At 69.6% G+C, this 106,554-nt stretch carries 95 protein-coding genes and 1 pseudogene (1 of these 96 only partly in view); 47 read left to right on the forward strand and 49 right to left on the reverse strand.

Annotated elements, in window-relative coordinates:
* Positions 1–371 carry the 5' end (the start) of a TauD/TfdA dioxygenase family protein gene (locus GXW71_RS12485; RefSeq protein WP_211852845.1) on the reverse strand. The gene continues 541 nt to the left of window position 1, outside the view, so the window shows 371 of its 912 coding nt (coding positions 1–371); its start codon is at positions 369–371; its stop codon lies beyond the left edge, outside the window.
* Positions 372–529: 158 nt separating this feature from the next.
* Between GXW71_RS12485 and GXW71_RS12490 the strand changes: the two genes are divergently transcribed.
* Positions 530–1,372 carry an IclR family transcriptional regulator gene (locus GXW71_RS12490; RefSeq protein ID WP_211852846.1) on the forward strand — a complete coding sequence of 281 codons (843 nt, stop codon included), beginning with the start codon at positions 530–532 and terminating at the stop codon, positions 1,370–1,372.
* Between the two features lie 35 nt (positions 1,373–1,407).
* Here the strand turns inward: GXW71_RS12490 and GXW71_RS12495 are convergent, their stop codons facing one another.
* Together GXW71_RS12495 and GXW71_RS12500 are read right to left on the reverse strand one after the other, a co-directional pair.
* Positions 1,408–2,448: an amino acid ABC transporter substrate-binding protein gene (locus tag GXW71_RS12495; protein ID WP_211852847.1), complete on the reverse strand. Its 1,041-nt coding sequence runs from the start codon at positions 2,446–2,448 to the stop codon at positions 1,408–1,410.
* An 80-nt stretch (positions 2,449–2,528) separates the two neighbouring features.
* Positions 2,529–3,875, reverse strand: coding sequence for an aspartate aminotransferase family protein (locus GXW71_RS12500; protein ID WP_211852848.1), 1,347 nt, complete (start codon positions 3,873–3,875; stop codon positions 2,529–2,531).
* 111 nt (positions 3,876–3,986) lie between these two features.
* Between GXW71_RS12500 and GXW71_RS12505 the strand changes: the two genes are divergently transcribed.
* Positions 3,987–4,898: a MurR/RpiR family transcriptional regulator gene (locus GXW71_RS12505; protein WP_211852849.1), complete on the forward strand. Its 912-nt coding sequence runs from the start codon at positions 3,987–3,989 to the stop codon at positions 4,896–4,898.
* Between the two features lie 19 nt (positions 4,899–4,917).
* Here GXW71_RS12505 and GXW71_RS12510 read toward each other — a convergent pair whose 3' ends face one another.
* From GXW71_RS12510 to GXW71_RS12530, 5 genes are all read right to left on the reverse strand, one after another.
* The gene (locus tag GXW71_RS12510) at positions 4,918–6,627 is read right to left on the reverse strand and encodes a GMC family oxidoreductase (RefSeq protein ID WP_211852850.1); all 1,710 of its coding nucleotides are present in this window, start codon (positions 6,625–6,627) and stop codon (positions 4,918–4,920) included.
* A 144-nt stretch (positions 6,628–6,771) separates the two neighbouring features.
* A complete protein-coding gene (locus tag GXW71_RS12515; RefSeq protein ID WP_211852851.1) occupies positions 6,772–7,917 on the reverse strand; it encodes a CaiB/BaiF CoA transferase family protein in 1,146 nt (381 codons plus the stop codon).
* Positions 7,914–8,891, reverse strand: coding sequence for a Bug family tripartite tricarboxylate transporter substrate binding protein (locus GXW71_RS12520; RefSeq protein ID WP_211852852.1), 978 nt, complete (start codon positions 8,889–8,891; stop codon positions 7,914–7,916). The genes GXW71_RS12515 and GXW71_RS12520 overlap by 4 nt, the downstream gene beginning before the upstream one ends.
* A gap of 30 nt (positions 8,892–8,921) precedes the next feature.
* The gene (locus GXW71_RS12525; protein WP_211852853.1) at positions 8,922–9,560 is read right to left on the reverse strand and encodes a glutathione S-transferase family protein; all 639 of its coding nucleotides are present in this window, start codon (positions 9,558–9,560) and stop codon (positions 8,922–8,924) included.
* Between the two features lie 89 nt (positions 9,561–9,649).
* Complete coding sequence (locus GXW71_RS12530; protein WP_211852854.1) at positions 9,650–10,558, reverse strand: VOC family protein; 909 nt, start codon at positions 10,556–10,558, stop codon at positions 9,650–9,652.
* A 158-nt stretch (positions 10,559–10,716) separates the two neighbouring features.
* On the opposite strand from GXW71_RS12530, the gene GXW71_RS12535 reads away from it, so the two are divergent.
* The 8 genes from GXW71_RS12535 to GXW71_RS12570 all read left to right on the forward strand — a co-directional run bounded on the left by GXW71_RS12535 (position 10,717) and on the right by GXW71_RS12570 (position 18,885).
* A complete protein-coding gene (locus GXW71_RS12535) occupies positions 10,717–11,451 on the forward strand; it encodes a GntR family transcriptional regulator (protein ID WP_367617294.1) in 735 nt (244 codons plus the stop codon).
* A 23-nt stretch (positions 11,452–11,474) separates the two neighbouring features.
* Positions 11,475–12,392, forward strand: coding sequence for an NAD(P)-dependent oxidoreductase (locus GXW71_RS12540; protein ID WP_211852855.1), 918 nt, complete (start codon positions 11,475–11,477; stop codon positions 12,390–12,392).
* Positions 12,393–12,403: 11 nt separating this feature from the next.
* Complete coding sequence (locus GXW71_RS12545) at positions 12,404–12,754, forward strand: RidA family protein (protein ID WP_211852856.1); 351 nt, start codon at positions 12,404–12,406, stop codon at positions 12,752–12,754.
* 72 nt (positions 12,755–12,826) lie between these two features.
* Positions 12,827–14,050, forward strand: coding sequence for a pyridoxal phosphate-dependent aminotransferase (locus GXW71_RS12550; RefSeq protein WP_211852857.1), 1,224 nt, complete (start codon positions 12,827–12,829; stop codon positions 14,048–14,050).
* Between the two features lie 11 nt (positions 14,051–14,061).
* Positions 14,062–15,714, forward strand: a complete 1,653-nt coding sequence (locus tag GXW71_RS12555) for a thiamine pyrophosphate-binding protein (protein ID WP_211852858.1) — start codon at positions 14,062–14,064, stop codon at positions 15,712–15,714.
* Positions 15,711–16,976: an NAD(P)/FAD-dependent oxidoreductase gene (locus GXW71_RS12560; RefSeq protein ID WP_211852859.1), complete on the forward strand. Its 1,266-nt coding sequence runs from the start codon at positions 15,711–15,713 to the stop codon at positions 16,974–16,976. Before GXW71_RS12555 ends, GXW71_RS12560 begins: the two co-directional genes overlap by 4 nt.
* Positions 16,977–17,021: 45 nt before the next feature.
* Entirely contained in the window at positions 17,022–18,068 is a 1,047-nt protein-coding gene (locus GXW71_RS12565; protein WP_211852860.1) for an amino acid ABC transporter substrate-binding protein, read from the forward strand.
* A 64-nt stretch (positions 18,069–18,132) separates the two neighbouring features.
* Positions 18,133–18,885, forward strand: coding sequence for an aspartate/glutamate racemase family protein (locus GXW71_RS12570; protein WP_211852861.1), 753 nt, complete (start codon positions 18,133–18,135; stop codon positions 18,883–18,885).
* A 22-nt stretch (positions 18,886–18,907) separates the two neighbouring features.
* On the opposite strand, the gene GXW71_RS12575 is transcribed toward GXW71_RS12570, so the two are convergent.
* Genes GXW71_RS12575 through GXW71_RS12590 form a run of 4 tightly spaced genes read right to left on the reverse strand, consistent with a single transcriptional unit; the run spans position 18,908 to position 23,091 of the window.
* Complete coding sequence (locus tag GXW71_RS12575) at positions 18,908–19,978, reverse strand: ABC transporter ATP-binding protein (RefSeq protein WP_211852862.1); 1,071 nt, start codon at positions 19,976–19,978, stop codon at positions 18,908–18,910.
* A complete protein-coding gene (locus GXW71_RS12580) occupies positions 19,975–20,841 on the reverse strand; it encodes a carbohydrate ABC transporter permease (RefSeq protein WP_211852863.1) in 867 nt (288 codons plus the stop codon). Before GXW71_RS12580 ends, GXW71_RS12575 begins: the two co-directional genes overlap by 4 nt.
* Positions 20,838–21,731: a carbohydrate ABC transporter permease gene (locus GXW71_RS12585; RefSeq protein WP_211852864.1), complete on the reverse strand. Its 894-nt coding sequence runs from the start codon at positions 21,729–21,731 to the stop codon at positions 20,838–20,840. The genes GXW71_RS12580 and GXW71_RS12585 overlap by 4 nt, the downstream gene beginning before the upstream one ends.
* 10 nt (positions 21,732–21,741) lie before the next feature.
* The gene (locus GXW71_RS12590; protein ID WP_211852865.1) at positions 21,742–23,091 is read right to left on the reverse strand and encodes an ABC transporter substrate-binding protein; all 1,350 of its coding nucleotides are present in this window, start codon (positions 23,089–23,091) and stop codon (positions 21,742–21,744) included.
* A 189-nt stretch (positions 23,092–23,280) separates the two neighbouring features.
* On the opposite strand from GXW71_RS12590, the gene GXW71_RS12595 reads away from it, so the two are divergent.
* From GXW71_RS12595 to GXW71_RS12635, 9 genes are all read left to right on the forward strand, one after another.
* Complete coding sequence (locus tag GXW71_RS12595) at positions 23,281–24,297, forward strand: quinone oxidoreductase family protein (RefSeq protein WP_211852866.1); 1,017 nt, start codon at positions 23,281–23,283, stop codon at positions 24,295–24,297.
* On the forward strand, positions 24,294–24,743 hold the full coding sequence (locus GXW71_RS12600; protein WP_211852867.1) for a PaaI family thioesterase: 450 nt from the start codon (positions 24,294–24,296) through the stop codon (positions 24,741–24,743). The genes GXW71_RS12595 and GXW71_RS12600 overlap by 4 nt, the downstream gene beginning before the upstream one ends.
* Entirely contained in the window at positions 24,743–26,260 is a 1,518-nt protein-coding gene (locus tag GXW71_RS12605; RefSeq protein ID WP_211852868.1) for a class I adenylate-forming enzyme family protein, read from the forward strand. Before GXW71_RS12600 ends, GXW71_RS12605 begins: the two co-directional genes overlap by 1 nt.
* An 86-nt stretch (positions 26,261–26,346) precedes the next feature.
* Positions 26,347–27,318, forward strand: coding sequence for a tripartite tricarboxylate transporter substrate-binding protein (locus GXW71_RS12610; RefSeq protein WP_211852869.1), 972 nt, complete (start codon positions 26,347–26,349; stop codon positions 27,316–27,318).
* A gap of 404 nt (positions 27,319–27,722) precedes the next feature.
* A complete protein-coding gene (locus GXW71_RS12615) occupies positions 27,723–28,484 on the forward strand; it encodes a hypothetical protein (protein ID WP_211852870.1) in 762 nt (253 codons plus the stop codon).
* The gene (locus tag GXW71_RS12620; RefSeq protein WP_211852871.1) at positions 28,484–29,605 is read left to right on the forward strand and encodes a zinc metalloprotease; all 1,122 of its coding nucleotides are present in this window, start codon (positions 28,484–28,486) and stop codon (positions 29,603–29,605) included. The genes GXW71_RS12615 and GXW71_RS12620 overlap by 1 nt, the downstream gene beginning before the upstream one ends.
* 84 nt (positions 29,606–29,689) lie before the next feature.
* On the forward strand, positions 29,690–31,906 hold the full coding sequence (locus tag GXW71_RS12625; protein WP_211852872.1) for a caspase family protein: 2,217 nt from the start codon (positions 29,690–29,692) through the stop codon (positions 31,904–31,906).
* Positions 31,903–33,417 (forward strand): caspase family protein, encoded by a 1,515-nt coding sequence (locus GXW71_RS12630; protein ID WP_211852873.1) that lies wholly within the window; start codon positions 31,903–31,905, stop codon positions 33,415–33,417. Before GXW71_RS12625 ends, GXW71_RS12630 begins: the two co-directional genes overlap by 4 nt.
* A gap of 25 nt (positions 33,418–33,442) precedes the next feature.
* Positions 33,443–34,126 (forward strand): DUF4956 domain-containing protein, encoded by a 684-nt coding sequence (locus GXW71_RS12635; RefSeq protein WP_211852874.1) that lies wholly within the window; start codon positions 33,443–33,445, stop codon positions 34,124–34,126.
* Positions 34,127–34,322: 196 nt separating this feature from the next.
* Here the strand turns inward: GXW71_RS12635 and GXW71_RS12640 are convergent, their stop codons facing one another.
* From GXW71_RS12640 to GXW71_RS12665, 6 genes are all read right to left on the reverse strand, one after another.
* Entirely contained in the window at positions 34,323–35,666 is a 1,344-nt protein-coding gene (locus GXW71_RS12640) for an NtaA/DmoA family FMN-dependent monooxygenase (RefSeq protein ID WP_211852875.1), read from the reverse strand.
* Between the two features lie 263 nt (positions 35,667–35,929).
* On the reverse strand, positions 35,930–37,060 hold the full coding sequence (locus tag GXW71_RS12645; protein WP_211852876.1) for an enolase C-terminal domain-like protein: 1,131 nt from the start codon (positions 37,058–37,060) through the stop codon (positions 35,930–35,932).
* A gap of 77 nt (positions 37,061–37,137) precedes the next feature.
* Complete coding sequence (locus GXW71_RS12650) at positions 37,138–37,464, reverse strand: amidase family protein (RefSeq protein ID WP_211852877.1); 327 nt, start codon at positions 37,462–37,464, stop codon at positions 37,138–37,140.
* A gap of 88 nt (positions 37,465–37,552) precedes the next feature.
* Complete coding sequence (locus GXW71_RS12655) at positions 37,553–38,515, reverse strand: Bug family tripartite tricarboxylate transporter substrate binding protein (RefSeq protein ID WP_211852878.1); 963 nt, start codon at positions 38,513–38,515, stop codon at positions 37,553–37,555.
* Between the two features lie 30 nt (positions 38,516–38,545).
* Positions 38,546–39,718: a CaiB/BaiF CoA transferase family protein gene (locus GXW71_RS12660; RefSeq protein WP_211852879.1), complete on the reverse strand. Its 1,173-nt coding sequence runs from the start codon at positions 39,716–39,718 to the stop codon at positions 38,546–38,548.
* The gene (locus tag GXW71_RS12665; protein ID WP_211852880.1) at positions 39,705–40,403 is read right to left on the reverse strand and encodes a haloacid dehalogenase type II; all 699 of its coding nucleotides are present in this window, start codon (positions 40,401–40,403) and stop codon (positions 39,705–39,707) included. Before GXW71_RS12665 ends, GXW71_RS12660 begins: the two co-directional genes overlap by 14 nt.
* Before the next feature lie 104 nt (positions 40,404–40,507).
* Between GXW71_RS12665 and GXW71_RS12670 the strand changes: the two genes are divergently transcribed.
* Both GXW71_RS12670 and GXW71_RS12675 read left to right on the forward strand, forming a co-directional pair.
* Complete coding sequence (locus GXW71_RS12670) at positions 40,508–41,509, forward strand: LysR family transcriptional regulator (RefSeq protein ID WP_211852881.1); 1,002 nt, start codon at positions 40,508–40,510, stop codon at positions 41,507–41,509.
* Between the two features lie 60 nt (positions 41,510–41,569).
* Complete coding sequence (locus GXW71_RS12675) at positions 41,570–43,006, forward strand: amidase (protein ID WP_367617295.1); 1,437 nt, start codon at positions 41,570–41,572, stop codon at positions 43,004–43,006.
* 174 nt (positions 43,007–43,180) lie between these two features.
* Here GXW71_RS12675 and GXW71_RS12680 read toward each other — a convergent pair whose 3' ends face one another.
* From GXW71_RS12680 to GXW71_RS12695, 4 genes are all read right to left on the reverse strand, one after another.
* Positions 43,181–44,188, reverse strand: a complete 1,008-nt coding sequence (locus tag GXW71_RS12680; protein WP_211852883.1) for a Bug family tripartite tricarboxylate transporter substrate binding protein — start codon at positions 44,186–44,188, stop codon at positions 43,181–43,183.
* 80 nt (positions 44,189–44,268) lie between these two features.
* Positions 44,269–45,597: an NAD(P)/FAD-dependent oxidoreductase gene (locus GXW71_RS12685; protein WP_211852884.1), complete on the reverse strand. Its 1,329-nt coding sequence runs from the start codon at positions 45,595–45,597 to the stop codon at positions 44,269–44,271.
* A gap of 5 nt (positions 45,598–45,602) precedes the next feature.
* A complete protein-coding gene (locus GXW71_RS12690; RefSeq protein WP_211852885.1) occupies positions 45,603–47,600 on the reverse strand; it encodes a hydantoinase B/oxoprolinase family protein in 1,998 nt (665 codons plus the stop codon).
* 5 nt (positions 47,601–47,605) lie between these two features.
* Positions 47,606–49,648, reverse strand: a complete 2,043-nt coding sequence (locus GXW71_RS12695) for a hydantoinase/oxoprolinase family protein (protein WP_211852886.1) — start codon at positions 49,646–49,648, stop codon at positions 47,606–47,608.
* 124 nt (positions 49,649–49,772) lie between these two features.
* Here GXW71_RS12695 and GXW71_RS12700 point away from each other — a divergent pair, with 124 nt between their 5' ends.
* Positions 49,773–50,660, forward strand: a complete 888-nt coding sequence (locus tag GXW71_RS12700; protein WP_211852887.1) for a LysR family transcriptional regulator — start codon at positions 49,773–49,775, stop codon at positions 50,658–50,660.
* Positions 50,661–50,671: 11 nt separating this feature from the next.
* On the opposite strand, the gene ggt is transcribed toward GXW71_RS12700, so the two are convergent.
* From ggt to GXW71_RS12725, 5 genes are read right to left on the reverse strand one after another with little or no spacing between them, the layout of a single operon-like run.
* A complete protein-coding gene (gene ggt / locus GXW71_RS12705; protein WP_246526518.1) occupies positions 50,672–52,270 on the reverse strand; it encodes a gamma-glutamyltransferase in 1,599 nt (532 codons plus the stop codon).
* Positions 52,271–52,305: 35 nt separating this feature from the next.
* Entirely contained in the window at positions 52,306–53,283 is a 978-nt protein-coding gene (locus GXW71_RS12710) for a Bug family tripartite tricarboxylate transporter substrate binding protein (protein ID WP_367617296.1), read from the reverse strand.
* A gap of 23 nt (positions 53,284–53,306) precedes the next feature.
* Positions 53,307–53,804 (reverse strand): GAF domain-containing protein, encoded by a 498-nt coding sequence (locus GXW71_RS12715; RefSeq protein ID WP_211852890.1) that lies wholly within the window; start codon positions 53,802–53,804, stop codon positions 53,307–53,309.
* Positions 53,804–55,381 carry an ABC transporter substrate-binding protein gene (locus GXW71_RS12720; protein WP_211852891.1) on the reverse strand — a complete coding sequence of 526 codons (1,578 nt, stop codon included), beginning with the start codon at positions 55,379–55,381 and terminating at the stop codon, positions 53,804–53,806. Before GXW71_RS12720 ends, GXW71_RS12715 begins: the two co-directional genes overlap by 1 nt.
* Positions 55,382–55,404: 23 nt before the next feature.
* Complete coding sequence (locus GXW71_RS12725) at positions 55,405–57,231, reverse strand: CocE/NonD family hydrolase (RefSeq protein WP_211852892.1); 1,827 nt, start codon at positions 57,229–57,231, stop codon at positions 55,405–55,407.
* A gap of 104 nt (positions 57,232–57,335) precedes the next feature.
* On the opposite strand from GXW71_RS12725, the gene GXW71_RS12730 reads away from it, so the two are divergent.
* Positions 57,336–58,289 (forward strand): LysR family transcriptional regulator, encoded by a 954-nt coding sequence (locus tag GXW71_RS12730; protein WP_246526519.1) that lies wholly within the window; start codon positions 57,336–57,338, stop codon positions 58,287–58,289.
* 22 nt (positions 58,290–58,311) lie between these two features.
* On the opposite strand, the gene GXW71_RS12735 is transcribed toward GXW71_RS12730, so the two are convergent.
* The 4 genes from GXW71_RS12735 to GXW71_RS12750 all read right to left on the reverse strand — a co-directional run bounded on the left by GXW71_RS12735 (position 58,312) and on the right by GXW71_RS12750 (position 62,767).
* On the reverse strand, positions 58,312–59,571 hold the full coding sequence (locus tag GXW71_RS12735; protein WP_211852893.1) for an aminopeptidase: 1,260 nt from the start codon (positions 59,569–59,571) through the stop codon (positions 58,312–58,314).
* Between the two features lie 122 nt (positions 59,572–59,693).
* Positions 59,694–60,104, reverse strand: coding sequence for a hypothetical protein (locus GXW71_RS12740; protein ID WP_211852894.1), 411 nt, complete (start codon positions 60,102–60,104; stop codon positions 59,694–59,696).
* A 138-nt stretch (positions 60,105–60,242) separates the two neighbouring features.
* The gene (locus GXW71_RS12745) at positions 60,243–61,955 is read right to left on the reverse strand and encodes a di-heme-cytochrome C peroxidase (protein WP_211852895.1); all 1,713 of its coding nucleotides are present in this window, start codon (positions 61,953–61,955) and stop codon (positions 60,243–60,245) included.
* Between the two features lie 131 nt (positions 61,956–62,086).
* On the reverse strand, positions 62,087–62,767 hold the full coding sequence (locus tag GXW71_RS12750; protein ID WP_211852896.1) for an IclR family transcriptional regulator: 681 nt from the start codon (positions 62,765–62,767) through the stop codon (positions 62,087–62,089).
* 417 nt (positions 62,768–63,184) lie between these two features.
* Between GXW71_RS12750 and GXW71_RS12755 the strand changes: the two genes are divergently transcribed.
* Together GXW71_RS12755 and GXW71_RS12760 are read left to right on the forward strand one after the other, a co-directional pair.
* Positions 63,185–64,645, forward strand: coding sequence for an FAD-dependent oxidoreductase (locus GXW71_RS12755; RefSeq protein WP_211852897.1), 1,461 nt, complete (start codon positions 63,185–63,187; stop codon positions 64,643–64,645).
* Between the two features lie 45 nt (positions 64,646–64,690).
* Entirely contained in the window at positions 64,691–65,917 is a 1,227-nt protein-coding gene (locus GXW71_RS12760; protein WP_367617298.1) for an ABC transporter substrate-binding protein, read from the forward strand.
* A 12-nt stretch (positions 65,918–65,929) separates the two neighbouring features.
* Here the strand turns inward: GXW71_RS12760 and GXW71_RS12765 are convergent, their stop codons facing one another.
* On the reverse strand, positions 65,930–66,901 hold the full coding sequence (locus GXW71_RS12765) for a GlxA family transcriptional regulator (protein WP_246526521.1): 972 nt from the start codon (positions 66,899–66,901) through the stop codon (positions 65,930–65,932).
* Between the two features lie 176 nt (positions 66,902–67,077).
* On the opposite strand from GXW71_RS12765, the gene GXW71_RS12770 reads away from it, so the two are divergent.
* The 3 genes from GXW71_RS12770 to GXW71_RS12780 all read left to right on the forward strand — a co-directional run bounded on the left by GXW71_RS12770 (position 67,078) and on the right by GXW71_RS12780 (position 70,586).
* Complete coding sequence (locus GXW71_RS12770) at positions 67,078–67,719, forward strand: HD domain-containing protein (RefSeq protein WP_211852899.1); 642 nt, start codon at positions 67,078–67,080, stop codon at positions 67,717–67,719.
* A gap of 296 nt (positions 67,720–68,015) precedes the next feature.
* Positions 68,016–69,359, forward strand: a complete 1,344-nt coding sequence (locus GXW71_RS12775) for a PQQ-dependent sugar dehydrogenase (RefSeq protein ID WP_211852900.1) — start codon at positions 68,016–68,018, stop codon at positions 69,357–69,359.
* 90 nt (positions 69,360–69,449) lie between these two features.
* Positions 69,450–70,586: a mechanosensitive ion channel family protein gene (locus GXW71_RS12780; RefSeq protein WP_211852901.1), complete on the forward strand. Its 1,137-nt coding sequence runs from the start codon at positions 69,450–69,452 to the stop codon at positions 70,584–70,586.
* On the opposite strand, the gene GXW71_RS12785 is transcribed toward GXW71_RS12780, so the two are convergent.
* The 5 genes from GXW71_RS12785 to GXW71_RS12805 all read right to left on the reverse strand — a co-directional run bounded on the left by GXW71_RS12785 (position 70,568) and on the right by GXW71_RS12805 (position 76,082).
* Complete coding sequence (locus tag GXW71_RS12785; protein ID WP_211852902.1) at positions 70,568–70,756, reverse strand: hypothetical protein; 189 nt, start codon at positions 70,754–70,756, stop codon at positions 70,568–70,570. The genes GXW71_RS12780 and GXW71_RS12785 overlap by 19 nt on opposite strands.
* Positions 70,753–71,907: a PepSY-associated TM helix domain-containing protein gene (locus GXW71_RS12790; protein WP_211852903.1), complete on the reverse strand. Its 1,155-nt coding sequence runs from the start codon at positions 71,905–71,907 to the stop codon at positions 70,753–70,755. Before GXW71_RS12790 ends, GXW71_RS12785 begins: the two co-directional genes overlap by 4 nt.
* Positions 71,907–74,363, reverse strand: a complete 2,457-nt coding sequence (locus tag GXW71_RS12795) for a TonB-dependent siderophore receptor (RefSeq protein WP_246526522.1) — start codon at positions 74,361–74,363, stop codon at positions 71,907–71,909. The genes GXW71_RS12790 and GXW71_RS12795 overlap by 1 nt, the downstream gene beginning before the upstream one ends.
* Before the next feature lie 100 nt (positions 74,364–74,463).
* Positions 74,464–75,435 (reverse strand): FecR family protein, encoded by a 972-nt coding sequence (locus GXW71_RS12800; RefSeq protein WP_211852904.1) that lies wholly within the window; start codon positions 75,433–75,435, stop codon positions 74,464–74,466.
* Between the two features lie 131 nt (positions 75,436–75,566).
* Positions 75,567–76,082, reverse strand: coding sequence for an RNA polymerase sigma factor (locus GXW71_RS12805; RefSeq protein WP_211852905.1), 516 nt, complete (start codon positions 76,080–76,082; stop codon positions 75,567–75,569).
* A gap of 148 nt (positions 76,083–76,230) precedes the next feature.
* Here GXW71_RS12805 and GXW71_RS12810 point away from each other — a divergent pair, with 148 nt between their 5' ends.
* Entirely contained in the window at positions 76,231–76,476 is a 246-nt protein-coding gene (locus tag GXW71_RS12810) for a hypothetical protein (protein ID WP_211852906.1), read from the forward strand.
* 128 nt (positions 76,477–76,604) lie between these two features.
* Complete coding sequence (locus tag GXW71_RS12815) at positions 76,605–76,940, forward strand: DUF1330 domain-containing protein (protein WP_211852907.1); 336 nt, start codon at positions 76,605–76,607, stop codon at positions 76,938–76,940.
* Positions 76,941–76,984: 44 nt separating this feature from the next.
* Here GXW71_RS12815 and GXW71_RS12820 read toward each other — a convergent pair whose 3' ends face one another.
* Positions 76,985–78,559, reverse strand: coding sequence for an ABC transporter substrate-binding protein (locus GXW71_RS12820; RefSeq protein WP_211852908.1), 1,575 nt, complete (start codon positions 78,557–78,559; stop codon positions 76,985–76,987).
* A 103-nt stretch (positions 78,560–78,662) separates the two neighbouring features.
* On the opposite strand from GXW71_RS12820, the gene GXW71_RS12825 reads away from it, so the two are divergent.
* Positions 78,663–80,096 carry an amidase gene (locus GXW71_RS12825; protein WP_211852909.1) on the forward strand — a complete coding sequence of 478 codons (1,434 nt, stop codon included), beginning with the start codon at positions 78,663–78,665 and terminating at the stop codon, positions 80,094–80,096.
* A gap of 1 nt (position 80,097) precedes the next feature.
* Here GXW71_RS12825 and GXW71_RS12830 read toward each other — a convergent pair whose 3' ends face one another.
* Positions 80,098–81,342 (reverse strand): aminotransferase class III-fold pyridoxal phosphate-dependent enzyme, encoded by a 1,245-nt coding sequence (locus GXW71_RS12830; RefSeq protein ID WP_246526524.1) that lies wholly within the window; start codon positions 81,340–81,342, stop codon positions 80,098–80,100.
* A gap of 92 nt (positions 81,343–81,434) precedes the next feature.
* Between GXW71_RS12830 and GXW71_RS12835 the strand changes: the two genes are divergently transcribed.
* The gene (locus GXW71_RS12835) at positions 81,435–82,937 is read left to right on the forward strand and encodes an ABC transporter substrate-binding protein (RefSeq protein WP_211852910.1); all 1,503 of its coding nucleotides are present in this window, start codon (positions 81,435–81,437) and stop codon (positions 82,935–82,937) included.
* A gap of 180 nt (positions 82,938–83,117) precedes the next feature.
* Here GXW71_RS12835 and GXW71_RS12840 read toward each other — a convergent pair whose 3' ends face one another.
* Positions 83,118–84,089: a Bug family tripartite tricarboxylate transporter substrate binding protein gene (locus tag GXW71_RS12840; RefSeq protein ID WP_211852911.1), complete on the reverse strand. Its 972-nt coding sequence runs from the start codon at positions 84,087–84,089 to the stop codon at positions 83,118–83,120.
* Positions 84,090–84,180: 91 nt separating this feature from the next.
* On the opposite strand from GXW71_RS12840, the gene GXW71_RS12845 reads away from it, so the two are divergent.
* Complete coding sequence (locus GXW71_RS12845) at positions 84,181–85,104, forward strand: 3-hydroxyacyl-CoA dehydrogenase family protein (RefSeq protein WP_211852912.1); 924 nt, start codon at positions 84,181–84,183, stop codon at positions 85,102–85,104.
* 6 nt (positions 85,105–85,110) lie between these two features.
* Here the strand turns inward: GXW71_RS12845 and GXW71_RS12850 are convergent, their stop codons facing one another.
* Entirely contained in the window at positions 85,111–85,908 is a 798-nt protein-coding gene (locus GXW71_RS12850; protein WP_211852913.1) for a GntR family transcriptional regulator, read from the reverse strand.
* A 78-nt stretch (positions 85,909–85,986) separates the two neighbouring features.
* Between GXW71_RS12850 and GXW71_RS12855 the strand changes: the two genes are divergently transcribed.
* Positions 85,987–88,296, forward strand: coding sequence for a penicillin acylase family protein (locus GXW71_RS12855; RefSeq protein ID WP_211852914.1), 2,310 nt, complete (start codon positions 85,987–85,989; stop codon positions 88,294–88,296).
* A 22-nt stretch (positions 88,297–88,318) separates the two neighbouring features.
* On the opposite strand, the gene GXW71_RS12860 is transcribed toward GXW71_RS12855, so the two are convergent.
* Both GXW71_RS12860 and GXW71_RS12865 read right to left on the reverse strand, forming a co-directional pair.
* A complete protein-coding gene (locus GXW71_RS12860) occupies positions 88,319–88,897 on the reverse strand; it encodes a type 1 glutamine amidotransferase domain-containing protein (RefSeq protein ID WP_211852915.1) in 579 nt (192 codons plus the stop codon).
* A gap of 94 nt (positions 88,898–88,991) precedes the next feature.
* Positions 88,992–90,008, reverse strand: coding sequence for an ABC transporter substrate-binding protein (locus tag GXW71_RS12865; RefSeq protein WP_211852916.1), 1,017 nt, complete (start codon positions 90,006–90,008; stop codon positions 88,992–88,994).
* A gap of 125 nt (positions 90,009–90,133) precedes the next feature.
* Here GXW71_RS12865 and GXW71_RS12870 point away from each other — a divergent pair, with 125 nt between their 5' ends.
* The 7 genes from GXW71_RS12870 to GXW71_RS12900 all read left to right on the forward strand — a co-directional run bounded on the left by GXW71_RS12870 (position 90,134) and on the right by GXW71_RS12900 (position 96,836).
* Positions 90,134–90,796, forward strand: a complete 663-nt coding sequence (locus GXW71_RS12870; protein ID WP_211852917.1) for a TetR/AcrR family transcriptional regulator — start codon at positions 90,134–90,136, stop codon at positions 90,794–90,796.
* A gap of 77 nt (positions 90,797–90,873) precedes the next feature.
* Entirely contained in the window at positions 90,874–91,695 is an 822-nt protein-coding gene (locus GXW71_RS12875) for an ABC transporter permease (protein ID WP_211852918.1), read from the forward strand.
* A gap of 3 nt (positions 91,696–91,698) precedes the next feature.
* Positions 91,699–92,751, forward strand: a complete 1,053-nt coding sequence (locus GXW71_RS12880) for an NAD-dependent epimerase/dehydratase family protein (RefSeq protein WP_211852919.1) — start codon at positions 91,699–91,701, stop codon at positions 92,749–92,751.
* A complete protein-coding gene (locus GXW71_RS12885) occupies positions 92,738–93,577 on the forward strand; it encodes a GNAT family N-acetyltransferase (RefSeq protein ID WP_211852920.1) in 840 nt (279 codons plus the stop codon). Before GXW71_RS12880 ends, GXW71_RS12885 begins: the two co-directional genes overlap by 14 nt.
* A gap of 20 nt (positions 93,578–93,597) precedes the next feature.
* Complete coding sequence (locus GXW71_RS12890; protein ID WP_211852921.1) at positions 93,598–94,659, forward strand: dihydrodipicolinate synthase family protein; 1,062 nt, start codon at positions 93,598–93,600, stop codon at positions 94,657–94,659.
* The gene (locus GXW71_RS12895) at positions 94,656–95,438 is read left to right on the forward strand and encodes an ABC transporter ATP-binding protein (RefSeq protein ID WP_211852922.1); all 783 of its coding nucleotides are present in this window, start codon (positions 94,656–94,658) and stop codon (positions 95,436–95,438) included. Before GXW71_RS12890 ends, GXW71_RS12895 begins: the two co-directional genes overlap by 4 nt.
* 24 nt (positions 95,439–95,462) lie before the next feature.
* The gene (locus GXW71_RS12900; protein WP_211852923.1) at positions 95,463–96,836 is read left to right on the forward strand and encodes an L-serine ammonia-lyase; all 1,374 of its coding nucleotides are present in this window, start codon (positions 95,463–95,465) and stop codon (positions 96,834–96,836) included.
* A 15-nt stretch (positions 96,837–96,851) separates the two neighbouring features.
* On the opposite strand, the gene GXW71_RS12905 is transcribed toward GXW71_RS12900, so the two are convergent.
* Positions 96,852–97,514, reverse strand: a complete 663-nt coding sequence (locus GXW71_RS12905) for a helix-turn-helix transcriptional regulator (RefSeq protein WP_211852924.1) — start codon at positions 97,512–97,514, stop codon at positions 96,852–96,854.
* A 296-nt stretch (positions 97,515–97,810) separates the two neighbouring features.
* Positions 97,811–98,521, reverse strand: a pseudogene (locus GXW71_RS34765) (substrate-binding domain-containing protein).
* Positions 98,522–98,613: 92 nt separating this feature from the next.
* Between GXW71_RS34765 and GXW71_RS12920 the strand changes: the two are divergent.
* From GXW71_RS12920 to GXW71_RS12930, 3 genes are all read left to right on the forward strand, one after another.
* Positions 98,614–98,967: a DUF1428 domain-containing protein gene (locus GXW71_RS12920; protein WP_211852927.1), complete on the forward strand. Its 354-nt coding sequence runs from the start codon at positions 98,614–98,616 to the stop codon at positions 98,965–98,967.
* Between the two features lie 116 nt (positions 98,968–99,083).
* Positions 99,084–99,506 (forward strand): VOC family protein, encoded by a 423-nt coding sequence (locus GXW71_RS12925; protein ID WP_211852928.1) that lies wholly within the window; start codon positions 99,084–99,086, stop codon positions 99,504–99,506.
* A gap of 133 nt (positions 99,507–99,639) precedes the next feature.
* The gene (locus GXW71_RS12930; protein ID WP_211852929.1) at positions 99,640–99,933 is read left to right on the forward strand and encodes a hypothetical protein; all 294 of its coding nucleotides are present in this window, start codon (positions 99,640–99,642) and stop codon (positions 99,931–99,933) included.
* A 92-nt stretch (positions 99,934–100,025) separates the two neighbouring features.
* Here the strand turns inward: GXW71_RS12930 and GXW71_RS12935 are convergent, their stop codons facing one another.
* From GXW71_RS12935 to GXW71_RS12950, 4 genes are all read right to left on the reverse strand, one after another.
* Complete coding sequence (locus GXW71_RS12935) at positions 100,026–100,811, reverse strand: 3-hydroxybutyrate dehydrogenase (RefSeq protein WP_211852930.1); 786 nt, start codon at positions 100,809–100,811, stop codon at positions 100,026–100,028.
* A 127-nt stretch (positions 100,812–100,938) separates the two neighbouring features.
* Positions 100,939–101,679, reverse strand: a complete 741-nt coding sequence (locus GXW71_RS12940) for an acetoacetate decarboxylase (RefSeq protein WP_211852931.1) — start codon at positions 101,677–101,679, stop codon at positions 100,939–100,941.
* 157 nt (positions 101,680–101,836) lie between these two features.
* The gene (locus tag GXW71_RS12945; RefSeq protein ID WP_246526525.1) at positions 101,837–103,465 is read right to left on the reverse strand and encodes an inorganic phosphate transporter; all 1,629 of its coding nucleotides are present in this window, start codon (positions 103,463–103,465) and stop codon (positions 101,837–101,839) included.
* A 134-nt stretch (positions 103,466–103,599) separates the two neighbouring features.
* Positions 103,600–104,589 carry a Bug family tripartite tricarboxylate transporter substrate binding protein gene (locus tag GXW71_RS12950; RefSeq protein ID WP_211852932.1) on the reverse strand — a complete coding sequence of 330 codons (990 nt, stop codon included), beginning with the start codon at positions 104,587–104,589 and terminating at the stop codon, positions 103,600–103,602.
* 420 nt (positions 104,590–105,009) lie between these two features.
* Here GXW71_RS12950 and GXW71_RS12955 point away from each other — a divergent pair, with 420 nt between their 5' ends.
* The 3 genes from GXW71_RS12955 to GXW71_RS12965 all read left to right on the forward strand — a co-directional run.
* Positions 105,010–105,681, forward strand: coding sequence for a MotA/TolQ/ExbB proton channel family protein (locus GXW71_RS12955; protein ID WP_211852933.1), 672 nt, complete (start codon positions 105,010–105,012; stop codon positions 105,679–105,681).
* A 5-nt stretch (positions 105,682–105,686) separates the two neighbouring features.
* Positions 105,687–106,208, forward strand: a complete 522-nt coding sequence (locus GXW71_RS12960; protein ID WP_211852934.1) for a biopolymer transporter ExbD — start codon at positions 105,687–105,689, stop codon at positions 106,206–106,208.
* 2 nt (positions 106,209–106,210) lie between these two features.
* Positions 106,211–106,554 (forward strand): hypothetical protein (locus GXW71_RS12965; RefSeq protein WP_211852935.1); only part of this gene is annotated, 344 nt, incomplete at its 3' end.

Here is a 106,554-nt window from a genome sequence, read left to right on the forward strand (position 1 = left end):
GGCACCTTGTGGGCGTTCAGCACGTTCACGAAGCCCATGGTGTCGCGATAGGACATGTCGGTGTGCCAGTCCTGCCCGGCATCGGCGATGCCGATCGGCTGCCCGTCCTCGACGATGTTGGAGAGGATGCCGACCTCGGGCACCTCCGGGTCGTGGAACTTCTTGCTGATCGAGGCCTGGATGCTGCCGAAGCGGCGGGAGAAGTCGCGCAGCGCCGCGGGCTCCAGCAACTGGTCCGGGAAGCGCAGCACGCCGTAACGGCCGAGCGCCTGCAGGATGGCGGCGAAGTCGCCGGGTGGGATGGGTTTCGCAAGGTCGAGGCCGGTGATGGTGGCGCCCAGCACCTGGCCGGTCGGTTCGATGGTCAGCATTGGCAGCCTCCTCGCGGGTCGGAGGCACGCCGGGCCGATCCGCGACGGGCGGATGCCAAGGGACCTTTCCTCCGACATGGGATTATTCAAAATTCCCATATTGTGGGGAAATGCTAGAACGTGCCGCCTGTCCCCACAACCCCCGCCGAGGAGGCTCGATGCCCGACGCCAGCCGGCCCGCCCTTTGGCCCAGCCCGTTCCGTGTCGCGGTCGAGGCCCCGCCGGCGTCGCCGCGCGGCGACGGCAGCATCACCCGGCTGCTCGACATCCTCGACCTCTTCTCGGTCGAGTGTCCGGTGGTGCGGGTGGACGATGTGCAGGCGCGGCTCGGCTACACCAAATCCACGGCCTACCGGTATGTGAAGGCGCTCTGCGATGCGGGGCTGCTCGCGCCGGCGGCGACCGGGGCCTATTCCCTCGGCCCGCGCATCGTGGAGCTGGACCGGCTGATGCGATTGGCCGATCCGCTGCTGCAGGCGGGGGAGGCGGTGCTGCCCGCGCTCGCCGCAGCCGTGCCCAACAGCATGGTGCTGATCTGCAGCCTCTATCGCGACAAGGTGCTCTGCGTGCACAAGGAAGGGCCGGAGGCCATCGCGACGGAGGGCGGCGCCATCCGCATCCTGCGTGCCCGCGGTCTGCCGCTGCCGCTGTTCCAGGGCGCGGCCTCGCTCGTGATCCTCGCGCATCTGCCGCAGCACCGCACGCGCTCGCTGTTCCTGGCGCGGCAGGCGGAGATCGCCGCGGCCGGGCTGGGCGATGACTGGCCGGGGGTGCGCAGCCGCCTCGCCGCCATACGGCGGGACGGGCATGTCACGACTGTCGGCCGCTTCAACCGCCACCTCGCCGCCCTGTCGGTGCCGATCATCGCGCGCGACGGTGAGCGTGTGGTCGGCAGCCTTACCCGCATCATGGCCGCGCCGGAGTTCCTCGCCCTCTCCCATGACGCCTTGCTGGCGCAGCTCCGCGACGGTGCCGTCTCGACCGCCGCGAAGCTGTCCTAGGGGGAATGGCTATCGGCACTGGCCGCGCACCTGCCTCAGCGGAACGGCGGGCCGTAATGCAGCCCGCCATTGGAGACGACGTTGTTCTGGCCGCGCGGCAGGTTGATCGCGGTCGTCGGGCCGAAGTTCCGGTCATAGACCTCGCCATAGTTTCCGACCGCGGAGACGACGCGCACCACCCAGTCCCGCGGCAGCCCCAGCATGCTCCCGAGATCGTCTTCGGCGCCGAGCAGCCGGCGCACCGCGGGGTCGGTCGCGGTCCGCGCCACCTCCCGTGCATTGGCGGCGGTGACGCCGCGCTCCTCCGCCTCGAACAGCGCCCAGAGCGTCCAGCGCGCGATGGAGAACAGCTCCATGTCGCCGCGCGCGATCGCGGGGCCGTAGGGATCGCGGGAGATCACCTCCGGTAGCACCTGAAAGTCGCGGGGATTGGGCACCTGCACCGAGACCACGGCGGCAAGGTCGGAAGCACCGGCGGTGACGGCGTCGCAGCGGCCGGCCAGGAAGGCGTCGAGTGATTCCGCGAGGCGGTTGAAGAACAGCGGCCGGAAAGCCTTGCCGCGCGCCCGCAGATAATCGGCGACTTCCGGCATGTTGCTGCCGCCCTGGCTGCCGCAGATGGTGGCGCCGTCGAGCTGCTCCATCCGCTCGACGCCGGAGGCGCGGCGGACCATGACGCCGGTGCCGGTGTAGAAATTGACGCCGACGAAGACGATGCCGAGCGAGACGTCGCGGGAGAAGGTCATGACGCTGTCGCGGGCCAGCACATCGACCTCGCCCGCTTGCAGCGCGGTGAAGCGGGTCGAGAGGCTGAGCACGGTGTAGCGGACCTTGTCGGGGTCGCCGAGGATCGCGGTCGCCAGCGCCCGGCAGTAATCGACATCGATCCCGTGCCAGACGCCGCGGCTGTCGGGCAGGGAGAAGCCGGCGAGCGAGCCGCCGACGCCGCAGCGCAGGATGCCGTCGCGGCGGATGCGGTCCAGCACCGGGCCGGCTTCGGCCGGCGCCAGGCTGCAAGCGAGCAGGCCCAGCGCCGCCAGAAGCGGCCGCCAGGATCTCCGGAATGCAAGGCGCATGGATCTTCGTCTCCTGAACGGTGCCGCGTTGTCCCTGTTGTGTGTCTTGGTCTTGGCGCCGGCCCGGCGGCCGGCGCAGGTCAGGCTGTGACCTCTCGCACCACTTCCACCAGCCAGCCGGTGAGGAGATCGGTCTCCGCCGCGGTCATCGGCGTCGACAGCGCGCCGGAGGCGTTCGGCGTCAGCAGCGCGCCGCGCGCGAGCAGCGCCGCATGCACGGCGGCGATCGCGCCCTTCCCCGCCGGAATGGTGGCGACCGAGCGGTAGTCGCGGATCGGTGCGTCGGTCAGATGCAGGCGGAACAGCGCGCCCATGCCGGCGAGCTGCGCCTTGAGGCCGGCGGCCCGGAAAGCCGCGTTGGTCGCCTGCCGGAAATCGTCGCCGAGGGAAGAGAGCCGCGCCACGGCCGCCGTGTCATAGGCGGCGAGCGTCGCCATGCCGGCCGCCATGGTCAGCGGATTGGCCGAGAAGGTGCCGCCGAGTGCCACGCCCGGCCGCCCGCCGGTGTGGTCGTAGATCGCCATGCGCGCCGCCGGCCCGGCGACCGCGCCGGCCGGCAGCCCGCCGCCGATGATCTTGCCAAGCGCCACCAAGTCGGGTGTCACGCCGAACAGCGTATGCGCGCCGGCGTGGTGCATGCGGAAGGCGATCACCTCGTCGAAGATCAGCAGGATGCCGTCGCGCGCGCAGGCCTCCTGCACCACCGCAAGTAGCTCCGGCGAGGCCGGCATCATGCCGATGCGCGACGCGAGCGGGTCGAGCACGATGCCGGCGAGCCGGGTGCCCTTGCGGCGCAGGATGTCGGCGCAGCGCGCAGGATCGCCATAGGGCAGGATGACGGTGTCCGCCGCGACCGCAGCCGGCGTGCCTCGTGCGTAGGGTGTGGAGGCCGGGTCGCCATCCGGCCCGTCCCAGGCGCCGGGCGCGGATTCGTACCCGATCTCCATATGGTCATAGGCGCCGTGATAGGCGCCCTCGAACTTGGCGATGGCGCTGCGGCCGGTGATGGCGCGCGCGCCCTTGATCGCGAACATCACCGCCTCGGTCCCGGAATTGCAGAAGCGGATCTGCTCCAGATGCGGCGCCCGCGCGATGATCGCTTCCGCCAGGCCGTTCTCCTGCGGCGTCGGCAGGCCGAAGGCGGTGCCGAGCGCGGCTGCTTCCTGAATCGCTTTCACCACCGGCGGGAAGGCGTGGCCGTGGATCAACGAGAAGAAGTTGTTGGAGCAGTCCAGTAGTCGCCGGCCTTCCAAGTCGGTGACCCAGCAGCCCTCGCCCCGCGCCGCATAGGGCGGGTGCGGGGGAAACCAGCTCGAAGGTCGCATGCTGCCGCCGGGGATCACGGCCCGGGCCCGCTGGAATGCCGCGCCGGAGCGCGAGATCGGGGCGTCGAGCAGGCTGTCGTTGCGTCGGTCGGCGTCGGTCATGGGGATCTCTCGCTGCGCGGGCAGACTGGATCATATGATTCATATATCCGCAATACTGAATCAAATGATCCTGGCTGGCGCATGCCGCCCAAGCCTGCGATGGCTAAGACGATGTCCCATCCCGCCGATGCCCTGACCGAGCTGCTGCCCGAGCTTAGCGGTCCGACCGCCGCCGCCGCCCGCCACATCCTGGCCTTCCCGGAAGACGTCGCGGTCTTCTCGATGCGAGAGCTGGCGCGGCGCATGAAGGTGCCGCCGGTCACTCTGGTGCGGCTGGCGCAGCGCCTGGATTTCGCGGGTTACGACGCCTTCAAGCGCCGCTATGTGGAGATGGTGCGCCAGGCTGGCGCCGGCGGCGTGCGCGGCGTGGCGCATTCCCGCAACCTCGATGCGGCGCGCGCCGTGACCGCGGCGGCGGCGCAGCCGGCCGGTACCCAGGGTTTCGCCGCCGACGTGCTGGCCGCCGAGCAGGAGCTGCTGCGCCAGGTCTTCGCGGGGTTGTCGGCCACGGCGCTGGAGGAAGCGGCGGCGCTGCTCGCCGAAGCGCGCCGAGTCTTCGTGATCGGGCGGCGCACCGCCTTCGCACCGGCCTTCGCGCTCGCCTACGCGCTGCTCAAGGCACGGCCGGATGTGCTGCTGCTGCAGGACGTGGCCGGCGCGCCGGAGGCCGCGCTGGAAGATGCGGGCGAAGGCGATCTGCTGGTCGTCGTGACCTTCGCGCCGTTCAGCCGGCTGGCGCTCGGGCTTGCCAAGCAGGCGGCGGTGGGCGGCGCCCGCATCCTGGCGATCGCGGAGGCGCCGATCGCGCCGCTCCGCAAGCTGGCGGGACGGCTGGTCTTCGTGGCACCTAGCCGCAGCATCGCCTTCCCGGAATCGGCGACCGGCGCGCTCGCCATCGCCAATCTGCTGGTCGCGCTGACGGTGGCGCGGCTCGGCGAAGCCGCCACCCGACGCATCGCCGCCAATGAGCGGCGGATCGTCGCCAGTGGCGAATACCTGCTCGCCGGACCAGCGCCGGGCTGAACGGCGGCACCGGATCCGGTCAGCGCGTCTCCGCCAGGATGGCGTCGGAGATCTTCTCGGCCGTCATCAGGGTCGGGAAGTTGGTGTTGGCGCAAGGCACCACCGGGAAGATGGAGGCATCGACCACCCTGAGTCCCTCCACCCCGCGCACGCGGCCAACCGGGTCGACCACGGCCATTGGATCATCCTCCGCGCCCATGCGGCAGGAGCAGGAGGCATGCCAGACACCGATCGTCGCCTTGCGCACGAAGGCCTCCAGCGCGTCGTCATCGGTCATCACCTGCTCGAATCGGAAGCCTTCGACCACGTAGCGGTCGATCAGCGCGCGCCGCAGCGCGGCAGGCCCGTCGAGAAGCTTGGAGAAGATCGCCGTCAGGATGCGGTTCTTCGTGTTCACGACGCCGATCTTTCGCACCCGGTCGCTGTAGCTCGCGGGAAAGAGGTCGCTGGTCACGGCGCGGAGCGGTTCGCTCATCTGGAAGGCAGCGGCCATGCGGAACCCGGTCATCAGCCGCTCGAGGTCGCGCCGGTCGGAGAGCAGGTTGAACTCCACCACCGGATGCTGCCGCCAGTCGCGGGAGGCGAGCCGGACCTGGCCGGCTTCCGAATGGGTCTTGTTCACCCAGGTCAGCATGGAGCCGATCTGCTCGCCGACCGCGTGCCAGGCGGATTTGCTGATCGCCGCCATGAACATGTCGCCCGCGGGCGTCTCCGGCAGGCCGGAGGAATAGCGCAGCCCGACCAGGATGTGCCGGCGCGTCTTGCGGTTGTCGAGCCGCGCCTGCGGCCGGACGAAGGAGGAGAGCGAGATGGAAGGATGGTCCATCAGCCGCTGCCCGACGCCCGCCAGATTGGCCAGCACCGGAATACCCAGCTCCTTCAGATGCGCCGCCGGCCCGATGCCGGCGCGCATGAGATGGGCGGGGCTGTGGATAGCGCCGGTCGAGAGGATGATCTCCCGGCCGCGGAACTCCTGCTCCTGGCCCTTCACCAGGGCCCGGACGCCGACGCAGCGCGTGCCTTCGAAGATCAGGGACGCCACCTGGGTCTCGGTGGAGAGGGTGAGGTTGGCGCGCTGCCGCGTCTCGGGGTCGAGGTAGCCGATCGCGGCGGAAACGCGCTGATCCTCGCCATTGGAGATGGTGATCGGGAAATAGCCGTCGGCGAAAGCGCCATTCTGGTCGGGCAGATAGGTGTGGCCGGCCTGTCGGAAGGCTTCCGCCGCCGCGCGGGCGTGCTCGGGCCAGAGCTCCGGCTTCACGCGCCGCACTGGGATGCGGCCCTGCCTTCCGTGCCATTCATCATCGAAGTCGAGATCCCGCTCGACCTTCCGGAAATAGGGCAGCACCGCGTCCCAGCCCCATCCGGCGGCGCCGCGCGCTTCCCATTCCGCATAGTCGGTCGGCGCGCCGCGATTCGCGAGCTGGCCGTTGATGGAGGAGCCGCCGCCCAGCACGCGCGCCTGTTCGTATTTGCGCAGCGGCGGGCGGTCGGTGCCGGGGTTGTTGTGGGAGACGACCTGGGTATGGACCTTCAGCTCGGTCCAATGGAAGCGCGGGTCGAAATAGGCGGTGCCCGGATAGCTGTCGAGGATCTCGCCCGGCACCTGGCCCGCCGGCGTGTCCTGGCCGGCCTCGCAGAGCAGCACCTTGTTGGCGCCGCGCGCCGAGAGCCGATGCGCCAGCACGGAGCCGGCGGAACCGCCGCCCACGATGATGAAGTCGTACAAATCGGTTTCCCCCACTCGGATCGATCGTTCTTGGCCCCGCATGCGGGGCAGGTGCGACGATGCACGAAAACCGGCATCGCGGGCGTGGCCCAATGGCATTCGCGTGATGACGCGCGTCATCCATCGCCACCGGTAACCGGGTCCCTATCCCCCCAGCCAGGCGCGGATCTCCGCGCTGTGCTCGTCGAGGTCGGGCGCCCTGCGGCGCAGCGCGGCCGGTGTCGCGCCGAGCCTGAGTGGCGATGCCAGGGTGCGGGTCGGCCCACGCCCGGCATCCGCGATTTCGGCTGTCACGCCGCGCGCCACGGCCTGGGGATGCGCGAGCGCCTCGTCATAGGCGAGCACCGGCTCCGCCGGGATGCCGGCCGCACCGAGGCGCTCCAGCCAATGTGCGCTGCTCTCCCGATCCAGCGCGGCCTGCAGCAGCGGCACCAGCGCGTCGTTGTTCCGTACGCGGTCGGCATTGGTGGCGAAGCGCGGATCGCCCGGCAGGTCGGGGCGGCCGATCACGTCGCACAGCATTCGCCAGAACGCATCCTTGTTGGCGCCGATGGTGATCCAGCCATCCCGGGTCCGGAATGCGCGATAGGGTGAATTCCCCCGGTGGAGCTGCCCCATCCGCTCGGGGCGCGTGCCCTGGCTGAGCACATGCGCGGCCTCGTAGACGCCGAGCGCGAGGCCTGCTTCGAACAGCGACTGGTCGATCTGCTGCCCTTCGCCGGTCTTCTCCCGCGCCAGCAGCGCGGCGAGTACCGCGCTCATGGTGAACATGCCGGCCGCGAGGTCGGTGATGGCGATCGGCAGCCGGTACGGCTCGCCATCCGGCGGGCCATTGCCGGCCATCAGCCCCGACATGCCCTGCGCCATCATGTCGAAGCCGCCATGCTGCGCCCAGGGTCCGGTCTGGCCGAAGCCGGAGATGGAGGCGAGGACGAGGCGCGGATTGGCGGCATGCAGCGCCGGCCATCCGAAGCCGGCCCGGGCCAGCGCGCCGGGGCGGAAATTCTCCACCAGCACATCGGCGCGGCCGACCAGGCGCCACAGTAGCGCCGCGTCGGCGGGGGACTTCAGGTCGAGCGCGATGCTGCGCTTGTTCCGGTTCCACAGCGCGAAGGGCTGGCTGCGCTCTTCCACGAAGGGCGGCATCCGGCGGGCCTCATCACCCTCCGGGCGCTCCACCTTGATCACCTCGGCGCCGAGGTCGCCCAGCATCATCGTGCAGTAGGGGCCGGAGAGGAAGGTCGTCAGGTCGAGGACGAGCAGGCCGTCCAGGGCAAGCGGCGCGCTCATTCGGGGCGCAGCCCGGCATCAGCAGCGACGCGCGTCAACAGCGCCCGCTGGTCAGCGAGGAAGCGGGCGAATTCCACGCGCGGCAGGAAGGCCGCCTCCATGCCGAGCGTCGCGAGGCGCGCCTGGATGTCGGGCCGTGCCAGCGTGCGCGCCGTCGCGTCCTGCACGCGTTCCAGGATCGCAGGCGGCGTGCCGGCGGGTGCCCAGAGCCCGATCCATTCCACCAGCTCGAAGCCCGGCAGCGCGGCTTCGGCGACCGTCGGCACATCCGGCAGTGCGGCCATGCGCGACGTGGAGGAAACGGCGAGCGCGCGGAGCTGCCGCCCCTGCACCAGCCCGACCGCGGATGGCGCGGTCGCGAAGTTGAATTGGGTATCGCCCGTCAGGACCGCCTGCGCGCCCTGGCTGCCGCCACGATAGGGCGCGTGCGTGGACTCGATCCCCGCCTGCTGGACGAAGAGGAAGCCCGAGAGATGGGAGGCAGTGCCGACGCCGGCGCTCGCCCAGGTGACGCGGCCGCCCTGGCCGCGCGCCCAGGCGATGAAGCGTGGAAGATCGGATGCGCCTTCATTGGCCGAGACCACCATGATGAGCGGCATCACCGACATGCGGGTGATCGGCGCGAAGTCGCGCTCATAGGCGAAGGGCAGGTTCCGCACCAGCACGTGGTTCAGCGCATGCGCGGACGGGTCGGCGAGCAGCGTGTAGCCGTCCGGGCGCGCCTGCGCGACGATCGCGGCGCCGATGGTGCCGGCGCCGCCGGTGCGGTTCTCGATTACGAAAGGCTGGCCGAGCAATTCGCCCATCGGCCCGGCCAGCACGCGCACCGTCGCATCCGTGCCGCCGCCCGGCGCATAGGGAATGACCAGGCGGATCGGCCGGTCCGGATAGGCCGGCGCCTGCGCTCGCGCCGGGACGCCAGTGCCGATGATCAGCGCGGCCCCGGCCAGGCCGTGAAGGAGTCTTCTTCTCATTCTTGGTTCCCTCCCTTGTCGTGCCTGGCGTCAGGGTAGCCCGTTCCTGCCGTGGCGCAGATAGGCCGGCCGCTGCGACAGCCTGTCGAAGTAAGCGGCGACCGCCGGCAGCGCCGGCTTGTCGAAGCCCTGGACCGCAAACCAGCGATTGACCACAAGGCCGAGCGGGATGTCGGCCAGCGTGAAGGTGTCGCCGCAGGCAAGGGCGCGGCCATCGGCCAGCTCCCCCTCTGCCAGCCGCATGCAATGCGTGAAGTCCTGTCGCCCCTGGGCGACGAACCAGGGGTTGTTCCACGGTGCCTCCTGCAGTTGCCCGCCGAGGAAGGCGCCGCGCATGGCGTGGGTGAGGTCGTAGGCGATCCAGTCCATCCACCGCTCCACCTGCACGCGCTGGGACGGCGGGGCCGGGTACAGCGCCTCGGCACCGTGCTTCAGGCAGAGGTAGCGCAGGATCGCGTGGGACTCGCGCAACACCAGGTCGCCATCCAGCACTACCGGGACCTGCGCCACAGGGTTGAGGCGCAGGAAATCGGGTGTCGTCGTCGGCCGGAAGCCGCGTCCCCAATCCTCTCGCGTGAAGGGGATGCCGAGCTCGTCGCAGAGCCAGAGCACCTTGCGGACATTGAAGGAATTGGCGCGGCCCAGGATGCGCAGCGGCTCATCGGCCATGGCAGGTCACCTCCCATTCTTATGTTCGTCGCGCACACCATAGGCGCGCGACGATCCCGGCCGAAGCCGGCGCTTCGCGCGGCCAAGGATCAGGCGCGCTCGACGACATGCATCAGCACGCCGCCCATCGCGTCGGGATGGCAGAAGCCGATCTTCGCGCGGCGGGAGCCGGGCCGGCCCTTGCGATCGATCAGCGGCAGCCCCGCTTCGTGCAGATGCGCGAGCGTGCGGTCGATGTCGGGTGACCTGAAGGCGATGTGGTGCAGCCCGGCGCCGCGGGCGGCGATGAAGCGCGTGATGGCGCCCTGGTCCTGCCGCGTGTTCCCGGAAACGCCCTGGGTCACCTGGCCCGACTGGCCCGGATCGAAATTCTGCAGGAACTCCAGCTCGCAGTCGCCGGCGGTGACGAAGGCGACGCGCAGTCCGCCGATCGGCACCGGCGGACGGGTATGGTAGACGACGCCGTAGCGATCAGAGGTGAAGCTCTCCACCGCAATCTGCACCTCCATGTCCGTCTGCTGGCTTTCCAGGAGACAGCCGAAGCGCTGGCAGAAGGTGGCGATGGCGGCCTGGTTGTCGGCGCTGGCGATGCCGACATGGTCGATCCGTTCCGCCCGCTCCGAGGTGCCCGGGCCAAGGCCGAGTGGCGGGGCGAGCCGGATGCGCACGCCGGAGGTCTCCGCGGGATCGAGGGCCACGGCATCGCCCGGCGCCGGGGCGGTGCGGAAGCCCTGATCGGCCAGCGTGGCGCCGGCGCGCGCGGGGTCGGCGGCCGCGAAGGCGATGTGGTGGACGCCGGGCCGCACCCCGTCCCCCAGGAAAGGATCGTCCGGTGCGAAGAGGACGAGTGCCGACCCACCCAGTGCGAAGGTCGGCGCGGGCCGCCCGCCGAAGGACGCATCCTGGCGCGGCAGGCCGAGCAGGTCGCCCAGCACGCGCGCCGCGCCCGAGACGTCCCGCGTGGCGAGGGCGACATAGGCGAGATCGAAGCCGGTCATGCAGGTTTCCTTCCCTTGATTGTCCCGGCTGTCGCTGCCGGCCTCGCCATGGTGGACGGCGCCATGGGGCTGTCGAGAGATGCGGCCCCTGTGGCCCCGGATTCCCACTTGCCCGTCTGTCCCCACAAATGTATTCACTTCTGAGGACAGGGAAGCCCGTGACATCAGCCGCCGCCCCGCTGCCCGCCGGCATGCGCTCTACCGACCGGCTCTATGAGCAGGTCAAGGCGATGGTCACCGCCTATCGGCTGCGGCCCGGCGAGCGGATCAACGAAGTGGAGCTGGCCCGCCAGTTCGGCGTCAGCCGCACCCCGCTGCGCGAGGCGCTGAACCGGCTCGCCTCGGAAGGCTTTCTCTCGGCGACCGCCAATCGTGGCTACCACATCCGGCCGCTCGACCCCCAACGCGTGCTGACGCTCTACGAGTACCGCGCGGTGGTGGAGGTCGGCGCCCTGCGGCTCGCCGCGGAGCGCGCCTCTACGGCGGCGCTGGACGAGCTCGCGGGCTTCGCGGCGCGCAGCCGGGATGAGCCGGATGACGACGTGCAGGCGGTCCGGCTGCTGGCGCTCGATGAAGAGTTCCATGAGCGGCTCGCGGCGCTCTCGGGCAATGACGAGTTCCTGCGCTCCATCCGTTCCCTGAACGACCGCATCCGGTTCGTGCGCTGGGTCGACATGCAGAACCGCCGCTCCGGCACCCAGGGCGAGCACATGGAGATCGTGCGCCACCTCCAGGCGCGCGATACCGATGCCGCGGCGGCGCTGCTGCGCCGGCACATCACGCGGCGGCTCGATCAGATCGTCGAGGTGATCAAGGCCGGCTACGCCGAGATCTACACCGACAACGCGCTGGCGGCGCATGTCGTGGGCCAAGCCCCGGCGCCCATCCCATGACGTCAGCAGAAGGACAGCCCCGCATGCGTGCCGTCTTCGTGGATGCCAGCCCGGGCCTCGCCGCCATCGCCGAACGGCTGCACCGCCCCGACGAGGGGGAGCTGGTGGTGAACCGGGACCCGGACATCACTCCGGAGCAGCTTCCGGCCCTGCTCGGCGACGCCGCGGTCGCAATCATCGACCATACCACCTTGCCGACCGCCATCGCCCGGCAATGCCGCGAGCTGAAGCACGTCGTCTTCCTCGGCACCGGCGCCCGGTCCTACATGAACCCGGAAGAGCTCGCCGAGGCGGGCATCCAGGTGCACATCATCAAGGGCTATGGCGACACCGCGGTGGCGGAATGCGCCTTCGCGCTGATGTGGGCGGCCGCCAAGGGTTTCGCGGAGATGGATCGCGGGATGCGTGCCGGCAATTGGCTGCGCACGGAAACCATGCAGCTCACCGGCAAGACGCTCGGCCTGGTCGGCTTCGGCGGCATCGCGGCGGAGATGGCGCGGCTCGCCCGCGGCGCCGGCATGCGTGTGCTGGCCTGGAACCGCACCCCGAAGGCGCATCCCGGTGTCGATTTCGTCGCTCTCGAGACGCTGCTGGCGGAAAGTCAGGTCGTGTCGCTGCACCTGCTGCTGACGGACGAGACGCGTGGCTTCCTCTCTCGCGCGCGCATCCAGGCGATGCGCGACGGCGCCATCCTGATCAACACCGCCCGCGGCGCGATCGTGGACGAGGCGGCGATGCTGGATGCGCTCGCCTCCGGCAAGCTCGCCCATGCGGGGCTCGACGTGTTCGAGATCGAGCCGCTGCCGGCCGATCATCCGCTGACGCAGGTGCCGAACGTCACGCTGTCAGCGCATTCCGCCTTCCGCACGCCGGAGGCGAGCGACAACCTCATCCAGGCGGCGCTGGACCATTGCCGCCGCATCGCCGCCGACATCGGCTGACAGGGATCGCCATGACCGACATCACCCGCCTCGACCAGAACGCCCGCCGCAGCCGCGCCGTGATCCACGGCGACACGGTCTACCTCGCGGGACAGACGGCCGATGACCGCAGCGCCGACATCGCCGGGCAGACGCGCCAGGTGCTGGCCAAGATCGACGAGATGCTGGCGGCGGCCGGCTCCGACAAGTCGCGCCTGCTCAACGTCACGATCTGGCTGAAGTCGATGACGGATTTCAACGCCATGAACGCGGTCTATGACGCCTGGGTGGTGCCTGGTGAGACGCCTGCGCGCTGCTGCGGCCAGGTCGAGCTCGCGGTGCCCGACATCCGGGTCGAGATCATGGCGATCGCGGCGCGCTGAACACCGGGCCCTGCGCCCGCGACCGGGGCAGGGCCTGTCTTCCTTTCCAAGACCGGTAGCAACGCCATGGACATGACCGATACCCACGACGAAACCTTCCGCCCCGCACGGCGCATCGCCGCGATCGGGGTCTCGGAGATCCTGCGCATCGGCGCCACCGCCGCCCGGCTGAAGCGGGAAGGGCGGCCGGTGATCGTCCTCGGCGCCGGTGAGCCTGATTTCGACACGCCGGAGAATGTCAAGGAAGCCGCCTGGCGCGCCATCCGCGCGGGCGCGACCAAATACACGGCGCTCGACGGCACAGCCGATCTCAAGGCGGCCATCGCGGAGAAATTCCGCCGCGACAACGCGCTCGATTTCGCGCCGGAGGAGATCACGGTCGGCGCCGGCGCCAAGCAGGTCATCCATAACGCGCTGATGGCAACGCTGGACGAGGGCGACGAGGTGATCCTCGCCGCGCCCTACTGGACCTCCTATGCCGACATGGTCGCGATCGCTGGCGGCGTGCCGGTGCCCATCGCCTGCCGGGAGGAGAATGGCTTCCGCCTGGATGCCGCGGACCTCGAGCGCGCCATCACCCCGCGCACCCGCTGGCTGATGCTGAACTCGCCCTCCAATCCGACCGGCAGTGCCTATGGCGAGGCGGAGCTACGGCCGATCCTGGAGGTGCTGAAGCGCCACAAGCAGGTCTGGCTGATGTCGGACGAGATCTATGAGCATCTCTGCTACGGCAACTTCGTCTTCCGCAGTGCGGTCAGCCTGGCGCCGGAACTGCGCGCGCGCACGCTGACCATCAATGGCGTCTCCAAATCCTACGCGATGACCGGCTGGCGCATCGGCTATGGCGCCGGCCCGCGCGAGCTGATCGCGGCCATGGCTGTGGTGCAGAGCCAGAGCACCTCCAACCCCTGCTCGGTCTCGCAGGCCGCGGCGGTCGAGGCGCTAACCGGACCGCAGCAGGTGGTGGAGGAGCGGCGCCTCTCCTTCCAGCGTCGGCGCGACCTGGTGGTGGATGGGCTGAACGCCATCCCCGGCATCACCTGCCGCCGGCCGGAAGGCGCCTTCTACACCTATTCGAGCTGCGCCGGCCTGATCGGCCGCAAGACCCCATCGGGGCAGGTGATCGACAGCGACACCGCCTTCTGCCGTTATCTGTTGGAGGAGCACGACGTGGCTGTGGTTCCCGGATCCGTCTTCGGTCTCGCCCCTTTCTTCCGCATCTCCTACGCCGCGGCGGAGAGCGAGCTGCGCAATGCCATAGACCGCATCGCCCGCGCGGCGGCGGTGCTCCAGTGAGCGGCGCGGCGATGACGCCCCGCAACGGCGGCCGCATCCTCGTCGACCAGCTCCGCGCCCAGGGCGTGGAACGCGTCACCTGCGTCCCCGGCGAGAGCTACCTGGCGGTACTCGATGCCCTCTATGATTCCGGCATCGACGTGCTGACCTGCCGCGCCGAGGGCGGGGCGGCGATGATGGCCGAAGCCTATGGCAAGCTCACGGGACGGCCGGGCATCTGCTTCGTCACCCGCGGCCCCGGGGCGACCAACGCCAGCCATGGCGTGCATATCGCCATGCAGGATTCGACGCCGATGATCCTCTTCGTCGGCCAGATCGAATGCGGCATGCGCGAGCGCGAAGCCTTCCAGGAACTCGACTACCGCGCGGTCTTCGGCTCCATGGCGAAGTGGGTGACGGAGATCGACACCCCCGACCGCATCCCGGAGCTGGTGGCCCGGGCCTTCCGCGTGGCGATGCAAGGTCGGCCGGGCCCGGTCGTGATCGCCCTGCCGGAGGAGATGCTGGTGGCGATGGCTGATGTGCCGGACGTGCCCCGTGTGGAGCCGGCTGCGCCGGCGCCGGCGCCCGCCGATATCGAACGCCTTGGTGCCATGCTCGCTTCAGCGCGGCAGCCGATCGCAATCCTCGGCGGTTCCGGCTGGACCCAGGACGCGGTCGATCAATTCGCTGGCTTCGCCGAACGCTGGGCGCTGCCCGTCTGCACCTCCTTCCGCCGCGCCGACCGCTTCCGCTGGGATCATCCCTGCTATGCCGGTGATCTCGGCATCGGGCCGGCGCCGGCGCTCGCCGCGCGGGTGAAGGATGCGGACCTGCTGCTGCTCATCGGCGGCCGCATGTCGGAAATGCCTTCCGGCTCCTACAGCCTGCTCGACATCCCCGTGCCGAGGCAGACGCTGGTGCATGTGCATCCGGGGGCGGAGGAGCTCGGCCGCGTCTATGCGCCGACGCTCGCGATCCAGGCGAGCCCGCGGAGTTTCGCCGCCGCGCTGGCGCCGCTCAAGCCCGCGAGTGCGCCCGGCTGGGGCAATGGCACGCCGCAGGCGCATGCCGACTACCTCGCCTGGTCCGGCACCGCGCGCAAGCTGCCCGGCGGCTTCCAGTATGGCGAGATCGTGCGCTGGCTGGATGAGCGTCTGCCGCCGGAGGCGATCCTCTGCAACGGCGCCGGCAATTTCGCCGGCTGGCTGCATCGGCACCATCGCTTCTCCCGCCTCGGCACCCAGCTCGCGCCGACCTCGGGCTCCATGGGCTATGGCGTGCCGGCCGCGGTCATGGCGAAGCGGCAATGCCCGGAGAGCCCGGTGCTGGTGGTCGCGGGCGACGGCGACTTCCTGATGAACGGCCAGGAATTCGCGACCGCCGTGCAGCACGACATCCCGGTGCTGGTCGTCGTGATCGACAACGGCATGTACGGCACCATCCGCATGCACCAGGAACGCGACTATCCCGGCCGCGTCTCCGCGACGCGACTGAAGAATCCCGACTTCGCCGCCTATGCCCGCGCTTTCGGCGGCCATGGCGAGACGATCAGGGCGACCGAGGACTTCGCACCCGCCTTCGAACGTGCGATCGCCTCCGGCAAGCCGGCGATCCTGCATTGCTTCCTGGATCCGCGCGCCCTCTCGGTCGGCCGCGACATGCCGGCAGGGGCCACGGCGTGACCCGCCATGTGGCCGTGATCGGCGCCGGCATCACCGGCGCCGCCACGGCTCTGGAGCTGCTGCGCGACGGCCATCGGGTCACCATCCTGGAGCCGGCGCCGCCCGGCGGCGAGCAGGCGGCGAGCTACGGCAATGCCGGCTGGTTCTCCTCCATGTCAGTGATACCGCCGAGCGGGCCTGGCCTTTGGCGCAAGGTCCCGGGCTTCGTGATGGATCCGCTGGGGCCGCTCGCCATCCGCTGGCGCTATCTGCCGAAGGTGCTGCCCTGGCTGCTGCGCTACCTGGCGGCAGGCTGGACCGAGGAACGGGTGTTGCGCGTCGCTCAGGCGCTGCGGCCGCTGCTGCAGGACAGCCCGGTGCTGCATGCGGCGCTGGCCGCCGAGGCCGGTGTGCCGGAGCTCGTCGAGCATCGCGGACTGATCAACGCCTATACCTCGCGCACGGCTTTCGAGGGCGAGGCGATGGGCTGGCGCATTCGCCGCCAGGTCGGCATCACCTGGACCGAGCTGGAAGGCGCGGCGCTGCGCAAGGCCGAGCCCGACCTCGATCCTGCCTATACCTTCGCGGTGCTGATCGGGGAGGCGGGGCGCTGCCTCGATCCCGGCCGTTACGTCGCGGCCCTCGTCGCGCTCGCGCAGCAGCGGGGGGCCGCGCTGCGGCAGGCCTCGGCCACGGGGCTCAGCATCGAAGGCGGGCGGCTCCGCGCCGTCACGCTGGCGGATGGATCGGCGCTCGCCTGTGACGCGGCGGTGATCTGCGCCGGTGCACGGTCCAAGGCGCTCGCCGCCATCGCGGGGGACCCTGTCCCGCTCGAGACCGAGCGCGGCTACCACGTGATGTTGCGCGGTGTGACCCAGGGGCCGCGGCATTCGATGAGCCTCTCGGCCGCCAAGATGGTCGTCAACCCGATGCGGGACGGGCTGCGCGCCGCTGGCCAGGTGGAGATCGCGGGGCTCGACGCGGCGCCCAACTGGAAACGCGCCGAGATCCTGCGCGACCACCTGCTGAAGAGCTTCCCCGGCCTGCCGCGCGATCTGCCGGCGGATCGTGTGGCGTTCTGGATGGGCCATCGCCCCTCCATGCCGGATGGGCTGCCCTGCCTCGGCCCGTCGCGCGCGACGCCCGATGTGATCCACGCCTTCGGCCATGGCCATGTCGGCCTGGTCGCGGGGCCGCGCACCGGGCGCCTCGTCGCCCAGCTATTGGCCGGGCGGGAGCCGGAGATTCCGATCGCCGCCTTCAGCCCCGCACGCTTCCGTTGAGATCGACACCCGCTCCGTTTCTGACACTGTCACCGTGAGGGCATCATGAGACATCTATCCCGGCTGAGGTGCATCGCACTCGCGGCCATGCTCGCGATCGGCGTGGCGCTGCCCGCCGCTCGCGCCCAGGCGCCGGCCGCCAGCGGCTCGCCCACGATCGATGCGATCCGTGCCCGCGGCCAGCTCGTCTGCGGCACCGTCCTCGACCTGCCGGGCTTCGCGATGGTGAACGCGCGCAGCGAATACACCGGCATGTATGTCGATTTCTGCCGTGCCGTCGCGGCTGCCGTGCTGGGCGATGCGACCAAGGTCCGCTTCGTCCCCTCGACCTATGCCAACCGGCTCACCATGCTGCAGTCCGGCGAGATCGATCTGCTGTCGTCCAACACCACCTGGACGCTGCCGCGCGAGGCTGCGCTGGGGCTGCTGTTCTCCGGCGTCATGTTTTATGACGGGCAGGGCTTCCTGGTGTCGCGGCAGCTCAACGTGAGTGCCGCGCGGCAGCTCGACGGCGCCAGCGTCTGCGTGCAGCCCGGCACGACGACGGAGCTGAACCTCGCCGACTATTTCCGCAGCAACAACATGCGGCTGCAGCCGGTCGTGATCGACAGCATCGAGCAGATCCGTGAAGCGCTGCTGGCCGGTCGCTGCGACGCCTTCACCGTCGGCACCGCGGCACTTTCGGCCTTCCGCGCCGGGCTTGGCGCTCGCGGCCAGGACTTCGTGGTGCTGCCGGATCTCATCAGCAAGGAACCGCTCGGCCCCGTGGTCCGCAAGGGCGACGACCGCTTCTTCGACGTCGTGCGCTGGACGCTCTTCGCGATGATGACGGCGGAGGAGCTCGGCGTCACCTCCGCCAATCTCGAGCAGCGCCTGACTGATGCCAATCCGGACGTGCAGCGCCTGCTCGGCCGTACCGGCGAATTCGGCCGGATGCTCGGCGTCGGCAATGACTGGGCGGTGCGCATTATCCGCCAGGTCGGCAGCTATGCCGATCTGTGGGAGCGCAATGTGGCGCCGCTCGGCCTGCCGCGCGGCTACAATCGGCTCTACACCCAGGGCGGCCTGCACTACCCGCCGCCGATGCGCTGAGCCTGCCGGCGCGGCGCCGGTCCGCGGCGCCGTGCCCTCCCCTTCCACCGATGGTGACACCGCCATGCTGAATCCCCCGACCGCCACGCACCCCACCCGCGGCATCGCCCGCGGCGGCAAGGCGCTCTACGGCGCGCCGCTCGGCATCCTCATGCTCGAGGCGCGCTTTCCCCGCATCCCCGGCGACATGGGCAATGCCGGCACCTGGCCCTTCCCGGTGCTCTATCGCGTCATCCCCGGTGCCAGTCCGGAGAAGGTGGTGCTGAACGGCGCACGCGGCCTGCTGCCCGACTTTGTCGAAGGGGCGAAGGATCTGGTGCGCCAGGGGGCCGAGGCGATCACCACCAATTGCGGCTTCCTGTCACTGTTCCAGCGCGAGATCGCCGAACAGGTGGGCGTGCCGGTCGCAACCAGCTCCCTGCTGCAGGTGCCCTGGGTGCAGGCGACCTTGCCGCCCGGCAAGCGCGTCGGGCTGATCACCGTCAGCGGCTCGACCCTGACATCAGCGCATCTGGAGGCGGCCGGCGTGCCGCTCGATGTGCCCATGGTCGGGACCGAGAATGGGCGGGAGTTCTTCCGCGTGCTGATCAAGGCGGAGAAGGACGACATGGATGTCGACCTGGCCGAGCAGGACATCCTCGATGCCGGCCGCGCCCTGGTCAGCCAGCATCCGGAGGTCGGCGCGATCGTGCTGGAATGCACCAACATGCCGCCCTATGCCGCTGCCCTGCAGCGCGAATTCGGGCTGCCGGTCTACGATATCTACTCGATGATCACCTATTTCCACGCTGGGCTGCGGCCGCGTTCCTTCGGCTGAAGGGTGTCTGAGGCGGCGCGTCTCAACGCGCCGCCGTCAGCGATGCACCCGTTGCCGGATCGAAGAGGTGGATCTGCGCCGGGTCGGGACGGAAGGCGATGGCGTCGTCGATCGCCGCGCGCTGCCTGGCGCGCACCTCCGCGGTCAGGCGCAGCTTTGGCGCCACCTCCATCTCGATCAGGCGCTCGCTGCCGATCAGCTCCACCATCCAGACCTTACCCGGGATGGTGCCGGCATCGCCCGGCCTCGCCACACCGAGGTCCTGCGGCCGGATGCCGAGGATGAGTTCGGCGGGCGCACCGGGCGGCACCGCGACCGGCAGCTTCGCGCCGGCGACGCTGAGCACGCCGCCCTCATGCCGTGCCGGCACCAGGTTCATCGGCGGCGTGCCGATGAAGCCCGCGACGAAGAGGTTTGCAGGCCGTGCATAGACCTCCTCCGGCGTGCCGATCTGCTGCACCACGCCTTCGTTCATCACCACGACCAGGTCGGACATGGTCATCGCCTCGAGCTGGTCGTGGGTGACGTAGATCGTGGTGGTGCCGAGGTCGAGGTGGAAGCGCCGCAGCTCGCCCCGCATCGCCGCCCGCAGCTTGGCGTCGAGGTTCGACAGCGGCTCGTCCATCAGGAAGATGTCGGGCTTGCGCACCATGGCGCGGCCGAGGGCCACGCGCTGCCGCTGGCCGCCGGACAGCGCCTTGGGCTTCCGTGCCAGCAAATGCAGGATCTCCAGCACCTTGGCGACCGCGCCGATGCGTGCCGTGCGCTCGGGCTTGCCGATGCGCCGCACCTCCAGCCCATAGCCGATGTTCCGCGCGACGCTCATCGTCGGATAGAGCGCGTAGGACTGGAAAACCATGGCGATGTTGCGATCACCCGGGGCCAGCGTGTCGACGCGCTTCTCCCCGAAGCGGATCTCGCCCTGGCTGGATTTCTCCAGGCCGGCGATCAGCCGCAGCAGCGTCGTCTTGCCGCAGCCGGACGGGCCGAGCAGGGTCACGAATTGCCGCGACGGCACCCTGAGATCCAACGACTGCAGCACGCGGTTGCTGCCAAAGGATTTCGACAGCCCGCTGATCACGACATCGGTCATCCCTTCACCGCCCCCGCCCCGAAGCCCGCCACCAGATGGCGCTGCATGAACCCGAACAGGATGGCCATTGGCACCGTCATCAGCACGCTGCTGGCCATCATCAACCCCCAATCCACATGGGTGCCGTCGAAGAAGTGCATCACGCCGACCGTCAGCGGCAGCAGCTCCATGCTGTTCATGAAGACGCGGCCGAAGAGGTAGTCGTTCCAGGACACGATGAAGGCGAAGATCGACGCGGCGATGATGCCCGGCAGCGCGACCGGCAGCACGATCTGGCGGAACACCTGCAGGCGCGACGCGCCATCGACCAGCGCCGCCTCCTCGATCTCCAGCGGCACGCCGCGGAAGAAGGCCCACATCAGCCACAGGCAGAAGGGCAGCGTGATGCAGACATAGCCGAGCGTGAGGCCGAGCAGCGTGTCGGTGAGATCGAGCTCGACCAAGGTCAGGAACATCGGGAAGACGAAGATCACCGACGGGATCATGTAGCCCATGATCGCGACATAGGGGACGGCGCGCTGACCGAAGAAGCGGAAGCGGGTCAGCGAATAGGCCGCGAGCGTCGCGACGGTGATCGAGATCACCGTCGATCCGACCGAGACGATGATCGAATTCGCGAACCAGTGCAGGAAGAAATCCGATGGTGGCGTACCGGCACCGGGTGCCGAGGCGGCGCTGCCACCGAACAGCAGCTCCCGGTAGCTCTCGAAGGTGAAGCGCTCCGGCAGCAGGGTCGGCGGCCAGCGGAAGATCTCTTCCTTCGGCTTCAGGCTGGTCGAGATCGCCCAGAGCAGCGGGAAGCACACCACGAAGGTGACGGCGCAAAGCAGGGCGTAGAGGAGGGCAGCCAGCCAGCGGTTCATGCTGCGCGATCCTCCCGCCCGAAGCCGGTCAATCGGATGTAGAGGAAGGACGCGACCAGCAGCACCAGCAGCATCAGCACGCCCGCGGCCGCGCCGACGCCCATGCGGAGATTGGCGATCGACTGGTCATAGGCATAGAGCGCGAGGTTGTAGGTGGAGGTTCCGGGCCCGCCGCGGGTCAGCAGGAAGATCTCCTCGAACTTGTTGAAGGTCCAGATGGTGCGGAACACCACGACCACCGCCAGCACCTCCGCAAGCTGCGGCAGGGTGATGTCGCGGAAGCGGCGCAGCGCACCGGCGCCGTCGACCTTGGCGGCGTCGTAGAGCTCAGTCGGGATGGTCTGCAGCCGTGCCAGCACCACGATCACGACGAAGGGCGTGTATTTCCAGACATTCAGCAGGATGGCGCTCGCCATCGCCATGTCGGGCGTGGACAGCCAGGCGACCGGCTCCGCGATGATGCCGGCCTGCAGCAGCAGATGGTTGACGATGCCGATCTCGGAATTGAACAGCCAGCGCCAGTTCAGCGCGATGACGACGGTCGGCACGATGTAGGGGAACAGCAGCAGTCCGCGGAAGGCATTGATGCCGCGCAGCGGCTGGTGCAGCAGCAGTGCCAGGCCGACGCCGATCACCGCCTGGAAGAAGGTGGACCAGCCGGTCCAGATCAATGCTTGGTGGAAGCTCTCCCAGAACAGTGGGTCCTCGAGGACGAAGCGGTAATTGTCGAGGCCGACGAAGGGCTGCACCTCCGGCCGCAGCGGGTTGTAGCGCACGAAGGACAGACGCACCGCCTCCGCGATCGGCCATACGAGGAACAGCAGCAGGGCGACCAGGAAGGGGAGCATGAACAGCACCCCGACCTGGCGGTCGGTCAGGCGCAGCCGCATGCGACCAGCCCTATTCGATTAGCCTGCGGTTCTCGCGTCGGATATCCTCGAACTGACGGTGGCCCCATTCGACGGCGGCACGCGGCGCTTCGTTGTTCACGAGGATGCGTTGCGCCACCTGGCTCCAGACATTGCGGCCATGCCCGATGCCGCCGAGCGGGTTGATGCCGCGCTTCAGCTCGTGCCCGCTGTTGCAGGCCTTGGGCACGTAGCCGCTGAAGATCAGCTCGACGCTGCGCCGCTTCGCCTCATACATCGGATGCCGCTGCACGGCCGCGTCGCTCGCGGTGTCCTTGAAGACCGGGCCGACATTAGGGAAGAGAGAATTGGTGTAGCGCGCCATCCACTCCGGACTGTTCATCACATGCGCGATCGCTTCCTTGCTCTCGCGGATGAAGGCGTTGTTCCGGCGCGGCATGATCCAGCCGTTGATGTCGGTCCAGGACCAGCTCTGGCCGGTGCCGGGGTGCCTCGGGTTCAGGTAGTACTCCATGTTGCGGAAGATCGGCTGCGCCTCGTCCGCGGCGCGGCCCATGGTGCGCCCCCAATAGGCGGACATGCCGGTGCGGCCAGCGACATGCTGGTCGACCACCTGCAGGAAGGAGAACTCGACCGCCGACCGCGGCATGGTGGCATAGAGTTCCTTGATGAACTCATAGGCCTCGATCGTCGCGGGGCTGTTGAACACCGTCTCGAAATTGCGGGCGGGATCCCAGGTGAGGCCGCCGGCGGCCCAGATGAATTGCTGCACGTGGTAGTCGCCGCAGAGGTTGCGGCCGAGTGCCATGGTGTAGCCAGCGGTGCCTGGGCGCTTCTGCTGGATGGCGCGGGCGCCGTTCAGCAGGTCCTGCCAGGTCCAGGTCGCGGGGTCGGAAAGGCCGGCCTCCTGCACCGCATCCGACTGCACGACCAGCAGGCAGCCCTGGTGGTGCAGCGGCACCGCGTATTGGGTGCCCTTCCAGGTGCCGAAGTCATCGACCGTGAAGCCGGCGACCAGGCGCTCGGCGGCGCGGATGTTGCGGTTCACCTCGTCCATCGGCTCGAGCAGGCCCTCGGCCGCGAGCTGATAGGCGATCGGGCTTTCGACGCTGATGAGCGCGGGCGGGCGCCGCGCCGCGAGGTCGGTCGCGAGCTTGGTGTAGACCTGATCCCAGGGGATCTGCTCCGCCTCGAAGCGCAGGCCAGGCGCGTTGCGCTGCGCCCATTCGTTTAGCCCATTGGTGAAGACGCCGACATAGGGGCCGGGCTCGCCCCAGACCCGGGCGACGCGGTCCCGCGTCTGCGCGATGGATGGCGCCGACAAGGCTGTCACGGCAAGCGTCGAGCCAAGGGCTGTCCGGCGCGAGATGAGCGTCGCCATCGTCCTGGTATCCTCCCGAAACTGCGGATTGGTCCGCTTGTGGAGCAAGGTTAGAGGAAGCGGCCGGACTCGGCGATAGGCTTGCTGCATCGGGCGCCCGGGCAGCCGGCCTCCGAAGGGGCGGGCCTTGCGCCACTTCGGAAAATCCCGGACGCTTCGCGCCGTGCAGATCTCGGGACCGGACCAAAGATGACAGAGACGATGCGCGCGCTGGTGCTACGCGAACATGGCGACCTCGACAAGCTGCAGGTGGTCGCGGACCACCCGAAGCCCCGGGCCACGGCTGATCATGTGGTGATCCGCGTGGGCGCCTCCTCCTTCAACTACCACGACGTCTTCACCGTGAAGGGCATGCCGGGCATCAAGGTGCCGATGCCGGTGGTCATCGGGCTCGACATGGCCGGCACCGTCACGGAGCTCGGCGAAGGTGTCACGGGCTGGGCGGTGGGGGACCGGGTGCTGGTCAATCCGCTCAACAAGGCCAAGGGGCTGATGGGTGAGATGCTGGATGGCGGCATGGCGGAATTCTGCCGCGTCAGCGCCGACCAGCTCATCCGCATGCCGGATGGCGTCAGCTTCGAACAGGCTGCGGCACTGCCGGTCGCCTATGGCACTGCGCACCGCATGCTGGTCACCCACAATACCATCAAGCCCGGCGACAAGGTGCTGATCCTCGGCGCCTCGGGTGGCGTCGGCACCGGCTGCGTGATCCTCGCCAAGCAGCTCGGCGCGCATGTGATCGCCTGCGCCGGCAGTGCCGCGAAATGCGACGCGCTGCTGGCGATGGGCGCCGATGAGGCGATCGACTACACCAAGGTCGATTTCTCGAAATGGGCGGTCGAGAAATACGGCAAGCCGCAGCGGCGCAGCTACGAAGGCGGTGTCGACGTCGTCATCAACTTCACCGGCGGCGACACCTGGGGCAAGACGCTCCGCTGCGTGAAGCGCGGCGGCAAGATCCTGGTCTGCGGCGCGACCGCCGGCCACGATCCGGTGGAGGACCTGCGCTATGTCTGGTCCTTCGAACTGCAGATCATCGGCTCCAATTCCTTCTATGACGACAACCTCGCTGCCCTCATGGCGATGATCCAGGACGGGCGCATCAAGCCGGTGCTCGACAAGGTGCTGCCGCTCGAGCAGGCGGCGGAAGGCCTGCGCCTGATCCGCGACCGCGAGGTGCTGGGCAAGGTGGTGATCACGCCATGAGCGAAGCGCAGAAGGAAGCGAAGCCACTGCCGACGCCCGAGCAAGTGGAGGCGATGCTGTTGCGCGGGCCCTTCCACCAGTGGCTCGGCATCAAGGTGCTGGCGGTGGGCGAAGGCACGGTGGAGCTGCGCGCGACCTGGCGGGAAGAATGGGTGGTGAACCCGGACCGCCGCTACACCCATGGCGGCATCCTGGCGGCGCTGGTCGACCTGACCGCCGACTGGGCGCTGGTCTCCTCGACCGGGCGTGGCGTGCCGACCGTCGACATGCGGGTCGACTACCACCGCGCGGCGATGCCGGGGGATCTGATCGCCAAGGGCCGCGTGGTGCGCTTCGGCGGGCAGTTCTCGGTCGCCGAGGCCAGCATCTTCGATCTCGACGGCAAGCTCTGCGCCTCGGGCCGCGGCGTCTATCTTACCGCGCCACCGGCGGCACCGAAGGGCTGATGGGCTTCACGGCGGGTAACCTCGGGGCGCTCGTCCCGTCCGGGGTTGCGCGCGACAAGCCGGCGCTGATCGAGCGCGCTGAGGGCGTACGGCAGGTCGTCACCTTTGCGGCGCTCGACGCCTTGGCGGACGCCGCGGCGCGGGGCCTGTTGCGGCGTGGCCTGGTGCGCGGCGACCGCATCGGGCTGCTGGCGGCGAATTCGGCGCACTACCTGGCCCTGATCTATGGCGCGCAGCGTGCCGGGCTGGTGCCGGTGCCGGTGAACTGGCGCTTCCCGGCCGCGACCATCGCCTATGTGCTGGAGAATGCCGGCGTTAGATTCGTGGCCCATGACGCGGCGCGGGCAGCGGCAGTGCCGGGCGGGCTGCCGCGCCTGGCACTCGACGGCCCGGACTGGGACGCGCTGCTCGATCCCGGACCCTTCACTGTGGTGGACCCGATGCCGGGCGAGCCGGCGCTCTTCCTCTACACCTCCGGCAGCACCGGCCGCCCCAAGGGGGTCGTGCTCTCGCACCAGGCGCATCTCTGGATCGTTGGGCAGCGCCTGGCCGGTGCGGCGTTGAACGAGGAGCGCTTCCTGATCGCGGCGCCGCTCTACCACATGAACGGGCTGGCGCTGGCGCAACTCGCCTGCGCCGCCGGCGCCACCACCGTGCTGCTGCCGCAGTTCCGGGAGCGGGACTATATCGCCGCGATCGGCGAGGAGCGCTGCACCTGGGTCACCGGCGTGCCGCCAATGTTCGCCATGCTGCTGCGCGAACAGGCATTGCTGGCGGCGACGGATACCAGCAGCGTCCGCTCGATCCGCCTCGGCTCGGCGCCGGTCAGTGAAGCGCTGGCTGCCGCGATCCGCGCGGCCTTCCCCAATGCGCGCCTGATCAACGCCTATGGCACCACGGAAGCGGGGCCGGTGGTGTTCGGCCCGCACCCCGGCGGCAAGCCGACGCCAGGCCTCTCGGTCGGCTACCCGCATCCAGCGGTCGCACTCCGGCTTCGCGCCGCGGACGGCACGCTTGGGGACGAGGGCGTGCTGGAGCAGAAAACGCCCGGATTGATGGACGGCTACCACGCGCGACCCGACATCGCGCCGCCGATCACCGATGATGGCTACTACGTCACTGGCGACGTGATGCGCCGCGACGCAGATGGCTTCCATTACGTGATCGGCCGCACCGACGATATGTTCATCTCGGGTGGCGAGAACATCTTCCCGGGCGAGGTGGAGGCGGTGCTGGAACGCCATCCCGGCGTCGAGCAGGCGGCGGTCGTGGCGGTGCCCGACGACATCAAGGGCATGAAGCCGGTGGCCTTCGTGGTGCCGCGTGCCGGCGCCGCGGTGGATGAAGCGGTTCTCAAGGCCTTCAGCCTGGAACATGCGCCGGCCTTCATGCATCCGCGCCGCGTCTGGCTGTTGCCGGCGCTGCCGCTGGCCGGGACCAACAAGGTGGACAAGGTCGCGCTGACCGCGATGGCACGCGCGTTGCTGGAACAGGGGCACGCAGACAGGCGGGATTGACTTCGGTCGATTCACGCCCGATCTACGGACGTGAGAGATATTCACTGTAATTTACGGTGATATCCCATCAGCAGCCGAGGATCCGCATGATCAGCCGCCGCTCGCTTCCGCTTCTCGCCCTGCTGCCGCTGGCGGCGCCGCGCATCGCGCGCGCCGCCTTCCCGGACCGGCCGGTGACCATGATCGTCCCCTATGCGCCGGGCGGTTCCGCCGATGTCCTGGCCCGCGTGATCGCACCGGAGATGGCGCGCATCCTCGGCCAATCGGTGGTGGTGGAGTTGCGGCCGGGTGCGGGGGGCAATATCGGCGCCGCCTATGTCGCCAGCAGCGCGCGGGCCGATGGCTATACTTTCCTGCTCGGCTCGGTGTCCCTGGCGACCGGGCCGTCGCTCACGACGCTGAACTTCGACCCGGTCGGCGGATTGACGCCGCTCGGCGGCATCGGCGCGGTGCCGAACATGCTGGTGGTCTCGCCGGAGAGCCCCTTCCGGAACCTCGCCGACCTGCTCGCGGCGGCGCGGGCGCAGCCGGGGGCGATCTCCTACGGGTCCTCGGGGCTCGGCACCGGCAGCCATCTGGCCGGCGAATTGCTGGCGGCCGCCACCGACACCCAGCTTCTGCACGTGCCCTATCGCGGCTCCGGCGCCGTCTACCCGGACCTCATCGCGCAGCGCATCAACTTCCTGCTCGACGCCATGGGATCCTCCTCCGGCCAGGTGCGCGCTGGCAGCGTGCGGGCGCTCGGCGTGACGTCGCTGCAGCGCTCCGACGTCTTCCCGGAAGTGCCGACCATCGCCGAGCAAGGGGTTCCCGGCTTCGAATTCTCGCTCTGGCTCGGCTTCTTCACGCGCGCCGGGACACCGCCGGACGCCTTCGCGCGGCTGGAGGCGGCAAGCCGCGCGGCGATCGCGACGCCACTGGTGCATCAGCGGCTGCAGGAGGCGGCAGCGATCGGCATTCCGACCGATGCCGCGGGCTTCTCCCGCTACTTCACAGCGGATGTGGAGCGTTGGGCGAAGCTCGTCGCCGAAGGCAAGATCCGCCGCCTGGAAACCTGAAGATTCGTCTGCTTCGCTGCGTCACGGGGCGACGGTGCGGGCGTCGGTCAGCTGACCGACGTGGATGAACCGCGCCTCGACATGCTCAGAGCAGTCGCCCCGCCGCCTTCAGCATCACCGTACTCTCGCCAAAGCCCGACATGGCCGGTGAGCCGGAGGGCGCGCTTGCATGTCCGTCGTGATGTCCGTGATGCCGGTAGCGCTCCACCGAGCACTACATCACCGTCGTGCGTCGCCTCGGGAACGGGCGGCGCTCGGCACAGGGCAAGCCATGCGTCGCGTGACAAAACGCACGACGCGAGCCCCAAGGTTACATCGTTTGATTGTAAAGTCACAACGTGAAGAGCAGGTTCCCGGGTGCGGCAGGGCCGTCTCGGGCGGCTCCCCCCAAAAAGCCTGGAGGGATGCTGATGACACGTCGACAGAAGTGGCTGGTCGTCGCGTTCACTGGAACTGCGCTTGCGACCGGGTGCCGTCTGACAGAAGACACGCCGCCCACTCCGGTGGCGCGCCTGCTGGGGCCAGGATGGAACTGCTTGGCCGCACCCTCCGCCTTCGATGGTCCTGGCACCATCTTCCGGGTCACGTCCGACGGCACCAAATTCACCGTCACCGAGCTTGGATCGCAGGCAGGGGTGCGGAGAGAACCCTTCGCTGCACCGACCGCGACGCAGACGGTCGAAGTCGGCGCCGGCGTGGTGGCGCAGATCATCGGCGTGCCGCTGTCGGCGGAGGCATCAGTCACTGACCGGTTCCGGGTGGAACAGGCTTTCGGCGGCGCCGAGGAGTTGAACACGACCGATGACGGGGTCCGCGGTGTTGTCGACGCCTTCTATGCCAGGCGCGACCTCGATCGGCGTCAGCGCTACTTCCTCGTTCGGCGGGCGGTCGTCGCACGCAGCGTGCGATATGATTTCGACCGGGACATCTCCGGCAGCCTGGGCGTGGATATCGCCGTCGAGGTGGCACGCATCAAGCCCTCCGCGCGCTATAGCCGCACCGGTGGATTCCATTACGAGGACACCTTCGCGCAGCCCCAGAATGTCTGCATCCTTGCGGAGGCCCTGCCTGTACCGCGGCCACCGGCAGGGGTGTCTGCCGCGCCGGCCGTCCCCGCGCCCTCCGACACGCCATTGTTCAGGGCGGTCGGGCGGGGGACGCGCTGATGTTCGCCGCACGGCGGCGCGCCGGGCCAGTACCGGCCCGGCCCCTGGCACCACGCCTGCGGGCGCGTGCTTCCAGGCTGGCGCGAGCGCTGGCGTTGGCCGCGGCCTTGGCCGCGGTCGCGGGCTCGGCACACGCGCATGACAGCAGCCGCATGCTGTCGGATGCGGACCTGCGATGGGCCGCGCAGATGGCGCTGCTGGACGGCGCCGGCCTCGATCGTCCGCAACTCGTCGCCTCACGTGCACTCGTGCAGCGAAGCTGGCTTTGGCACGAGCCCTCCCTGACGGTGTGCTTCGGGCCTTCGGCCGATGTGGACCGCGATCTCGACTTCGTGCACCGGATCCGCGACGTCGCCAGCGAATGGCTGGCGCGGGCAAGGACGAAGTTCGACTTCGGTGACGATCGACTTCGCCGCTGCGACGCACCCGGCGTGCCGCGGAGTCACATCAGGGTCTTCGTTGAACGACGCGCGACGCAAGCCTATTTCGGCATGCTCGGAAACACCGGCCGCGACCAGGACGTAACCGGCTTCCCCGGCTACAGCGTCGTCTTGGCTTTCCCTGATGGACCGGGCTTCGAATCGCTCTTCGCCGATCCGCCCATCCCGGGGCAGCTCAACTGGCGCTTCTTCGTCCTGCATGAGTTCGGGCACGCACTCGGCTTCCTGCACGAGCACCAGCGCGTCGACTGCGGCTTTGACGAGGCCTGGCTGCAGACCCGGCGGAACCCGCCCTACCCGCCCGACTTCATCAGGACCCAGGTTCGCCTCGTCGGCGATCCTATCGCGTCCTACCCGCCGGACATCATCCTGGAGACCAGGCGGCAACTCGGCAGCGGCTACGACCGGAACTCCGTCATGCAGTATTTCGAACGCGATCCGGCGGCCTTCAGGGCCGGTGCGAACAGCCCCTGCTACCGCGCGGCGCCGGTGTCAGCGCTGTCGCCGGCGGATACGCTCGCCGCCAGCATAGCCTACGACGGCACCGGTCGCTCGATCGCGATCCCGCCATCAGGCCCGCCGATCCTGGAGCCGAGCGTACCCGACCCGGACACGGGGACACCGATCTTCCTGTCCGACGATGCCAGGCGGGCGATTCTGCAGGCTCTGGCCCTGCCGTGACGCCGCGGTGGCGTGGCGATGATGCACGCCACCCGCACGCGGCAAGAATGACGATCAACGGATCCGTTTGGCGGAGGAGCGATCATGCACGGCATGGCGGCCTGTCAAGGCGATCTTCGGCGACACATGGTCGGGACGGACACCGCTTGCGAGGCTGGGCGCGGGTCTTTCCTCGCGCTGCTCGCGACCTTGCTCGTCCTGCTCGGATCCTGGGACGCATGCGCCAGGAACGCGGCGCTGCTCGTCGGTGTTTCCGAATATCCGAACCTGCCGCGCAACGCCCTGCGCGGCCCGCAACAGGACGTCGCCACCATGCAGGGCGTCCTGGCACAGCTGGGCTTCGAGCCATCAGCCATCCGTGTCCTCGCCGATGGCATCGCGGGGGCGCCGCGCCCAACGCGCGAGGCCATCTTCGGGGCCGTACGGCAACTGACTGAGGAGGCGGCCGCTGGCGATACCGTGGTCCTCTATCTGGCGGGGCACGGGTCGGTGCAGGAGGCACGGCCGGAGGACTGGGGCGTACGATCCCTCGACGGGCTAGACGCCATCTTCCTGCCGGCAGATGCGGCACCGGGGACGCTCGGCCGCCCGAACAACGTCATCGTGAATCATGAGATCGCAGGCTGGGTCCGCGCCCTTCGTGCCAAGGGTGTCTTCCTGTGGCTGATCGTCGACGCCTGCCATTCGGGCTACATGGATCGGGCAGCGTCGCGCAGCGACTTGGCCCGGGACAGGGCGGTTCCGCCAGAGGATCTGGGCATCGACCCGGATGCGCTCGAGCGGGCACGGCGTGGTGCACAAGCCATTGTGGCCGCCGGGACGAGGTCCTCGCGCGCTGCAAGTCTCCCGATCCCCGAACTCGAGCAAGCCGGGGACGGCACCGGCTATGTCGGGTTCTTTGCGGCGCAGTCGACGGAGAAGACCCCCGAATACCCGATGCCCGACGATACGTCGCCGGTCCGGGGCCTCTTCACCTACACCCTGGCGCAGGCAGTTCTGGCGAATCCGGCCGGCTCCTTCGCGCAGTATCGGGACGCTGTGTTACGCCGCTACGCTGAGCGGGCGCTGGCAATTCCAACCCCGATCGTGGTGGGGAACGGCCTCGACCGCACGGTCGCAGGTGACGCGCGCCCCGTTCGGCAGTGGCGGCTGTCGCGGCAGGAGGGAAGGCTGGTCCTGCCCGCCGGGCAATTGCACGGCGTCACCACCGACTCGATCCTCGCCATCCTGGACGACCCGCTGGCCGCGGACACCAGCGCGCGGGGTTTCGTCCGGGTTGCGGAGGCCCGTGCCTTCGACAGCGACGTTCTACCGGTCGCGCATCGAGGCGCCGCTGTTCCCGACATCGCCACGGCTGGCAACGCCATCGCGCGGGTGACCGAGCGGGCCGTCCCGCTGGTTCTGCGCGTGGCTCTGCCGACGCCCGCCCGTCCAGGCTCCGCCGGCATCGGGCGTGTCTCCGATGCGGTCGCATCCCTCCGTGGAGCAGCCGCGCCGGGCGGCAGGGTGGATGCCCACATCCAGTGGGTCGAGCCCGGCGCGGGCACACCTGACATGACCTTGGTCGTCGACGACACCAGGATCTGGCTCGCCGGACCAGATGGCGCCTACCTCGCCTCAGGAGACGGCACGACACCGTCGATTCCGATTTCCGAGGATCGGACCGTGCTTGCGGCGGCGATTCGGGCAGCGCTCCAGGCGTCGGCGCGATGGACCAACATCGCGCGGCTCGCGAACGGCTTTGCCGCGCAGCCCCTCGAAGGACTTGATGTGGAACTGACGCTGACGCGCCGGGGGCAGACCGCGGCAGAGCCGATCCGCACAGGGCAGCTGGTTGTGGCCGCAGAGGGCGACCGCGTAGAGGTCACCGTGCGGAACACGGGGGTTCACGCGGTGGATGTCACCGTCCTCTATGTCGACGCGAACCGGGCCCCGATGGCGATCTTTCCCCGTGGTGGTGAGACGGCGCGGCTCGCACCGGCGCGCGGGGTCGTCCGGCGCGGCCTGACCATCAACGTCACCACGACCGGGTCCGAAAAGCTGTTCGTCCTGGCGACGCTCGCACAGCCGCAGGCACCGATCGAGAGCTTCGCGTTTCTTGCGGGGGACACCCCGCAGGCGGCGAGGGATGCGACGCGGGGCGCTGCATGCGGTGGAACCGGGCTCGCCGCTCGGCTTGCGCAGGCGGGCTTCTCGGAACTGCTGGAAGAGTGCGGTGTGAGGGCCGCGACGGTCGATCCGGAGAATGCCGCGAGGAGCTGGATCGGCATGGTCAACCTGCGGGTCGGAGGCACCCCATGACGGAGGAGCGGGACATGGATTTCCGATCGATGTGGCGTCACGCGATGGCGAGCGCTGTGACGCTCTGCGCCGCGGGCCTGCTGGCGATCTCGGCAATGCAGCCCGGGACTGTGGCCGCGCGGGATCCGGATTACGTCTCGCCCCGTACGGCCGAGGATTCCGGCTTGCGGGCGGTCGACAACCGCAACCAGGTCCATGACCTCTACTCGCAGAGCCATGCCCTGCTGATTGGGCAAAGCCAGTACGCGCACTGGCGTCCCCTTGAGGCTGTGCGATCGGAGATCGACGCCCTCCGCGCGGCGCTGGAGGAGAGTAACTTCAGAGTGGAGGTCCACTATGACCTCGGCTCGGAAGATCTTGCGCGCGTCATCGATGCCTTCGTACGGACTCGGGGCGCCGTGCCCGACGCTAGGCTTTTCGTCTATTTCGGTGGCCATGGCTGGACGCGCGACGTCGGCACAAGGCCTATGGGCTTCATCGTTCCCGTCGATGCGCCCGAGCCCAGCCAAGATCAGCGACGCTTCATGCAGATGGCGCTGCCGATGACGCTGTTCGAAGCCTATGCTCGCGTCCCCGATGCGCGTCACATGCTGTTCGTGTTCGACAGCTGCTTTTCGGGGGCCTTCTTCGGCAACAGAGGCGCCACGCCGGACCTCGTCCGCGAGAACAGGGGACCGGAGGACAGCCGGCCCGCCAGCTACGTGTTCGCGCGAACGACGACGCTGGGCTTATCACGACAATTCCTCGCCGCCGGAACCTCCCGGCAGACGGTTCCCGCCAAGAGCATTCTGGTCGACCTTCTAATTCAGGTCCTGCGCGGCCAGCGGCCGGAAGCAGACGTCAATCGGGATGGCTTCGTCACCGGGCAGGAACTCGGCCTTTATCTCACGCGTGCCGTCGTGGAGCTGACAAACGATGCCAATCGGCTGAATCCGCAATTCGGCTACCTGCAGGACCAGAACTACAATATCGGCGACTTTATCTTCCGACTGCCAACTGGTGAGCCTTCCCCAGCACCCGCGGCATCGACCTCGCCCGCAGTCGCGCCAATCGCCGAGTATCGTCCAACGACGCCGCCGGCGCGGGTGGCGCCGGCCGGCACCGTGCTGTCCATCCCTGTGACGAGCATACCTCCGCTGCCGGCGACCCAGGGCGGGGTACTGAGCAATGCCCAGCAATCCACTCTGGCCAGTATCATCGAGCGGCTCACCTCGCCGGAAGACCGCGTCAGGCGACAGGCGCGTCCGGATCTCAGCCGCTTTCTGACGGAGATCGGCCCCGAACTTTCGGCGAAGGTCAGCGCGAATCTGGTGCGTGGCCTGGCGCACAGTTCCTATCGCTATCAGCTTGGTGTCGCAGTTGCGTTGGCTTCGTTCCGGCAGCAGGGATGGAGGTCCGTCGAACCCGCGACGACAGGGGATCTGCTGCAAAGGGCTCTGTCATCGGTCGCCGGCCGAGACCCAACGCTGCGGCAGAACCTTGAGGCTGCGCGGCAGGGTCTCCGCACCTGACCCACCGCGGCAAGGAGTGACGTCGATGGCATGGCTCTCCACCGAGGTCGGGATCGTCGAGGCAGTCGGCGACCTTGCTTTGGCGCTGAGTCTCGGCGTGGCTGTCGCTATCACCTATGTACGCGTCTATCGCGGCTTCTATCACTCGAAATCCTTTGTCCACACCTGCGTCGTGACAGTTCCCCTTGTCGCCATTGCCGTCCGTTCCGTCATCGGTGCAGCGGCCGAGGCCTCGGCCGTTGCTTTCGCGCTGGTGGGGCTCCTCGGTCTCATCCGCTTGCGTACGGTGGTGCGAGATACGCGGGAATTCACCTTCGTTTTCCTCGCGCTCGTCACGGGTGCCGGCGTCGGCGCCGGCGCCCACCTGCTTGCGATCCTGGGCTGCGCGATCCTGCTCGGGGTTCTGGCCATGCTCGAAGCACTGGATTTCGGTGCGCCGCGGTCACCGGCCATGCGCGTCAGGCTGAGCGGAAGGGCGGACGGCTTCGCGACATATCATGACATTCTGTCGCTGTCAGCGAAGCGGCTGGAGGCGACGGCGGTCCGAAAGTCATCGGGTGACTCGGCCGAATTCAGTTTCGAGATCGTCGCCCGCGACGGTACGGATCTAGCGGTGGTGGCGCAGCGGTTGCGCGCAGTCGAAGGCATCGGCGAAGTATCCGTGAGCCGCCTGCAGCGCGGGCGCGCCACTGGGGAAGAAGACGGTTAGAGCAGATCCCGAACAGACGGCATCCTCCCGCCGAGTGGAGACGTCCATCAGAAGCAGGCGGCGGCATCGGCCGAAGCGGGCCAATTCGGGCCGAAGCCGGTCTGGCAGCCGCGCTGCGCAATCAAGGCGCTAGCGGCTGGGTGTGCGGTGCCGCCCGACATCCTGCGCGTCAACGGAAACGTTCCGAGGCATGGGGTCAGGACTCCAGCAGGTTCTCCCGCAAGGTGCGTCCGGTGTATTCGGTGCGGAAACGCCCGCGGCGCTGCAACTCGGGGACCAGCAGGTCCGCGATGCCGATCAGGTCCAACGGCATGGAGACGGTGTGGCCGAGCATGAAGCCGCCGCGGCTTCCCGTCGCTTCAAAGGCCTCCTCCAGCCGGTCGGCGATCTCTGCGGCCGTTCCGGCCATGGTGGTGTCATAGTTGATCGCCTCGCGCCTGCCATGTTCGAAGAACTCGGCGCGGGTGAGCTCGGTCGCGGCGCCCACTTTCTCCGACAACTCGTGCAGGAACCCCATCGGTGACGCTTGGCTCGCGATGATCTCCTGGTGCAGCTCGCGAAGCGAGAACCGCTCCGGCAGGCGCGAGAAATCATAGCCGGAATTGTAGGAGAGGTAGGCGCCGACCGCCTCATCGGGCAGCGCCTGCATGAGCTGGTCCAGCCGCGCCACGGCTTCCCCTCTGGTTTCGGCCACCACCATCGGCGTCTGCCACAGGATGCCGACCTTTTCAGGGTCGCGCCCGAGCGCCACCAGCGCCTCGTCGAGCGCCTTGCGCTGGCGGATCTGCAGCGGCAGCGCCATGTCGGCGCCGAAGACGTGATCGGCGACATAGGCGGAGGCGCGGATGCCGCGCGGCGATCCGCCGGCCTGGATCAGTACCGGCCGGCCCTGCGGTGATGGCGGTGTGTTCAGCGGCCCATCGACCTTGAAGAATTGCCCGTGGTGATGAACGTCGTGGATCTTGCGCGGATCGCCGACGCGCCCGGTCGCGCGATCCCAGAGCATCGCGTCCGGTTCCGCGCTGTCCCAGAGCGCGCGACAGACATCAGTGAACTCCTCCATGCGGTCGTAGCGGGCGCCATGTTCCATGAGCTCGTCGAAGCCGAAATTCGCCGCGTCCGAGCGCCGGGTGGAGGTGACGAGGTTCATCGCGATTCGTCCGCGGGTGAGATGATCGAGCGAGTTCATCAGCCGCGCCGTGTAGTAGGGATGCATGAAGGTCGAGGAATAGGTGAGCCCGAACCCGATATGCCGGGTGACCCGGGACATGGCGACCGCGATCGGGTTCAGGTCCTGGCGCGGCCAGTTCACGCCCCATTCGACGGCGGCGTCGCGATTGCCGCGCCAGGTGTCCGGCACGCCGGTGCCGTCACCGGAGAAGATGAGGTCCAGCATGCCGCGTTCGGCGATGCGTGCCATCTCCTCGAACATCTCGATGTCCGGGAAGATGTGCCCCGGCCAGGCACCCGGCATGCGCCAGCGCCCGGCCATGTGCGAGTAGGAGAAGTCGTAGCCGAGATGCATCTTCCGCTTGGGCATGCCGCTGATCCTCAGGCGAAGCCGATATCGGGCGCGAAGCAAGAATAGCGCCATCCAGCCGGCATCGGGGCAGGCCAGGGGCCTGTCTGAGAAAGGGGCGTGAGGGCCGTCGCGAGATTTTTCGTCCCTGGCGTGTCGGGTGACGCAGCCGATGCTGGCGGCACTCGGCGAGGAGGCCGGCGCGCCAGGGGGCGGAAAAGAACCGACAGGCCGACCCGCGGCCTTTCTCAGACAGGCTCCTAGCCCGCAGGCGGGCGGTGTCCTCAGGCGTAATGCGCGACGCTGATGCTCTTCACCGCATCCTCGTCCACCTCCACGCCGAGGCCCGGCCCGTCCGGGACCACGGACTGGCCATTCTCGATCTGCAGCGGCTTGGTCAGGACCTCGACGCCCATGACCCAGGTCGAGGTATAGAACTCCGCACCGAGCGCGATGTTCGGGGTGGCGGAAACCATCTGCAGCCCGGCGGCGCTGGCGATGCCGCCTTCGAACATGGTGCCGCCATAGCCGATGATCCCGGCCGCCTCGGCGATGGCGGCGATCTCCCGCGCGCGGGCGATGCCGCCGCTTTTCATGATCTTGATCGCCACCACATCGGCGAAGCGCTGCCGAACCATGGCGATCGCATCGGCCGGGCTGAAAACGCTCTCATCGGCCATCAGCGGCGTATCGATGGCACGCGCGATTTCGGCCATCGCTTCCCATTGATGGCGCTTCACCGGTTGTTCGATGAAGGTCGGCTTGAAGACCTCCATCTCGCGCACCTGCTGGAGCGCGTTCCAGGGATCGAGACCCTGGTTGTAGTCGATTCTGATGTCGGCTGTCGGGGCAAGCGTCGAACGGAGGCGCTCCAGCCGCTTCATGTCCTCGGCGTGCGTCAGGAAGCCGGTCTTGACCTTGAAGATGTTGACGCCGAGGGACGCGACATGTCGCGCGAATTCAAGGTCGGCGTCGAAGTCGGGATTGGCGATGGAGACGCTCAAGGGAACCCGTTCCCGATAGCGGCCGCCGAGAAGCTGGGCGATCGAGAGGCCGAAGCGCTTGCCGGTGATGTCGAGCAGCGCCATCTCGATCGCAGCCTTCCCCTCGGTATGCCCGGTCAGGGCCTTCTCGATCTTCTGCATGAGGCTGCTGACGCGCAGCGGATCGGCGCCGATCAGGATCGGCTTCAGGTAGTGCGCGATGCCGGTGGCATTGGCCTCCGCCGTGCCCGTGAACACGGCCCAGGGCGCGACCTCACCCCAGCCGACCAGGCCGCCATCGGTGGTGATCCGCAGGATGGCGCCGGGCATGCTCCGTTCGATATCGCCGACGCCATGCCGCCGCTTCATCTTCAGCGGCCAGGCGATGACGTCGACGGATACGCCGGTGATGCGCAGATCGGAGGAAGCCACGTCAAACTCCTTCATGATGGCAGGTGGCAGGCCGAGCCCCGGAGAGGCGCATCAAGCAGGAACCGGCCCGCTTCCTGTCAAGCCGCCTCCGGCAGCGCGGGGCGCCGCTCCCGCCAGGGCGTCGCGCGCTCATAGGCGTCGCCGGCGCGGAGCACCGTCGCCTCGTCGAACAGCCCGCCCACGATCTGCAGCGACAGCGGCATGCCATCGGCGCCGAAACCCATGCAGAGCGCGAGCGCCGGATTGCCTGAGACATTGAAGGCCGTAGTGAGGTTGGTCCTGGTGAAGAGGGTCTCCGGCGGCACCGCCTGCAGGGTCTTCGCCGGCTCTGCGGTGGGCAGCATGATGAGATCGACCTCCCGCAGCGCCGTCTGCATGCGCGGCCGGGAAGCTGCATCTGCCACAACTGCTCCTCCAACTTCCGGCTGCGCTCCGGCGAACGCGAGCTCGGGATGAACCAGGTGGCGGTCCTGCGGCCGTGCTCCTGGCGGCTCAATCCGCGGTCAGCCCAAGTACTGTGACCAGCCCGCTCCAGCGCGCCGTCTCTTCGCGCACATAGGCTTTCAGCCGATCATCCGGCACAGCGCCGACCTCGGCACCCTGCTGACGCCAGATCCGCGCCACCTCCGGAGAGGTGAGGGCGCGCCGCAGCGCAGCGCGCAGCCTGGTGATGATCGGCGCCGGCGTCGCCGCCGGCGCCCAGAGGGCATACCAGGTGCCGGCCTCCATCGCCGGCCCGCCGGCTTCCGCCATGGTCGGGATCTCCGGGAACAGCGTGGAGCGATGCCCGACGGTCAGCGCCAGGGCGCGCAGGCGGCCACCGGCGATCTGCGCGGCCGAGGTGCCCATGCCATCGAACATCATGGGACAGGTGCCGGCCAGGAGGTCGTTCATGGCTGGCGCGGTGCTGCGGTACGGCACATGGGTCATGCGCAGCCCGGTCTCGCGCAGGAACATCTCGGCGATGACATGCTGCGAGGTGCCGTTGCCGGAGGAGCAATAGGTCAGGCTGTCCGGTGCCGCGCGCAGCCGCGCCATCAGGTCGCGGAGATCGGTCAGCCCGGCCTGCGGATTGACGACCAGCACATTGGGCACCACGGCGGTGATGCCGATCGGCACGAAATCCACGTCGATGCGATAGCCGCGCCGCGGGTAGAGCGCCTCCGCCATCGGCTGATGCACGCCGCCCGAGAGCAGCGTGTAGCCGTCGGGCTCGGACCGTGCGGCGTTCAGCACGCCGATGGTGCCGCCGGCGCCGGCGCGGTTGTCGATCACGAAGGGCTGACCGAGCTCTTCCTGCAGCCTGGCAGCAATCGGGCGCGCGAAGCCGTCGACGCCGCCGCCCGGGCCATAGGGCACGACGATGCGGACCGGCCGTTCCGGCCATTCCGCCGTGGCCGGAAGGACCAGCCCGAGCAGCACCGTGGATGCCACGAGGATCTTCGACAGTCTCATATGCGATTCCTCCCCATTCTCTCTTCGGCCTCAGCCTCCACCGAGCCAGTCGGCCAGCACCGCGTCTCGATGCTCGTCGAGCATCGGCGGTGCGCTCGGCGTCGGTGGCGGGCGGCCGTCGAAGCGGGCGGGCGATGCGATGCTGCGGGCCCGGCCGGCGGCGGGATGCGGCATGTCGTGGATCATCCCGCGGGTCGCGAGTTGCGGTGCTGCGCAGACCTCGCCGACGCTGCGGATCGCCCCGCAGGGCACGCCGGCGGCGCCGAGCCGGGCGACCCATTCGTCGCGCCCATGGCGGCGGATGATCGGCCGCAGCCGCGCCAGCAGCGCGTCCCGGTTCTCGACCCGCGCGGTCGCCGTGGCGAAGCGCGGGTCGTCGCGAAGCGCTTCGCATTCGGCGGCGGTGCAGAACAGCGCCCAGAACTTGTCGTTCGCGACGCCGATGTTCACCCAGCCATCGGATGCCTCGAAGGTCTCGTAGGGCACGATCGTCGCATGCGCATTGCCGCGCCGGGCCGGGCTGCGACCGGTCGCGAAGACGATGCCGGCGTTGAAGGTCAGCAGCGACGCCATCGCGTCGAGCATCGCGACCTCCACCGTCCCGCCCCGGCCCGAGAGGTCGCGCCGCCGCAGCGCCGCCAGCACCGCCTGGGAGGCATAGAGGCCGGTCACCAGGTCGGCGACGGAGGTGCCGAGTTTGGTGGGGGGACCATCGGGCTGGCCGGTGATGTCCATGATGCCGCTCTCGCCCTGCACGATCAGGTCATAGCCGGGGCGGGCAGCATCGGGTCCTTCCGCACCGAAGCCGGTGATCGAACAGAGGATGAGCCGCGGATTGACCGCGTGCAGGGCTTCGATGCCAAGGCCGAGCCGGGCCATGGTGCCTGGGCGGAAGTTCTCCACCACCACGTCGGCGCGGGCGGCCAGGGCCAGCGCCGTGGCGCGACCCGCCTCCGCGCGCAGGTCGAGGGCGATGCTGCGCTTGCCGCGATTGACCGAGAGGAAATAGGCGCTCTCGCCGCCCTGGAAGGGCGGGCCGTAGCGTCGGCTTTCATCGCCCTTTCCCGGCTCCTCCACCTTCACCACATCGGCGCCGAGGTCGGCCAGCAGCATGGTGGCGAAGGGGCCGGAGACGACCCGGGTCAGGTCCAGCACCTTGATGCCGGCCACCGGTGCCGGCCCGTCGGCCTCAGACCATGGCATCGGCGAGCGCCGTCATGCTGGGCAGGATCAGGTCCGGCTGATGCGGCCAGCCCGCGAAGGGCCGCTGGCGGCGGTCGATGAAGGCCGCGCGCATGCCGGCGGCCTTGGCACCGACGCAGTCGAATTCATGATTGGCGACGAAGAGCACCTCTCCCATCGCGACGCCCATCTTGCGGGCCGCCACCTCATAGGTCGCGCGATGCGGCTTGAAGGCATTGGCTTCGGCGACCGAGATCACGGCGTCGAAGGGAATGCCGTGATGCTTCTTCGCCTCTTCCAGCATGTCGGGGTCGCCGTTCGACAGCACGACCAGCTTGTATCTGGTCTGCAGCCGCGCCAGCGCCGCCGGCACCTCGGGGAAGCATTTGAGGCGCTCGATGCAGGAGACGAGCCAGCGCACCTCATCCTCGGTATGGGCGATGCGGGCGCGGGTCAGGACATGGCGGACCGAGAGATGGCCGATCTCGCGATAGGGCATGTGCTCGCGGTGCAGCAGCGCATCGATCATCGAATTCTCGAAATGCGTGCGCCGCCACCAGGTGACGAATTCGTTCGCGCTGCCCTTCCAGCCCTTGGCCTTCAGGAAGTCGACCGCGACCTCCCAGAGCCCGGTCTGCATGTCGACGACCGTGCCGTACTGGTCGAACATGCAGATCTTGATGGTGTCCTTCAGCGTGTCGGTCATGGCCATCGCGTCCTCCGATCCTTGACGGTCGGACGGTGCCGCCGCGCGGATGATCGAGGAAATGGATAGTTGCAACGGTACTATCCATCTGGTGAATGTCCGGCATGAACCTCAGGGCCATCGACCTCAACCTGCTCGTCGCACTCGACGCGCTGCTCGCCGAGCGCCATGTGACGCGCGCCGGGGTCCGGGTGGGTCTCAGCCAGCCGGCGATGAGCAATGCGCTCTCCCGGTTGCGCGCGCTGTTCGGCGATGCGCTGCTGGTGCGTACACCCGCGGGGATGGAGCTGACGCCGCGGGCGCTGGAACTGATCGAGCCCGTGCGCGGCGTGCTGCGGCAGGTCGAACGCGTCATGGTGACGGAGGAGGCTTTCGATCCGATGGACAGCCGCCGCAGCTTCACGCTGCGCCTGTCGGATCTGCTCGGCCGCCTGCTGTTGCCGGGGTTGATGGCGCGGCTCCGGGCGCAGGCACCGCATGTCACGCTGGACATCGTCCACCTGCCGCCGGCCGGCACCGTCGATGCGCTGGAAGCGGATAGCTGCGACCTCGCGGTCAGCATGGGGCTGGCGCATGGCGGCTCCGTCCATGCCGAGCCGGTGCTGCAGGACCGGATGGTCTGCCTCATGGCGGCGGACCATCCGGCGGCGGCGAAGACGCTGTCGCTCGATGACTTCCTGGCGCTCCGGCACCTCAAGGTCTCGATCAGCCCGACGGACAGCCGCTTCGCCGATGACGTGCTGATCAAGGCGCGGCGCAGCCGGCATGTCGTGCTGAACCTGCCGCATTGGCTAGTGGTGCCGGATGTGGTGCGGAGGACGGATCTGGTCGCCGTGATGCCGGAGCGCCTGGCCCGGCTTTTCCTGCGGGACACGCCTGGTCTCACCCTCTGCGGCCTGCCCTTCGCGGATGCCCCCTTCGCCTGGTCGCTTTATTGGCACCGGCGGCATGGTTCCAGCCGGGCGCTCGCCTGGCTGCGGCGCCTGGTCGTCGAGGCGATGCATGCCTCGGATCCGCGCGCCGACGGAGGCAGCGAGATGCCACGCACCGGGCGGGCCGGAGATGCGGGGCAAGGGTCGGGAAGAAGGGTCGCGAAGCCGGGCTGACCCTGTGGCCGACATGCGGCATGGTCCTGCTGCCCGCCAGCCAGCATGGAGTGTCGCCGCGTGCCCTATGACCGCAGCCTGATCGACCTGACCGCGACCGAAGCCGTGGCGCTGCTGCGCCGCCGCGCCGTCTCGCCGGCGGAACTGGTCGAAGCGGCGGCCGGCCGGATCGCGGAGGTGGAGCCGGCGGTGAACGCGGTGCCCATCCTCTGCCTCGATCGGGCGCGGGGCCGGGCGCGAGCGGTCGCCGATGCGGCGCCGCGGCCGCACGACCCGAACTGGCTCGCCGGCCTGCCGATCACCGTGAAGGACCTCGATGAGGTCAGCGGCGTCCGCCACACCTTCGGCGGCTCCGTGCTGTTCGAGAACACCATCTCCGAACGCTCGAGCCCATCCGTGGAACTGCTGGAGGGGAATGGCGCCGTCACCCTCGGCAAGTCCAACTCACCGGAATTCGGCTTCAACGCGAGCACCATCAACGCGCTGTTCGGGCCGACACGGAACCCCCGCGACACCAGGCTGACGGTCGGCGGCTCCTCGGGCGGGGCCGCGGCTTCGGTCGCGACCGGGGAAGCCTGGCTGGCGCACGGCTCCGACCTCGGCGCTTCCATCCGCTTGCCGGCGGCCTTCTGTTCGGTGGTGGGGCTGCGGCCCTCGCCGGGCCGGGTGCCGCGCGCCCGACGCGGCATGGTGTTCAGCATGCTGCCGGTGGTCGGACCGATCGCGCGCACCGTCGCGGATTGCGGCCTGATGTTGGACGCCATGGCGGCCGAGGTCTGGACCGATCCCCTCAGCCTGCCGAGCGCGGCACCCGGCACCTTCGCGGATGCCGCCGCGGCGCCTCGCCGCCTGGGCCGCGTCGGCTTCTCGATGGATCTCGGCGTGACGCCGGTGGACTCGGAGGTCGCCGCGGTCGTGCACGCCGCGATGGCGCGGCTCGCCGATGCGGGGGCCGGCATCGAGCACGCGGCGCCGGACCTCTCCCAGGGCCGGGACGTGTTCCACGCCATCCGCGGCGTCAATCACCTGGCTGCCTTCGCGCCGATGATCGCCCAGCACGGCGACGGCGTGATCCCGGAAATCCACTCCAGCACCGAGCGCGCGGCTGCCTTGTCAATCGCCGATTATGCCCGGGCCGAGAACGCCCGCGCCGCCATGTTCCAGCGTCTGATGGATTTCCTGGCCGAGCATGAATGCCTGATCTGCCCGACCGCCATCATGACGCCGTTTCCGGCGGAGTGGCGCCGCGTGGAGCGGCTGGGCGATCACGCCTTCGAATCCTACATCGACTGGATCGCCATCACCTTTACGCTCTCGCTCACGGGATGCCCGATCATCTCCATCCCCTGCGGCTTCACCGCGGGCGGCATGCCGGTCGGGTTGCAGATCCTCGGCCGCCCGCGCAGCGAAGCCACGCTGCTGCGCATGGCCGCCTGGTGCGAGCAGGTCCTGGGCGCGCTCGGCCACAAGCCGATCGATCCCGTCATCCGTTCCTGATGGCGGTCATACCAACGGACCGGTCGCTTGACCGGTCCGAGGCCGCGAATGCGGCCCGCCGCGAGTGCGGCGTCACGCCGCAGGCGTGCTCTCCGCACGTCACGCGAATAGCGTGCTCTTCGCACGACGCCAAGCAAACCGGAGGTTTGCGCCCGGCGCCTGAGGGCGCTGGTATCAGTCTGCGCGGGCGCCGGAAGCCCGGACCAGCGGAGCCCAATCCCGGACCTCCTCGGCCACATAGGCGGCGAAGCGGTCCGGCGACCAGCCGCGCATGACCGGCGTGCCCATCTCCTCAAGCCGCGCGGCGATGCCGGTGTCGGCCAGCGCGTGCTCGACCGCCGCCGCCATCCGGTCGACCACCGGGCGCGGCGTCGAGGAGGGGCCGAACAGGCCGAACCAGGAGTAGGCCTTGTAGGGCGGCACCCCGGCCTCCGTCATGGTCGGCACGTCCGGCATCAGGCGGGAACGCTCCTCGGCCGTGACAAAGAGGCATTTCGCCTGCCCGGACTGGTGGTAGGGCAGCAGCAGCCCATAGACATCCTGCACGAACTGGATCTCGCCGGTGATCAGCGCATTGATGGTCTGCGATCCCGCGCGATAGGGCACGTGCTCGACCTGCGCGCCGATGCGCGTCGCGAAATTGGCGTTGGCGAGATGCCCCGTGGAGCCGACGCCATTGGAGCCGTACTGGTACTTGCCGGGATTGGCGCGCAGGGTCTCGATCAACTGCTGCGCGGTGCCGACATTCCAGCCCGTCGTGGTGATGGCGAGGGTCAGCGGCACGAAGACGGTGGGCGCGATCGCCGCCAGGTCCCGCACGGGATCATAGGGGAGGTTGTGATAGAGCGCCGCCGCCACGCCGGTGGAGGCGAGGGTCGCGTGCACGAAGGTGTGCCCGTCGGTCGATTTGGCGGTGAAGTCGGTGCCGACGGTGCTGCCGCCGCCGGCGCGGTTCTCGATGACGATCGGACGTCCGAGGAAGGCGCTCATCCGCGGCGCCATGATGCGCATGATGAGGTCGGTGCTGCCGCCGGGACCATAGGGAACGACGAGCCGGATCGGCTGCGACGGCCAGGGTCCCTGCGCGCGCAGCACCGTCGGCATCGCCAGGGCGGCGACCGGCAAGGCCAGGAGGCCGCGCCTGCTTGGCGCGATGGCCGCATTCCGGAACTCGTGACGCATGCTCTCGTCGCCTCTTCTGCTGGTAGGAAAGCCGCGCTGGCGTCTTTGTTCGTTGGGCCCATGGCCGTTGCAATAGTCTCTCAGGCGCGGCGGCGATCCGCCCAATCCCGCACCTGGTAATAGGTGCCGACGACGGGGATGAACCAGGGTACGCCGTGATAGAGGGGGTGGGTCGGCGCGCCGCCGGTGTCGAAGGCATTCACCGGCGCGGAGCCGCCCTCGATGATCTTGCGGGCGATGCCGTGGCCCAGCCAGTTCATCATCACGATGCCGCTGCCGTTGCAGCCCATCGCGTAGTGGATGCCGTCGTGCTGGCCGATATGCGGCACATAGTCGAAGGACACAGCGACCTTGCCGCCCCAGCTATTGGTGATCCTGACACCCGCGAGCTCCGGGAAGCGCTCGGTCATCAGGCGATGCAGAATGGCGGCGGTCACCCGCTCCTCCGCCGGGAAGAAGCGGGCGCGGCCGCCGAACAGCAGCCGGGTACCGTCGGGTGACAGGCGATAGTGGTTCACCACCCGCCGGGTTTCGGAGACGGCGCGGTCGCGCGGCATGATGCGCTGCGCCAGGCCCGCCGGCAGCGCCTCCGTCGCGATCATGTGGGTGGTCACCGGCAGCGCGCGGCGGCGCAGCGCCGGGATCAGCGGGCCGGTATAGCCGTTCGTGGCGATCACCACCTGGTCGGCGCGCACCGTGCCGCGCGGCGTGCGCACCTGCCAGCCGCCCGGCACCCGCTCGATCGCCTGTACCGGCGTCATGCCATGGGCGCGGGCGCCGGCCGCGCGCGCCGCGGCCAGCAGCCCGCCAAACAGCTCGGCCGGCTGCAGATGCCCGCCGCGCCTGATCAGCACGCCGCCGGCATAGAAATCACTGCCGATCTCCGCGCGCATCGCCTCGCGCGAGATCATGCTCGCCTCGGCACCCGCATGGGTGTTGAGGTCGTCCAGGCGGGCCTCCCAGCTCTTGCGGTGCGCCGGCGTCCATAACGCGGTCAAGCGGCCGGAGAGGCGCCAGCCGCAGCGGATCTGGTGCCGCTCGATCGTGGCCTCCAGATGCCGCATCGCGGCGGCGGCATCGCGCAGCAGGGCGTGGCGGCGCTCGACGGCGGCGCTGCGCGCGATCGCATTGCCCCCGCCCGGCGTCTTGCCGACATTGGCCCCGCCGGTGACCTGCCCGCCGGAGCGGCTGCTCGCACCCCAGCCGAGGCGCTCCGCGTCCAGCACCAGAACGTCGCGCCCGTGTTCCGCCAAGGTCAGCGCGCAATGGACACCGGCGTAGCCGGCGCCGACCACGAGCACGTCGACCGCCTGGGGCAGCTCGGCGGGCGGATCCTCGGGCGGGGTGAAGCCGTCCCACCACCAGGGCGTGGTGCGGAAGCCCTCCGCGAAGACGGCGTCGCTGGCCATGGCGCTCACTCCGCCGCCATGCGCCGCGCGGCGAGGGCGCGGAGCTGCGGCAAGCTCGCGAAGAGCTGGTCCCAGGCGGCGCGCACCGCGGCCGCGCCACCGCGCTCGACCGTCACCGTCTCCATCAGGCGGCGCTTCACGAAATGGCGCCAATGGACCGGCAGGTCAGCCAGGATCTCCGTCAGCGCGCCATAGGCGTCCTTGTCCCAGATGCGCTCGAAGGCCTCGCGTTCCGGCCCGAAGCCGAAATGCGGGAGAGGGGCATTGCTCCGGCGTTTGGCACGCAGGACCTCCGTTGCCACCTCGTCCAGCGCCTCGCCGCGGATGACCACGCCGTAATCGGCCTCCGCCGCGTCCTGCGTGACATAGCCACAGACGACGTCGCGCAGCACGCGCGCGGGCTCGCGTTCCAGCGGATCGCCGCGCCCGCCGCCGCCGGGGGAGGTGATGGAGACGATATCGCCTGGGTTGGCGTTGAAGGTATCGACGTTGTTCAGCACGCGCTCATGTGGTTGGCCGGGATTGAGCAGCATGCGCGACGGCGCGCCGGGGCCGCCGCCGAGGATGCCCCAGGCGCGGAAGCGGCAGCGGTCGCGGTTGCGGGCGGTGATGCGGGTATTGGGCGTGAAGGCCTCGAACTCCATCTTGGTGGCGAGGCCGCCGCGCCAGCGCCCGGCACCGCCGGTGCCGGAGGCGAGGCCGTAATGGCGGAAGCGGATCGGCACCTCGGCCTCGGTGATCTCGATGGGGGTGTTCTTGAGATAGGCGGCATCGGCGCCCGATCCGTCGGTGCCGTCGCCATGCGGCATGCCGCCGCCGCCGCCGACCACCGGGTTGATGGCGGCGATCATCGCCTCCCCGGTGCGGTCGTCATGGGTCATGACGTTGACGATGGAGGAGGAGCCGGCGGGTGCGGCCGGCATCCGCTCCGGCATCGCCAGGCCGAAGACGCCGAACATCAGGCTGCGCAGCCTCGCGCAGGTGAGCGACCGCATGCCGACCGCGGCCGGGAAGGACGGGTTCACCACCGTGCCTTCCGGCAGGATGCAGGTGAAGGGCCGCGTCAACCCGTAGTTCAGCATGAGGTTCGGGTTGAGCGAGAAGAGCACGTAATAGACGCCGACCAGCATCAGCGTGTGGCGCGGGTTGCCCCCCGTGGGCACGTTGAGCGAGGAGGTGAGCTGCGGATCACTGCCGGTGAAGTCGAGCTCCGCCGCATCGCCCCGGATGCGCAGCGTCACGGCGAGCCGCGCCGGATGACCATCCGGCCCATCTTCATCCGCGAAATCGGAGAAGAAGTAGTCGCCATCGGGGATGGAGCGCAGGATCTCCCGCGCCTGGTGCTCCGCATAATCCTGCAGGTCGGACAGGCCCTGGACCAGCGTTTCCGTCCCGAAGCGTGCGATCATCTCGCGCAGCTTGCGCTCCCCGGTGTTCAGCGCGCCGACGAAGGCCTTCAAATCGCCGAGGTTCTGCTCGGGCTTGCGCACGTTCAGCAGCATCACGTCGAGAAGCTGCTGGTTCAGCACGCCTTCGCGGTAGAGGAAGGACGGGCGGAAGCGGATGCCCTCCTGATGCACCTCGGTCAGCGCGCGGGAGAGGCTGGCCGGCACGGCGCCGCCCATATCGGTGTTGTGGATATGGCCGGAGACGAAGCAGACCAGCTTGCCGTCGTGGAAGATCGGCTTCCACATGTGCAGGTCCGGCACATGGGTGGAGAGGAAGCCGGAATAGGGATCGTTGGTGAAGGCGATGTCGCCCGGCCGGTAATCCTCCAGCATCGCGATGGCCTTCCCGTAGTTCAGCCCGGGATACCAGGTGGCGCCGAGGTCCATCGGGACGCCGACCGTATGCCCGGCCGCGTCCAGGACCTGGATGGTGAAGTCCTCAGTCTCCTTCACGAAGGTCGAATGCGCGGTGCGGTACAATGTGTAGGCCATGTTCTCCGCCGCGGCGCGGCAGTGATTGGCCAGGATCTGCAGGGTGACCTTGTCGATCGCCATGGCTCTCACTCCGCCACGTCAAGGAGGATGTTGCCCATCGCATCGACATGGGCGGCGAAGCCGGGCGGGATGCAGCTCGTGGTGTCGTCCTGCGCCACCACGCAGGGGCCGGCGAAGTGCTGCCCGGCGGCGAGGGCGGCGCGGCGATAGAGGGGCACCTCATGCCAGCCCGCATCGAAGAAGACCCGCAGCATCCGCTCCGGCACCGCATCGCCATCGCCGCGCGGCGGGGGCTGCATGGCGGGGCGTGGCGGGCTGCCCGCCATCACCAGGCGCAGATTGACGATCTGCGCCGGCGCCTCGCGGTCGGCGAAATCGTAGATCGCCTCATGCGCCGCGTGGAAGGCATCCGCGATGGCCACGGTGTCACCCGCCTTCACCGCGGCATCCGGCAGCGCCACCTCGATCTCGAAGGACTGGCCGCGATACCGCATGTCGGCGAACCAGGTGGCCTGGGCCGGACCTGCGAAGCGCTGCTCCTCGCGTAGCCAGGTGAGGCCGAGCGCTTCGAGCGACACCGCCTCGCGCGCGATGCGTGGGCCTTCGGCAGGCTCGGCATCGGCGAAGAGGGTGCGGATGAAGTCGTTGCGGATATCCGCGACCAGCCCGCCAAGCGCGCTGACCACGCCGGGCCGCGCCGGCACCATCACCCGGCGCATGCCGAGCTCGCGGGCCAGGAAGCAGCCGAGCATCGGCCCGGCGCCGCCGAAGGTCAGCAGGGCGAAGTCGCGGGGATCGACGCCGGACCGCGCCACCAGCTTGTTCACCTCGACGAACATGCCGGAGATGGCGATCCGGATGATGGCTTCCGCCGCCGCCTCCGCGCTGAGGCCCATGGGCTTCGCCACCGTCTCGATCGCCGCGCGCGCCAGCGCCGGATCGGGGCGCAGCGCGCCATAGGCGAGCTCGTGCTGGCCGAGAAAGCCGCAGACCGTGAAGGCATCGGTGATGGTCGGCCGCGTGCCGCCACGCCCGTAGCAGGCCGGGCCGGGGTCGGAGCCGGCGCTTTCGGGGCCGACCTTCAGCACGCCAAAATCATCGACCCAGGCGATGGAGCCGCCGCCATCGCCGATCGAGGTGACCGAGACGGTCGGGATGTAGAGCGGCAGGTCGCCGATCTTCTCGCCGAGGCCGTATTGCGGCTGGCCATCGACGATCAGCGCCACATCCGCGCTGGTGCCCCCGATGTCGAGGGTGATGACGTGATCCTGCCGGGCCTGGCGCGCCAGGAACGCCGCGCCGATGACGCCGGACGCGGTGCCGGAGAGCACCATGCTCACGCAGTTCCGCTTGCCCAGTGCCGCCGACATGATGCCGCCATTCGATTTGGTGATCAGCGGCTCCGCCGGCACGCCGCGCGCCTTCAGCCCGCCGATCAGGTTGTCGAGGTAGTCGCGCACCTTGGGGTGGACATAGCCGTTGATCAGCGCCGTGGTGGTCCGTTCATACTCGCGGATCACCGGCCAGACCTCGGTGGAGCGGAAGACGAAGAGCTCCGGCGCCACGCGCTCCGCGATCGCCGTCGCGCGTTCCTCATGGGCCGAGTTGCGATAAGCGTTGAGGAGGGAGACGATGATCCCGTCCACGCCCTTCGCTTGCGCTGCCTTGACGGCACGCACCACGCTCTCCTCGTCGAGCGGCGCCTCTTCTTCGCCATCGGCCAGGATGCGGCCGGTGACGCCGAAGACGCAGTCGCGGGACACCAACGGCGCGCCGCGGCGGGAAAAGAGGCTGTAGGCCTCCGGCATGCGGAGCCGCGCCAGCTCCACGACATCCTCGAATCCGGCGGTCGCCAGCATCGCGAGCCGCGCGCCCTTGCGCTGGATGACCGTGTTGATGCCGACCGTCGTGCCATGGACGAAGCTCGTGATCTGCTCCGGTTCGGCGCCATGCCGCTCCCGCAGGATCTCGAGGCCGCGCAGCAGCTCGGCGCCGGGGGTCGCCGGCGTGGTCAGGACCTTCAGGCTGTGCAGCTCAGCCGTGTCCTCGTTCCACAGACAGAAGTCGATGAAGGTGCCGCCGATATCGACGCCGACGCGAAAGCTCATGCCGTACCGCATCCCATTCCGTGCCCTGACCGGGCGCAACGGCTGCCGATTATGGGCATGGAAGGCTGGTGATCCACACCAGATTTGGCGCAATGTCATATCCTGCGGTTATGGGATTCGCGGGATGAACGCGCGCCAGATCGAGATCTTCCACGCCGTGATGCGCATGCGCAGCGTCACCGGTGCAGCCGCCTTCCTCGGCATCTCCCAGCCCGCGGTGAGCAAATCGCTGAAGCAGGCCGAGGATGGCATCGGCTTTCCGCTGTTCCGCACCGTGAAGGGGCGGCTGCTGCCGACCGCGGAAGCCGAGCGCCTGCTGCCCGATGCCGAGCGCATCCTGCGCGACGTCGCCGCCTTCACCCGGCTCACCGGCGAGATCAGCACGGGCGGCGCGGGCCTGGTGCGTGTCACCGCCTCCTCGTCCCTTTCCACCGCCCTGATGCCGCGCGCGGTGGCGCGATTCCAGCGCAGCCATCCGCTGGTTCGAGTCTCCTCCCATCTGCTGCCCGCCCGGGACGCGGCGGAGACGGTGCTGGCGGGTCAGGCCGATCTCGGCCTCTGTCTCTCGCCGGCGGCGATCCCGGGGCTCGCGGTGCGCAGCCTGCCGGGGCCGCGGATGATCGTGATCGCCCCGGAAGGTCATGCGCTGCTGCGCCGCCGCGTTGTGCAGCCGACCGACATCGCGCCCTATCCGCTCGTCTCCTTCGGGCAGGAGACCTATTTCGGGCAGGTCCTGGACGAGACCTTTGCCGCCGCGGGGCTGAAGCGGGAAGTGGCGCTGCAGGTGACGATGAGCATCTCCGCCGCCTGCCATGTGCGCGCCGGTGCCGGCGTCGCGATCGTGGATGGTTTCACGCGCCAGCTCGGCCTGGCCGGGCTCGGCTGGCGGCCCTTCGTGCCCACGATCCTGCTGCCGGTGACCCTGATGACGCAGGAGACGCGGGCCGTGCCCCAACTCGCCGCTGCCTTCGCCCAGGCGCTGGCGGCGGAGCTCGAGGATATGGCGGCATGAGCAGGTGGCGGTTACGCCACCATCACCATTCCATCCCGTTGCGGATCCGCGCCGCCGCTGCAGACGCCATCCCGGATCAGCAGGCCATGCGGGGCGCCGAAGGCGTAGCTCTGGTAGGAGCGCGCGATCGGATAGCCCATGTCCGTCAGCGCCGCGGTCGTGGCGTGCGGGATGCGGTTGGCGACGTCGATGGTGTCGCTGAGCGCCACGATGCGGGGCGCCGCGACCGCCTCGCTCATGCTCATGCCGAAATCCACGACGTTCATGATCGCCTGCGCGATGGCGGGCACGATGTAGGTGCCGCCGGGGGCCGCCAGCACCATGCAGGGCTCGTCGTCGCGGAACAGGATGGTGGGCGCCATGGCGCTGGCTCGGCTCTTGCCCGGTGCGATGGAGGCGGCGCGGCCGGGGCGCGGATCGAAGCCGCTCATGCAGCCATTGAACATGAAGCCCAGGCCTGGCGTGATGACGCCGGAAGGAATGCCCAGCGTATGCGTCAGCGCCACCGCATTGCCCGCGGCATCCACGACGCAAACCACGGTGGTGTCCGGCGGGTCCCTGGGTTGCCCCGCGCGCGGCACGCTCGCCTTCTCGCCCGCGCGGATGCGCGCCGCGAGCCCGGCGCAATGCGCACGCGACAGCAGGCGGTCCAGCGGCACGTCGACGAAATCGGGGTCGCCCATATGGGCGTCCTTGTCGATGGTCATCCACTTCATCGCCTCGGCGAGGATGTGGAGATGCTCCGGGCTGTTGTGTTCCAGCGCGCGAAGGTCGAATTCCTCCAGGATATGCAGCAGCTCGATCAGTGACCCGCCGCCGGCCGGCGGCGGGTTGGAGGCGACGCGGAGGCCCCGGTAGGAACCCCAGCTCGGGGCCTTCTCCCGCACGCGATAGCCAGTCAGGTCCTCCATGGTCATCAGCCCGCCCCTGGCCCTGAAGTCGGCCACCATCTCCTCCGCGATCGCGCCGCGGTAAAAGATGTCGGCGCCGCCCCTGGCGATGCGCTCCAGCGTGCGGGCCATGTCCGGGTTGTGCAGCGTGTCGCCCGGGCGCTTCAGCGTGCCGTCGGGGCGGCAATAGACCTGCCGGCCGGTCTCGCTGAAGCGGAGCTTGTCCGCGGTGTTCACCTGCCCGTCGCCACCATGGTCGATCGCCCAGTAGTAATGGACATAGGGCCGCACCATGACGCCGCGATGCGCCTGGGCGATCGCCGGCGCCATGACATCAGCGAGATCCATGCTGCCGAAGCGCGACAGCGCCTCGGTATAGCCCGCGACATTGCCCGGCGTGCCGACCGAGCCGTAGCCGATGTCGTTGCTCTGGTCCCTCAGCAGGAAGACGAAGCCGTCGCGCGACTGGCCGATGAACTTGTGGGCCCACATGGTGGGGGTTGCCGCCAGCGGCGCGCGGGCGAAGAATTCCAGCACCGTGTGCACGCCCCGCTTCGGCATGCAGATCTGCATGCTGCCGAAGCCGCCGATGCCGCACATCTGCGGATCCACCACGCCCTGGCTGAAGGCGCAGGCGATGGCGGCATCCACCGCATTGCCGCCGCGCCGCAGCACCTCGACCCCCGCTTCCACCGATTCCGGCTGGGGTGCGACCACCATGCCCCGCATCCGACGTCTCCCTTTTCAGTGCATCTCTAATCCGGCGTGATGCCGGAGGCCTGGATGACCGGTGCCCAGGTGGCGACTTCCTGCCGGACGAAGGCCTGGGCCTCATCCAGATAGAAGCGCCCGGCGCTGGTCGCGGTCTCGGCGAAGCGACGCTGCACGGCGGGCTGGGCCTGGGCATGGCGCACGGCCTCGGCCAGCCGCTCCAGGATCGGGCGCGGCGTGCCGGCGGGCGCGGCGAGGCCGGCCCAGCCATCCGCCACCACATCCGGATAGCCGAGCTCGCGGAAGGTCGGCACATCCGGGAATTCGGGCGCGCGCTGCGGCGCCGAATTCGCCAGCGGCCGCAGCGCGCCGGAGCGGATATGGGCGCTGGTCGCGGTCAGGCTGTCGAGGACGCTCGGTACCACCCCGGCCAGCACGTCGGTGATCGCCTGGGTGGAGCCGCGATAGGGCACATGCTCCAGCGCCGCGCCGGTGGCGCGGGCGAGCCGCAGCCCCAGCAGATGCGCGACGCCGCCGACGCCGGAGGTGCCGTAATCCATCGGGCGCTGCCGCGCCGCGGCCAGGTAGTCGGCAAGGGTGCGGATCGGCAGGCGCGGATCGACCAGCAGCAGATAGGGCGTGCCCATCATGATCGCGACATGGGCGAAGGAACGGTCGGCATCGTATTGGATCCGGTCGCGATAGAGCGTCTGCCCGATCGCGAGGCCACTGATCGTGGTGACCAGCAGGTTGTAGCCATCCGCCGGCGCCCGCGCGGCGAGACCGGTGCCGAGGGTGGAGCCGGCGCCGGCGCGGTTGTCCGGCACGATGCTCTGGCCGAGGAAGACCGACATCTCCTGCGCGATGACGCGGGCCGCGATGTCGGTGGCGCCGCCGGCGCCGAAGGGCACGATCATGCGGATCGGCTGCGCCTGCGGCCAGGGCGCGGCCTGCGCCAGGGCGCGGCTGCGCGCGGTCAGTGCGCCGAGTGCCGCGGCCCCGATCAGGCCACGTCGCGTCACGCTTGCGGACACCGGCGCGGCCATCACGTGGCGCGCGCCAGCAGCAGGAAAGCCGGCACCGCGAATTGCGCGAAGCTCCTGACCAGCGGCAGGTCCGCCTCCGTGTACCAGCCTTCCTGGTGCATCAGGTTCACCTGCCCGAGGGTGCAGCCCTGCCACCGCACCGGCGTGTTCATTGCGCTGCCGCAGCCGAGGCTGCTGGCGCCGGCATGATCGGCATAGCTGTCGCGCAGCTCGGCCGCACTGCGGACCAGGATGGGGCGGCCATGCTCCATCAACTCCCGCATCCGGGGCGCGGTGGAGGCAGGCTTGCGATGACCCAGCGGATAGAGTTCCGGATGATTGGAATGGACGCGCTCGGCCTCCAGCCCGCCGGGGTAGTGGATCTGGATGGTGCAGAGGCGATGGCCCACCGCCGCTGCCAGTGCTGCGTCCAGCGCTCGGAAGGTGGCGAGCGGTTGCGCCGCCTCGGCCTGGGCCAAAGCGAGGGCGGCCAGATGCGGCAGCGGATCGGGGCGCATCAGGCGGGCCTCGCATCCATGGCGAGGGTGCGTTCGTCCGAACGCGGCTGGAAGGCGATGCCGCGGCGCACTGCCCAGAGATTCTGCAGCATCAGCAGCGGGATCACCGGTACATCCGCGGCGGTACGCTCGGTCGCGGCGATCAGCAGCGCTTCCCGCTTCGCCTCATCCACCTCGGTGACCGCGGTGGCGATCATCGCGTCCAGCGCCGGGTTGCTGTAGCGGCCGTAATTGTAGAGGCCGAGGCTGCGGTCGCGATCATGGGTCGCGAAGCACTGGGTCAGCATGTAGCCGCCTTCGAAGGTGGCGCTGCCCCAGCCCCAGAGGCCCATCGCGAATTCCTGCCGCCCGCCGCGCACCACATAGCTGCTCCAGGGCAGGGCCTCGACCGTGGTCTGCACGCCGATGCGGGTCCACATCTGTGCCACCGCCTGCGCCAGCCGGGCATCATTGGGGTAGCGGTCATTCGGCGTGTGCAGGGTCAGGCGGAAGCCGTCGCGCAGCCCGGCCTCGGCCAGCAGCCGCCGGGCGCGGTCCGGGTCGGCTTCGGGGGCCGCGACATTGGGCGCGTAGGAATAGGCACCGGGCGGCATCCACTGGCCGGTCGGCGTGGCGGTGCCGAGCATGACCCGCTCCGCCAGCGCCGGGCGTTGCAGCGCGAGCGACAGCGCCTGCCGCACCCGGAGGTCGCGGAAGGGGTTGCGCGGCAGGGGATTGCCGCGGGCATCCGTCACGAAGGGGCTCTCGCCTTCGCGCGACAGATCGGGTGCGAGATAAATGAAGCGGATGCCGGGGATGGCGGCGACATTGACGCGGCTATCCTCGCGCAGCCGCGGCAGGTCGTTGACCGATGGTGTGTCGATCAGGTCGACATCGCCCGAGAGCAGCGCCGCGGTGCGCGCGGCGGGGTTGCTGATCAGGCGCAAGGTCACGCTGTCCCAGGCCTGGCGCTCACCCCACCAGCCGTCGAAACGCGCCAGTTCCACCTTGCTGCCCGGTGCGAAGGAGGCGAAGCGGTAAGGCCCGGTGCCGATCGTCGCGCGGCCGGCGTGATAGTCGGCGGTGGTCGCACCCTGGCCGACCCGGCGGGAGACGATGCCGACATAGGTCAGGTTCGGCGGCAGGTCTGGGGCAGGGGCTGGCGTGTGCAGGCGGATGGTCAGCGGGTCGATCACCTCGACGCGCCGCACCGCGCGCAGGAAGCCGCCGAAGCCACCCGGGCTGTTCGGCACGTCGCGGGCGCGTTCGAAGGTGAAGACCACGTCGTCAGCGGTGAAGTCGCCGCCGTCATGGAACTTCACGCCGGGGCGCAGGTGGAATTCCCAGACCGTCTCCGACAGCGGCGCCCAGCGCAGCGCGAGGCCCGGGATCAGCCTGCCATCCGGCGCGCGGTTGATCAGCCGCTCGAAGATATGCATCGCGACCGTGTGGTTCGGCACCGCGTGATAGAAATGCGGATCGACCGTGGTGAAGGCGCCACCGAGACCGATCTCGAGTTTCTGCGCGGCGAACGCGGGGCGGATGCCGCCGAAGGCGCCGAGGATTGCGGAGGCGGCGAATAGGTCACGACGACGCATGGAGGCTCCTGAAGTCTCTGTGCTCAGCGATGCGGCCTGAGCGGCAAGTCGAGCGCGGATGCATGGTCACCACCGCGCAGCAGCGCCAGCCTTGGTGGGCGGCCATGCGGCACCTGCACGCAATGATCGGCGTCGGCGCCGGCGATGGAAAGGCGGATGCGGCTGCCGGCGCGGAACACCCAGGATGTCGGCAGCAGCGGGATGCGGATGCGCACCGTCTCCCCGGGGACCAACGGCGCCGCGTCCTGCCGCCGGAAGCTGCGGAAGGGCCAGGTGGTGCGATAGACGGACGGGGCTGGGCTCTCCTTCCGGTGCAGCGCGCGCAGCAGGCCTTCGGTGACGTAGCGGGTGGTGCCGTCGGCCTCGACCTCCGACAGGTAGACGAAGATCGCGGCATCGGGTTCGCTCGCCGTCAGCCAGAGATCGGCGATGCCATGTCCGGTCAGTTCCATCGCCTGCGGCAGCGGCGCGGTGGACCAGCCGGCCAGCTTCGCTTCCCGCGCCGCCCAATCGGCGTAGTAGGTGGTGCTGTTGATGCCGGCGATGCGTTCATAGCGCGTGCCATGGCCGCTGCCAGCAGCGAAATCCGCACGGGTCTCGTCGCGGCCCGGCGCACCCGGTGCAGTGTCGGTGAGCTCACCGCCTGCGGCCAGATGCAGGCGCCGCGTTGCTTCGAGCGGCGGCCAGGAAGACGCGGCCTGCCAAGTCTCCGCATGCATGCTGAAGTAGTGGATGGGGGCTTCGGCGCCGATGCCGCTGTCGCGGCCCATCAGATAGTGGTCGAAGAAGCGCAGCGCCTCCCCAAGCAGGGAGAATTGCGGATCCTGCTGCTCCCGCCAGGGCGAGACGTTGCAGCGCGCGCCATGGTCCCAAGGGCCGAGCAGCAGATGCACCGGATTGTCTGATAGCGTCAGGAAGCGCGAGATCGCGCCATTGGCATAGCCGGCCCCGTCCATCCAGCCGGAGACGGCGAGCACCGCCACATCCTTCCTGATGCCCTCGGCGACCGAATAGGGACTGAAGCTCGCTGAGCTGAAGCCGGGGTCATAGGGCAGGGAATCTTCGCGGAAGCGGAACTCACCCATGAAATCGGGTTGGCGGAAATTGCCGAGATGCTCGTGCAGCGCCTCGGCGAGCAGCGCGCCGTCCACATCCTCATCCACCGGATGCGGCCCCGCCAGATCCGGATTGGCGTAATAGACATAGTTGCGCAGCAGGTCGCGCCGGTCGTGGTCCATTGCGACCATCAGCGCGTCATAACTGCGCGCCAGCTCCTTCAGCAGGATGCCGCCGGGGTAGTAGTTGTCGGCATAGGTGTCCCACACCGCAAACAGCGGCGCGATCGCCTTCACCGCCGGATGGCCGGTGCTGGCCAGGAAGTCGGATGCGGCGCCGGGGTAGGAGATGCCGGTGGCGCCGATGCGTCCATCCGACCAGGGCTGCGCCACGATCCAGTCCGCGATCTCGCGGCTGTCCTCCCGCTCCTTGGGGGATCGGAAGCTGTCGCGCGTGCCGAAGCTGGCGCCGGTGCCGCGCACATCCGCGGCCAGCACCGCGTAGCCGCGGGGGACGAAGAAGCGGATGAACTTGCCGGCGTTCGGGATGGCATCGCCGCTGCCACCCTCGCGCAGCCGGAAGCGGCGGTAATAGGGCGTCAGGATCACGATGGTCGGCAGCCGGCCGCTGGCGCCTTCCGGCAGCCAGAGATCGACCGCGATCCGGCACCCATCCCGCATGGCCAGATAGCGCGAGGCGGGCGCTTCCGGCAGCGCGAAGGCGACTTCGCGTGCCGCCGCATAGGCGGTGGGGGAAAGGCGCCAGGCGCTGCTGTTCAGATCGCTGTCGGACACAGGGACACTCCCGCCGGGCGCATCGCCGCCCGAACCGCGGGAGCCTTGTCGCTTGCGGTATCTGCGTCAAATGCATTATTCGGCGAAAAACATGCGCTTTCCACATGATGGCGAAGGCTCTCCTGCCCAAGATCCGCTCTCTCGATGCCCTGCGCGCCTTCGTCGAAGGCGGTTCCGTCTCCTCGGCCGCGGTGCGCCTGGGGCTGACGCAACCTCAGGCGGGGCGTCTGCTGGCGGGGCTGGAGGCCGAGCTCGGCTTCGCCCTCTTTACGCGCGAGAACCGCCGCCTGGCGCTGACGCCGGAAGGCTGGCGTTTCTACGGCCAGGCGGAGCGCGTACTGGCCGGGCATGACGGGCTGACCCGCCTCGCCCGGGAGATCCGCCAGGGGCATCAGGACAACCATCTGCGCGTGCTGACGGCGCCGCAGGCGACGCATGCGGTGCTGGGGGAGGCGCTGGTCACCATGGCAAGGCTGGTGCCGGGCTTCACCGCGACCATCGAGGGCCGCGCCCGCCTGGATATCGAGGCCCTGGTCGAGCAGGAGCATTTCGACCTCGGCGTCACTGTGCCGCCCTTGAGCCATCCGCGGCTGAAGGTGGAGCCGCTTTGCGAGACCGAAGCCGTGCTGGTGCTGCCGAAGGCGCATCCGCTGGCGCGGCGGCGGCAGATCGGGCTCATGGATCTGGTCGGGCAGGACCTGATCGCAACCCATCCGCGATCGCTGCTGCGGCAGCGGCTGCAGCAGCTCTTCCGCGACATCGATCAGGAGCCGCGCATCCGCTTCGAGGCGCTGAACGGCACCATCGCCTGCCAATTGGTCGGGCTGGGACTGGGCATCGGCCTGGCCGATCCCTTCGTGGCGCGATCGAGCGGCGCGGCGGGCATGGTGATGCGCCGCTTCGAGCCGACGATCCCACTGCCCTACGGCCTGTTCTACCCGGCCTGGCAGAAGCAGTCGGAGATCGCGGTGCAGCTCGCGGGACTGATCCGCGACACCGCGCAGCACCGCGCTGCCGCCATCATGCGCAGCCTGCGCGGTCCGGCGGCATCGCGCTGACGCAGCCCACGACGGCCGGGTGCTACTGCGCCCATTCGCCGCGGCGCATCAGCGGCTCCGCCTCGCCGCCGGCGGTGATGCCGTCCACACCGGTCTCGGCCGAGCCGATCATCCAGTCGACATGGATCAGGCTGCGGTTCGCGCCGCGGTCTGCGAGCTCGGCTTCGCTCAGGTTGTCGTCGACGAAGCACTTGGCATAGGCTTGGCCGAGGGCGATGTGGCTCGCGGCATTCTCGTCGAAGAGGGTGTTGAGGAAGAGCACGCCGCTGCGGCCGATGGGATTGGAATGCGGTACCAGCGCGACTTCGCCGAGGCGCCGCGCACCCTCATCCGTGCTGATCATCCGCTCCAGCACTTCCATGCCGGCACTGGCCGACGCCTCGACGATCCGGCCGCCCTCGAAGCGGACCCGGATGTCCCTGATCAGCGTTCCGGCATGGGCCAGCGGCTTGGTGGCGGCCACGGTGCCTTCGACACGGGCCATGTGCGGGGTCGTGAACACTTCCTCGGTCGGGATATTGGGGTTTCCGACGACGCCGTTCTTCGCCATGGAGGCGCCGCCCATCCAGGCATGCCCATCTGCGAGGCCGACGCGCAGATCGGTCCCCGGGCCGCGGAAATGCAGCGCGGCGTAGCGTCGCTCATCGAGCATTCGCCGCCGCTTCGCGAGTGCTGCGTTGTGCTCGGCCCAGGCGGCGACCGGGTCCGGCCCGTCCACGCGGGAGGCGGCGAAGATCGCATCCCAGAGGGCAGCGAGGGCCGCGTCTTCGGAGCTGCCGGGGAAGACGGCCCTGGCCCAGGCCGGGGTCGCGGCGGCGACGATCGTCCAGTTGATGGCTGAGGAGGTGATCAACTCGAGCGCCGGCCGATACGCCCGGGAGCGGGCCCGGTTCACGCGCGCCACGCGGTCGGGGTCCTGCCCGGCGAGCAGCGACGGGTCGTCGCCGACGATCGCGAGCCGTGCGGCGCCGTCGCGGAAGGCGGCGGCCATGCCGTCGAACAGCCAGGCCGGGGCCTTGTCGAAGCTCGCGTCGGGGGCGTGCCGGTACCGCGCCAGCGTGGCCTGGTCGTCGGCCAGGATGGTGGTGACGAGGGAGGCACCGGCGCGATAGGCATGCTCGGTGATACCGCGGGCGAGCGGCAAAGCCTCGACCGGCGCCGTCATCACCAGCTCCTGGCCAGGCGTGAGGCCGAGGCCGACCCGGATCGCGAGCTCGGCGAGACGGTCGAGCCGCGCTTCATGCGAGCCCGCCGCAGGGGTGATTGGCTGTTCTGCGTCCATGATGATCATCCGGTGTTTGCCGCCGACTATCCGCGCGGCGGCGCGCACCGGCAAGCGGGCCGCCCGCTGCGGTGGCCCTGTCCACCGGACCGTGATGGCAACCGGCCTGGTCAGCGATCCCTTCAGCGGGCTCCGGCTGCGCGACGTGTCGGGACGATGACAGCGTCGGCGAGCCCCGGCTCGGGCAGTGGCTGCGCCGCCATCGCCGCCAGCCATTCCTGCGTCGCCCTGGCCTTGCCCCGTGCCATCTCGAGCGCCGCATGGGCGCGGCTGTCGAAGGTGATGCCGAGGTCCTGCAACTGGTCGACCAGCCGGGCCTCGATCCTGGCGAGGCGCCGCCGGGCAGCGGCGAAATCGGGACGCTCCCCGATGTCATGGGCGTGGCGCACGGCTTCGACCAGGGCCGTGAGCGGCCGGTCGAAGCGGTCGACCGCTTCCTCGGCGGCCATGGCCCAGCCGGTCTCGCCCCACCATGGCACAGGGCGGGCATGGGCAGGCGGCGCGTAGCCGGTTGCGACGTTTGTTGGGATCATCTTGTTGACCAGCCTGCTGTCCGTGGTGTCGACAGCGTCGACATCTCGCAGAAGCGATCAGCAATTGGCTGTGACGGAAAGCACAGGGGCGCCGCCGCCCCGGCCGTTTCGCGGGGGTGGAAGGCCATGCGCGACCGGCTACAGCGTCTTCAGGAACTCGATCAGGTCGAAGCGCTGCGCACCGGTCAGCTCCGGCCCGATCACGCCATTCCCGCGCGGCCCGTCGCGGAACTCGTGCCCGCGGTTGGAATTTCCGGTGACCGTGGTGTCGAAGACGAAGCCACCGGCGAAGGGCGCGGTCGAGAAGCCGAGATGGCGAGGGTCGAATTGGCGGCTGCCGACGGTGAAGACCCGGTCGCGACGCTCGCCGGGCAGCAGCAACTGATAGAGGCTCGGCACCGAGCCGTTGTGCAGGTAAGGCGCGGTCGCCCACATGCCGTTCAACGGGCGCGCGCGATAGGCGGCCGGCGCGCGCCAGTCATTCGCCCGGTAGCCGTCCATCTCCCGCCTTATCTCCGGTGCGATGGCGTTGTCGGCATACCAGCGCGCGATCACCGCATCGGTCGAACGCCGCAGCCCTTCGAAGGCCGGCACCGGGGTGGTGTCGCCGCGGCTCAGATAGGCGGTGCGGGTGCGGAAATTATCCGCGGCGCGCGGATCGGTACCGATGCGATCGAGCGGCACCATGGTGAGGCTGAGATAGCGTCGCGGCGGCCCGCCCGCCATCGCCTGCGGCGGGGTCCAGCGGCCGGTGTGGCAGCCGGCGCAGAGGCTGTCATAGAGCGCCTGGCCGCGCGCCGCCGCGGCGCGGTCGATCGGTCCCAGGATCTCCTCCGGCCAGGATGGCGGGCGCAGCCCGGCGCCTGGCGCGTCGCCGGCGATCTGGCGCTCCATCTCATGGATGCGGCGGATGCGCACGGAGGAGCGGTAGAGGTTCTCGGGCGGCCCGTGCAGCCGCACCAGGGACCGTACGCCCATGGCCTCCGCGACATTGCGCCCCATCGGCTGGCGGATGGAGCCATTGTACTGCACCCAGTCGAACCAGGGCGCGTCCCAGATCGGAGGGAAGCTGACGGGGGCATTGGCGACGGCGAAATTGCGCTCGTCCCCGAGCAGGGTGCCGAAGACGAAATTGCCGCCGCGGCCCAGCGCATCGAGCCGCCCGGCGCCTTCCGCCGCTGGATAGAGCCCGGCCCGCCGCCCCTGTTCCCGCTCATCCATCCCGAGGATCAGCGCGGCGCGGAGCTGTTCGCGCAGCCGTTCCCGCGCTTCGGGCGTATCGGGCGCCTCGGGGGTACCGAGCACGCGGCCGGCGAATCGCGCGAAGCGCGGGTCGGATTCGGCGGTCAGGAACATCGAGGTGCCGAGCAGCGCCTGGAACGCGCCGATGTCGATCAGGGCCGGGCCGCCATCGATGCGGATCGCCTGCCTGCCGTATTCGATCTGCCCGGTATGGCAGGCGGCGCAGGTGACGCCGACGAATGTCTGCTGCTCGCCGCTGCCCTCCGCCTGGCCGAAAGTGTCGCGCGCGAAGCCGACCGGCAGGCCGTCCGGGTTCTCGGCGGAGGGCGTATCCGGCAGGAAGCCGAGGCGGGCCAGGTAGTCGGGTGCCGCGAAGCGTCCGGTGCCGAACAGGGTCGGCTGCGGCTGCTCCAGCGCCAGGAACCAGGCATACGGAATCAGCTTCGTGCCCTGGGAGGCATGGTAGAACCACTGCCGCTGCGGGTCGGTCCAGTTCTGCGGCAGATGCCGCACGCTGTCCGGGGCGCGATATTCGGGCAGGGTCGTACAGCCCAGAAGGGCGCTTGCCGAGACAAGCGCCGCCATCATCCAGTGGACGCGAAGCTTCATATCGGATGCCTCTCCGGCTGTTCCGGTCCCGAATCGCTGGGAAGGGTGTAACCCAGCCGGCCGTCCGATATCGATGACCTTTGTCGCAGCGTCGTCGGATGCAGCGCAGCGGCGCCCGGATCAGGTGCCGGTCAGCCGTGCGGCGCCCAGGCCTCCCCACCGCCGAGGGTGGCCGACAGGTCCCGGCCGGCCTCCAGCAGCGGCGGCGCCATCGCGGCGACGCGCCCCGCGTCGAAACGGGTGATCGGCCCCGAGAGCGACAGGGCGCCGATCAACTGGCCCGCATGGCTGAAGACGGGCACCGCCATCGCGGCGGTGTCGGCGTCGCGTTCGCCGCGCGAGGTCAGCGGCAGTCGCCGCAGCAGCCGCTGCCGCTCTGCCTCCGGTGCCGCGGCGAAGTGGCGAAGCACATGACCGGCAGCACCGCGGTCGAGCGAGAGCATGTCGCCTTCGCGCACCGCCTCGCGCACGCCATGCCGCGTATCCTCGCGGAACAGGCAGAGCCGCATATCGCCTTCGCGGCGGAAGAAGGACGCGCTTTCGCCGGTCGCCGCCAGCAGGCGCCGCAGCACCGGGCGCACATGGGCTTCGAGGCGGAAAGCCTGTTGGAAGACCGAAGCGAGGCGCATCGTCTCGGCACCGAGCGCGTAGGCCTTGTCTGCCTGTCGCACCAGCAGCCCGCCTGCTTCCAGGGAGGCGGCCAGGCGCAGCACGGTGCTCTTGTAGAAGCCCGTCGCCTCCGCGATGCGCGTCAGCGTCAGCGTCGGTTCCCGTTCAGTGAAGCAGCGCAGGATGGCGATGGCACGGTCCACGGCCTCCACCCCGCCGGCCGCCGCGCCGCTGATTCCGCTTGACCCTCGCATGGCCTCAAGTTCTAGTTGAAGAAACTGAGTTCTGTCCAGCAGAACCAATGGGAGTGAGACGGTGCGGACATGCCGCCTGTTCATCAATGCTGCTCGGCCTCATTCAGCCTCCGCCTCCGCCTCCGCCTCCGCCTCCGCCTCCGCCTCGGCCGGGCCGAGCGCGACAGGGCATGGCGCGCCGCTCCGCCACCTCGGTGATCTCGTAAGGGACTGGCGGCGTCTCGGCGCCGGACGGCGAGGCGGCGTCGAGGGCGATCAAGACGACCGCAGGGTCAGCAGCGTCTGCATCACCATCGGACCCACCCACGCCAACCCCTTCGCGCTCGGCTGAGCCGCGCCGCCATCCGTATCGGGAGGACAGCAACCATGGCCCATCCGGCCACCACCGATCTCCTCGTCGTCGGCTGTGGCATCGCCGGACTCTCGGCCGCCGTCTCCGCGCTCCAGGAAGGACGCAGCGTGACCCTGCTGGAGCGGTCGGACCCTGCGGATTTCGGCGGCAATACCCGCTGGACCGAAGCCTATATGCGCATGAAGAACGACAGCGAGATCGCCGATGACTTCGAGGAAGCCTTCGCACGCAACAGCGGCTGGAACCTCGACCCGAACCTGGTGGTCGAAGCGGCGGGCCCTTCGGCGCACTGGCCGGCCTGGGTACGCGCACATCCCTTCCCGGATCCCGAGCTGATCGCCCGCTTCGCCGACCAGGCGCCGCCCACCATCGCCTGGCTGAAGAGCTTCGGCCTGCGCTTCGAGCCGCAGCCCATCTACCTGCTGACCCAGAACACCGCCCGCATCGCGGCGCAGGGCGGCGGTCTCGCGCTGATCGAGCGGCTGATGCAGGAGGCGGTGACGCTCGGCGCGCAGGTGCTCTACCGCACCACGGCGATCGACCTGCTGCGCGATGAGGCGGGTGCAGTGCAGGGCGTGCTGGCGACCGGCCCAGACGGCAAGCGGCAGCGCATCGCGGCACGGGCGACGGTGCTGGCCTCCGGCGGCTACGAAGGCAATCCGGAGATGCTGACGCATTACCTGGGCGCGACGCGGGCGCGGCACATCCGCCCGGTCGCGCGCGGCGGTTACTACAACCGCGGCGAAGGCATCCGCATGGCGCTGGCCGCCGGCGCCGCGCCGGCCGGCGAATATGGCAGCTACCACGCGGAGCCGGTGGACCCGCGTTCCCGCCTGCCAGAGGCGGTGATCTTCATCTGGCCCTATGGCGTTCTGCTGAACCGCCATGGCAGGCGCTTCATCGATGAGGCCGAAGGCACCGCGGACGCGACCTATGACAACGTCACCCGCGCCATCGCCGATCAGACGGATGGCATCGCCTGGGTGATCTTCGACGGGCGCGTCGACGACATTCCACAATGGCGGCGTTCCATCCGCTCCGACATCCCACCCCTGGAGGCGCCGACGCTCGATGGGCTGCTGGTGCAGCTCGATGGGCTGGACAGCGCCGCGGCAACGGAGACGATCGCGGCCTACAATCTGGCCTGCGCGGAAGACCAGCCCTATGAGCCGCTGCGGCTCGACGGCAATGCCGCTGCGATGCTCGCACCGCCGAAGTCGAACTGGGCGCGGCGCATCGAAAGGCCGCCCTTCCGCGTCTTCCCGATCGTCTCCGCGAATTGCTTCACCTTCGGCGGGCTGAAGGTGAACACCGACGCCCAGGTGCTCGACATGGATGGGCGGGTGATCGCCGGGCTCTACGCCGCTGGCGAGACGGTCGGCATCTACAACAACGTCTATGTGGGCTCGACCTCGGTGCTGCGCGGCGCGGTCTTCGGGCGCCTGGCCGGACTGCACGCGGCCCGGACCACATAACGCGGCGGCTGAGAACAGCCGGGCGACGCGAGGGGGAGGATGGCGATGAACGGCTTCACACGGCGCGGCCTTCTGGCGGCGGGCGCCGCGCTGCCCATGGCTTCACGCGGCCGGGCGCAGGGGCGGCCGGTGCTCAGGATCGGCGTGCTGAACGATCAGTCCGGCGCCTACCGTACCAATGGTGGGCCGGGCTCGGTCGCCAATGTGCGGCTGGCGGTGCAGGAGATCGCGGCGGTGCGCGGGCTGGAGGTCGAGGTATTGGTGGCCGACCACCAGGGGCGGCCGGATGTCGGGCTGAACGCGGCGCGGCAATGGTTCGACCGCGACGGCGTCGACGTGGTGATGGATTTTCAGAACTCGGCGATCGCGCTGGCCGTCGCAGGTCTCGCGCGGGAGAAGGACAGGATCGCGATCGCCTGCAATGTCGGCGCCAGCGACCTGACCGGCGCGCGCTGCTCGCCCAACACGCTGCACTGGGCTTATGACACGCAGATGCTGGCGCGGGTGACCGGCGGGGCCCAGGTGCGCGCCGGCAACGATACCTGGTTCTTCATCACCGCCGACTACGCCTTTGGCCATGCGTTGGAGAACGATACCGGCAGCTTCGTGCGCGCGGCCGGCGGACGGGTGCTCGGCTCGGTGCGCATGCCCTTCCCGGGGACGGATTTCGCCTCGCCTTTGCTGCGGGCGCAGCAGTCGCGCGCCAAGGTGATCGGCTTCGCCAATGCTGGCACCGACACGGTGAACTGCATCAAGCAATCGGCGGAATTCGGGATCACGCGGCGTGGCCAGAAGCTCGCCGGGTTGCTGCTGCAGATCAACGACATCCACGCGCTCGACATCGAGACGGCGCAGGGGCTGACCCTGGCGGAGAGCTTCTACTGGGACCTCAACGACCGCACGCGCGGCTTCGCCCGACGCATCGGACCGGCGATGGGCGGCGTGATGCCGAACATGTCGCAGGCCGCCTGCTACGCCTCGGTCCTGCATTACCTGAAGACGGCGGCCGAAATGGGGGTGGCGGAGGCCAAGCGCAGCGGCGCCGCGACCGTCGCGCGCATGAAGGCGACGCCGGCAGAGGATGATGTCTTCGGCCGCAGCATGCTGCGCGAGGACGGGCGCGTGCTGCACACCGCCTATCTGTTCGAGGTGAAGGCGCCCTCGGAAAGCCGAGGCCCTTGGGACTACTACAAGCTGGTGGCGGCGGTGCCGCCAGAGGAGGCCTTTCGCCCCCTGGCCGAAGGTGGCTGCACCATGCCGCGCGCGGGGTGAGCGGAGCCGGCTTCAGGCATTCGGCGCAGGGCCCCCGAAGCTGGCGCGATACTGGCTAGGCGTGACGCCGAGGCTGCGGACGAAGACCAGCCGCATGTGTTCGGCGCTGGTGAAGCCGCATTCATGCGCGACCACCTTCAGGGCCAGGCCGCTCGCCTCCAGCCGGTTGCGGGCAGCATCCAGGCGCAGGCTCTCGACGAAGGCTGCGGGTGTCAGCCCGGTCTCCTGCTTGAAGGCGCGGGCGAAGTTGCGGAGGCTCATGCCGGCGATGCCGGCCAGGGCCTCCACGCGATGCGCGTCGCGAAGATGCGCCATCACATGGGCTCTCACCCGCGCGACCGGGGAATCGGGCTTGCCGAGGGGCGTCAGGAAGGGGCTGAACTGTGACTGCCCGCCCTGGCGCTGCGCCACCACGACCAGCCGCCGGGCAACGGCGAGCGCCACCTCGCCGCCGTGATCCTCCTGGATAAGGGCGAGTGCGAGATCGATGCCGGCGGTTACACCGGCAGAGGTGACCAGCGCGCCGTCGCGGACATGGATCCGGTCCAGCTCCACCCGCGCCTCCGGGAATTGCGCGGCGAGGCGCGGCGCGTCCTGCCAATGCGTGGTCACGGTGCGGCCGTCGAGCAGCCCGGCATGGCCGAGCGCGAAGGCGCCGTTGCAGATCGACCCGTAGCGCGGGCAGCGCACCGCCATGGCGGCGAGCCAGCCGGTCAGGCGCGGGTCGGGGACGGTCGCCGGCAGCGACGGGCCACCGGCGACGAGCGCCAGGTCGAAGCCACTGCATGCCTCGTCGAAGCTGGCATCGGGCGTGATCAGCATGCCATTGGAAGCACGGACCGGTGCGCGATCGGCGCCGACCAATGTGACCGCGTAGCCCCAGCCTTCGCCGATGAAGCGATTGGCTTCCATGAAGGCATCGAGCGGCCCCGCGACGTCGAGGGCCTGGACGTCGGGGAAGATCGCGAGGGCGACGGACGTCAAGACGCACAACCTCCAGGCTCCGCCGACGCAGCCGGCGCTCCATCCGGCCCAATCTGGTGCCGGCCGCTGGCCGGAAAGCAAGGGTGTTTGGCGGTTCCGGACGGAGCGGCCGCGTTGCCGGATGGCTCCCGGAGGCAGCACAACAGCGCCAGCAACATCCGTGCGGAGATACCATCATGGCAAGGACCATCGCCGGCATCGCCATTCCCGACAGCAGCCTCGCGCAGCATGCCGACCAGCTCGTGCGCGACACGGAATCCGACCTTCTCTACCACCACTCCAACCGCGTTTTCCTGTTCGGTGCGTTGGCCGGCCGGCGCAGAGGCCTGCGCGTCGATGCCGAGCTGCTCTATGTCGGCGCCATGTTCCATGACATGGGCCTGCAGGCGCCCTATGCCAGCGAGGATGAGCGCTTCGAGGTCGACGGCGCCAATGCGGCCGCCGATTTCCTGCGCGGCCACGGCATCGAGCCGCGCGACATCGAGGATGTCTGGGACGCTATCGCCCTGCACACGACGCCCGGTATCCCGAAGCACAAGCGTCCGGTCGTCGCCCTGGTCACCGCGGGCGTCGAGATGGATGTGTTGGGCCTCGACTACGATGCCTTCACCTCCGATCAGCGGCAGGCGGTCTGTGCCTGCCATCCACGCGGCCCGGGCTTCAAGAACGGGATCATCGACGCCTTCGCCTGCGGCACGATCCGCAAGCCGCAGACGACCTTCGGCAACGTCAAGGCCGACGTGCTCGCGTTACGGGACCCGAACTACCAGCGTGTCGATTTCTGCGACGTCATCCTGAACTCCGCTTGGAGCGAATAGAGCAGGCGCCATTCAGGCAGGCCGACCCGGGCCGGTTCGGCTGGCGCCGTCGCGCCAACCGGTGCCCTCGCTGCCCGCCGCCAGACGATCTCCTCGTCTTTCAGGAAACCTGCGGTTGCTTTCTCCCGGCGCCGACTTGCGCCGACGGGCAGCACCGGCGTCGGGGTGTTTCCGTGGGCAGGGATGATGCTTCCGGCGCGGCGGTTGCGGCGGCTCGAACTGCGCCCAGGTCTGTGCGGCCGGGAAGGAACCGAAGCACCGGTGGCGCGTTGCCACGGATGCAAGGGAGCGAGGCTATGCGGAAGCTGGTGGCGTCGGTGGCCGTCGTCGTAGCGTTGGGTGCGGGTGCGGTCACGTTGTTCGCCTGCAGCGAGAGCGCGACGCTGCCCCTGGCTGCGGGCATCGGACCGCAGCCGCAATTGCCGCCACCCAACCCGACGCTGATCCCGACCGTGAAGATCGCGCCGGCTGTCGGCTGGCCAGCTGACACGCGGCCGACGCCGGCGCGCGGGCTCGCCGTCAACGCCTTCGCCACCGGCCTCGATCATCCACGCAACGTTTTCGTGCTGCCCAGCGGCGACGTGCTGGTCGCGGAGACCAATGCACCGCCGAAGCCGGATGACAGCCAAGGCATCCGGGGCTTCGTCATGCGACGGATCATGGCGCGCGCCGGCGCCGGCGTCCCCAGCGCCAATCGCATCACCCTGCTGCGCGACACCGATGGCGACGGGGTCGCGGAAACCCGCACGGTCTTCCTGGACGGTCTGAATTCGCCCTACGGCATGGCACTGATCGGCGATCAGCTCTTCGTCGCGGATACCGATGCGATCCGCCGCTATCGCTATGAGATGGGCCAGACCCGCATCACCGATCCCGGCGAGCGCCTGACGGCCCTGCCGGCGGGCCGGCTCAATCACCATTGGACCAAGAACCTGGTGGCAAGCCCGGATGGGCGCTTCCTCTATGTCAGCATCGGCTCCAACAGCAATGTCGGCGAGAACGGGCTGGAGGCCGAGGAAGGCCGTGCGCAGATCTGGGAGGTGGATGTCCGCACCGGCCAGCACCGCAGCTATGCGACCGGGTTGCGCAACCCGAACGGCCTGTCCTTCGCGCCCGGACCGACGCCCATGCTGTGGACGGCGGTGAACGAACGCGACGAGATCGGCAGCGACCTAGTGCCGGACTACATGACCTCGGTCCGCGATGGCGGCTTCTATGGCTGGCCCTTCAGCTATTTCGGCCAGCATGTCGATGCCCGCGTCCGGCATGAGCGGCCTGAGCTGGTGGCGCGGGCGATCGTGCCCGATTACGCCTTGGGCGCGCATACGGCCTCGCTGGGGCTGGCGATCACCGCGGATAGCGGCCTGCCGGCGCCCTTCACCACCGGCGCCTTCATCGGCCAGCACGGATCCTGGAATCGCCGCCCGCCGAGCGGCTATCGGGTGATCTTCGTCCCCTTCAGCGATGGCCGGCCGGCCGGGGAGCCGATCGATGTACTGACCGGCTTCCTCGACGAGGAAGGCCAGGCGCGCGGGCGCCCTGTCGGCGTGACGCCGGATGGTCGTGGGGGCTTGCTGGTCGCAGATGACGTCGGCAATGCCATCTGGCGCGTCAGCGCTGCCGCACGGCCGCCGAGCTGAGCCGGTCGCGCGGCGGATGCGTGCCGCCGCGGGCAAACTTTCCAACCCCAGGCGCATTGAGCCGGAACGCAGCAAACCAGGGAGTCATGCATGCTCGATGAGCTGGACGAGGCCGCGCGCGATGCGGTCGCATCCTTTGCCTGGGCCCCCGCCTGGGCGGTCAGCACCGTGCTGCTGGTTTTGGCAGTCGCGATGGCCTGGTTCCTCCATTCCGCGCTGTACCGGGTCCTCACCCGACTGGTGCGTGATCAGTCACTTTTCCTGCGTTCCCTGGTGTCCCGGTCGGAAGGGTTGGTGCGGTTCGCCATCATCATCATGGCGGTATCGACCGTGGCCGGCTTCGCGCCCCTGACCCAGCGCCAGACCGGCATCCTGCGGCAGGTCCTGGCCATCGGATTCATCTGCCTGCTCGGATGGGTCGCCCGCTCGGCGCTCAACATCTGGTCGGTGGTGCATCTGCGGCGCTTCAAGCTCGATTCCGAGGACAACCTGCTCGCCCGCAAGCACACGACCCAGTTCCGCATCCTGCAACGGGTCGGATCCTTCCTGATCCTGACCATCACTGTCGCGGCCGCGCTCATGACCGTCGACAGCGTCCGTCAGTATGGCGTCAGCCTGCTCGCCTCCGCGGGCGCTGCCGGCCTGGTCGTCGGCCTGGCGCTGCAACCTTTGCTGAAGAATGTGATGGCCGGCATCCAGCTCGCCATCACCCAGCCCATCCGCCTCGAGGATGCGGTCATCGTCGAGAATGAATGGGGCAATGTGGAGGAGATCGCGACGACCTATGTCGTCGTGCGGCTCTGGGACTGGCGGCGGATGGTGCTGCCGCTCAGCTACTTCATCGAGAAGCCGTTCCAGAACTGGACGCGCGAGAGCTCGTCGCTGCTGGGCAGCGTCAGCATCCATCTCGACTACACCGCGCCGGTCGAGGCGATGCGCCGCAAGCTGGAGGAGATCGTCGAGCAGTCGGCGCTGTGGGATCGGCAGGTGGCCGTGCTGCAGGTGGTGGAGTTCCGGCAGGACACGATGGAGGTCCGCATGCTGGTCAGCGCCAGCAATGCCGGCCGCGCTTTCGACCTGCGCTGCGAGGTGCGCGAGACGATGATCGCCTGGCTTCAGGCCGAGCATCCGGGGGCCCTGCCGCGCCGGCGCACCGAGGTCGCATCCCTGCCCGAAGGCGGGCAGATCCTCCCGGAACGGCGCGGCCTTCAGGCGGCGGGGGGCTGACGCGGCCGGGCCCGCGTCCGGCAATAGCCGAGCAGCCCTGCCGCCGGCGGCAAGCCCGCGAGCAGCAGGGCTGGCAGCATCCACCAGCCATCCAGGACCATCACGCCCACCAGGCCGAGCGTGGCCGCCAGCGCCATCAGAGTCGCGGTGCGCTGGGGATGTGTGTTCACGCGGCGATCCCTCGTCGCCGCCGCCACCAGAGCCAGGCGCCGTTGCCGGTGATGAACAGCGTCGCCCAGGCGCTGGCGAACCAGAAGATCTTCAGCGCCAGCCCGCCATAGTCGCCGAAATGCAGCGGTCCGGACAGCACCACCAGCTTGAGGTAGAGCGGCAGCGGCCGCGCCGCCGCGACCGTCGCGGTCTCCGCATCCACCAGCACGACATCGAACAGCGCCTTGTCATAGCGATGCGCGCCATACATCAGGAAGGTGTAGTGACGCGGGCTGGAAAGCTCGGTCCCCGGCCAGATCGCGAAGTTCAGCGCGGCGCCCGGCATGGCGCGCCGCGCCGCCTCCGCCGCGATGTCGACCGAGACCGGCGTGGTGACCGGGGCATCCGCATGGCCGGCCATCTCGCGCAGCTCGGTGTCCTGCCAGACATGCAGCAGGATATGGCCGGCGGCGAGGCTGATCCCGGTCACCGTCACCAGCACGGCCCAGCCCAGCACGACCACCCCGACGAGGTTGTGCAGATCGAGCTGGACGATGCGCGCGCCGCGCCCGTGCCGGACCGTGCCGAAGGCGAGCCGCCGTACATAGGGGGCATGCACGATCACGCCGGTGATGAGCGAGATCAGCACCAGGAGCGCGATGATGCCGCCGAAGATCTCGCCCGCTACGCCGGCGAACCAGCGCGCATGCAGCTCCAGCAGGAAGCCGGTCAGGGTCTTCTCCGGATTGGAGAAGGGCATCGGGGCCGCGGTCGCGCGGTCGAGCAGCACGGGCTGGCTGGCTTCGAATTCCGCCGCACCCGGCGGCCGCAGGCCGATGATCGCGCGATCCGGCGCCTCCACCGGCAGCCAGGCCGACATCGGCTCCAGTCCTGGCCGCTGCCGCTGCGCGGCCTCGACCAGTGCCGCCAGACTCTGCGGCGCCCCGGCGGCATCGCCGAGCGCGGGCTGGTCACCCAGCAGGACCGCGACCTCATCCTTGAAGATCAGGATGCTGCCGGTCAGGCAGAGGATCAGGAAGAAGGGCGTCGCGATCAGCCCGGTCCAGCGATGCAGCCACAGGCAGAGGCGGAAGCCGCGCGAGGCGGCGGGCGAAGCCGTGCCCGGCGCGGCGCGTGTTGCCGCGCCGGCCAGACCGGGCGTCGCATCCATCACCAGCGGTACCCGAGCGAGACCAGCACCAGGCGGCGATTGCCGTAGTAGCAGGAGGCGATGCTGGTGCAGGAGGCGACATAGTCCTTGTCGAACAGGTTCGACACATTGAGCGCGAGCTGCATGCCCTGCAGGGGTTGCCCGATCTGGCCAAGGTCGTAGCGAATCGCGGCGTCGACGAGCGTGGCCGAAGAGGCACGGAAGCTGTTCGCGGCATCGCCATAGGCGGCACCGACGACGCGCACGCCGGCGCCGAGGCCGAGCCCGGCGAGCAGGCCTTCGGAAAAGCCCTGGTCGAGCCAGAGCGAAGCCTGGTGCCGTGGCACCTGCGCCAATTGCTTGCCGAGATCGGCGCCGTTGCTGCGCGTCACTTCGCTGTCCGCATAGGTGTAGCTGGCGGTGAGGTTGAGGCCGCGATCGAGGCTCGCGGTCGCCGCCAGCTCGACGCCGCGCACCCGCGCTTCCCCGGTCTGGACGTTGAAGTTCGGGTTCTGGGAATCGGGCGTCAGCACGTTCCGCTGTGTCGTCTGGTAGAGTGCCAGGGAGGCGAAGCTGCGCGTGCCCGGTGGCTGGTACTTGATGCCGATCTCATACTGCTCGCCTTCCGAGGGCCGGAAGGGCGTGCCGCCCGCGGTGGTGCCGGTCACCGGCTGGAAGGACCGCGCATAGGAGACATAGGGCGCGAGGCCGAAATCGAAGACGTAGTTCAGCCCGACCCGACCGGAGAAGGCGGTGTCGTTCTGGTTGACGCGGGTGCCACCGACGCGGTCCCGCGTCTCCGTATCCACCCAGTCATGTCGACCGCTCAGGGTCAGCACCCAGCGGTCGAGCCGGATCTGGTCCTGCAGATAGACGCCGAACTGGTTCTGGTCCTGCACGGTGCTGCGAAGCAGCGCCAAGGAGCGGCTGAAGGGCTGGCCATAGACTGGTGCGAAGGCGTCGATCGAAGGGGCTGAGCCCATGGAGAAGCGGAGATCATCGGTGATGCGCTGGTAATCGAGGCCGAACAGCACGCGGTGTCGCAGCGGGCCGGTCGCGAAATCCGCTTGCACCTGGTTGTCGACGCCGAAACTCCGGCCCTGCTCGCGGATCCCGACCGCGGCGCGGTTCACGCTGCGCAGATCCTCGGCGAGGCCGAGCGCGTAGACGGTGTCGATAGCGAGGTCGACGGCGCTGTAGCGAAGGTTCTGCCGCACCGTCCAGGTGTCGTTGAAGCGGTGCTCGAAGGCGTAGCCGATGCCGTATTGCGTCCGGTTCGCGCGATTGAAATCGGGCTCGCCGAGGAAGCGGTTGCTCGGGATGCGGCCGAAGGGATTGCCGAGCAGGGTTCCCTGTGCCGGCAGGAACTGCGCCATCCCGTTGCGGTCGCGCAGGATGTTCGCGAGCAGCGTGAGGCTGGTGTCGGCGGTCGGGCGCCAGGTGATGGAAGGTGCCAGGAACAGCCGGCGGTCGCGCAGCTCATCCGTCTGGGTGTCGGCATCCCGCACCAGGCCGGTGAAGCGGTAGAGGAACCGGCCCTCGGGGTCGATCGGCCCGCCGAGGTCGAAGCTGCCCTGCAGTCGGCCATAGCTGCCGGTCTGCAACTGGATCTCATGCGTCGGCTCGGCCGGCGGGCGGCGGCTGATCATGTTCATCATGCCGCCCGGCGGCACCTGCCCATAGAGCGCGGAGGCCGGGCCAAGCAGCACCTCGATCCGCTCCAGCCCCCAGAGCTCAGTGCGCGGCTGCGGCGCATAGGTCAGGCTCGGCAGGCGCAGCCCGTCGAGATATTGCGGCAGCTCGAAGCCGCGGGCGCGCACCCAGTCGCTGCGCGGATCGCTGACCCCGAAGGGCTCGGCCGCGACGCCCGGCGCGTAGCGCAGCGCGGCACCCACCTCCTGCACCGCCTGGGCCTGCATCTGTTCGCGGGTGACGGTGACAATGGATTGCGGCGTCTCCAGCGGCGGCGTGTCGGTCCGGGTGCCGGTGGCGCTGACCTCCGGCAGATAGCCGCGCGCCGGGCTCCAGCCGCGCTGCTGTCCGGCGGTGACATCGATCTCGGGCAGGGTGGTGGGGCCGGCGTCGCTGCTCGGCGCTGGCGGCGCCGGGACCAGGGTCACGGTATTCGCATTGGTGAAGCTGTAGCTCAGCCCGGTCCCGGCCAGCAGGCGTTGCAGCGCCTGTTCGGCGGTCATGCTCCCGGACACCGCCCGGCTGGTCACGCCGAAGGGCCGGTCTCCGGTATAGAGCACATGCAGCCCGGTCGCCGCGCTGAGCGCCGCCAGCGCCTGCGGCAGGGGCTGCGCCGGGATGTCGACCCGGATGCCCTGTCCGGCTGCAGCCTGGGCGGGGCGCGTGCCGGGTGCGGGCTGCGCCAGATCCGGCAGGCTGCCGGCCGCCAGCAGGGTCGCTGCCCCGATCAGCCAGCCGAAGAGCGATGCGGCGGCAATGCGCCGCGTCGAAATCTGAGCCGTCATCCGGTCGTCCCACGCAGTGACTTCGCGCCCCACGGGCACGATTGCGAGCCACTCTCATCTCCAGTGACGACCGAGGCCGGCAAACCCGCCGGATTTTTCTTCAGTACAGGATCGTCAGCCAGGGCGTGACGGTGACGAGGCGGGCGTCCAGCGTGTCCGCGATCGCGCGCAGGGCGCCGTCGCTGTCCTCGCCGGGAAAGGCGCCGGAGACCGTCAGGTCGCGCAGGCTTTCCCGCGCCACCAGAATGCGGCCAGACCGCTGCCGCTCCAGACGGGCCACCACGCGCGGCAGGGGCTCCCGATAGAAGACCAGGCTGCCGCTCCGCCAGGCGAGCGCCGCGTCCAGCGCCGCCGGGCCAGGCCGGGTCAGCCGCCCGCCTTCGACCGTGACCCGCTGGCCGCCGCGCAGGCGGACAGGCGTGACGCCCAGCCGTCCCGAAACTTCCACCAGGCCGTTTTCGACCGTGACATCGACCCGGTCGCCGGCGCGCTCCACATCGAAGCGGGTGCCGAGCACGCGGACCCGGCCCTGGCCGGCGAGGACCGTGAAGCTGGTCTCGAGCCCGCGGCGCACCGTGAAAAAAGCTTGGCCGCGGAGCAGGTGCACCTCCCGCCGGCCGGCATCGAAGCCGAGGGCGACGGCGGTATCGGGCGCGAGCTCCAGGCTGGATCCGTCGGGCAGGTCCAGGCTGCGCCGTTCCCCCTGAGCAGTCACGACGTCGGCGCCGAGATTCCCCGCCAGGCGGCCGAGATCCGGCGCGGCGCACCAGAGCAGCAACGCGAGCGCCGGCGCCGCCAGCCCCGCGCCGGCCCAGATCCAAGGCCGCCCGCGACGCGACGGCCGCGGCTGCGGGGCCGTGGCGCGTTCCGCCGCCAGGCGGCGGGCCGGCGCCTCCAGCCGATCCCACACCGCCTCAGCCTCCCGCAGCGCTGCGGCGTGGCGCGGATCGGCCGCCAGCCACGCGGCGAGGGACCGGCGCTCCGCCTCGTCGATGGAACCGCCATCGAGGCGGACCAGCCAGCGGGCAGCCTGGTCGCGCTGCGATCGCGTGATGTCCGGTTCGGACGCCACGGTCACCGCCATCCCCGCCGACGGAGCACCGGACCAGTTTCACTATGCCGCATGCGCATCAGGTCTCTTGTCAGGGCACTCATGCCATTCAACGCCTGAACGCGGCAAAGCCGCCGCGGGACTGGGCCGGGTCATGACGGGTCGAGATGGTCGGCGAGGCGGGACTGGCAGTGCCGGATGGCGCGCAGCAGGTGCTTCTCGACCGTGCTGACCGGCATGCCGAGCCGCGCCGCGATCTCGGCATGCGGCAAGCCATCCACACGCCGCAGCAGGAAGACCTCCCGCGTGCGGTCCGGCAATTCCCGCAGCGCCGCCTCCAGCGCGGTCAACGCCGCCCTGGCGTCGAAGCCGCCATCGGCAGCCCCGACCTCGCTGCGGAGCTGCTCCGGGGCGAGGGCCTGCATCGCCGCCGCGCGGCGCCGCGCCGACCGCTGCTGATCGATCGCGGCGTTGCGCGTAACGGCGTAGAGCAGGCGGGTGTCGCCGGGCGTACTGCCGGTGCCGCCGGCCGCGAGCAGCCGCAGGAAGCTCTCCTGCACCAGGTCCGCCGCGCGGTCGCCGTCGCCGGTCCGCCGCCGGACGAGGCGTTCCAGCCGGGCGCGATGCTCCAGGAAAAGCTGGGCCAGGGCGGTGTGCCAGGCGGACATGAGACGGTGTTACGGGAGTTGCGAGTGGCTCGCAACTGCTGGGCTGGGCCGCGCCGGCAGGAAAAACACCCTTTGCTGTCGGATCAGGCTGCGATCGCGCGTCCTCGGCATGACGGCGCAGAAGGCGCCAGGACGGAAAGAGCAAACCATGTCCGACACCGTGGAAACACCCCTGGCGGCATTGCACGTCTGGATCTGCCTCGCCGCCATCGCGCTGCTCTGCCTGCTCTGTTCTCTGGATCTGGCTGTGCTGCGCGAAGCGGTACCGCATCCCGGCGCCGGGCTCAGGCTCGCGGCGACGCATCTGCTCCGGATCGACCTCACGCTGCTCCGCTTCCCCATGCTGGCCCTGCGACTGGCGAGCAGCTTCGCCCGATCAGGCGGTACCGCCTGATCGGGTGTCTGCCTCAGCGGCGAGAACACCGGCGCTGTTCTCATGACCTCGCAGGTAATCGATCGGCACGGAGGGATATCCGAGTTTCCCGTGTGTCGGACACATCACGCAGGAACAGGACAGCGGACATGCCAACTCTCGCCGTCGCCAATCTCCGCAAGGTCGATCTCGGGCCTGCCATTCTCGACTATCTGCAGAAGATTGATGCCACGCTCGCGCCCTATGACGGCCGCTTCCTGGTCCATGGCCAGCCGGTCACGGTGCTGGAGGAGGGCTGGGTTGGGGATTTCGTCGTCATCATCTTCCCCGATCGGGCGCGGGCGGAAGCCTGGTACCGCTCGCCGGCCTACCAGGCGATCCTGCCGCTGCGCACCGGGAACAGCGATTCCACCGCCTTCCTGGTGGACACCGTGCCGGAGACCTACCGCGCGACGGATTTCCTGAAGACGCTGGGCATCGGGTGACGCGGCGGAGCGCGGGTGGGCGCTGATTGCCGCGCGGCGCCCCCTCAGGTCTTCTCCACGTTCCAGAAGATCGGGAAGGAGGATTGCATCAGCCCGCGCAGCGATGTCCGGTAGGCGGCCGGAATGGTGAACTGGCCCCACATGACGTTCGGCACCAGCTCATAGGCGATGCCCTGGATCTCGGCCGCGATCCGCTTGCGGTCCTCCTGGCTCTCGGCATCGGCGAAGGCGCGCGTCAGCCTGGGGATGCGGTCGTCGCAGGACCAGCCGGGGTAATCCGCACAGGTGCTGGCGATATAGAAATGGGTCAGCGGCGTCAGCATGTCGACGCCGTTGGAATAGACCGAGAAGATGCTCCAGCCCTCGCGGCGCCCGCGCCGGGCCAGCACAGTGCCCCAATCCATCACCTGCTCGTCCACCGTGAAGCCGGCCTGCTTCATGTTCTGCACCAGCACCTGCGCCGCGGTCTGGGAGATGGAGCCCGAGACCTGCAGGAAGACCACCGGCTGGCCGCGATAGGAGGTGCGCGCAAGCTCGGCCTTCGCCGCCTCCACCGCCAGCCGCGCGCCCTCGGCGCCGGCATCGGTGCTGTAGGGCGCGTCGCACATCCAGAAGGAGGGGCATTGCGGGGCGCGGAAGCGTTCCGGGATGCCGATCGCCTGCAGCACCGTGCTCTGGTCGACAAGCTTCCACAGCACGCGCCGCACCGCCGGGTCGTCGAAGGGCGGGAAGCTGTGGTTCAGGCGGAAATTGCCCTGGAACTGATGCAAGCCGCCAAGCGAGAGCAGCCGCACATCGCGCGCACGTTCCAGACGGGGTATCCAGTCGAAGGGCACATATTGCTGGTAGTCGATCTCGCCGGCGATCAGCGCGGTCGCTGCCGTGGCCTGGTCCGGCAGCACGCGCAGCATCAGGCTGTCCACCTGCACGCGCTTGCCACCCGAGAGGAAGTCCGGCGCTTCGGCGCGCGGCACGTAGCCCGCGAATTTCTCCAGCACCATGGCATTGCCGGGCCGCCACAGATCCGGGCGGAAGCGGAAGGGGCCGGAGCCGATGATCTCGGTGATGCGCTGATCGCCGGGGGTGCGCGCGATGCGTTCGGGCAGGATGACGGGCACCGGCGCATTGGGCTTGCCCAACACTTCCAGCATCAGCGGGAAAGGACGCTTCAGCCGCAGCTCGATGCTGCGCGCATCCTTGATGATCAGGCTTTCGCGCGCGTCGAGCAGCATGCGCCCAAGCGCGTCGCGCGGCATCCAGCGCTCGAGGGAGGCGACGACGTCCACCGCGGTCACCGGCTGGCCGTCATGGAAGGTCAGCCCCGGGCGCAGGGTGATGCCCCAGGTCAGGCGGTCGGCCGAGACCGTGTGGCCTTCGGCCATCTGCGGCTGGATCCGCCCCTGCCCATCCATGGCGAAGAGCGTATCGAAGACATGGAAGCCGAAGGTGCGGGTGATCGCGGCCGTCGTCACATAGGGGTCGAGGATGACGACCTCGGATTCGAGCACGAGATTGAGCTGCCGCTCGGCCCGTGCCTCGGGCGGCCGGATGATCCCCGACGCCGCCAATGCACCGCCGCCGGCCAGCAGGCCGCGGCGTCCGAATTCCGCGATGGGCATGTGCAGTTCCCTCGGTCGTTGGGCGGGCCGGGCCTCGCAGTTCGATATATCCTATGGCAGGCTGCGCTACCCGACTGCCCCCGCGCAAGGAGGAAACGCGCCGATGCCCGATGCCGAGCTTCTCTTCATGCCGGCGACATCAGCGGCGGCGCTGATCCGCCGCCGGGCGTTGTCCCCGGTCGAGCTGACGCGCGCGGTGCTGGCCGCGATCGCGCGCGAGCAACCGCGCCTCAATGCCTTCGTGACCGTGTTGTCGGATCAGGCGATGGCCGCGGCGCGCGTGGCGGAGCAGGCGGTGATGGATGGCGCGGCGCTAGGCCCGCTGCACGGCGTGCCCATGCATATCAAGGACCAGGTGGACACCGCCGGCATCCGCACCACTCATGGCTCGGCGATCTTCGCCGAGAATCTGCCGGTGCGGGACGACATCACCGCGACCCGGCTGCGGGAGGCGGGGACCATCCTGCTCGGCAAAACGACGATGCCGGAATTCGGCCACAAGGGGCTGACGGATGGCCCGAGCTTCGGCATCACCCGCAATCCCTGGGACCTCACGCGCACGACCGGCGGCTCCTCCGGCGGCGCCGCGGCAGCGGTCGCCGCGGGGTTGGGGCCGCTCGGCCTTGGCACCGATGGCGCCGGCTCGGTGCGCATCCCGGCCGCCTGCTGCGGCATCGTCGGGCTGAAGGCGACGCTCGGCGCCGTGCCCTGGGAGGCAGCCGCCGACACCTTCGCGAACAATGTCTATGCCGGGCCGATGACCCGCACGGTGACGGATGCGGCAGTAATGTTCTCCGTCCTGACCGGGCCCAGCCCGCGCGATGCGCAGAGCCTGCGCGGCCCGGCTCTCGCGCCGCTGTCGCCGGGGCTGATCGGCGGTGACCTGCACGGGTTGCGCGTCGGCTACATCGCGCGCGCCTGCAACGCGCGGGTGCAGCGGGAGATGGCGGCGAATACCATCGCCTCGCTCGATGCGCTCGCCGCACGCGGCGCCCAGGTGGAGGAGGTGACGGACGCCATCGACTGGATGGAGTTCCCCGGCCGCATCATGTACCAGGCCGGCTTCGCCGTGACCTGCGCGCAGTACCTGCCGGAATGGCACAATCGGATGGACCCGGTGCTGCTCGCTTTCATGGAACGCGGGTCGAAATTCTCGCTGACTGAGTTCCGCGAGGCGCAGTTCGCGCGGACGCGGCTGTTCCGCACCATCCAGGAGCTGTTCGAACGCTACGACGTGCTGGTGACGCCGACGCTGACGCGCACCGCGCTGCCGGCCGATTTCGACGCCGCGCATGACGAGATCGAGATCGAGGGCGAGACCTGCGGCATCACCCGCCAGGGCTGGAGCAGCTACATGTACCCCTTCAACCTGACGGGGCATCCGGCGCTCACCATCCCCTCCGGCTTCGCCGATGACGGCTTGCCCACTGCGGTGCAACTCGTCGGCCCCTGGGGCGCCGATATGAACCTGCTGCGCCTCGGCGCGCTGCTGGAGCAGGATCGTCCCTGGGCGCAGCACCGGCCATCGCTGAACTGAGTCAGCCGAGCTTCGCCACCGCCGCGAAGCCGACATCGGCCGCCTGCAGCGCGCGGTCGATATCGGCTTCGGTATGGGCGCAGGACAGGAACATGTTGTGGCGCGGGTGGAAATAGGCGCCCGCCGCCAGCGCCGCGGCGCAGAAGGCATTGCCGAGTCGGAAGCCTTCATCGCCCTCGAACAGCATCAGTGGCATCTGGGCGGGGCCGGTCTGGCGCACCGCGATGCCATGGCGTGCGGCACCGGTATCGAGCCCCGCGCGCAGCCGTTCGCCCATCGTGCGCATCCGCGCGGGGCCGTCGATGCGGTGGAGCTCGTCGAGCGTCGCAATGGCGGCGGCCATCGGCACTGCGCCGCACCAGAAGGACCCGGTGGTGTAGACCTTGCTCGCCGCCTCCCGCAGCCATTCGGCACCGGTGATGGCGGCCAGCGGATGCCCGTTGGCAATCGCCTTGCTGTAGGCGGCAAGGTCCGGGCGCACGCCAAGCGTCTCCCAGGACCCGCCGAGATGCAGCCGGAAGCCGGCGCGCACATCGTCCAGGATCAGGGCCGCACTTTCCCGGTCGCAGAGCGCGCGCAGCGCCTGCGCGAAGCCGGGATCCGGCAGCTCCAGCGCCCGCGCCATGTCGTGGCGGAAGGCGGTGACGATGATCGCCGCGAGGTCGCCCTTCACCGCTTCGGCCGCGGCCTCCACGGACGCGATGTCATTGTAGTCGTAGAAGACCAGATGCGCACGGTCCTCCGTGGTGACGCCGGCGATGGAAGGGGAGCACCAGGGCACGGCGCCATGGTAGGAGCCGCGCGCGACCAGCACCTTGCGCCGTCCCGTCCCGGCACGCGCGATGGTGACGCAGGCGGTCGTCGCATCGGTGCCGTTCTTCGACAGCAGGCACCAATCGGCGTGCGGGATGGTGCCGACCAGGCGCTCGGCGAGTTCGACCAGCGCCGGCGCCGGGCCGTTCATGCAATCGCCCAGCGCCGCCTGGCGCCGCGCCGCTTCCTCGACGGCCGGGTGGCGATGGCCGAGCACGACCGGCCCCCAGGAGCACATGAAGTCCACCACCTCCCGCCCATCCACATCCCAGAGGCGGCAACCCTCGGCACGGGCGAAATACTGCGGATAACCGGGCGGCAGGTTGGCGGCGTTGAGATGCCCCCAGAGGCCGCCCGGGATCACTCGGCGCGCACGCTCCCGCAGTTCGGCGTCCCGGCCGGCGGCAGTCATGGGGAAGGCGGCGTCGGCCATGGGCGCTCCGTGAGCTTGCGGTCGTTCGATATATCATGTGGTCAAACCCAGTGGGAATGCGGCAGCATGGGCACGAACCGGGGAACAAGATGATGCGACCGCTGCTTGCCGGCCTGCTCGGCCTCGCCCTCGCTGCGGCGCCTGCGGCCGCGCAGACGCTCCGCATCGGCATCGCCTCCGACCCGGACGTGCTCGACCCGACCCTGTCGCGCAGCGTCGCCGCGCGGCAGGTCTTCATGGCGATGTGCGACAAGCTGATCGAGGTGAATGAGCGCGGCGAGCTGGTGCCGCAGCTCGCCACCGGCTGGGCCTGGGAAGAAGAAGGGCGGGCGCTGCTGCTCACCCTGCGGCCGGACGTGCGCTTCCAGGATGGCGCAGCGCTCGATGCCGAAGCGGCGGTCGCCGGGCTGAACCGGCACTTCTCGACGCCGGGCTCCACCCGGCGCGGCGAGATGGGTCCGGTGACGGCGATCGAGGCGGCGGGCCCGATGCAGCTCCGCATCCGCCTGAGCCAGCCCTTCGCGCCGCTGCTGGCCGCCCTGTCCGACCGCGCCGGCATGCTGGTTTCGCCGCGGCAGGCAACCGTGCTGGGGGCCGACTTCCAGCGTGAGCCCGCCTGCGCCGGTCCCTTCCGGCTGACCCGGCGCGTCGCCCAGGACCGCATCGAGCTGGAGCGCTTCGACGGCTACTGGGACCGCGCCGCCATCCATGCCGAGCGCGTCATCTACCGCCCGATCACCGATACCACCGTGCGCGCCGCCAATCTTCGCGCCGGCTCGCTCGACGTGATCGAGCGGGCGAACACCTCGGATGTCGAGACATTGCGGCAGGACCGCCGGGTGCGGCTACTGGAAGGGCCCTCGCTCGCCGCGGTCTATATCGCTGTCAACGTCGCGAACGGGGCGCGGGCGAACACGCCGCTCGGCCGCGATCCGCGGGTGCGCGCGGCACTGGAGGCGGCGATCGACCGGGAGGTGCTGAACCGCGTCGCCTTCGATGGGCTCTACCGCCCCGGCAACCAGTCGACGCCGCCCGGCCATCCGCACCACATCGGCGGCATCCCGGTACCCGGACGCGACCTGGCGCGGGCCCGCGCCCTGCTGCGGGAGGCGGGGCTGGAGCGTGTGCGGATCCGCTTCTCCGTTCCCAACACCACCGAATATGTCCAGGCCGCCGAGGTGATCCAGGCGATGGCGGCAGAGGCGGGGATCGATCTCGACCTCCAGGTGATCGAAGTGGCGACCCTGCTGCGGCAATGGACCGCAGGCGACTTCGAGGCGCTGATCATCGCCTGGTCCGGACGCACCGATATCGACGGCAATCTCTGGGGTTTCAACGCCTGCGGCGAATCCCTGAACGGCGGACGCTATTGCAGCGAAGCCGCCGATGCGGCGCTGCGCGAGGGCCGCACCAGCGTCGATCCAACGGCGCGGCTCGCGGCCTACGCCCGGGCGATGCAGGTGCTGCTGGAGGACCGGCCCTATATCTACCTCTGGCATCCCCAGTCCTTCTTCGGCACCGCCGCCGCCGTGGAGGGGCTGCGCCTGGTGCCGGACGGCCTGATCCGGGTGCAGGGCTTGCGGCTGCGCCGTTAGAGCGTGATGACTTGAGGCGGAATCGCCGAAAAGTCTGAATCACGCGATCAAACAATGTGCTGGAGCATGGTGCGTGAGCGTATGCGAACGCATCATGCTCTAGAGCGTGATGACGTGAGGCGGAATCGCCGAAAAGCCTGAATCACGCGATCAGACAACGGGTTCTGGAGGCGAGCCCGCTCACCGGTTCCACGGGCGACGCTGCCAGAGCGCCTTTACCTGCTCATCCGTGCTTGCGGCCATGGCCCTGTAGGCTGTGCCCACCGCCGGACGCAGCGGCAGCCCGACGCGCTCCGCTTCGCGCAGGAACTCCGGATCCGCCAGCGCTGCGGTGAAGGCGCGCTCCAGCGCGGTGCGGATCGGCTCGGGGAGGCCCGGCGGGCCGACGATGCCGCGCGCCGAGCCCCCCACCAGGTCGAAGCCTTGCTCGCGAAAGGTCGGCACGTCGGGGGTCGCCTGCCAGCGCTGCTCCGCCGCCTGGCCCAGCGAGCGGAGCTGGCCTTCGCGCAGGCCGGCGTAGATCTCCGCCATATTGGCGACGCCGAGCGGCAGGTGGCCGCCCAGGATCTGCGTCATCAGCGGCGCGGCGCCGGCGAAGGGCACATGCGTCATCTCCGGGATACCGGCGATCGCCTCGAAGTTCAGCATGAGGATGTGATCGTCGGAGCCGATCCCGGTGGTGCCGTAGCTGAGCTCGCCCGGCCGCGCCTTGGCCGCTGCGACGAGGTCGGCGAGCGTTCGCAGCGGCGAATTCGCCGCGACGTAAATGGTGTTGGGGTCGTCCACTACATTGGCGAGGAAGCTGAAGTCCAGCGGCCGGTAGCGCACGCTGCGCTCCAGGGGAAAGGTGCTGATGGCGGGCAACGTCACCGCGCACAGCGTGTAGCCGTCCGGTGCAGCGTTGAATCCATATTCGAACCCCACCTGGCCGCCGGCACCGCCGCGGTTGCTCACCACCGATCGTGCGTTCCGGCCCAGATGCTTCATGACATGGGGCATGACCAGCCGTGCCATGGTGTCCACGCCACCGCCCGGCGGATAGGGCACGATCATGTCGATGGGCCGCTCGCCGGGCCAGCCCGCCTGGGCGCGGGCGAAGGAGGGCGCGGCAAGCACCGCGGCGCCTGCCAGGATGTGACGGCGTGAGAGCATGGAACGTGTTTCCTCGGATCAGATCGTTGGGCGGGAGATTGCCTTGCCTCCGCACACCGGTCAAAGAACGCGCCGAATAAGGAGGATACGGATGTCGCAGCAACATGCCGTCGTGGTGGGTCTCGGTCTGATGGGCTGCGATATCGCAGCCATTTTCCTGGCCGGTGGCTGGCGTGTCAGCGCGATCGAGACTGATCCCGCTGCCTGGTCATTGCGTGAGGCGCGGGTGCGATCCTCGCTGGAGCAGCTCGATGCCGATCCCGGGCAGGTCGGCGCGCTGCATATCCCGGGTGCGCTCGAGGAGGTCGTCTTCACGGATGCGGCGGTGGTGATCGAAGCCGTGCCGGAGCGGCTTGACCTGAAGCGCGAAATCTTCGCCATGCTCGATCGGCTCGTGCCGGCCGGAGTGCCGGTGGCGACCAATGCCTCGGGCCTGCGCATCACCGATATCGCGCGGGAGCTGCCGAGCCGCGCACGCATGGCGAATCTGCACTTCTTCCTGCCGGCGCACCTGGTGCCGGGTGTCGAGGTGGTGCGCGGCGAATACACGGATCCCGCCATCTGCGATCGGCTTGCGGAGATCATGACCTCCCTCGGCCGCAAGCCGATCCGCGTTGGGCGCGATGTGCCGGGCTTCCTCGCCAACCGGATCCAGCACGCGCTGATGCGCGAAGCCTTTGCCGCGATCGACGAGGGGCTTGCGACTGCGGAGGATGTCGATGCCGCGGTGCGCTACGCCTTCGGCTTCCGCTATGTCGCGGCGGGGCCGATGCTGCAGAAGGAACTGGCCGGGCTGGAGACCCAGCTCGCGGCGGCGCGCAGCATCTATCCCTCGCTGCACAATGGCACCGAGCCGAGTGCGACCCTGCAGGCACTGGTGGCGGACGGCCGGCTCGGCGCCAAGAGTGGGCGTGGCTTCCGCGATTGGCCGGCCGAGGCGGTGGCGCGGGAGAAGGCGCGCTACGAACGCACGCTCAAGGCGGCGACGCGACTGTTGCGCGATGAGGAGGGCTGAGAGGCTTCAGCTCTGCCGCTTGCGGGGTGGCGGCGATGCCGGCGCAGCCGTCGCGCCTTCCTCCATGCGGCGCAGCAGCGCGACCAGGCCGGCGCCGCCCTCGACCGTATCGGCGATGACGGCTGCGCGCGTCGCCGCCGCATCCCGCGCGCGCAGCCCGTCGAGAATGTCGAGGTGCCGGTGCCGCCCGGGATAGGTCGGTCGCGCATGCGGGTAGAGGTGGTTCAGCATCGGCCCGTTGCGCAGCCAGATCCCCTCGATCACCCCCAGCAGCTCCGGCATCGCCGCCGCCCGATAGAGGCCGTGGTGGAAGCGCCAATTGGCGCCGATTGCGACTGGCGCATCCCCCGCCGTCTCGGCCCGCACCAGCTCGGCATGGGCGCGCTCCAGCGCGCGGATGCCGGCTTCGGTGATGCGCGTCGCGGCGGCGGCGGCTGCCATGCTTTCCAGCGCCATGCGCACCTCGCGCAGCTCCAGATATTGCGCCAGCGTCAGCCCGGCGACGGTGATGGCGCGCGCCTGCTCCATTCGCAGCGCGCGTTCCCGCACCAGTTGCATCACCGCTTCCCGCACCGGCGTTTCCGAGACGCTGAGCGACTGCGCCAGGTCGCGGATCTTCAGGCGCTGCCCAGGCCGCATCCGGCCTTCCATCAGCGCGTTGCGCAGCTCGGCATAGACGCGGCCGGTGAAGTTCTCGCGTCCGATCGGGGTGAGGAAGCCGAAGCTGCCGCCGTCCCCCGGGGCGGAGCGGGAGGGGCCGCGGGCGGGACGGGGCCTTCTGGGCGGGTGATCCATGCGCACCATGACTATTTGATATATCGACGGGCCGCACACCTCGGACCAGACTGCGGCCAACGCCCGCTTCATATGGGAACGCTCCGCATGCCGCCAGCATTCAGCGCCGAGACCCTCCGCGCCGCGGTCCCGCCGGTGTCGGGCGAGCGGCACCTGCCGGGGCTCGGCGCGTCGGTCACGGTGCTGCGGGACCGCTGGGGCATCCCCCATATCCGGGCGGAGGGATCGTCCATCGACGCCTTCCGAGCCCAGGGCTTCGTGCATGCCCAGGACCGGCTGTTCCAGATGGAGCTCAACCGCCGCCGCGCCTTGGGCCGCGCCGCCGAATGGCTCGGTCCGGCGGCGGCGGAGGGGGATGTCCTGGCCCGGCGCCTAGGCGTCGAAGCAGCCAGCCGGCGGGATTGCGCGGCCCTCGGGCGCGACGCGCGCGCGATGGTCGACGCTTATGTCGCCGGGGTGAACGCCTTCATCGCGTCCGGCGCGCCCGATCCCGTGGAATACGGGCTGCTCGGCGCCGAGCCGGAGCCCTGGGAGGGTTGGCACTGCATCGCCGTCATGCGCCGCCTCGGGCTGCTGATGGGCTCGGTCTGGTTCAAGCTCTGGCGCGCCGCGGCGCTGCCGCTGGTGGGCGCCGAGAACGCCGCCAAGCTGCGCTACGACGACGGCGGGCGGGACCTGCTGCTGGTGCCGCCGGGCGTGGAGGCGGAGCGTTGGACGGCGATGCTCGCCGACCTCGCGCCGGGCATGGACGCACTGCTCGGCGCCGCGGATGGCGATGCGACCGGCGGCGGCAGCAACAACTGGGCGGTGGCGCCGGCGCGGAGCGCGACAGGGCGCCCGGTCCTGGCCGGCGACCCGCACCGTGTCTTCGAGATCCCGAACATGTATGCGCAGGGCCATCTCGCCTGCGATGCCTTCGACGTGATCGGGCTGACCGTGCCCGGCGTGCCGGGTTTTCCGCACTTCGCGCATAACGGGCGCGTCGCCTGGTGCGTGACGCATGCCTTCGTCGACATCCACGACCTCTTCGTCGAGCGCCTGGACGCGACCGGCACGCGCTGCGCCTTCCGCGACGAGTGGCGCCCGGTGCGGCGGCGCGAGGAGGAGGTCGCCATCCGCGGCGAGGCGCCGCGCCGTGTCGAGGTGCTGGAGACCGATCACGGCCCCATCATCGCGCAGGGCGAGGGCGGCATCGCGCTTGCGCTGCGCTCCGTGCAATTCGCCGAGACCGATCTCTCCTTCGACTGCCTGCCGCGCATGCTGCGCGCGGAGAGCGTCGCGGCGCTGTTCGAGGCGACGCGTGGCTGGGGATTGATCGACCACAACCTGGTCGCGGGCGACACCAGTGGCAGCATCGGCCACCTCGTGCGTGCCCGCGTCCCGCGCCGGCCACGCAGTAATGGCTGGCTGCCGGTGCCCGGCTGGACCGGTGCGCATGAGTGGCAGGGCTGGATCCCGCATGAGGAGATGCCCTGCGTCATCGACCCGCCGGAAGGCCTGATCGTCACCGCCAACAACCGGGTCGCGGCGGATGGCGGCCCGGACTACCTCTGCACGGATTGCCACCCGCCCTACCGCGCGCGCCGCATCCTCGATCGGCTGCGGTCGGAACCGGAGGCGCGCAGCGTCGACGGCGCCGCGGCGCTGCATGGCGACACCCTCTCCGCCAATGCCCTGTTGTTCCAGGAGCGTCTCGCCGCATTGCCGGAGCCGGCCGATGCCGCGGCGGCATCCCTGCGGGCGCGCCTGCTCGCATGGGATGGGCGCATGCAGGCCGTCAGCGAGGCAGCCACGGCCTATGTTGCCTTCCGCCGCGCCCTGACGGCGCTGCTCGCGGAGCGCAGCGGGCTCGGGGAGCTGGCGGGGCACCCCTTCCTCACCGTGGCGCCCGGCGTGGTGCCGCAGAACCAGCTCTGGTGGGCGCTGCCCACGCTGCTCCGCGCCGATGACACGACGCTGCTGGGCGGCCTTCCCTGGGCGGAGGCGATGCAGGAAGCGCTGTCGCGCGCCGCCCAGCAGGACACGGCGCGCGCCTGGGGGGAAGCCCACAGGCCTCGCTTCGTGCATCCGCTCTCCGCATCTTTGCCCGATGCGGCGCCCTTGCTCGATCCTGTTGGGCGGGCCATCGGCGGCGACACGGATACGGTGCTGGCCAATGGCCTGCTCTCAGCCTCCGGCCCGGCCGCGACCTATGGCGCGCTCGCGCGCTATGTCTTCGATATCGGGAACTGGGAGAATTCCCGCTGGGTCGTGTTCCACGGCGCTTCCGGTCATCCCGGCAGCGCGCATTACGCGGACCAGCACCCGGATTGGGCGGAGGCGCGGATGGTGCCGATGACCTACGCCTGGGACATTCTGGCCGGCGCGGCAGAGGCACAGCAGATCCTGCGGCCCTGACGCGCCGGAAAGCGCTGGCGGATCAGCGGGCCAGCCAGTCGGCCGTGCGCGTCGTGTGCCGGCCTTCGGCGAATTCCTCGATCATCTTGGCGCAGAAGGCCGGCAGGTCATCCGGGTTCCGGCTGGTGACCAGGCCATTATCCACCACGACCTCCTGGTCCACGACCTCGGCGCCGGCGTTGCGGAGATCGGTGCGGATACTGGCATAGCTGGTCATGCGCCGGCCTTCGGCGACGCCCGCATCGATCAGGACCCAGGGGGCGTGGCAGATGGCGGCGACCGGCTTGCCGGTGTCGAAGAAGGCGCGGACGAAGCGCAGCGCGTCCTTGTTGGTGCGCAGGCTGTCGGGATTATGCGCGCCGCCGGGCAGCACCAGCCCGTCATAGGATGCCGCATCGGCCGACTGCACGGGGCGATCGACCTTGACGGTATCGCCCTTGTCGAAGTGGCGGAAGCCGGTGATCTGCCCCGTCTTCGGCGCCACGATCTCCACCTTCGCGCCGGCCTTCCGCAGCGCCTTCACCGGCTCGGTCAGTTCCACCTGCTCGAAACCGTCGGTCGCCAGAACCGCGATCGTCTTGCCGCTCAATTGCTCGGCCATGCGTGTGCTCCCTCGCTGCCAGGTGATGAGGGAAAACGCTTGGCCGGAGCGGTGGTTCCGACACCCCGGCGTGAGCCGGTCCGCATCCGGCGGCTCAGGCCGTCGGCATGCGAATTGCGGTGTCGAGGAAGCGGTTGGTGAAGGCCTGGCTGGCCTCCATCGGCCGCACATCCTCGAAATAGGTGCGCAGCAATTCGTAATCAGCGGCGACGCGCTCCGGCTTGAAGGCGCCGAGCGCCACGCTGGTCGTCGTGGGATCGCGCATCAGCTCCAGGATGCGCTTCCATTGATCGCGCTGATTGGCCTCGTCGAGGCCGGAGACCGCGGCCATCAGCGCCCTGAGGCCGGGCGTGATATCGGCGACGCAGGCGGCGAAGGCGCGCTGCGAGACGCGCACGAAACTCTCAACCATCTGCGGCTTCGCCGCCAGCACGTCGTCATTGACGATGACGGAATTGCCGTAGGGGTTGAGGTCGATGTCGCGCCAGGCGACGAAGCCGAGATCCTCGCCGAACTCGCGCAGCTTCAGGTCGTGCTCATTGTAGAAGTCGCTGGTGATGTCTATGGCGCGGCTGCGCAACGCCTGGATCTTGGCCTGCGGGCTGATGTTGACGAAGCGCACCGTCGCCGGGTCGATGCCGACCTTGCGAGCGAAGGCCGGCCACATCACGCGGGAAGCATCGCCCGGCGGATTGCCGATCGAGCGTCCCGGAAAGTCCCGCGGGCCGGTGATGCCGCTGCTCTTCAGCCAATAGAAGCCCTGCGGCGAATTGGCGTAGACCACCATGACCGCGGTGACTTTCGCGCCGCGGCTGCGCGCCAGCATCGCGGTCGCCATGTCGGCGATGCCGAGCTGCGCGCCGCCGGCCGCGACACGCTGCGCGGAAGCGCCCGAGCCGCGCCCGGTCTCGATGGTCAGGTCGATGCCGGCGGCTTCGTACCAGCCCTGGGCCTTGGCGTAATAATACGCCGCATGATCCGCCGTCGGTGTCCAGTTCAGCACCAGGCTGACGCGTTCGCGCGTCTGGGCGCGGGCGGATGCCGCGAACGCGGCGCCCGCGAGCCCGCCCAGGAGCGTGCGGCGCGTCGCCGACATGCCCGTGATTGTCATACCCGGTCTCCTCTCCCGCTCGACGACCGCCATGCGTGCGATTTCCGTGCTGGTGCCCTGCTCTGCGGCCGCTGCCATGCGCACGGCATCCTATCCAACCATTTGGTTGGTTGATAGAGTGAATCATGGCGTCCGAATCCAGCCCCTCGTCCCCGGTTCCCGAACGCGTCCGCGGGCAGCGCGATCCCGAAGCGACGCAGCGCGCACTCCTCGCCGCTGCGGTCGCCGAATTCGCCGAGAAGGGCCTGGCCGGCGCCCGGGTGGATGAGATCGCGCGGCGCGCCAGCGTCAACAAGCAGCTCGTCTACCATCACTTCGGCAGCAAGGAGGAGCTGTACCGGGTCGCCCTGGAGCAGGTCTATGCCGGCATCCGCGCCCAGGAACAGGCGCTGCAACTTGGCGATCTGCCACCGCTGATGGCGATGGAGCGGCTGATCGGCTTCTCCTTCGACTACCTGGTGGAGCATCCGGAATTCGTGGCGCTGCTGAATGACGAGAACCGCCAGGGCGCACCCCATGTCCGTGGCTCGGGCCGGCTGCAGGAGATGCAGTCGCCGCTGATCGCACTGCTCGGCCAGACGCTGGAGCGGGGCGGGCAGGACGGCGTGTTCCGCACCGACATGGATCCGGTCGACGTCTATATCTCGATCGCGGCACTTTCCTATTTCTACTTCTCCAACAACCGCACCCTGTCGGCGATCTTCGGGCGCGAACTCAGCTCCGCCCGCGCCGTCTCCGCACGGCGACGGCATGTGATCGCCTTCGCGCTGGCGGCGCTGCGACCCTGAGCAGAATCAGTCAACTGGTTGGTTGACATATGTGATGGCAACTCCCTAAGCTCGAAACCGACGGAACGAGGTGCGGGATGGAGAGCGTCGCGGAGGATGCCGCCCTGGCGGGCCAGGCTGCCGCGGCCCAGCGCCGCGCCGAGCTGCGGCAGACCCTGCTGCACTGGCTCGCGGTCTTCGGCGTGCACGCGGCACTGGTGCTGGTCTGGCAGCTCGGGGTCCGCGCCGCAGCCTTGCCGGCGGTCGTGCTGCCGGCGCCCACCGACATCATCGCGACCCTGGCCCGCCCCAACTACGACTGGGCCGGCAACACCTGGGTCACCGCCATCGAGATCCTGGGCGGCTATCTGCTGTCGCTCGTGGCCGGCGTCGGGCTGGCGCTGCTCTTCTCCTGGTCGCGGCTGCTGACGCTCGCGCTCTTCCCGCTGCTGGTCACCCTGAACATGATCCCCAAGGTGGCACTCGGCCCGCTGGTGATCGTCTGGTTCAGCTACGGCATCGGCACCAACATGCTGATCACCTTCAGCCTCTGCTTCTTCCCGATCCTGCTGACCACGCTGCGCGGCCTGCGCGAGGTCGAGCCGGACCTGCTCGACCTGGTGCGGTCCCTGAAAGGCTCCCGCTGGGCGATGTTCCGCACCATCCAACTGCCGGGTTCGCTGCCCTACATCTTCTCCGGCATGAAAGTCGCCGCCATCCTCGCCGTCGCCGGCGCTGTGGTCGGCGAATTCATCGCCTCCGATCGCGGCCTCGCTTACCTGATGATCCAGGTGCAGGCCTCGCTCGACACGGCAGCCATGTTCATGGCGGTGTTGCTGCTCACCCTCCTCGGCATCGCGCTCTATCTCGCCGTGCTGCTGCTGGAGCGGATCTTCGTTCCCAGAGATGCAAGGAAGTAGCCGATGACCGGCTCCACCGACTGGCTCGATGCTGCTGCCCTCCCCGAGCGCTTCGCCGATGCGGAGGCGCTGGACCAGTTCCTGGCCCGGCCGAGCCGCGCTTTGGTCGAGGATCTGGCGGCGCTGGATGGCGACATCCTGGTGCTCGGTGTCGGCGGCAAGATGGGGCCGACGCTGGCGCGCCTCGCGCGCAACGCCGCACCGGGCAAGCGGGTCTTCGGCGTGGCCCGCTTCAGCGAGCCCGGCCTGAAGGAGACGCTCACGCGCCATGGCGTCGAGACCATCGCCTGCGACCTCCTGGACCGCGACGCGATCGCTGCGCTGCCGCAGGCTGCCAATGTCATCCTAATGGCCGGCCGCAAGTTCGGCGCGCAAGGTGACCAGCCATTGACCTGGGCGATGAACGTCCATGTCCCTGCCTTGGTCGCGGAGGCGTTCCGGGCGTCGCGGATCGTCACCTTCTCGACCGGCTGCGTCTATCCCTTCGTGCCGGTCTCCGGCCAGGGCTCGACCGAGGACAGCCCGCTGACGCCGCCCGGCGAATACGCGAATTCCTGCATCGGGCGGGAGCGGATGATGAGCCATTTCTCCGCCCGGCACGGCACGCCCGGGCGCCTGTTCCGGCTGAACTACGCGATCGACCTGCGCTACGGCGTGCTGTTCGACATCGCCCGCGCGGTGCGCGACGGCGACCCCGTCGACGTCACCATGGGCCATGTCAACGTCATCTGGCAGGGCGATGCCAATGCCCAGGCGCTGCGCTGCCTGCGCCAGGCGACGGTGCCGGCATCGCCGCTCAACGTCACCGGGCCGGAGACCATCTCGGTCCGCTGGCTGGCGCAGGTCTTCGGCCAGCGCCTGGGCCGTGCCCCCGTGCTGACGGGGGAGGAGGCGCCGACCGCCTGGTTGAACAACGCGACCCAGGCGGCCGGCCTCTTTGGCTATCCCGTGGTGCCGCTGGCGCGGATGATCGACTGGGTGGCGGATTGGGTGGCGCGCGCCCAGCCGAGCTACGGCAAGCCTACGCATTTCGAGGTGCGGGATGGCGCTTACTGACGTCCTCACGCCACATCGCCTGGACGCGGCGGCGCTGCCCGCCGCACTCGCCCTGTCGGCCGAGGCCGGCTGGAACCAGGTGACGGAGGATTGGCGCATCTTCCTCGACCACGGCGCCATGCATGGCGTTTCGGATGCCGGCCGCCTGCTCGGCACCGCAGCGATCCTGCCCTATAGCGGCTTCGGCTGGGTCAGCATGGTGCTGGTGACCGCGGCCGCGCGTGGACGGGGCGCCGGCACCCTGCTGCTGCGCCACGCCATCGCGGCGCTGACGGCGACGGACCAGGTGCCGGCGCTGGACGCGACGCCGGCCGGGGAGCGCATCTACCACCCGCTTGGCTTCCGGCCGGTCCTTTCTCTGATGCGCTGGCGCGGCGAAGCCGCCGGCGCGATATCATCGGCGGAGGATCTCCGGCCGGTCGGCGCGGATGATCTCCCGACCATCACGGCGCTCGACGCGGCTGCCTTCGGCGCTGCCCGCAGCGAGATTCTGACCAGCCTGTGGCGGCGCGCACCCGCACCGGCGGTGATGCTGGCCGGCGGCGACGGCTTCGTGCTGGCGCGGCCCGGGCGTCAAGCCATGCAGATCGGCCCGCTGGTCGCACCGGATGAGGTCACGGCACGGCGTCTGTTGGCCGCGGCACTCGCTCGCGTCTCCGGACCGGTGCTGGTCGATCTGCCGACGCGGTGGGAAGGCCTGGCGCGTCTGCTGCAGGACAACGGCTTCCGGCAGGAACGGCCCTTCCTGCGCATGGCGCTGGAACGGCGGGAGGCATTCGGCGATCCTGATCGCCTCTTCGCCGTGGCGGGGCCGGAACTCGGTTGACGAGAGGAGACGAAGGCTCGATGGGACTGCACCGCTCTGCCATTCCGGACGCCGTCCGCACGCTGCTGGCGGCCGGCACCGCCATCCCCGCCCATCCCCTGGCGCTCGACGCGGAGCGCCGGCTGGATCGTCGCCGCCAGCGCGCGCTCACCCGCTACTACCTCGATGCCGGCGCTGGCGGGCTCGCCGTCGGCGTGCACACCACCCAGTTCGCGATCCGCGATGTCGGCCTCCATGAGCCCGTGTTGGCCGCCGCCATGGAGGATGCGCGCGCCTGGACCGACCGGCCGCTGGTGATGATCGCCGGCGTCTGCGGCAACACCGATCAGGCGGTGCGGGAGGCGCGGCTGGCCGTCTCGCTCGGCTACCATGCGGGCCTGCTGAGCCTCGCCGCGATGCGCGGCGCTCCACAGGCCGAGATCATCGCCCATTGCCGGCGGGTCGCGGAGGAGATCCCGCTGGTCGGTTTCTACCTGCAGCCGGCGGTCGGCGGCATGGAGCTGGACGCGGCGTTCTGGGCCGAATTCTGCGGCATCGACAATGTCGTCGCGATCAAGGCCGCGCCCTTCAACCGCTATCGCACGCTGGACGTGGTGCGCGGCCTGGTGGCGGCCCGCGCCGAGCAGCGCATCGCGCTCTACACCGGCAATGATGACCATATCGTGCTGGACCTGCTGACGCCCTTCGCCGCCATGCGCGATGGCGCGCCGGTGACGGTGCGCTTCCGCGGCGGCTTGCTCGGGCACTGGTCGGTCTGGACCCGGCAAGCGGCGCGGCTGCTGGCCCGGTTGCAGGCGGCAGCCGATGGCGGCGCGGTGCCGGCCGAGCTTCTCGCTCTTGATGCCCGCGTCACCGATTGCAACGCCGCCTTCTTCGACGTGGCGCACGACTTCCATGGCTGCATCGCCGGCTGCCACGAAGTGCTGCGGCGCCAGGGCCTGCTCGAGGGCATCTGGTGCCTCGACCCCAAGGAAGGGCTGAGCCCGGGTCAGGCTGAGGCCATCGACCGGGTCTGCCGCGAGCATGCCGATCTCTCCGACGATGCCTTCGTTGCCGCCCACCGGGACCGTTGGCTGTCATGAGCGCTGCCTTGCAAATCCCGGAGCCGCTGATCCGCCTGCGCGACGTCAGCAAGGTCTATCGCAGCGGCGGGCAGCGCTTCATCGCGGTCTCCAACGTCACGATGGAGGTGCGGGAAGGCGACATGGTGGCCCTCGTCGGCCCCTCCGGCTGCGGCAAGACCACGGTGCTGAAGATCCTGGCCGGGCTGCATGACGCGGATGGCGGGGAGGTCCGGATCGGCAGCGCCGGCAGTGCCTTCACGCCCGGCCGTGATGTCGGCATGGTCTTCCAGCAGGCACTGCTGCTGAAATGGCGCACCGTCCTGCGCAATGTCATGTTGCCGGCCGAGATCCTCGGCCTGCCGAGGCGCGCGGCGGAAGCGCGGGCACGGGACCTGCTCGCCATGGTCGGGCTGAAGGGCTTCGAGGACAAATACCCCTATGAGCTCTCCGGCGGCATGCAGCAGCGCGCCGCCATCGCCCGCGCCCTGCTGCACGACCCCAAGCTGATCCTGATGGATGAGCCCTTCGGCGCGCTCGACGCCTTGACGCGGGAACGCATGAACCTGGAGATGCGGCGCATCTGGCGGGAGAGCGGCAAGACCATCCTCTTCGTCACCCATTCCATCCAGGAAGCGGTCTTCCTTGGTGGCCGCTGCGCCGTGCTGACCGCCGGCCCGGCCCGTATGGCGGATGTCTTCGACATCGACCTGCCGGCCGATCGCGGCCTCGACATCAAGACGACGGAGGCCTTCGGGCAGTATGTTCGCAGGATCTACGCCTTGCTGGGCTTAGGCTGACGGACGGAGCCAGGGAGCAGGCGGATGGATTTCGGCGCCTTCGACATCTTCCGCATCGGCATCGGACCATCGAGCTCCCACACCGTCGGGCCGATGCGCGCCGCCGCGGGCTTCGCGCGGGGGCTCGCCGAGAAGAATATGCTGGGCAGCGTCGCGCGCGTGCTGGCGGAGGTCTTCGGCTCCCTGGCCCTGACCGGGCGCGGCCATGCGACGGATATCGCCATCCTGCTTGGCCTCTCGGGTGAGACGCCGGAGCATCTGGACCCCGACGCGGCGCCGGGGATGGTCGCGCGCATCCGGGCGGAAGGGCGGCTGCCGCTGGCGGGCCGCCACCTGCTGCGCTTCACGGAAGCCGAGGACCTGCTGATGCATCGCGGGGAGGTGCTGCCCGGCCACACCAACGGCATGCGCTTCACGGGCTTCGATGCCGCCGGCGCGGTGCTGGACAGCCTGGTCTGCTACTCGATCGGCGGCGGCTTCGTCGCGACGGCGCAGGAATTGGCGCAGCCGGTGCCGCCCGCTGCGGCGGCACTGCCTTACGCCTTCGGCTCCGGGCAGGAGATGCTGGCCATGGCCGCCGAAAGCGGCCTCGGCATCGCGGCCATGATGCGGGAGAATGAGCAGGCGCGGGGCCGCGCCACGCAGGAGGTCGATGCCGGGCTGCGCCGCATCCGCGATGCCATGCGCGACTGCATCGAGCGCGGCATGCGGGGCGAGGGCCAGCTTCCCGGACGCATGCATCTGCGTCGCCGCGCCGCCGCCCTGCATCGGGACCTGCTGGTCCGGCCCCGCGAATCCGATCCGATGATCGCCTCCGACTGGGTCAGCCTGTTCGCGATCGCGGTGAATGAGGAGAATGCGGCGGGCGGCCGCGTGGTGACCGCGCCGACCAATGGTGCCGCCGGCATCGTCCCCGCGGTGATGCATTACTATGAACGCTTCGTCACCGGTGCGACCGAGCAGGGGGTCTTCGACCTGCTGCTGACCGCGGCCGCGATCGGCGTCCTCTACAAGCGCAACGCCTCGATCTCCGGCGCCGAGGTCGGCTGCCAGGGCGAGGTCGGCGTCGCCTGTTCCATGGCGGCGGCCGGGCTCGCCGCGGCCATGGGTGGTACGCCGGCGCAGGTGGAGAATGCTGCCGAGATCGGCATGGAGCATAATCTCGGCCTGACCTGCGACCCCGTGGGCGGCCTGGTGCAGATCCCCTGCATCGAGCGCAATGCCCTCGGTGCCAACAAGGCGATCATCGCCGCGCGCCTGGCGCTGCGCGGCGACGGCGCGCACCATGTCTCGCTCGACGACGTCATCCGCACCATGCGGCAGACCGGCATCGACATGCAGTCGAAATATAAGGAGACCTCGCTCGGCGGCCTCGCGGTGAACGTCACCGAATGCTGAGAACCTGAGCGGGGCCTATCCCTCCTGACGCTCGCGCCGCGGCAGCCGTGCCAGCACGCTCGCCAGCGCCGATTGCGAATGCACGCCGACCTTGCCGAATACGGCCTGGAGATGCGTGCGTGCCGTCGAATGGGCGACGCCCTCGCATCGGGATGCCACGCGGAGCGGCAAGCCCTGCGCGATATGCGCGGCGATCCGCGCTTCCGCATCCGTCAGGCCGAACAACGCGCGGAGCAGTGCCGCGTCGACACTGGGGGAGGGATCGCGCAGGATCAACAGGGCTGCCGGACGCGGCAGGCCGGCCTCTGCGAAGGGCAGGCCCGTGGCTGTGCCGATCGTCGCGATGCAGGGGATGCCGCCTTCGGCTGTGCCGATCGCGATCCGCACCTTCTGGCGCTGCAGGCCAGGGCTGAGCACGGCGCTGCGAATGGCGGCGCTGAGCCTGGCCTGATCGACCGGGCGCGCCGCGTGCAGCCGGCCATCGCGCAGACGCAGCCATTCACCGTGACGGAGGAGCATCTCGGCATCGCGATTGGCAAACATGACCCGGGCATCGGCATTGGTGAGCAGCGCCGAATCCTCGATGGCCTCCAGCATGATGCGCCAGCCCTGATGGAGCGCGCCCGCGACGTCCTGCGCGGAAGCATGGCCCCGCATGTCATTGCTGAGCGGCCGCACGGCGGCTCGCCCAGCGAACCAACCGCCGGCGTCGAAGCCTTTCTCGATCGGGACAGGATGGCGTGGAGCGACGCCGGGTGGGCGAAGGGCGCCAATAGGCATGATCACACCTGTGGATGCGCGACGCGTGTCGCGGTTATGGGGTGTGCTTCACGCCTTGCTGGTTATCGCTTGCGAAGCCGGGACGATCCTGCCCGATGCCACCGCAGCCTGTCCACAGACACGCGCTGGCGGGCGGATGCACCGGAGCACGCAGGATCTCGCGGATGTCGCCCGCGGAGGGAAATCACCGGTTTTCACCGTGTTGGTAGGGATGCCACCACCCCCGGCGCGTCGAAGCCGTGCCGGGCAAGCACCGCCTGGCCGGCGGGCGAGAGGATGAACAGCGCGAGGCGCGCGGCCTCCGGACGGTCGGAGAGCAGGATCAGCCCGCAATCGGCGGCGACCGAGAGCGACGCGGGTATCGCGACCTGCTGCAGGGCGGGATCGGCCGCGCGGGCCAACGCTGTACTGGTGCAATAAGTGAGGAAGAGCTCGGCGGCACCGCGCTCGAACTGCCAAGCATAAGGATCGCGGCCGGCCGGCGGGCGGGCGCTGTCGGCGCCGCTGGTTAAGGTGAGCGCCTTCGCCTCCAGCGCGGCGCGGGCGCCCGGGGAGGGCGAAGGCATAGTCACCGGCCGGATCGGCGCGTGGCGTGGAGGTGCCGAGCCGCACCGAGAGATCGAGCATCCGCTCGAGCAGCGTCTCCGTCGTCACGGCCATGCCCGGCCGGGCGATGGCGCAGAGGCGGTTGCGCGCGAAGAGAACGGTCGGGCGCTCCCGCTCGCGACCCAGGTTTCCGGGTGTTCCATTTTGGCGCTGGCGAAGACATCGAAGGCTTCGCCGGCGGCGATGCGCTGGCGCAGCAGCCCCGACGGCCCATAGGTCTCGCTGACCGGGGCGCAGCCGGCCGCCCCGGTACCCTGCTCACGATATCGGGCGCAACCATGGACCCGGGGCCGGGGCATGGCAGCATGGGATCGGAAAAATTTTGGGGAGGGTGTCGGAATCGGCGCCTGCCCGATCGTCCTCAGAGCAGTCCATAGAGAAGGAGGCTCCCATGCCCTATGTCGATGGCTTCATTGTTGCGGTGCAGAAGGACAAGATCGAGGCCTACAAGGCGCTGGCCCGGACCGCGGGCGAGGTCTGGAAGGACCATGGCGCGCTCGCCTATGTGGAGTGCATCGGCGACGACGTGCCTTATGGCAAGCTCACCTCCTTCCCGCGCGCCGTGCAGGCCAGCGAGGATGAGACCGTCATCTTCTCCTGGATCGTCTACGAGTCCCGGCAGGAGCGTGACCGGATCGTCGCGAAGGTCATGGCCGATCCCCGGCTGAAGCACAATCCCGCCGAGATGCCGTTCGACGGCAAGCGCATGATCTATGGCGGCTTCGAGACCTTCCTGCAGCTCTGACCGCGCCCGCGGGCTGCCGCCGGCGACACCCACCCCACCGAAAAGATCCATCACCGACTGTCGGGCCGGGATGCGCCCGATCGTCCTTCGACCAAGGCCATCGAGAGGAATCCGTCATGAGCAAGCTGATCTTCATCAATCTGCCCGTCAGCGACCTGCCGCGTGCGACCGCCTTTTACGAAGCGGTGGGCGCGACCAAGAACGAGCAGTTCTGCGACGGGACGGCATCCTGCATGGTCTTCTCCGAGACCATCCACGCGATGCTGCTGACCCATGACAAGTTCCGCCAGTTCACGCCCAAGGCGATCGCCGATGCGAAGACCAACAGCGAGGTGCTGATCTGCATCTCCGCCGACAGCCGCGAGGCGGTGGATGCGATGGTCGACAAGGCCTGGACTGCGGGCGGCAAGGTCGATCCCTGCCCGAAGCAGGATTACGGCTTCATGTATGGCCGCAGCTTCGAGGATCCGGACGGCCACATCTGGGAGGTTATGTGGATGGACGTCGCGGCGGCGCAGACGGCAATGGCCAAGGCCTGAGAGGCCGTTTGAAAGCAGCGGGGACCGCTATGGCCCGCCTGGATGGGTGACCGCCGGGGCGGCGCCTGCGGCCGCCGCGAAAACTTTGTTGCCAGAGCCGCGTTGTCTCTTTGCTGGAAAGGAGACACTGGCCATGAAGAGGAACTGGATCGGTGCCGTCGGCCTTGCTCTGGTCCTGGCGGCGTGTGGCACGAATGAACGGGACAGGGTGCAGGGCGGTGCAGCCGCCGGCGCCGCGACGGGCGCCGGCGTCGGTGCCTTCGGTGGTCCGGTCGGCGCCGCTGTCGGTGCTGTGGTGGGCGGCGGCGCCGGTGCCGTCACTGGTGCGACCACGTCGCCGCAGGACGTCAATCTGGGTCGCCCAGTGTGGCGGAACCCCGAGGTTCGCACGCCGCTGGACGAGAATAGGACGACGACCCGCCGCTAGAGCGCGATGGGGTCGAGGCGGAATCGCCGGGAAAGACCTGTATCACGGGTTCCAAGGCGATTTCCGCTGCGCTCGCCGGCCGCGATGCCGGATCAGCGCGCGACCCAGCCGCCATCGACCGAGATCTGCGTCCCGGTCACCGTGGCGGCTCCGTCGGAGCAGAGGTAGAGCACGGCCGCCGCGATATGGGCGGGCGTCGAGAAGCGCAGCATCGGCTGCTTCTCGGCCAGCAGCGCGTGCGATTCCTGCTCCTCCGTGGTGCCGTTCGCGCGGGCGCGGTCGGCGATCTGCTTCTCGACCAGCGGGGTCAGCACCCAGCCCGGGCAGACGGCATTCACGGTGACGCCGGCATTGGCATTCTCGAGCCCCGCCACCTTGGTGAGGCCGATGATGCCGTGTTTCGCCGCGACATAGGCGGATTTCTGGGCCGAGCCGACCAGCCCATGCGCGGAGGCGATGTTGACCACGCGGCCCCAGCCCTTCGCCTTCATGCCCGGCAGCGCCGCGTGCATCCCGTAGAAGGCGCCCGAGAGGTTGATGGCGATGATCTGGTTCCACTTCTCGATCGGGAAGTCCTCGATGTCGGCGGTGAACTGGATGCCGGCATTGTTCACGAGGATGTCGAGGCTGCCGAGCTCCTCCTGCGCGCGAGCGACCATCGCCGCGCAGTCCTCCGGCTTGCTGACATCCGCCGGCACGGCGATGGCCCGGATGCCGTAGCGGCTTTCCGTCTCGCGCCGGAGCGCCTCGATCTCAGCGGGATCGCCGAAGCCGTTGAAGACGATATCCGCGCCGGCTTCGGCCAGCGCCTGCGCGATGCCGAGGCCGATCCCGGAGGTGGATCCGGTGACCAGCGCGACCTTGCCCCTGAGGCTCATGCGGATTTCTCCTCTGCCGGCGGTCATGGCGACGCCACGGCATCATGGCTGATGCCAATGGCCGCGAGGGCGCGCAATCGTGGATGGACGCATCTGCGTGGCAAGTTGATGAATTCGCATCCGGCGGTCAGCCCAGGTAGTCGTGCAGCACCCGGCCGAAGGGCAGCGTCAGGTCGGCGATATAATGCGTGCCGCTGACCACCTCGCGCACGGGCAGATCGGCGACCGGTGCATTGGCGTGCGGCACCAGATGCAACCGCGCCGGGCTGGTCCAGGCGCCCTTCAGCGTGATCTCGGTGAGCTCGTAGCCGACCAACTGACAGATGGCAGGATTGCCGTCGACATGCGGGATCAGCTTCAGGTTGATCTGCTGCCGCGTCATCGCCGCCAGCACCGCACCCATGTCGGTGACCTGGTTGTGCTTGTAGGCCATGGTGCCGGTGGCGACGCGCTCGCCCGCATAATCCAGCGTGCCGATCACGGTGTCGGTCTTCAGCACGAATTTCGGATGCGCGTATTTCTTCGGGAAGCCCCAGATCTCGCGGCCGGCGGCGATCGGCGCTTCGTCATTGAGGTACATCTGCGCCGTGAAGCTGCAGATGCGGCCCTGAAAGCGGCAGGGGATGACGACACCGGTCTCGGTGTAGTCGCCGAAGCCGGAGCTGTCGGGCATGCGGATCCATTCATAGTGCACCACCGGATCCTCGAGCGGCTCCAGCGGCTCGGGCAGGGCGGCGCGGATCGCCGCGGCATCGGTCAGGTAGGAGATGATGAAGTACTCGCGGTCCACGAAGCGATACGGGCCGCGCGGGAAGCTTGGGCTTGCGAGCGGCATCGAAGGCGCACGCAGGATCTCGTCGGGCGTCATCGTCCGGTTGTCCGTTCATTGGAGTGCGGGAGGAGGAGGCGCTTGGGCGCCGGGCTGTCGCCTGGCGCTTTGAAGCAGGTCCCACCCGGCCGCGATCGCTCGAACCGGTGAAAGATGCACCTGCGGGGGCGGCCGCGTGCGGCCGCCCCCGGGGCCGTCACATGACCTGGCGCAGCAGGAAATAGAGGCTGCCCGCCAGCGCGATCGCCGCCGGCAGGGTCAGCACCCAGGCCATCAGCATGCTGCGCACCGTGGACCACTGCAGCCCGGCACCACTCGCCGCCATGGTGCCGGCGACGCCGGAGGAGAGCACATGCGTGGTCGAGACTGGAAGATGATAGACATCGGCCGCACCGATGGTCGCCGCCGCGACGAGCTCCGCCACCGCACCCTGTGCGTAGGTCATGTGCGTCTTGCCGATCTTCTCGCCGACCGTCACCACGATGCGCTTCCAGCCCACCATGGTGCCGAGGCCGAGCGCGAGCGCCACCGTCACCTTGACCCAGAGCGGGATGAACTTGGTGCTGTCGTCGAGGGTCGAGCGATAGGCGGAGAGCGTCGTCGCCTCCGGTGCCGCGAAGCGGGCGCCGTGGGTCGGCATCAGGCGGATCGCGTCGGAGACCAGGTACATGTCGTTGCGCATGTTGCCGGTGGCGGCGGCGGGGATGCGGCGGATGGCGCCGTATTCCTGCACCTGGCGGCCGATGTCGTGGGTCAGCACCGCGAGGGCAGCGAAGGTTTGCCCACTGTCGAAGCTGCGCTCGCGGACCGCATTGCCGACGATGGTGCGAGCGTCGGCGACCGGGACCTGCGCACCCTGGGCGCGGGTTTCGAAGATGGTGGCGGCCCGGGTCGTCGCCTCCATGAAGGCGGGCGTCGCGCTTTCCGGCATGGCGCGGTTCAGCGCATAGGCGGTCGGCACCGCGCCGATGAGGATGAGCATGATGAGGCCCATCCCCTTCTGCCCGTCGTTCGAGCCATGCGCGAAGGAGACGCCGGTGCAGGTGAAGATCAGCAGGCCGCGAATCCAGAGCGGCGGCGCGCCGTCGGCGGCTGGTGCCTCGTAGAGAGCGCGGTTGCGGATCAGCGCGCGCATCGCGACCAGCAGCAGTGCGGCGCAGCCGAAGCCGACCAGCGGGCTGAGCAGCAGCGCCTGGAAGGTGCTGGTCGCTTGCGACCAGTCGACGCCGGAGGTCGCGCTGCCGGCCGGCGCCATGAGCTGGTTGGCGATGCCGACGCCCATGATGGAACCGATCAGCGTGTGCGAAGAGGAGGCCGGCAGGCCCAGCGCCCAGGTGCCGAGATTCCAGATGATGGCCGCGATCAGCAGCGCGAAGATCATCGCGAAGCCGGCGCCGCTGCCGACCTGCAGGATCAGCTCCACTGGCAGCAGGTTGATGATGCCGAAGGCGACGCCGCCGGCCGAGGTGAGCACGCCGAGGAAGTTGAAGAAGCCCGACCACATCACGGCGACCGTGGGCGGCAGGCTGTGGGTGTAGATGACGGTCGCGACCGCATTCGCGGTGTCGTGGAAGCCGTTCACGAACTCGAAGCCGAGGGCGATCAGCAGCGCAATGCCGAGCAGGACGAAGGCGCCGATCGCGAGCGGCTCGGCCCCCGCATCGCTCATGTCGCCGGTCAGGCTGCGAACGGCATAGGCGATGCCGCCGAGCAGGATGGCGAGGAAGATGAGCGCGGCGGCGAAATGCGGCTTCTGGTCGAGCTCGGGGCGCCGGACCTCAGGGGGATGGTCCATGGGCCTCGTGGCCAAGGCGGCGTCGGACATCGGCGGGGGCTCCTGGGGCAGGGGTGCCTTCCACCTATCGCGCGCTGATCCGCCTCCGGATGACGGTTGCAAGACCGTCTGGTGAAGAGGAAATCCAATGATTACAACGCGGTAAGTTCTAGTTTAGCTGGCCGTTAGTCGATCCGGATTCCGGCTGCCCGGACCAGGGCGGCATGGCGTGCCAGCTCCGCCGAGAGCAGGGCCGCCAGGCGCTCCGGCGGCCCGCCCAGGATGTCGAGGCCGGCGGCTTCGAGCCGCGTCCGCGCCTCGGCATCGGTGAGCACCGCGTTGATGGCGGCGTTGGCGGCGCCGATCACCGTGGCCGGCGTACCCTTCGGCGCCAGCAACCCGAACCAGGTGCCGAAGACGAGGTCCGGCATGCCGAGCTCGGCGCTGGTCGGGACGTCGGGCAGGGTGCGGCTGCGGGTCTCGGACAGCACAGCGATGGCGCGGACCTCGCCTGCGCGCACCTGCCCGGCGGTGCCGGTCATCAGGTTGAACATCGCCTGCAGGCGGCCGGCGATCAGGTCGGTCATCGCAGCCGCCGGCGCCGCATAGGGGACATGCACCATCTCGGTTCGCGTCTCCTGGCGGTAGAGCTCGCCCGCCAGATGCATGGAGCTGCCGTTGCCGGAGGAGCCGTAGTTGATCCGGCCCGGATTGGCGCGGGCGTAGGCGGTGAACTCGGCGAGTGTCCGGGCCGGCAGGTCGCGGTTCACCACCAGGATGTTCGGCACATTGCCGATCAGGACCACCGGGTCGAAGTCGCGCACGGGGTCGAAGGGCAGGTCGCGGTAGAGCGCCGGGTTGGTGGCCAGCGTGCCGGCCCAGGACCAGAGGAAGGTATAGCCGTCCGGCGCGCTACGGGCCGCGGCCTGGGCGCCGATATTGCCGTTGGCGCCGCCGCGGTTGTCCACCAGGAAGCGCTGCGGCAGGCGCTTCTCCAACTCCTGCGCGACGATCCGGGCCAGGGTATCGGCGGTGCCGCCGCCGCCTGGCGCCGGCAGGATGATGCGCACCGGGCGGCTGGGCCAATCGGCGGTCTGCGCATAAGCCGCCCATGGACCGTATGGCAGGCCGGCGGCGGGGAGGGAGGCCAGCAGGGCGCGGCGGCTGACGGTCATCGGCGGTCCTCGGAGGGGCCTCGGCGGGCCAGCCATTCTTGCCGCGCGGGGCTGGCTTGCAAGCGCCTTGTCGGATAACGTAATTGCAAATGACTCGCAGTTACGCTTCAAGCCTTCTGCACGCCGTGTCCAAGAGGTGGCCAAGCCATGATCCGTGCGCTTCCCCCCCTGCCTTGCGCGTCCTCCGCGCTGCGGGGAGTGGCTTGGCCTCCTCCCGGGTTGGCATCGCGGGCCGCGCACTGATAGGGCGACAGGCCGGTGGCGGCGGGCAGACCGCCCCGGTGGGGGGAATATCCGGTGCATCGCGGTGCCATGCGGAGACATGGGTCCGCTCGCCTTGGGCTCGCCGGCCGGCGAGCCGCGTTCGTGGCCCTGGCGTGATCCTTCGCATCGCGCCCAGAAGCAGGAAGTAGAGTAATCATGACCCCGCACGGACCCGACCTGTCGCTGACCGCGCTGATCCTCGCCGCCGATCCGGTGGTGAAAAGCGTGATGGCGCTGCTGGTACTGGCCTCGATCGCCTGCTGGGGCGTGATGATCGAGAAGTTCATCACCCTTGGCCGCCTGGCGCGCGAGGCGCGCGCGATCAAGGAGATCGAGCAGCCGCAGGGCGACGGCCTCGCCGCGGAAGTGCTGCGCGCTGGCGGCACCGAATGGCGCGAGGGCCGCGACGACGAGGAGAGCGGCGGCGAATTCCGCGACCGGATCGAGCGTGCGATGCGCAGCGTCTTCGCCGCGCGCATGCGCCTCGCGGAGCATGGGCTGCCGATCCTCGCGACCACCGGTTCGGTCGCGCCCTTCGTCGGCCTGTTCGGCACCGTCTGGGGCATCATGAACAGCTTCTCCGGCATCGCGCAGCGCCAGGACACCAGCCTGGCGACCGTCGCCCCGGGCATCGCGGAAGCGCTGTTCGCGACCGCGATCGGCCTGGCGGCGGCGATCCCGGCGGTGATGGCCTATAACCGCTGCGCCATTCGCCTCGGCCGGATCCGTGCGGAAGGCTTTTCGGCGATCGGCACCATCGCGCAGCGCCTGGCGCGCCGGCCGCGCGTGGCGCGTCCCGCCGCGGTGCGCGGCGCGGCGGCGGAGTAATCGCCATGGCCATGGGCTCAATGCCCGGCGGCGGCGATGACGAGGAGGCGAGCCCCGTCTCCGAGATCAACGTCACCCCGCTGGTCGACGTCATGCTGGTGCTGCTGGTGATCTTCATGGTCGCGGCGCCGATGCTCACGACCGGTGTCGCGGTGAACCTGCCGCGCACCACGGCTGCACCGATCTCGCCCCCGAAGCCGCCGCTGGAGCTGTCGATCGACGCGCAGGGCGGCATCTTCATCGCCCGTGACGCGGTGGAGGAAGCGGCGCTGCCGGAACGCCTCGCCGCCGTGCATGCGGAGGATCCGGAACGTGCGGTGCATCTGCGCGCCGACCGGGCGCTCGAATACGGGACCGTGCTGCGGGTGATGGCGCTGGTGACGCGCGCCGGCATCACGCGCGTCGCGCTGGTCTCGACCCCCGGCGCGCCGCCGCCGGCCGCCGGAAGCCCGGCACCCGCAGCCCCGGCCGCCGCGGCTCCCTCGGCGCCGGCAGCACCGACACCTGCGCCCAGCGCTGCGCCCTGACCATGCGACGTCTTGGATGGTTGGCCTATGGCGCTTCCGCGCTGGTGCACGGCGCGGCCATCGCCATGCTGCTGCGCGCGGTGGATCAGCCGCCCGTCGAGGAGCTGACCCAGATCGAGCTGGCGATGGCCGAGCCGGCACCGGAGCCAGAGCCGGTCGAGCCTGTCCCGGAGCCGGAGCCGATGCAGGAACCGGCCCCGCCGCCGCCGGAGCCGATCCAGCCGATCGCGGAGCCGGAGCCGATGCAGGAACCGCCGCCGCCCGAGCCCGAGCCGCCGCCACCGGAGCCGCCCCCGCCCGAGCCGCCTCCGCCGGAGCCCCCGCCGCCGGAGCCGGAACCGCCGCC

The organism is Plastoroseomonas hellenica (assembly GCF_018129085.1).
Classification (GTDB): domain Bacteria; phylum Pseudomonadota; class Alphaproteobacteria; order Acetobacterales; family Acetobacteraceae; genus Plastoroseomonas; species Plastoroseomonas hellenica.

Excerpts from the sequence above, each read along its gene's own strand:
- GXW71_RS12855 (WP_211852914.1), top strand. The coding sequence starts at position 85,987 with ATGCCGCCAGCATTCAGCGCCGAGACCCTCCGCGCCGCGGTCCCGCCG.
- GXW71_RS12550 (WP_211852857.1), top strand. The coding sequence starts at position 12,827 with ATGACCGATACCCACGACGAAACCTTCCGCCCCGCACGGCGCATCGCC.
- GXW71_RS12685 (WP_211852884.1), bottom strand. The coding sequence starts at position 45,597 with ATGGCCAGCGACGCCGTCTTCGCGGAGGGCTTCCGCACCACGCCCTGG.
- GXW71_RS12930 (WP_211852929.1), top strand. The coding sequence starts at position 99,640 with ATGAAGAGGAACTGGATCGGTGCCGTCGGCCTTGCTCTGGTCCTGGCG.
- GXW71_RS12955 (WP_211852933.1), top strand. The coding sequence starts at position 105,010 with ATGACCCCGCACGGACCCGACCTGTCGCTGACCGCGCTGATCCTCGCC.
- GXW71_RS12770 (WP_211852899.1), top strand. The coding sequence starts at position 67,078 with ATGGCAAGGACCATCGCCGGCATCGCCATTCCCGACAGCAGCCTCGCG.
- GXW71_RS12835 (WP_211852910.1), top strand. The coding sequence starts at position 81,435 with ATGCGACCGCTGCTTGCCGGCCTGCTCGGCCTCGCCCTCGCTGCGGCG.
- GXW71_RS12690 (WP_211852885.1), bottom strand. The coding sequence starts at position 47,600 with ATGGCGATCGACAAGGTCACCCTGCAGATCCTGGCCAATCACTGCCGC.
- GXW71_RS12555 (WP_211852858.1), top strand. The coding sequence starts at position 14,062 with ATGACGCCCCGCAACGGCGGCCGCATCCTCGTCGACCAGCTCCGCGCC.
- GXW71_RS12790 (WP_211852903.1), bottom strand. The coding sequence starts at position 71,907 with ATGGATGCGACGCCCGGTCTGGCCGGCGCGGCAACACGCGCCGCGCCG.
- GXW71_RS12925 (WP_211852928.1), top strand. The coding sequence starts at position 99,084 with ATGAGCAAGCTGATCTTCATCAATCTGCCCGTCAGCGACCTGCCGCGT.
- GXW71_RS12875 (WP_211852918.1), top strand. The coding sequence starts at position 90,874 with ATGGAGAGCGTCGCGGAGGATGCCGCCCTGGCGGGCCAGGCTGCCGCG.
- GXW71_RS12745 (WP_211852895.1), bottom strand. The coding sequence starts at position 61,955 with ATGAAGCTTCGCGTCCACTGGATGATGGCGGCGCTTGTCTCGGCAAGC.
- GXW71_RS12945 (WP_246526525.1), bottom strand. The coding sequence starts at position 103,465 with ATGTCCGACGCCGCCTTGGCCACGAGGCCCATGGACCATCCCCCTGAG.
- GXW71_RS12715 (WP_211852890.1), bottom strand. The coding sequence starts at position 53,804 with ATGCGCCCCGATCCGCTGCCGCATCTGGCCGCCCTCGCTTTGGCCCAG.
- GXW71_RS12610 (WP_211852869.1), top strand. The coding sequence starts at position 26,347 with ATGATCAGCCGCCGCTCGCTTCCGCTTCTCGCCCTGCTGCCGCTGGCG.
- GXW71_RS12515 (WP_211852851.1), bottom strand. The coding sequence starts at position 7,917 with ATGAGCGCGCCGCTTGCCCTGGACGGCCTGCTCGTCCTCGACCTGACG.
- GXW71_RS12730 (WP_246526519.1), top strand. The coding sequence starts at position 57,336 with ATGATGGCGAAGGCTCTCCTGCCCAAGATCCGCTCTCTCGATGCCCTG.
- ggt (WP_246526518.1), bottom strand. The coding sequence starts at position 52,270 with ATGGTGGTCGCACCCCAGCCGGAATCGGTGGAAGCGGGGGTCGAGGTG.
- GXW71_RS12505 (WP_211852849.1), top strand. The coding sequence starts at position 3,987 with ATGTCCCATCCCGCCGATGCCCTGACCGAGCTGCTGCCCGAGCTTAGC.
- GXW71_RS12620 (WP_211852871.1), top strand. The coding sequence starts at position 28,484 with ATGTTCGCCGCACGGCGGCGCGCCGGGCCAGTACCGGCCCGGCCCCTG.
- GXW71_RS12895 (WP_211852922.1), top strand. The coding sequence starts at position 94,656 with ATGAGCGCTGCCTTGCAAATCCCGGAGCCGCTGATCCGCCTGCGCGAC.
- GXW71_RS12735 (WP_211852893.1), bottom strand. The coding sequence starts at position 59,571 with ATGGACGCAGAACAGCCAATCACCCCTGCGGCGGGCTCGCATGAAGCG.
- GXW71_RS12920 (WP_211852927.1), top strand. The coding sequence starts at position 98,614 with ATGCCCTATGTCGATGGCTTCATTGTTGCGGTGCAGAAGGACAAGATC.
- GXW71_RS12670 (WP_211852881.1), top strand. The coding sequence starts at position 40,508 with ATGAACCTCAGGGCCATCGACCTCAACCTGCTCGTCGCACTCGACGCG.
- GXW71_RS12845 (WP_211852912.1), top strand. The coding sequence starts at position 84,181 with ATGTCGCAGCAACATGCCGTCGTGGTGGGTCTCGGTCTGATGGGCTGC.
- GXW71_RS12490 (WP_211852846.1), top strand. The coding sequence starts at position 530 with ATGCCCGACGCCAGCCGGCCCGCCCTTTGGCCCAGCCCGTTCCGTGTC.
- GXW71_RS12885 (WP_211852920.1), top strand. The coding sequence starts at position 92,738 with ATGGCGCTTACTGACGTCCTCACGCCACATCGCCTGGACGCGGCGGCG.
- GXW71_RS12740 (WP_211852894.1), bottom strand. The coding sequence starts at position 60,104 with ATGATCCCAACAAACGTCGCAACCGGCTACGCGCCGCCTGCCCATGCC.
- GXW71_RS12775 (WP_211852900.1), top strand. The coding sequence starts at position 68,016 with ATGCGGAAGCTGGTGGCGTCGGTGGCCGTCGTCGTAGCGTTGGGTGCG.
- GXW71_RS12810 (WP_211852906.1), top strand. The coding sequence starts at position 76,231 with ATGTCCGACACCGTGGAAACACCCCTGGCGGCATTGCACGTCTGGATC.
- GXW71_RS12840 (WP_211852911.1), bottom strand. The coding sequence starts at position 84,089 with ATGCTCTCACGCCGTCACATCCTGGCAGGCGCCGCGGTGCTTGCCGCG.
- GXW71_RS12665 (WP_211852880.1), bottom strand. The coding sequence starts at position 40,403 with ATGACCGACACGCTGAAGGACACCATCAAGATCTGCATGTTCGACCAG.
- GXW71_RS12630 (WP_211852873.1), top strand. The coding sequence starts at position 31,903 with ATGACGGAGGAGCGGGACATGGATTTCCGATCGATGTGGCGTCACGCG.
- GXW71_RS12600 (WP_211852867.1), top strand. The coding sequence starts at position 24,294 with ATGAGCGAAGCGCAGAAGGAAGCGAAGCCACTGCCGACGCCCGAGCAA.
- GXW71_RS12795 (WP_246526522.1), bottom strand. The coding sequence starts at position 74,363 with ATGACGGCTCAGATTTCGACGCGGCGCATTGCCGCCGCATCGCTCTTC.
- GXW71_RS12615 (WP_211852870.1), top strand. The coding sequence starts at position 27,723 with ATGCTGATGACACGTCGACAGAAGTGGCTGGTCGTCGCGTTCACTGGA.
- GXW71_RS12500 (WP_211852848.1), bottom strand. The coding sequence starts at position 3,875 with ATGACCGACGCCGACCGACGCAACGACAGCCTGCTCGACGCCCCGATC.
- GXW71_RS12660 (WP_211852879.1), bottom strand. The coding sequence starts at position 39,718 with ATGCCATGGTCTGAGGCCGACGGGCCGGCACCGGTGGCCGGCATCAAG.
- GXW71_RS12540 (WP_211852855.1), top strand. The coding sequence starts at position 11,475 with ATGCGTGCCGTCTTCGTGGATGCCAGCCCGGGCCTCGCCGCCATCGCC.
- GXW71_RS12570 (WP_211852861.1), top strand. The coding sequence starts at position 18,133 with ATGCTGAATCCCCCGACCGCCACGCACCCCACCCGCGGCATCGCCCGC.
- GXW71_RS12755 (WP_211852897.1), top strand. The coding sequence starts at position 63,185 with ATGGCCCATCCGGCCACCACCGATCTCCTCGTCGTCGGCTGTGGCATC.
- GXW71_RS12655 (WP_211852878.1), bottom strand. The coding sequence starts at position 38,515 with ATGAGACTGTCGAAGATCCTCGTGGCATCCACGGTGCTGCTCGGGCTG.
- GXW71_RS12805 (WP_211852905.1), bottom strand. The coding sequence starts at position 76,082 with ATGTCCGCCTGGCACACCGCCCTGGCCCAGCTTTTCCTGGAGCATCGC.
- GXW71_RS12900 (WP_211852923.1), top strand. The coding sequence starts at position 95,463 with ATGGATTTCGGCGCCTTCGACATCTTCCGCATCGGCATCGGACCATCG.
- GXW71_RS12520 (WP_211852852.1), bottom strand. The coding sequence starts at position 8,891 with ATGAGAAGAAGACTCCTTCACGGCCTGGCCGGGGCCGCGCTGATCATC.
- GXW71_RS12820 (WP_211852908.1), bottom strand. The coding sequence starts at position 78,559 with ATGCCCATCGCGGAATTCGGACGCCGCGGCCTGCTGGCCGGCGGCGGT.
- GXW71_RS12680 (WP_211852883.1), bottom strand. The coding sequence starts at position 44,188 with ATGCGTCACGAGTTCCGGAATGCGGCCATCGCGCCAAGCAGGCGCGGC.
- GXW71_RS12640 (WP_211852875.1), bottom strand. The coding sequence starts at position 35,666 with ATGCCCAAGCGGAAGATGCATCTCGGCTACGACTTCTCCTACTCGCAC.
- GXW71_RS12585 (WP_211852864.1), bottom strand. The coding sequence starts at position 21,731 with ATGCGGCTGCGCCTGACCGACCGCCAGGTCGGGGTGCTGTTCATGCTC.
- GXW71_RS12850 (WP_211852913.1), bottom strand. The coding sequence starts at position 85,908 with ATGGTGCGCATGGATCACCCGCCCAGAAGGCCCCGTCCCGCCCGCGGC.
- GXW71_RS12575 (WP_211852862.1), bottom strand. The coding sequence starts at position 19,978 with ATGACCGATGTCGTGATCAGCGGGCTGTCGAAATCCTTTGGCAGCAAC.
- GXW71_RS12960 (WP_211852934.1), top strand. The coding sequence starts at position 105,687 with ATGGCCATGGGCTCAATGCCCGGCGGCGGCGATGACGAGGAGGCGAGC.
- GXW71_RS12950 (WP_211852932.1), bottom strand. The coding sequence starts at position 104,589 with ATGACCGTCAGCCGCCGCGCCCTGCTGGCCTCCCTCCCCGCCGCCGGC.
- GXW71_RS12700 (WP_211852887.1), top strand. The coding sequence starts at position 49,773 with ATGAACGCGCGCCAGATCGAGATCTTCCACGCCGTGATGCGCATGCGC.
- GXW71_RS12625 (WP_211852872.1), top strand. The coding sequence starts at position 29,690 with ATGCACGGCATGGCGGCCTGTCAAGGCGATCTTCGGCGACACATGGTC.
- GXW71_RS12870 (WP_211852917.1), top strand. The coding sequence starts at position 90,134 with ATGGCGTCCGAATCCAGCCCCTCGTCCCCGGTTCCCGAACGCGTCCGC.
- GXW71_RS12635 (WP_211852874.1), top strand. The coding sequence starts at position 33,443 with ATGGCATGGCTCTCCACCGAGGTCGGGATCGTCGAGGCAGTCGGCGAC.
- GXW71_RS12605 (WP_211852868.1), top strand. The coding sequence starts at position 24,743 with ATGGGCTTCACGGCGGGTAACCTCGGGGCGCTCGTCCCGTCCGGGGTT.
- GXW71_RS12565 (WP_211852860.1), top strand. The coding sequence starts at position 17,022 with ATGAGACATCTATCCCGGCTGAGGTGCATCGCACTCGCGGCCATGCTC.
- GXW71_RS12935 (WP_211852930.1), bottom strand. The coding sequence starts at position 100,811 with ATGAGCCTCAGGGGCAAGGTCGCGCTGGTCACCGGATCCACCTCCGGG.
- GXW71_RS12695 (WP_211852886.1), bottom strand. The coding sequence starts at position 49,648 with ATGAGCTTTCGCGTCGGCGTCGATATCGGCGGCACCTTCATCGACTTC.
- GXW71_RS12495 (WP_211852847.1), bottom strand. The coding sequence starts at position 2,448 with ATGCGCCTTGCATTCCGGAGATCCTGGCGGCCGCTTCTGGCGGCGCTG.
- GXW71_RS12860 (WP_211852915.1), bottom strand. The coding sequence starts at position 88,897 with ATGGCCGAGCAATTGAGCGGCAAGACGATCGCGGTTCTGGCGACCGAC.
- GXW71_RS12580 (WP_211852863.1), bottom strand. The coding sequence starts at position 20,841 with ATGAACCGCTGGCTGGCTGCCCTCCTCTACGCCCTGCTTTGCGCCGTC.
- GXW71_RS12890 (WP_211852921.1), top strand. The coding sequence starts at position 93,598 with ATGGGACTGCACCGCTCTGCCATTCCGGACGCCGTCCGCACGCTGCTG.
- GXW71_RS12815 (WP_211852907.1), top strand. The coding sequence starts at position 76,605 with ATGCCAACTCTCGCCGTCGCCAATCTCCGCAAGGTCGATCTCGGGCCT.
- GXW71_RS12595 (WP_211852866.1), top strand. The coding sequence starts at position 23,281 with ATGACAGAGACGATGCGCGCGCTGGTGCTACGCGAACATGGCGACCTC.
- GXW71_RS12545 (WP_211852856.1), top strand. The coding sequence starts at position 12,404 with ATGACCGACATCACCCGCCTCGACCAGAACGCCCGCCGCAGCCGCGCC.
- GXW71_RS12780 (WP_211852901.1), top strand. The coding sequence starts at position 69,450 with ATGCTCGATGAGCTGGACGAGGCCGCGCGCGATGCGGTCGCATCCTTT.
- GXW71_RS12825 (WP_211852909.1), top strand. The coding sequence starts at position 78,663 with ATGCCCGATGCCGAGCTTCTCTTCATGCCGGCGACATCAGCGGCGGCG.
- GXW71_RS12530 (WP_211852854.1), bottom strand. The coding sequence starts at position 10,558 with ATGACCGGCTTCGATCTCGCCTATGTCGCCCTCGCCACGCGGGACGTC.
- GXW71_RS12865 (WP_211852916.1), bottom strand. The coding sequence starts at position 90,008 with ATGACAATCACGGGCATGTCGGCGACGCGCCGCACGCTCCTGGGCGGG.
- GXW71_RS12830 (WP_246526524.1), bottom strand. The coding sequence starts at position 81,342 with ATGGCCGACGCCGCCTTCCCCATGACTGCCGCCGGCCGGGACGCCGAA.
- GXW71_RS12880 (WP_211852919.1), top strand. The coding sequence starts at position 91,699 with ATGACCGGCTCCACCGACTGGCTCGATGCTGCTGCCCTCCCCGAGCGC.
- GXW71_RS12760 (WP_367617298.1), top strand. The coding sequence starts at position 64,691 with ATGAACGGCTTCACACGGCGCGGCCTTCTGGCGGCGGGCGCCGCGCTG.
- GXW71_RS12525 (WP_211852853.1), bottom strand. The coding sequence starts at position 9,560 with ATGGCCGATGAGCCGCTGCGCATCCTGGGCCGCGCCAATTCCTTCAAT.
- GXW71_RS12720 (WP_211852891.1), bottom strand. The coding sequence starts at position 55,381 with ATGCGTCGTCGTGACCTATTCGCCGCCTCCGCAATCCTCGGCGCCTTC.
- GXW71_RS12940 (WP_211852931.1), bottom strand. The coding sequence starts at position 101,679 with ATGACGCCCGACGAGATCCTGCGTGCGCCTTCGATGCCGCTCGCAAGC.
- GXW71_RS12590 (WP_211852865.1), bottom strand. The coding sequence starts at position 23,091 with ATGGCGACGCTCATCTCGCGCCGGACAGCCCTTGGCTCGACGCTTGCC.